The organism is Streptosporangium sp. G11 (assembly GCF_051192615.1).
GTDB lineage: Bacteria > Actinomycetota > Actinomycetes > Streptosporangiales > Streptosporangiaceae > Streptosporangium.
On sequence record NZ_JBPJUQ010000013.1, the window covers coordinates 1 to 115,343 of the forward strand.

At 71.0% G+C, this 115,343-nt stretch carries 87 protein-coding genes, 1 other RNA gene and 1 pseudogene (1 of these 89 running past the window's edge); 55 read left to right on the top strand and 34 right to left on the bottom strand.

Annotation, left to right across the window (positions count from 1 at the left end; all coding sequences use genetic code 11):
* Positions 1 to 106: 106 nt before the first annotated feature.
* The 5 genes from mtrB to ACSDR0_RS15355 all read left to right on the top strand — a co-directional run bounded on the left by mtrB (position 107) and on the right by ACSDR0_RS15355 (position 6,629).
* Positions 107 to 1,828, top strand: coding sequence for an MtrAB system histidine kinase MtrB (mtrB, locus tag ACSDR0_RS15335; protein ID WP_435289466.1), 1,722 nt, complete (start codon positions 107 to 109; stop codon positions 1,826 to 1,828).
* A gap of 112 nt (positions 1,829 to 1,940) precedes the next feature.
* Positions 1,941 to 3,728 carry an LpqB family beta-propeller domain-containing protein gene (locus ACSDR0_RS15340; RefSeq protein WP_435289467.1) on the top strand — a complete coding sequence of 596 codons (1,788 nt, stop codon included), beginning with the start codon at positions 1,941 to 1,943 and terminating at the stop codon, positions 3,726 to 3,728.
* A 213-nt stretch (positions 3,729 to 3,941) separates the two neighbouring features.
* Positions 3,942 to 4,646, top strand: coding sequence for a ComF family protein (locus ACSDR0_RS15345; protein ID WP_435289468.1), 705 nt, complete (start codon positions 3,942 to 3,944; stop codon positions 4,644 to 4,646).
* Positions 4,647 to 5,167: 521 nt separating this feature from the next.
* Positions 5,168 to 5,830 (top strand): ribosome hibernation-promoting factor, HPF/YfiA family, encoded by a 663-nt coding sequence (hpf, locus tag ACSDR0_RS15350; protein WP_435289469.1) that lies wholly within the window; start codon positions 5,168 to 5,170, stop codon positions 5,828 to 5,830.
* A gap of 94 nt (positions 5,831 to 5,924) precedes the next feature.
* Positions 5,925 to 6,629: a response regulator transcription factor gene (locus tag ACSDR0_RS15355; protein WP_329090540.1), complete on the top strand. Its 705-nt coding sequence runs from the start codon at positions 5,925 to 5,927 to the stop codon at positions 6,627 to 6,629.
* Between the two features lie 124 nt (positions 6,630 to 6,753).
* Here ACSDR0_RS15355 and ACSDR0_RS15360 read toward each other — a convergent pair whose 3' ends face one another.
* Complete coding sequence (locus ACSDR0_RS15360) at positions 6,754 to 7,944, bottom strand: winged helix-turn-helix domain-containing protein (protein ID WP_435289470.1); 1,191 nt, start codon at positions 7,942 to 7,944, stop codon at positions 6,754 to 6,756.
* A gap of 309 nt (positions 7,945 to 8,253) precedes the next feature.
* Complete coding sequence (locus ACSDR0_RS15365; protein WP_435289471.1) at positions 8,254 to 8,571, bottom strand: HGxxPAAW family protein; 318 nt, start codon at positions 8,569 to 8,571, stop codon at positions 8,254 to 8,256.
* A 251-nt stretch (positions 8,572 to 8,822) separates the two neighbouring features.
* On the opposite strand from ACSDR0_RS15365, the gene secA reads away from it, so the two are divergent.
* Positions 8,823 to 11,636, top strand: a complete 2,814-nt coding sequence (secA, locus tag ACSDR0_RS15370; protein WP_435289472.1) for a preprotein translocase subunit SecA — start codon at positions 8,823 to 8,825, stop codon at positions 11,634 to 11,636.
* Between the two features lie 114 nt (positions 11,637 to 11,750).
* On the opposite strand, the gene ACSDR0_RS15375 is transcribed toward secA, so the two are convergent.
* The 3 genes from ACSDR0_RS15375 to ACSDR0_RS15385 form a co-directional block, all read right to left on the bottom strand.
* Complete coding sequence (locus ACSDR0_RS15375) at positions 11,751 to 12,260, bottom strand: Rv3235 family protein (protein ID WP_435289473.1); 510 nt, start codon at positions 12,258 to 12,260, stop codon at positions 11,751 to 11,753.
* Positions 12,261 to 12,585: 325 nt separating this feature from the next.
* Entirely contained in the window at positions 12,586 to 13,944 is a 1,359-nt protein-coding gene (locus ACSDR0_RS15380; RefSeq protein WP_435289474.1) for a PTS transporter subunit EIIC, read from the bottom strand.
* A gap of 148 nt (positions 13,945 to 14,092) precedes the next feature.
* On the bottom strand, positions 14,093 to 14,833 hold the full coding sequence (locus ACSDR0_RS15385; RefSeq protein WP_435289475.1) for a GntR family transcriptional regulator: 741 nt from the start codon (positions 14,831 to 14,833) through the stop codon (positions 14,093 to 14,095).
* A gap of 158 nt (positions 14,834 to 14,991) precedes the next feature.
* Between ACSDR0_RS15385 and ACSDR0_RS15390 the strand changes: the two genes are divergently transcribed.
* The 7 genes from ACSDR0_RS15390 to ACSDR0_RS15420 all read left to right on the top strand — a co-directional run bounded on the left by ACSDR0_RS15390 (position 14,992) and on the right by ACSDR0_RS15420 (position 21,100).
* A complete protein-coding gene (locus ACSDR0_RS15390; RefSeq protein ID WP_435289476.1) occupies positions 14,992 to 16,026 on the top strand; it encodes an SIS domain-containing protein in 1,035 nt (344 codons plus the stop codon).
* Positions 16,027 to 16,090: 64 nt separating this feature from the next.
* Entirely contained in the window at positions 16,091 to 16,327 is a 237-nt protein-coding gene (locus tag ACSDR0_RS15395; RefSeq protein WP_329090552.1) for a PTS glucose/sucrose transporter subunit IIB, read from the top strand.
* 121 nt (positions 16,328 to 16,448) lie between these two features.
* A complete protein-coding gene (locus ACSDR0_RS15400) occupies positions 16,449 to 16,904 on the top strand; it encodes a PTS sugar transporter subunit IIA (protein ID WP_435289477.1) in 456 nt (151 codons plus the stop codon).
* 16 nt (positions 16,905 to 16,920) lie between these two features.
* Positions 16,921 to 17,640 (top strand): HAD family hydrolase, encoded by a 720-nt coding sequence (locus ACSDR0_RS15405; RefSeq protein WP_435289478.1) that lies wholly within the window; start codon positions 16,921 to 16,923, stop codon positions 17,638 to 17,640.
* A 28-nt stretch (positions 17,641 to 17,668) separates the two neighbouring features.
* Positions 17,669 to 17,926, top strand: a complete 258-nt coding sequence (locus ACSDR0_RS15410; protein WP_435289479.1) for an HPr family phosphocarrier protein — start codon at positions 17,669 to 17,671, stop codon at positions 17,924 to 17,926.
* Positions 17,923 to 19,605: a phosphoenolpyruvate--protein phosphotransferase gene (ptsP, locus tag ACSDR0_RS15415; RefSeq protein WP_435289480.1), complete on the top strand. Its 1,683-nt coding sequence runs from the start codon at positions 17,923 to 17,925 to the stop codon at positions 19,603 to 19,605. Before ACSDR0_RS15410 ends, ptsP begins: the two co-directional genes overlap by 4 nt.
* A gap of 184 nt (positions 19,606 to 19,789) precedes the next feature.
* The gene (locus ACSDR0_RS15420) at positions 19,790 to 21,100 is read left to right on the top strand and encodes a glycoside hydrolase family 3 protein (protein WP_435289481.1); all 1,311 of its coding nucleotides are present in this window, start codon (positions 19,790 to 19,792) and stop codon (positions 21,098 to 21,100) included.
* Between the two features lie 33 nt (positions 21,101 to 21,133).
* Here the strand turns inward: ACSDR0_RS15420 and ACSDR0_RS15425 are convergent, their stop codons facing one another.
* Both ACSDR0_RS15425 and ACSDR0_RS15430 read right to left on the bottom strand, forming a co-directional pair.
* A complete protein-coding gene (locus ACSDR0_RS15425; protein ID WP_435289482.1) occupies positions 21,134 to 21,259 on the bottom strand; it encodes a hypothetical protein in 126 nt (41 codons plus the stop codon).
* Between the two features lie 66 nt (positions 21,260 to 21,325).
* On the bottom strand, positions 21,326 to 25,936 hold the full coding sequence (locus tag ACSDR0_RS15430) for an HAD-IC family P-type ATPase (RefSeq protein WP_435289483.1): 4,611 nt from the start codon (positions 25,934 to 25,936) through the stop codon (positions 21,326 to 21,328).
* Between the two features lie 133 nt (positions 25,937 to 26,069).
* Here ACSDR0_RS15430 and ACSDR0_RS15435 point away from each other — a divergent pair, with 133 nt between their 5' ends.
* Positions 26,070 to 27,080 (top strand): hypothetical protein, encoded by a 1,011-nt coding sequence (locus ACSDR0_RS15435; RefSeq protein WP_435289484.1) that lies wholly within the window; start codon positions 26,070 to 26,072, stop codon positions 27,078 to 27,080.
* Between the two features lie 455 nt (positions 27,081 to 27,535).
* On the opposite strand, the gene ACSDR0_RS15440 is transcribed toward ACSDR0_RS15435, so the two are convergent.
* Positions 27,536 to 28,738 (bottom strand): acyl-CoA dehydrogenase family protein, encoded by a 1,203-nt coding sequence (locus ACSDR0_RS15440; protein ID WP_435289485.1) that lies wholly within the window; start codon positions 28,736 to 28,738, stop codon positions 27,536 to 27,538.
* 82 nt (positions 28,739 to 28,820) lie between these two features.
* Here ACSDR0_RS15440 and ACSDR0_RS15445 point away from each other — a divergent pair, with 82 nt between their 5' ends.
* The 6 genes from ACSDR0_RS15445 (at position 28,821) to ACSDR0_RS15470 (ending at position 35,012) form a co-directional block, all read left to right on the top strand.
* Complete coding sequence (locus ACSDR0_RS15445) at positions 28,821 to 29,465, top strand: HAD family hydrolase (protein WP_435289486.1); 645 nt, start codon at positions 28,821 to 28,823, stop codon at positions 29,463 to 29,465.
* Positions 29,466 to 29,765: 300 nt separating this feature from the next.
* Positions 29,766 to 30,272 (top strand): DUF6912 family protein, encoded by a 507-nt coding sequence (locus ACSDR0_RS15450; protein WP_435289487.1) that lies wholly within the window; start codon positions 29,766 to 29,768, stop codon positions 30,270 to 30,272.
* A gap of 137 nt (positions 30,273 to 30,409) precedes the next feature.
* Complete coding sequence (locus tag ACSDR0_RS15455) at positions 30,410 to 31,042, top strand: HAD family hydrolase (protein WP_435289488.1); 633 nt, start codon at positions 30,410 to 30,412, stop codon at positions 31,040 to 31,042.
* A gap of 116 nt (positions 31,043 to 31,158) precedes the next feature.
* Positions 31,159 to 31,893 carry an HAD family hydrolase gene (locus tag ACSDR0_RS15460; RefSeq protein WP_435289599.1) on the top strand — a complete coding sequence of 245 codons (735 nt, stop codon included), beginning with the start codon at positions 31,159 to 31,161 and terminating at the stop codon, positions 31,891 to 31,893.
* 228 nt (positions 31,894 to 32,121) lie between these two features.
* Complete coding sequence (locus ACSDR0_RS15465) at positions 32,122 to 34,194, top strand: acetoacetate--CoA ligase (RefSeq protein ID WP_435289489.1); 2,073 nt, start codon at positions 32,122 to 32,124, stop codon at positions 34,192 to 34,194.
* A 149-nt stretch (positions 34,195 to 34,343) separates the two neighbouring features.
* The gene (locus ACSDR0_RS15470; protein ID WP_435289490.1) at positions 34,344 to 35,012 is read left to right on the top strand and encodes a hypothetical protein; all 669 of its coding nucleotides are present in this window, start codon (positions 34,344 to 34,346) and stop codon (positions 35,010 to 35,012) included.
* On the opposite strand, the gene ACSDR0_RS15475 is transcribed toward ACSDR0_RS15470, so the two are convergent.
* The 8 genes from ACSDR0_RS15475 to ACSDR0_RS15510 all read right to left on the bottom strand — a co-directional run bounded on the left by ACSDR0_RS15475 (position 34,984) and on the right by ACSDR0_RS15510 (position 44,350).
* On the bottom strand, positions 34,984 to 35,625 hold the full coding sequence (locus tag ACSDR0_RS15475) for a response regulator (protein WP_435289491.1): 642 nt from the start codon (positions 35,623 to 35,625) through the stop codon (positions 34,984 to 34,986). The genes ACSDR0_RS15470 and ACSDR0_RS15475 overlap by 29 nt on opposite strands.
* On the bottom strand, positions 35,603 to 37,759 hold the full coding sequence (locus ACSDR0_RS15480) for a sensor histidine kinase (RefSeq protein ID WP_435289492.1): 2,157 nt from the start codon (positions 37,757 to 37,759) through the stop codon (positions 35,603 to 35,605). The genes ACSDR0_RS15475 and ACSDR0_RS15480 overlap by 23 nt, the downstream gene beginning before the upstream one ends.
* Positions 37,760 to 37,966: 207 nt before the next feature.
* A complete protein-coding gene (locus ACSDR0_RS15485; protein ID WP_435289493.1) occupies positions 37,967 to 39,490 on the bottom strand; it encodes an FAD-binding oxidoreductase in 1,524 nt (507 codons plus the stop codon).
* A 155-nt stretch (positions 39,491 to 39,645) separates the two neighbouring features.
* A complete protein-coding gene (locus ACSDR0_RS15490) occupies positions 39,646 to 41,103 on the bottom strand; it encodes an NADH-ubiquinone oxidoreductase-F iron-sulfur binding region domain-containing protein (protein ID WP_435289494.1) in 1,458 nt (485 codons plus the stop codon).
* Entirely contained in the window at positions 41,100 to 41,939 is an 840-nt protein-coding gene (locus ACSDR0_RS15495; protein WP_435289495.1) for a hypothetical protein, read from the bottom strand. Before ACSDR0_RS15495 ends, ACSDR0_RS15490 begins: the two co-directional genes overlap by 4 nt.
* A gap of 144 nt (positions 41,940 to 42,083) precedes the next feature.
* The gene (locus tag ACSDR0_RS15500; protein ID WP_435289600.1) at positions 42,084 to 43,529 is read right to left on the bottom strand and encodes a DUF1996 domain-containing protein; all 1,446 of its coding nucleotides are present in this window, start codon (positions 43,527 to 43,529) and stop codon (positions 42,084 to 42,086) included.
* 5 nt (positions 43,530 to 43,534) lie between these two features.
* On the bottom strand, positions 43,535 to 44,203 hold the full coding sequence (locus ACSDR0_RS15505; RefSeq protein ID WP_435289496.1) for a DUF4142 domain-containing protein: 669 nt from the start codon (positions 44,201 to 44,203) through the stop codon (positions 43,535 to 43,537).
* 15 nt (positions 44,204 to 44,218) lie between these two features.
* Positions 44,219 to 44,350: a hypothetical protein gene (locus tag ACSDR0_RS15510; RefSeq protein WP_435289497.1), complete on the bottom strand. Its 132-nt coding sequence runs from the start codon at positions 44,348 to 44,350 to the stop codon at positions 44,219 to 44,221.
* Between the two features lie 159 nt (positions 44,351 to 44,509).
* Here ACSDR0_RS15510 and ACSDR0_RS15515 point away from each other — a divergent pair, with 159 nt between their 5' ends.
* The 3 genes from ACSDR0_RS15515 to ACSDR0_RS15525 all read left to right on the top strand — a co-directional run bounded on the left by ACSDR0_RS15515 (position 44,510) and on the right by ACSDR0_RS15525 (position 50,692).
* Positions 44,510 to 45,049, top strand: coding sequence for a sigma-70 family RNA polymerase sigma factor (locus ACSDR0_RS15515; protein WP_329090583.1), 540 nt, complete (start codon positions 44,510 to 44,512; stop codon positions 45,047 to 45,049).
* Between the two features lie 23 nt (positions 45,050 to 45,072).
* On the top strand, positions 45,073 to 45,252 hold the full coding sequence (locus ACSDR0_RS15520; protein ID WP_435289498.1) for a zf-HC2 domain-containing protein: 180 nt from the start codon (positions 45,073 to 45,075) through the stop codon (positions 45,250 to 45,252).
* A 559-nt stretch (positions 45,253 to 45,811) separates the two neighbouring features.
* The gene (locus tag ACSDR0_RS15525) at positions 45,812 to 50,692 is read left to right on the top strand and encodes an NAD-glutamate dehydrogenase (RefSeq protein WP_435289499.1); all 4,881 of its coding nucleotides are present in this window, start codon (positions 45,812 to 45,814) and stop codon (positions 50,690 to 50,692) included.
* A gap of 47 nt (positions 50,693 to 50,739) precedes the next feature.
* Here ACSDR0_RS15525 and ACSDR0_RS15530 read toward each other — a convergent pair whose 3' ends face one another.
* A complete protein-coding gene (locus ACSDR0_RS15530; protein WP_435289500.1) occupies positions 50,740 to 51,822 on the bottom strand; it encodes a hypothetical protein in 1,083 nt (360 codons plus the stop codon).
* 65 nt (positions 51,823 to 51,887) lie between these two features.
* Between ACSDR0_RS15530 and prfB the strand changes: the two genes are divergently transcribed.
* Positions 51,888 to 53,006 (top strand): peptide chain release factor 2, encoded by a 1,119-nt coding sequence (gene prfB / locus ACSDR0_RS15535; protein ID WP_435289501.1) that lies wholly within the window; start codon positions 51,888 to 51,890, stop codon positions 53,004 to 53,006.
* Between the two features lie 126 nt (positions 53,007 to 53,132).
* Here prfB and ACSDR0_RS15540 read toward each other — a convergent pair whose 3' ends face one another.
* On the bottom strand, positions 53,133 to 53,324 hold the full coding sequence (locus ACSDR0_RS15540) for a hypothetical protein (RefSeq protein WP_329090592.1): 192 nt from the start codon (positions 53,322 to 53,324) through the stop codon (positions 53,133 to 53,135).
* A gap of 236 nt (positions 53,325 to 53,560) precedes the next feature.
* Here ACSDR0_RS15540 and ftsE point away from each other — a divergent pair, with 236 nt between their 5' ends.
* The 5 genes from ftsE (at position 53,561) to ssrA (ending at position 58,397) form a co-directional block, all read left to right on the top strand.
* Entirely contained in the window at positions 53,561 to 54,250 is a 690-nt protein-coding gene (gene ftsE, locus ACSDR0_RS15545; protein WP_012888192.1) for a cell division ATP-binding protein FtsE, read from the top strand.
* A 31-nt stretch (positions 54,251 to 54,281) separates the two neighbouring features.
* Positions 54,282 to 55,190, top strand: a complete 909-nt coding sequence (gene ftsX / locus ACSDR0_RS15550; RefSeq protein WP_435289502.1) for a permease-like cell division protein FtsX — start codon at positions 54,282 to 54,284, stop codon at positions 55,188 to 55,190.
* A gap of 121 nt (positions 55,191 to 55,311) precedes the next feature.
* Positions 55,312 to 55,779 carry an SsrA-binding protein SmpB gene (gene smpB / locus ACSDR0_RS15555; RefSeq protein WP_344745240.1) on the top strand — a complete coding sequence of 156 codons (468 nt, stop codon included), beginning with the start codon at positions 55,312 to 55,314 and terminating at the stop codon, positions 55,777 to 55,779.
* 2 nt (positions 55,780 to 55,781) lie between these two features.
* Entirely contained in the window at positions 55,782 to 57,668 is a 1,887-nt protein-coding gene (locus tag ACSDR0_RS15560) for a penicillin-binding transpeptidase domain-containing protein (RefSeq protein WP_435289503.1), read from the top strand.
* Positions 57,669 to 58,012: 344 nt separating this feature from the next.
* Positions 58,013 to 58,397, top strand: a transfer-messenger RNA (tmRNA) gene (gene ssrA / locus ACSDR0_RS15565).
* 135 nt (positions 58,398 to 58,532) lie between these two features.
* Here ssrA and ACSDR0_RS15570 read toward each other — a convergent pair.
* A complete protein-coding gene (locus ACSDR0_RS15570) occupies positions 58,533 to 58,712 on the bottom strand; it encodes a hypothetical protein (protein ID WP_435289504.1) in 180 nt (59 codons plus the stop codon).
* Between the two features lie 51 nt (positions 58,713 to 58,763).
* Positions 58,764 to 59,132: a hypothetical protein gene (locus tag ACSDR0_RS15575; protein WP_435289601.1), complete on the bottom strand. Its 369-nt coding sequence runs from the start codon at positions 59,130 to 59,132 to the stop codon at positions 58,764 to 58,766.
* Positions 59,133 to 59,603: 471 nt separating this feature from the next.
* Between ACSDR0_RS15575 and ACSDR0_RS15580 the strand changes: the two genes are divergently transcribed.
* Together ACSDR0_RS15580 and ACSDR0_RS15585 are read left to right on the top strand one after the other, a co-directional pair.
* Positions 59,604 to 60,542: a hypothetical protein gene (locus tag ACSDR0_RS15580; RefSeq protein WP_435289505.1), complete on the top strand. Its 939-nt coding sequence runs from the start codon at positions 59,604 to 59,606 to the stop codon at positions 60,540 to 60,542.
* 196 nt (positions 60,543 to 60,738) lie between these two features.
* A complete protein-coding gene (locus tag ACSDR0_RS15585; RefSeq protein WP_435289506.1) occupies positions 60,739 to 61,107 on the top strand; it encodes a roadblock/LC7 domain-containing protein in 369 nt (122 codons plus the stop codon).
* Positions 61,108 to 61,228: 121 nt separating this feature from the next.
* On the opposite strand, the gene glpK is transcribed toward ACSDR0_RS15585, so the two are convergent.
* Positions 61,229 to 62,746, bottom strand: a complete 1,518-nt coding sequence (gene glpK, locus ACSDR0_RS15590) for a glycerol kinase GlpK (protein WP_435289507.1) — start codon at positions 62,744 to 62,746, stop codon at positions 61,229 to 61,231.
* Between the two features lie 87 nt (positions 62,747 to 62,833).
* A complete protein-coding gene (locus ACSDR0_RS15595) occupies positions 62,834 to 63,664 on the bottom strand; it encodes an MIP/aquaporin family protein (protein ID WP_435289508.1) in 831 nt (276 codons plus the stop codon).
* Positions 63,665 to 63,995: 331 nt separating this feature from the next.
* Between ACSDR0_RS15595 and ACSDR0_RS15600 the strand changes: the two genes are divergently transcribed.
* Positions 63,996 to 65,066, top strand: coding sequence for a polysaccharide deacetylase family protein (locus ACSDR0_RS15600; RefSeq protein ID WP_435289509.1), 1,071 nt, complete (start codon positions 63,996 to 63,998; stop codon positions 65,064 to 65,066).
* Between the two features lie 61 nt (positions 65,067 to 65,127).
* Here ACSDR0_RS15600 and ACSDR0_RS15605 read toward each other — a convergent pair whose 3' ends face one another.
* Both ACSDR0_RS15605 and ACSDR0_RS15610 read right to left on the bottom strand, forming a co-directional pair.
* Positions 65,128 to 66,246, bottom strand: a complete 1,119-nt coding sequence (locus ACSDR0_RS15605) for a S1C family serine protease (protein WP_435289510.1) — start codon at positions 66,244 to 66,246, stop codon at positions 65,128 to 65,130.
* Between the two features lie 19 nt (positions 66,247 to 66,265).
* Positions 66,266 to 67,744, bottom strand: coding sequence for an AMP-binding protein (locus ACSDR0_RS15610; RefSeq protein WP_435289511.1), 1,479 nt, complete (start codon positions 67,742 to 67,744; stop codon positions 66,266 to 66,268).
* Between the two features lie 134 nt (positions 67,745 to 67,878).
* Here ACSDR0_RS15610 and ACSDR0_RS15615 point away from each other — a divergent pair, with 134 nt between their 5' ends.
* From ACSDR0_RS15615 to ACSDR0_RS15650, 8 genes are all read left to right on the top strand, one after another.
* Positions 67,879 to 69,117 (top strand): hypothetical protein, encoded by a 1,239-nt coding sequence (locus ACSDR0_RS15615; protein WP_435289512.1) that lies wholly within the window; start codon positions 67,879 to 67,881, stop codon positions 69,115 to 69,117.
* Positions 69,118 to 69,270: 153 nt separating this feature from the next.
* Positions 69,271 to 71,499, top strand: coding sequence for an acyl-CoA dehydrogenase (locus ACSDR0_RS15620; RefSeq protein ID WP_435289513.1), 2,229 nt, complete (start codon positions 69,271 to 69,273; stop codon positions 71,497 to 71,499).
* A 113-nt stretch (positions 71,500 to 71,612) separates the two neighbouring features.
* Entirely contained in the window at positions 71,613 to 72,377 is a 765-nt protein-coding gene (locus tag ACSDR0_RS15625) for an FkbM family methyltransferase (protein ID WP_435289514.1), read from the top strand.
* A 142-nt stretch (positions 72,378 to 72,519) separates the two neighbouring features.
* Positions 72,520 to 74,031, top strand: a complete 1,512-nt coding sequence (locus tag ACSDR0_RS15630) for a hypothetical protein (RefSeq protein WP_435289515.1) — start codon at positions 72,520 to 72,522, stop codon at positions 74,029 to 74,031.
* Between the two features lie 140 nt (positions 74,032 to 74,171).
* Positions 74,172 to 74,303, top strand: a complete 132-nt coding sequence (locus ACSDR0_RS15635) for a hypothetical protein (protein WP_435289516.1) — start codon at positions 74,172 to 74,174, stop codon at positions 74,301 to 74,303.
* A gap of 208 nt (positions 74,304 to 74,511) precedes the next feature.
* Complete coding sequence (locus ACSDR0_RS15640; protein ID WP_435289517.1) at positions 74,512 to 75,783, top strand: glycosyltransferase family 4 protein; 1,272 nt, start codon at positions 74,512 to 74,514, stop codon at positions 75,781 to 75,783.
* Positions 75,784 to 80,091 (top strand): alpha-(1->3)-arabinofuranosyltransferase domain-containing protein, encoded by a 4,308-nt coding sequence (locus tag ACSDR0_RS15645; RefSeq protein ID WP_435289518.1) that lies wholly within the window; start codon positions 75,784 to 75,786, stop codon positions 80,089 to 80,091.
* Positions 80,088 to 81,122 carry a DUF3068 domain-containing protein gene (locus ACSDR0_RS15650; RefSeq protein WP_435289519.1) on the top strand — a complete coding sequence of 345 codons (1,035 nt, stop codon included), beginning with the start codon at positions 80,088 to 80,090 and terminating at the stop codon, positions 81,120 to 81,122. The genes ACSDR0_RS15645 and ACSDR0_RS15650 overlap by 4 nt, the downstream gene beginning before the upstream one ends.
* Here ACSDR0_RS15650 and ACSDR0_RS15655 read toward each other — a convergent pair.
* Entirely contained in the window at positions 81,070 to 82,278 is a 1,209-nt protein-coding gene (locus tag ACSDR0_RS15655; RefSeq protein ID WP_435289520.1) for an acyltransferase family protein, read from the bottom strand. The two genes, ACSDR0_RS15650 and ACSDR0_RS15655, sit on opposite strands and share 53 nt — an antisense overlap.
* A gap of 129 nt (positions 82,279 to 82,407) precedes the next feature.
* Between ACSDR0_RS15655 and ACSDR0_RS15660 the strand changes: the two genes are divergently transcribed.
* The 3 genes from ACSDR0_RS15660 to ACSDR0_RS15670 all read left to right on the top strand — a co-directional run bounded on the left by ACSDR0_RS15660 (position 82,408) and on the right by ACSDR0_RS15670 (position 86,541).
* Positions 82,408 to 83,322 carry a DUF3068 domain-containing protein gene (locus tag ACSDR0_RS15660; protein ID WP_435289521.1) on the top strand — a complete coding sequence of 305 codons (915 nt, stop codon included), beginning with the start codon at positions 82,408 to 82,410 and terminating at the stop codon, positions 83,320 to 83,322.
* A gap of 231 nt (positions 83,323 to 83,553) precedes the next feature.
* Positions 83,554 to 84,669 carry an NAD(P)H-dependent flavin oxidoreductase gene (locus ACSDR0_RS15665; RefSeq protein ID WP_435289522.1) on the top strand — a complete coding sequence of 372 codons (1,116 nt, stop codon included), beginning with the start codon at positions 83,554 to 83,556 and terminating at the stop codon, positions 84,667 to 84,669.
* A 57-nt stretch (positions 84,670 to 84,726) separates the two neighbouring features.
* Positions 84,727 to 86,541 carry a hypothetical protein gene (locus ACSDR0_RS15670; protein WP_435289523.1) on the top strand — a complete coding sequence of 605 codons (1,815 nt, stop codon included), beginning with the start codon at positions 84,727 to 84,729 and terminating at the stop codon, positions 86,539 to 86,541.
* Between the two features lie 117 nt (positions 86,542 to 86,658).
* Here ACSDR0_RS15670 and ACSDR0_RS15675 read toward each other — a convergent pair whose 3' ends face one another.
* The 4 genes from ACSDR0_RS15675 to ACSDR0_RS15690 all read right to left on the bottom strand — a co-directional run bounded on the left by ACSDR0_RS15675 (position 86,659) and on the right by ACSDR0_RS15690 (position 92,170).
* Positions 86,659 to 87,873, bottom strand: a complete 1,215-nt coding sequence (locus ACSDR0_RS15675; protein ID WP_435289524.1) for a cysteine desulfurase-like protein — start codon at positions 87,871 to 87,873, stop codon at positions 86,659 to 86,661.
* A gap of 136 nt (positions 87,874 to 88,009) precedes the next feature.
* Positions 88,010 to 89,215: an ROK family protein gene (locus ACSDR0_RS15680; protein ID WP_435289602.1), complete on the bottom strand. Its 1,206-nt coding sequence runs from the start codon at positions 89,213 to 89,215 to the stop codon at positions 88,010 to 88,012.
* A gap of 23 nt (positions 89,216 to 89,238) precedes the next feature.
* Entirely contained in the window at positions 89,239 to 90,732 is a 1,494-nt protein-coding gene (locus ACSDR0_RS15685) for a glycoside hydrolase family 36 protein (protein ID WP_435289525.1), read from the bottom strand.
* Positions 90,733 to 90,811: 79 nt separating this feature from the next.
* Entirely contained in the window at positions 90,812 to 92,170 is a 1,359-nt protein-coding gene (locus ACSDR0_RS15690; protein ID WP_435289526.1) for an ABC transporter substrate-binding protein, read from the bottom strand.
* Positions 92,171 to 92,316: 146 nt separating this feature from the next.
* On the opposite strand from ACSDR0_RS15690, the gene ACSDR0_RS15695 reads away from it, so the two are divergent.
* Both ACSDR0_RS15695 and ACSDR0_RS15700 read left to right on the top strand, forming a co-directional pair.
* Positions 92,317 to 93,708: a hypothetical protein gene (locus ACSDR0_RS15695; protein ID WP_435289527.1), complete on the top strand. Its 1,392-nt coding sequence runs from the start codon at positions 92,317 to 92,319 to the stop codon at positions 93,706 to 93,708.
* A gap of 62 nt (positions 93,709 to 93,770) precedes the next feature.
* Positions 93,771 to 96,401, top strand: coding sequence for a carbohydrate-binding protein (locus ACSDR0_RS15700; protein WP_435289528.1), 2,631 nt, complete (start codon positions 93,771 to 93,773; stop codon positions 96,399 to 96,401).
* A 313-nt stretch (positions 96,402 to 96,714) separates the two neighbouring features.
* Here the strand turns inward: ACSDR0_RS15700 and ACSDR0_RS15705 are convergent, their stop codons facing one another.
* The 3 genes from ACSDR0_RS15705 to ACSDR0_RS15715 all read right to left on the bottom strand — a co-directional run bounded on the left by ACSDR0_RS15705 (position 96,715) and on the right by ACSDR0_RS15715 (position 100,096).
* A complete protein-coding gene (locus ACSDR0_RS15705) occupies positions 96,715 to 97,596 on the bottom strand; it encodes a carbohydrate ABC transporter permease (RefSeq protein WP_435289529.1) in 882 nt (293 codons plus the stop codon).
* A gap of 11 nt (positions 97,597 to 97,607) precedes the next feature.
* On the bottom strand, positions 97,608 to 98,558 hold the full coding sequence (locus ACSDR0_RS15710; protein ID WP_435289530.1) for a carbohydrate ABC transporter permease: 951 nt from the start codon (positions 98,556 to 98,558) through the stop codon (positions 97,608 to 97,610).
* A gap of 722 nt (positions 98,559 to 99,280) precedes the next feature.
* A complete protein-coding gene (locus ACSDR0_RS15715) occupies positions 99,281 to 100,096 on the bottom strand; it encodes a crotonase/enoyl-CoA hydratase family protein (protein WP_435289531.1) in 816 nt (271 codons plus the stop codon).
* Between the two features lie 321 nt (positions 100,097 to 100,417).
* Between ACSDR0_RS15715 and ACSDR0_RS15720 the strand changes: the two genes are divergently transcribed.
* Genes ACSDR0_RS15720 through ACSDR0_RS15740 form a run of 5 tightly spaced genes read left to right on the top strand, consistent with a single transcriptional unit; the run spans position 100,418 to position 106,652 of the window.
* Positions 100,418 to 101,968: an acyl-CoA synthetase gene (locus tag ACSDR0_RS15720; protein ID WP_435289532.1), complete on the top strand. Its 1,551-nt coding sequence runs from the start codon at positions 100,418 to 100,420 to the stop codon at positions 101,966 to 101,968.
* The gene (locus tag ACSDR0_RS15725; protein WP_435289533.1) at positions 101,958 to 102,869 is read left to right on the top strand and encodes a Zn-ribbon domain-containing OB-fold protein; all 912 of its coding nucleotides are present in this window, start codon (positions 101,958 to 101,960) and stop codon (positions 102,867 to 102,869) included. Before ACSDR0_RS15720 ends, ACSDR0_RS15725 begins: the two co-directional genes overlap by 11 nt.
* A complete protein-coding gene (locus ACSDR0_RS15730; protein ID WP_435289534.1) occupies positions 102,870 to 103,889 on the top strand; it encodes a thiolase domain-containing protein in 1,020 nt (339 codons plus the stop codon).
* Positions 103,890 to 103,894: 5 nt separating this feature from the next.
* A complete protein-coding gene (locus ACSDR0_RS15735; RefSeq protein WP_435289535.1) occupies positions 103,895 to 105,046 on the top strand; it encodes a thiolase domain-containing protein in 1,152 nt (383 codons plus the stop codon).
* A gap of 19 nt (positions 105,047 to 105,065) precedes the next feature.
* Positions 105,066 to 106,652 (top strand): acyl-CoA synthetase, encoded by a 1,587-nt coding sequence (locus ACSDR0_RS15740; protein WP_435289536.1) that lies wholly within the window; start codon positions 105,066 to 105,068, stop codon positions 106,650 to 106,652.
* 145 nt (positions 106,653 to 106,797) lie between these two features.
* Here ACSDR0_RS15740 and ACSDR0_RS15745 read toward each other — a convergent pair whose 3' ends face one another.
* Together ACSDR0_RS15745 and ACSDR0_RS15750 are read right to left on the bottom strand one after the other, a co-directional pair.
* Positions 106,798 to 107,112, bottom strand: coding sequence for a cupin domain-containing protein (locus ACSDR0_RS15745; RefSeq protein ID WP_435289537.1), 315 nt, complete (start codon positions 107,110 to 107,112; stop codon positions 106,798 to 106,800).
* Between the two features lie 69 nt (positions 107,113 to 107,181).
* Positions 107,182 to 107,349: pseudogene (locus ACSDR0_RS15750) on the bottom strand (DUF2249 domain-containing protein); the annotation flags it as partial.
* A 186-nt stretch (positions 107,350 to 107,535) separates the two neighbouring features.
* On the opposite strand from ACSDR0_RS15750, the gene ACSDR0_RS15755 reads away from it, so the two are divergent.
* The 5 genes from ACSDR0_RS15755 to ACSDR0_RS15775 all read left to right on the top strand — a co-directional run.
* Positions 107,536 to 107,985, top strand: a complete 450-nt coding sequence (locus ACSDR0_RS15755) for a hypothetical protein (RefSeq protein ID WP_435289538.1) — start codon at positions 107,536 to 107,538, stop codon at positions 107,983 to 107,985.
* A gap of 211 nt (positions 107,986 to 108,196) precedes the next feature.
* On the top strand, positions 108,197 to 108,925 hold the full coding sequence (locus tag ACSDR0_RS15760) for a hypothetical protein (protein WP_435289539.1): 729 nt from the start codon (positions 108,197 to 108,199) through the stop codon (positions 108,923 to 108,925).
* A gap of 679 nt (positions 108,926 to 109,604) precedes the next feature.
* Entirely contained in the window at positions 109,605 to 110,087 is a 483-nt protein-coding gene (locus ACSDR0_RS15765; RefSeq protein ID WP_435289540.1) for a hypothetical protein, read from the top strand.
* A gap of 661 nt (positions 110,088 to 110,748) precedes the next feature.
* The gene (locus ACSDR0_RS15770; protein WP_435289541.1) at positions 110,749 to 112,215 is read left to right on the top strand and encodes an aldehyde dehydrogenase (NADP(+)); all 1,467 of its coding nucleotides are present in this window, start codon (positions 110,749 to 110,751) and stop codon (positions 112,213 to 112,215) included.
* Between the two features lie 356 nt (positions 112,216 to 112,571).
* Positions 112,572 to 115,343, top strand: the 5' portion of a protein-coding gene (locus tag ACSDR0_RS15775; protein ID WP_435289542.1) for a family 78 glycoside hydrolase catalytic domain. 960 nt of this gene lie beyond the right edge of the window; the window shows 2,772 of its 3,732 coding nt (coding positions 1-2,772); the start codon lies at positions 112,572 to 112,574; the stop codon falls past the right edge of the window.

A 115,343-nucleotide genomic window follows, 5' to 3' on the forward strand; every position in this document is an offset into this window, starting at 1 on the left:
ACGCCTCAAGATCTACAACCGTCACGAGACATAAATGATCGGCAAACCGATCTATCCGCGCAAGCGCCGTTGCAGTACTAGCCGCCGAGTTCCCCCGGACCCCCAGATGCCTCCCGCACCGAAGAAACGCCGTCGCACCCCGCGCCAGCTGCTGCGGGGTGTGCGGCGCCGTACCCGGCGCGTCGCAGGACGGGCGCGACGCGTCTTCTGGCGCTCGCTCCAGCTGCGCGTGGTCACCAGCACGATGGTCATCTCCATCGTGGTCGTCGCCGTGCTCGGCGTCTTCCTGATGCAGCAGATCATCAGGACCACCCTGGAGACCAGGGAGAGCGCGGCCAAGAGCGAGGCGCAGGCCGACAGGAACGCGGTGCTCGGCTATCTCAACCAGCCGGCCGCCGAGGCCGCCAAGCAGCCCGTCGAGCCGGGCCAGGCGCCGCAGGCGGCGGGAAGCAGCCCGCTCAGCCAGGCCACGGAGGCGCTCGCGCGGCGCGCGGGCTCGGCCAGCCGCTACTCGGTGATCATCCGTAACGAGGGGCTGCCCGGGGCGTTCTACGGGACCACGAACATCGATCCCATCAGCATCCCGCCCAGGCAGCACGAGGAGCTGTTCAAGAAGGAGGCGGGCGAGGACAGCACCTGGTACACCCCGCTGTACTACAAGGGGCAGCCCGAGCAGCCTGTGCCCGGAATGATCATCGGCACCCGCCTCGACTCGTCGTACGAGATCTACCACCTGGTCCCGCTGGACAAGGAGGAGCGGACCCTCGCCTCCGTGCAGCAGATGATCATCCTTGTCGGCGCCGGTCTGGTGCTGCTGCTGGCCGCGATCTCCTCCCTGGTCACCCGCCAGGTCGTCACACCGGTGCGGCTGGCCAGACAGGCCGCCGAACGGCTGGCCGCCGGGCGCCTGGACGAGCGGCTGAAGGTGCGCGGCGAGGACGACCTGGCCCGCCTGGCCACCTCCTTCAACGAGATGGCCGCCAACCTGGCGCTGAAGATCCACCAGCTGGAGGAGCTCTCCCAGGTCCAGCGCCAGTTCGTCTCGGACGTCTCGCACGAGCTGCGCACCCCGCTGACCACCGTGCGGATGGCCGCCGACCTGCTCTTCGACGCCCGCGAGGACTTCGACCCGATGGCCGCCAGGTCGGCCGAGCTGATGCAGAACCAGCTCAACCGGTTCGAGGCGATGCTCGCCGACCTCCTGGAGATCAGCCGCTACGACGCGGGCGCGGCCGACCTCGACGTCGACCCGGTGGACGTCAGGGACGTGGTGCTGCGCGCCGTCGCCGACTCCGAGGCGTTGGCCGAGCGCCACTCCACCCGCTTCGACCTGCGCCTTCCCGGCGAGCCCTGCATGGCGGAGATGGACAGCCGCAGGGTCGAGCGCATCCTGCGCAACCTGCTGTTCAACGCGATCGAGCACGGCGAGGGCCGCGACATCGTCGTCTCGGTCGCCGCCGACAGGGACGCGGTGGCGGTGGCGGTACGGGACCACGGGGTGGGGCTGAAACCCGGTGAGGAGAACCTGGTCTTCGACCGGTTCTGGCGGGCCGACCCGTCCCGGGCGCGCACGATCGGCGGTACGGGCCTGGGGCTGGCCATCTCCCGCGAGGACGCCATTCTGCACGGCGGCTGGCTGCAGGCGTGGGGCTCGCACGGGGAGGGGTCGCAGTTCCGGCTCTCGCTGCCCAGGGTGGCCGGGGCGGTGCTCAGGGGCTCGCCCCTGCCGCTCGTACCCCCGGAGGTGGAGATGCGACGCACGTGGCGAGGGCACGTGACGCCGGTGCTGTCGCCGGCGGCGGCCGACGGGGGACGCGATGCGGACTAGGACCGAACGGGCGCGACGCGGGCCGGAGCCCGCGCGGGCCGGAGCCCGCGAGGCGCGGTACGCGCCGGCGGGGGGCGGCGCGACGCGGCCCGGGACCCGCGGGAGGCGATACGTGCCGGCGCCGGGGGGAGGCGCGCGGCACGCGGGGACGGTGTTCCTGGCGATCGCCCTGGTCTACGGGCTGAGCGCCTGCTCGGTCATCCCCACCGGCGGCAAGTCCGTCGTCGCCGTCGACAACGAGCGCAAGGGCAGCCCGCTGGGCGACCCGTACGCGCGGGTCATCGCCATGGCGCCGAAGGCCGACTGGTCGCCGGAGGAGGTCGTCACCGGCTTCCGCGCGGCCATGGCGAGCCTCGACGACTCCGATTTCCAGGTCGCCCGCAAGTACCTCACCGGCGACTTCGCCGCCAAGTGGAACCCGCACAGCGGCGTGACGGTCTACCGGCAGGGCGAGTACGAGAAGTTCGCGCCACTACGAGACGAGGACAAGCAGGCTCAGGTCACGCTTAAAGGCACCAAAACCGCCATCATCGACCAGGACGGTCGATACCGTCCGAGTGGCGGGCCCCTGAACCAGCCCTTCACGCTCGCCAAGGGGGCGGGCGGCGAGTGGCGCATCAGCGCGGCCCCCGACGGCCTCCTGCTGTCCGAGGGCGACGTCGCCCGCGGCTACCTGCCCGTGGACCTGTACTTCCTCGACTCCCAGTGGAAGGGCCTGGTGGTCGACCAGGTGCGGGTGCCGATCGACCCGGGCGCCAACTTCGCCAAGACGACGGTCGAGCGGCTCCTCAGAGGGCCGAGCAGCTCCCTCAAGGACGCGGTGCGCACCGCCTTCGCCGACACCGAGCTCATCGACGTCACCACCGAGAACAACAGGGTCGTCGTCGACCTCACCAGGCGGGTGGACTCCGACCTCATCGACCCGATGGCCGCCCAGCTCGCCGCGACGCTCGCCGCGCTCACCAAGGGCGGCTGGGGCTTCGAGGTCACGGTGAACGGCGAGTCGTACTATCCCGACACGCCCCTCCAGATCGACGCCCAGGAGCAGTCGAACTTCGACCCCTGGACGACCCCCGACGCCGTCTACCCGTTCTATCTCGCCGACGGCGCGCTGCGGCTGCTGGACAAGGAGAACGTCGGGCGGCCCGTGCCGGGCAGGGCGGGCCAGAAGGGGACCGGGCTCACCCGTCCCGCGATCAGCGGCCAGCCCGTGCAGCAGGTGGCGGTGCTCTCGGAAGACGGCAGGAGCGTCTCCGTCGCGCCGCTCGCCGCGGGCGGCGAGTGGCGGGCCTGGGCCACGGGGGTCTCCCTCGCCCCGCCGACCTGGGACCGCTATCACACGCTCTGGACGGTGGACCGGCCCAACGACCACACCTCGGTCATCACCCGGCACGACGGCGACAACAAGCACCAGTACCGGGTGTCCGCCCCCGACCTGGAGACGTTCCACATCAAGTCGCTCAAGGTCGCGCGAGACGGGGTGCACGTCGCGGTGGTCGTCAAGGACGGGCTGGGCGAGCAGGTCCAGGTCGGCACCGTCGTCGGAGAGCGGGAGGGCACCCGCATCACCAACCTCCAGACCGTGGTCGACACCGACGGCAACCAGACGATCAAGGACATCGCCTGGAAGGACGGCAAGACCCTGTACGCGCTCACCGGCAAGTCGGAGCTGCTCGAGGCCTCGGTCACCGCCGCGACCAAGTCCCTGGCCTTCGACTCGCGGATCGAGAGCATCACCGCCCTGGACGGCACCCTGCTCGCCGGGGCCAAAGACGAGCAGGGCGACCGGCAGGTCCTGTTCTGGAACTCCGCCAAGTGGGAGTCGCTGATCAAGAACGAGACCGGGACGACGGACTTCACCGAGAACGGCCCCGCGTTCCCGGCCTTCCCCCTGGGCTGACGGACTTCACCGAGAACGGCCCCTGGTTCCCGGCCTTCCCCCTGGGCTGACGGACTTCACCGGGAACGGCCCCGCGTTCCCGGCCTTCCCCCTGGGCCGGCGGGGCGGGCCGTCCCGGCCCGGGGGCGGCCGCTGCCTCCCGGCGGGGGCCTGAACCCCCCTCCGGTACCCTGGTCTGGGCTTTTTGTCGGTGCCATCTGAAAGCTTGGATCCGTGACGACCGCCATGCTCGACCTGATCCTGCCGCCCCGTTGCGCCGGATGCGACGCGCCGGGCGCCCTCGTCTGTCCCCGATGCGCGGCCGAGCTGCACGGGGCGCCGGCCCTCCGGATGCCCGATCCCGTGCCGCCGGGCCTGCCCGAGTGCTGGTCGGCGGCCGAATACACCCCCGCCGTGCGGCGGGCGATCATCGCCTACAAGGAGCGCGGCCGCACGGCCCTCGCCCCGCCCCTGGCCGGGGCTCTGGCACTGGCGGTCGCCACGGCGGCCGGCGAGCGCCCGGTGCTGCTGGTGCCGGTGCCCAGCGCCCGGTCGGCCCGCAGGCGCCGCGGGCACGACCCGATGGTCCGGCTCGCGGGGCTGGCGGCCGGTTACCTCCGCGAGGCGGGCTGGCCCGCGAGCGTGGCGCGGGTGCTCGCCCAGCGCCGCCGCGTCGCCGACCAGGCGGGGCTGAGTTCCCTCCAGCGGGCCGCCAACCTCTCCGCCGCCTTCACGGTCACGGTCGGCCGCAACGCGCCTGTGCCGCGCTCCTGGGGCGGTACGGAGGCGATTGTGCTGGTCGACGACATCGTCACCACCGGTGCGACGCTCGCGGAGGCGGCCAGGGCGATGCGCGAGGCGGGGGTGACGCCGTCCTTCGCCGCCACGATCGCCGCGACACGCCGGAGATCCAGATCTGGTGATCGTGACGGAGGGTGAAAGTGAGGCCCGTGCCGGGTCTCACTCCGGCGCCACACCTCACTGTCCGGGGGCCGCTTTCCAGGCTGCTCAACGGACGCGAGAAGGCTTCGCCTATCATGCCGCCGACCCGCGAGGGCAGGGGGCCCCGACGGCCGGCCGGCCGGTTCCGAATTACGCAAAGTGATCCTTTGGCCGATCGCCAGGCTGACATTCGGCCGCGATGCGGATAGCGTCTGAGCCATGGCACCCGCTCGGGTCCGTGGTTGCACCGGACCGACCTCCGTCAGGAGGCCGGCCCGGCTAGCCGATGCCAGCCGCAGGCCAAACGGTCCACGTAAGACGACTTTTCGTCGGTCGATCACGGTGCGGCTTAGAGGTAAGTCCTGCCTTCCCAGGGAGCCAGATGTTCCTTGCCAGAAGAGAAGGGCATGTAGTGGCAAAGAGCTGCGAAACCCTCAGCAGGCGGATGTGGGGACGAAGACCAGGTCGGCCGAGCGGGTGTCGCAATACCACCGTCGAGATTCGAAGGGGGGCTGTGCATGGAGATCATCGTCAAGGGTCGGCACACCGGAGTGAGTGACCGATTCCGTGACCTCGTGAACACCAAGCTGGCCAGGATCGAGCGTTTGGACCACAAGCTCATTCGCGTTGACGTGGAGGTGTCCAAGGAACGCAATGCCCGTATCGTCGACCAGCGAGAGCGCGTCGAGCTCACCATTCACTCACGTGGTCCCGCGGTTCGGGCGGAGGCCTCGGCCGACGACCGTTTCGCCGCCCTTGACATCGCACTCGGCAAACTCGAAGGACGGCTGCGGCGCCTCGCCGACCGCAGGAAGATCCATCACGGCAACCACTGCCCCCCGTCGGTCGCGGAGCTGACGGCCACCGCCCTCGCCGAATCGTTCGAGAGCGCACCGGCCGACCTGCTCACCGAGCACTCCTCGGCCGAACCCCAGGCTGACGAGGCCGACCTTCCAGAGGACGAGACCATCATCCCGATCCAGATGGACGGGGACGGGCCGCTGATGGTCAGGGAGAAGTTCCACGAGGCCGATCCGATCACGATCGATCAGGCACTTCTTGAGATGGAACTGGTGGGACACGATTTCTATCTCTTCCGTGACAAGGAGAGCGGGCAGCCAAGCGTCGTATACCTCCGTCAGGGGTACAACTACGGCGTGTTGCGGCTCGTTGAGCCCTGACGAACGCGTTCGAAGATCCTCTCCGACCAACCGAGGACCATGAAACCCGTGTAATCATGGCGGTCCACCGGCTCTGGCCCCCCGAGGAGGAGGCGTGACGGAACCCGACGACGCAACCGGCCCGACCGGACGCGGCGAACCGATCCGCGTGTTGATCGTTGACGATCACGCGCTGATCCGCCGCAGCCTGGAGATGGCGCTGGCCGCGGAGACGGACATCGAGGTTGTCGGCGAGGCGAGCGACGGACAGGAAGCGGTCGAACTCGCCGACCGCCTCACTCCGGATGTCATGCTCATGGACGTCCGGATGCCACGGAGGAGTGGCATCGAGGCCACTCGAGAGATCAAGGCCTCGGTGCCGAGCACACGGATCATCATGTTGACGGTGAGTGACGAGGAGGAGGATCTCTTCGAGGCGATCAAGGCGGGCGCCACCGGCTATCTGCTGAAGAACGTCCAGCTCGACGAGGTTCCGGAGGCCGTCCGCGGCGTCCACGAAGGACAGTCGCTGATCAACCCGGCGATGGCCGCCAAACTCATCAGCGAATTCGCCAACATGAGCCGTAAGGAGGCCGAGCGGCCTCCGCAGCTCCCCGTTCCACGCCTGACCGAACGGGAGATGGAGGTGCTCCGCCTCGTCGCGAAGGGTATGAACAACCGCGAGATCGCCAAGCAGCTGTTCATCTCCGAGAACACCGTGAAGAACCACGTCAGAAACATCCTGGACAAGCTCCAGCTCCACTCCAGGATGGAGGCGGTGGTCTACGCGGTCCGCGAGCGGATGCTCGAGATCACCTGACACGTGCCCGGTGCGGTGACCGCCTGGCGGTCACCGCACCCGGGGGACGTCCCGCCTCGGCGGGACGGTTCCGCGTGCGAGGCCGTCCCCGTTCGGGAGGCGGCCCGGTTTCGGAGTGGCCCGCTCAGGGAGCCTCCCGCCTCAGGGCGTCCTGGAGGGGCCCGGCCAGCAGAGGATCGACGCGCTCGACCCGGACGGCCTCGCAGCCGACCCAGCTCGCGGCCTCCCAGAGCGCGCCGGCCAGCGAGGCGGCACCTTTGCCCGGCGTGACACCGGCTTCGAGACTCACCTGGCGGGCCACCAGCGTGGACCCCTCGCGGGCCGGGTCGATCCGCCCGACCAGCCTGCCCCCGGCCAGGACCGGCATCGTGAAGTAACCGTGGACGCGCTTCTCCTTGGGCACGTACGCCTCAAGGCGGTGGTTGAAACCGAACACGCGGGCGGTGCGGGCGCGATCCCAGACGAGGGAGTCGAACGGGGAGAGCGGGGTCGTGCGGTGGCGGCCCCTGGGCTCCGTCTCCAGCGCCGCCGGGTCGGCCCAGGCGTCGGCGGCCCGCTCGGGCCACCCGGCGACGCGGACGGGCACCAGCCCGGCGGACCCGTCGCGCAGGCACTTGTCGAGCAGCAGCGCCTCGGGCGCCTTCAGGCGCAGGAAGTCGACGAGGTCGGCGCGGGTGGCCACGCCGAGCGCGACCCCGGCGATCCCGGCGAGGCGGGTGACGCATTCGGCGTCGGACAGCTCCTCGGCCAGCAGGTCCGCGGGGACCGCGCGTTCGGCCAGGTCGTAGACGCGGCGCCAGCCCACCCTGCGCGTGCAGACGACCTCGCCGGTGTCGAGCAGCCACTCGATGGCGATCTTGGAGTCGGACCAGTCCCACCACGGGCCGCCCTTCTTGGCCCCGCCGATGTCGGCGGTGGTGACCGGGCCGCTCTCGCGGACCAGGTTGAGCACCTTGTCGACGCTGTCGGGCACCTCGTGCCAGCGGAACTTCCTGGCGCGGAAATATCTCCGCCTGAAGGCGTACAGCGCCCAGTCGCCGATCGGGAGGACGCAGGCCGCGTGACACCAGTATTCGAAGGCCCGCGCGGGATCGTCCCAGTAGGCCCGCTCGACCTCCTGCCTGCCGATGGCGCCGAGGCGGGCGTACGCGACCAGCTCGTGGGAGCGGGCCAGCACGGAGATCGTGTCGAGCTGGACGGCCCCGAGGCGGCGCAGGGTCGCGGGGGCGCCGCCTCGCCGGGCCTGCGCGCCCAGGAATCCCTGGGCGCGGAGGATGACGCGGCGGGCCTCGTCGGAGGAAAGGGAGAGCTGCATGACCGCCCCAGGGGGAGACAACACGTCGAGTAGCCGAGGCTAGCGCCTGACACCGACGAAAAGGCTACGCCGGTGTCAGGGTATCCGTGGCCGGGGTGAACCATCGCGAATCGTGTCGAGTGGGATGACCCTCACGACCCTCACCGGGCGAGGGTGAACCTCGGCGAGAGTGACCCGGACGGGGTGAGCTCAGGCGAGGGTGACCTGGACGAGGGTGAACCCAAGTGAGGGTGAACCCGGACGAGGGGGAGCCCGGTGGAGCGGGGTGATCCCCATCGGGCGGGGAGGCGTTGATCTACATCCTCACTGTCAGCCGAGGACGCCCCGGCTGGTTCCGCCGCTCATCCTGCGGGGGGCCTCGACGACGATGTCCTGGAAGACGCGGAAGACCAGGGTGAGGATGGCGCCCATGGCGCAGACCGCCGTGCCCATCCAGAGGACGAACCAGTTCGGGCCCAGGCAGAGGGCGACCCCCGCGATGGTGAAACCCAGCAGGATCACGGTCACCGCCAGCCAGGACGACGCCCTGCCCCCGTGGCCCCCCTGGCCCTTGTGGACCGCGGGCCCCCCGTCACCTCCCTGGCCCTCGTGGGTCCCGCCACTCGCCAGACGCGTGTCCTCCGCCATCACGGCTTCTCCTCCCAGGCACAGCGACGCGCCCGCATGATCTATCGCGGACGTGACAAAGGGCGACATACCCTTTGAAGCTGGTCGTACTCTCTCAAAGAAGCGGGCAAGGAACTCCATGGGCCACAAGAGCGTCTTTCAGGGTGGCTGTGTCTGGTGGCGGAACCGCCTACGATGGCAGCGGAGAACCATGTCTCGTCCTCAGCCGGGCCGGTCCGGCCGTGGAAGACCTGCGAGGAGCTTTACCTAAAGTGCCAGCCTTTCTCGATAGAATTCTTCGCGCCGGCGAAGGCAAGCTTCTGCGCAAGCTCAAGCGGATCGCCGACCAGGTCAACTCCATTGAAGACGACTTCACGAGCTTGACCGACGCCGAGCTTCGCGCGCTCACCGACGACTACAAGCAGCGTTACGCGGAGGGTGAGTCCCTCGACGACCTGCTTCCCGAGGCTTTCGCCACCGTCCGTGAGGCGTCCCGGCGGGTCCTGGGCAAGCGTCACTTCGACGTGCAGATCATGGGCGGGGCCAACCTGCACATGGGCAACATCTCGGAGATGCGCACCGGTGAGGGCAAGACCCTGACCTGTACGCTCCCCACCTACCTCAACGCCATCTCGGGCAAGGGCGTCCACGTCATCACGGTCAACGACTACCTGGCCAAGCGTGACGGCGACGAGATGGGCCGGATCCACCGCTTCCTCGGTCTCGAGGTCGGCGTGATCCTGGCCAACATGCCCTCCGACGAGCGTCGCAAGCAGTACAACGCCGACATCACGTACGGCACGAACAACGAGTTCGGCTTCGACTACCTGCGCGACAACATGGCGTGGTCGCTGGAGGAGTGCGTCCAGCGTGGCCACCACTTCGCCGTCGTCGACGAGGTCGACTCGATCCTCATCGACGAGGCCAGGACGCCGCTGATCATCTCCGGTCCCGGCGAGCAGTCCGGCAAGTGGTACGCCGAGTTCGCCAAGATCGTCCCCCGGCTCCGCAGGGGCACCGAGGGCAAGGACGGCGAGGAGAACACCGGCGACTACGCCGTCGACGAGAAGAAGCGCACGGTCGGCATCTTCGAGTCCGGCGTGGAGAAGGTCGAAGACTGGCTGGGCATCGAGAACCTCTACAAGCCCGAGCACACCCACCTGGTCGGCTTCCTCAACAACGCGTTGAAGGCCAAGGAGCTCTACAAGAAGGACAAGGACTACATCGTCGTCGACGGTGAGGTCCTGATCGTGGACGAGTTCACCGGTCGCGTCCTGCACGGCCGCCGCTACAACGAGGGCATGCACCAGGCCATCGAGGCCAAGGAAGCCGTCAAGATCAAGGATGAGAACCAGACCCTCGCCACGATCACGCTGCAGAACTACTTCCGCCTCTACGAGACGCTCTCCGGCATGACCGGCACCGCGGCGACCGAGGCCAACGAGTTCCACCAGACCTACAAGCTCGGCGTCGTCCCGATCCCGACGAACCGGCCGATGATCCGCAAGGACCAGGCCGACGTGGTCTACAAGACCGAGGACGCCAAGTTCATGGCGAGCGTCGAGGACATCAAGGAGCGCTACGAGCGGGGCCAGCCCGTCCTGGTCGGCACCACGAGCGTCGCCAAGTCCGAGCGCCTCGCCAAGGAGCTCAAGCGCAAGGGCGTCAAGCACGAGGTCCTCAACGCCAAGAACCACGCGCGTGAGGCGGCGATCATCGCCGAGGCGGGCCGCAAGCACGCCGTCACCGTGGCCACCAACATGGCCGGTCGAGGCACCGACATCATGCTCGGCGGCAACCCCGACTTCCGCGCCGACCTGGAGCTGCGCAGCCGCGGCCTCGACCCGGTCGAGACGCCGGAGGAGTACGACAAGGCCTGGGGCGAGGCGCTGGAGAAGGCCAGGGCGGCCGTGCAGGCCGAGCACGACGAGGTCACCGAGCTCGGCGGCCTCTACGTCCTGGGCACCGAGCGGCACGAGTCGCGGCGCATCGACAACCAGCTCCGCGGCCGTTCCGGCCGTCAGGGCGACCCGGGCGAGTCGCGCTTCTACCTCTCGCTCGAAGACGACCTCATGCGCCTGTTCAACTCGGCCAGGGTCGAGATGATCATGACGCGCCTCAACATCCCTGACGACGTCCCGATCGAGTCGGGCATCGTCTCCAAGGCCATCGCCTCCGCCCAGCACCAGGTCGAGCAGCAGAACTTCGAGATCCGTAAGAACGTTCTGAAGTACGACGAGGTCATGAACCGGCAGCGCAAGGTGATCTACGCCGAGCGCCACCGGGTGCTGGAGGGCGCGGACCTGCACGAGCAGATCCGCGGCTTCGTCAACGACGTGATCGACGAGTACATCGCGGGCGCCACCGCCGAGGGCTTCGCCGAGGAGTGGGACCTCGACAAGCTGTGGAAGGCCCTCGGCCAGCTGTACCCCATCAGCATCACCGCCGAGCAGCTCGTCGAGGAGGCCGGAGGCCGCGAGGAGCTGACCGCCCAGTTCCTCGACGAGCGGATCAAGGCCGACGCGATGGCCGCCTACGACCGTCGCGAAGAGGAGATCAACGCCCAGGCCATGGACCCGGAGGGCATGCGGGTGCTGGAGCGCCGCGTCATCCTGTCGGTCCTCGACCGCAAGTGGCGCGAGCACCTCTACGAGATGGACTATCTCCAGGAGGGCATCGGCCTGCGCGCGATGGCCCAGCGCGACCCGCTGATCGAGTACCAGCGCGAGGGCTTCGAGATGTTCTCCCAGATGCTCGAGGGCATCAAGGAGGAGTCGGTCGGTTACCTGTTCAACCTTGAGGTCGAGGTGCAGAGCAACCCGATCGTCGAGGAGCACGACCACTCCGAGGACGCCGCGATCGCGGAGACCCGCTCGATCATCGCCCGCGGCCTGCGCGGCCCGCAGCGTCCCGCCGAGCTGGAGTACACGGCTCCGGGCGAGAGCGGCGAGGTGGAGCACACCCGGATCAGCAGCAAGGCCGAGCGTGACGCGTACGGCAACGTCGAGCGCAACGCGCCGTGCCCCTGCGGTTCCGGCAAGAAGTACAAGCGCTGCCACGGCGACCCCAAGCACGTCGAGGTCTGACCGTCACCGAAGGGCCCGCACCACGCGTGGTGCGGGCCCTTCGGCGTGTCCGGCCCGCCTTCGGCGGAGGAGAGGCCGGGGTGTCGCGGAGTCCTCGCAGGTACGGGACGTGGGTCAGGGGGTCGTCTCGAACTCGGTGCACAGCCAGCGCACGCCCCTGCGTTCCAGCCTCAGCGCCAGGACGCGCGATCGGTCGCCGCAGTCGACCACGGCGCACATCTCCACCACCCCGTCCTCGGGCTGGGAGACGTGGGCCCTGCCCGCCCGGGGTGGGCGCGCGCTGTTGATGATCTTCCCGCTCCTGACCAGCTCGGCCTGGGCCCTGCCGGTCATGTGGCAGGAGACGCTCGCCGCGGGGCGCCTGCCGGACAGGATCTCGGCGACGGCCTGGGCGAGGGCCCGCAGCCGCCGCTCGTCGGGGACCGCGCCTGGTGGGCCCCAGACCAGCGGTTTCCCCGCCGAGGGGCCCGGTTTCGCGGGATCGAGGGCGAGGGCGAGGGTGCCCTGCACGTACGGCGGCATGGCCGGGGTGTCCCCGGCGGGGCGGTCGTCGTCGTAGGGCGGCTCGGCGGCGGGGGAGGGCGCGATCCTGGGGGGCGATGCCGGGCGTCGTGGGGGCGACATGGGAACTCCGATTGTGCTCGGCCGGGGCGGAGAAACTGACGCATCAGGGAGTTTCCGGCCCTCTGCCCAGATACGCCGCCCGCCAACTTCCCGGAAATCCCGGTCGCTTCGTCCTGTTGGGCGAAGAAGGTGACCTCGGGTTGGAGTGGCCGGTCCCGCGGGGAAACGGGTTGTGGCCGAAGCCGTGATCTCCGGCGGACGGCCGAAACCGCGCGGCGCGCCTCTTGGGGGCGAGGCGGGCCGGTGTCCGTTCGGCCGAGGCCAAGTGGCTCGTCTCTCAGGGGCGGGCCGGTGTCCGTTCGGCGGAAACCGCGCGGCGCGTCCCTCAGGTGCGGGGTGGACCGGTGTCCGTTCCGCCCCGCGCCGGGGTGGAGGGCTCGCCGGAGTCGACGTCGGGCTCGGGCTCGCGGCCGGGGGTCATGATGTTCAGCTTCCTGATCAGGAAGCTGAACACGGTGTAGTAGATCACCGCGTAGACGAGTCCCATCACGATGATGATCGGTATCCCCCGGGCGTTGGGCGCGGTCCCGTACAGGCCCAGGTCGATCAGCCCGGAGGAGAAGCTGAAGGCGAGTTTGACGCCCAGGGCGGAGGCGAGGGCCATGGAGATGCCGGTCAGCACGATGTGGATCACGAACAGGACCGGTGCCACGAAGATGAAGGCGAACTCGATCGGCTCGGTGATCCCGGTGAGGAACGCGGTGAGCGCCGCGGAGATCATGATCGAGCCGACCGCGGTGCGGCGGTGCGGCGGCGCGGCCCGCCAGATGGCGATCGCGGCGGCGGGCAGGCCGAACATGAGGACCGGGTAGAAGCCGGCCTCGAAGCCGCCGTAGCCGACGGCGCCGTTGTTGAAGCAGATCAGGTCCCCGGCGAGCTTCTTGCCGTCGACCACGCACTCGGGGACCTGGGTCCAGATCACGTTGTTGACGATGTGGTGCATGCCGAGCGGGAGCAGGGCGCGGTTGATCATGCCGTAGATCCCGGCGCCGAGCTCGCTGTTGGAGGCGAGCCAGGTCCCCGAGGCGCGGACCCAGCCGCCCAGCACCGGCCAGACGGCGCCGAGGAGCACGCCGATCACGAGCCCGGCGAAGGCGGTGAGGATCGGCACCAGGCGGCGCCCGCCGAAGAAGGCCAGCCAGGTCGGCAGCTTGGTGCGGTAGTAGCGCTGCCAGAGCAACGCCGAGACCAGGCCCATGACGATGCCGCCGAGCACGCGGGTCGGGTTCTGCGCGCCGAGGTTCAGGACCTCGTCGGGGACGCCGGGGTTGGCCCTGTCGAACACCTGCGTGGTGATGGACTCCCTCAGGTCGGCGTCGAAGAGGATGAAGAACATGTTCATGCTGACGGCGTGGAAGACCAGGTAGCCGACGAGCGCCGCCAGGGCGGTGGAGCCGTCGGCCTTGCGGGCGAACCCGATGGCGACGCCGATCGCGAACAGGATGGGCAGGTTGTCGAACAGGGCGCCGCCCGCGGTGCCGACGACACGGGCCACGTCGTCGAGCAGGACGCTGTCGGTCCGGCCGAGGAGGTCGGCCTGCCCGAGCCTGAACAGCAGGCCCGCGGCCGGCAGGACCGCGATCGGCAGCATCAGGGAACGTCCCAGGCGCTGGAGCACGCTCATCGCGGCGGACCCGGACGGGTGGGCGGCGGGCGGGCCCGCGTCCGCCGAGGGAGGGCTCATCGGGCTTTCCTCCAGGGGCTGGGAGGGAGGAGGGCGGCGAAGGGGGCGGTCGCGCGGGGCTGGACGGGATGTGACGGCGGCGGTGCGGGGCCGGGATGCGGCCGAAACGGGCGCGGTGGGCGGGACGACGTGGTCGGGGCGGGCGGGGTCAGGCGCGGCGGGCCGGTATCTCCAGGATCGTACGGAGCTGGTAGCGGTCGGCGCGATAGGTGGACACCCCGAGTTCGGCGCAGACGCCTCCCGCGAAGGAGCGCCGCTGGAGCAGCAGCACGGCCCCGCCGCGCGGCAGCTTCAGCAGGTCGGCGTCCCCGGGGTCGGCGATGCCGCCGTCGATGGTGAGCTCCCCGGCGTCGAGCACCAGGCCGTAGCGGGTCTCCAGGAGGGCGTAGAGGGATCGGCCCGTCAGGTCGTGGGTGTCGAGGTCGGGCGCGAGGGAGACGGGGATGTGGGCCCGCTCGATGCACATGGGCTCGTCGGCCGCGGTCCGCAGTCGCTCGATGAAGTGAACCTCGTCGCCGGGCTGGATGCCGAGTTCCCTGGCCAGGTGGGCGCTGGCCCTGACCACGCGCCGATCCAGGTCGCGGGAGCCGGGCTCCATGCCCCTGGTGCGCATCTCGTCGCTGAAGGAGGTCAGCCGCAGGGACATCTCGATCTTGGGGCGGGCCACGAAGGTGCCCTTGCCCGCCACCCGCTGGAGCCTGCCCTCGGAGACCAGGTGGTCCACGGCCTGCCGCACGGTCATGCGGGACAGCCCGAAGCGCTGGCAGAGCTCGCGCTCGGACGGGATCGCCGTGCCGATCGCCAGCTCGTTGTTCTCGATGAGGTCGAGCAGGATTTCCCGCAGCTGGAAGTACTTGGGCACGGGACTGTCCGGATCGATCTGGGCCACAGGACCTCCCCCCTCGATCTGGAATGACTGATGAGTTATGGTTCGTACTGGTCTAGTCCGGACTAGACCACAGGCCGGAAAAGGGTGTCAACGTACGGACCGGAGACGGATCGATAACGGCCCGGTCTCGTCCGTCCGAACCGAAGGATGAGCGCGAGATGACGACCAAGATGCGCAGCGAGATCGCCGAGCAGCCCGCCGCGTTGCGAGCCACGCTCGACGCCCTCCTCCCCAGGGTCGGAGAGGTGGAGCGGCTCGCGGGGCAGACCCGCCAGCTGCTGTTCGTCGCCCGCGGCACCTCCGACAACGCCGCAGTCTACGGCCGTTACCTGGCCGAGGCGCACACGGGCAGACTCTCCACTCTCGCCGCTCCCTCGATCGCCACGACCTACCGGCGCAAGCTGGACCTCAACGGCGTGCTGGCCGTCGCCCTCTCCCAGTCGGGCCGGACCGAGGAGATCGTCGAGACCCTCATCTGGGCGAAGGACTGCGGCGCCAGGACCGTGGCCATCACCAACGGCGGCGAGCAGAGCCCCCTGGCCCAGGCCGCGGACCTCGCCCTGTGCACGGTCGCGGGCGAGGAGAAGGCCGTCCCGGCCACCAAGACCTACACCACCCAGCTCGCCGCGCTCGCCGTGCTGGCCCTCGGTCTCGGCGCCGACGTCGACGCTGCGGACCTGCAGCGGGTGCCGGACGCGGTCGAGAAGCTGGTCGGCGACCCGGGCGACCTGGAGGCGATCGTCGAGGGCCTGGCCGACAAGCCGGGCGTCGTGGTCTCCGGGCGGGGACTGGCCTTCTCCACCGCGCTGGAGCTCGCGCTCAAGCTCAAGGAGGCGTGCTACCTGCACGCCATGGGCCTGTCGTACGCCGACCTGCTGCACGGCCCGATCGCCGTGGTCGACGAGGACACCCCGGCCATCCTGGTCGCGGCGGGCGAGGGCCCGACCCTGGCCGGCACCGTGGCGCTCGCCGAGCGGGTGACCGGCGCGGGCGCCTCGGCCTACACGGTCGGCGGCGGCACCGCGCTCTCCTCGGTCTCCACCGCCGCGCTGAACGGCCCCGACCTTCCCGAGTGGGTCGCCCCGCTGGGCCTCATCGTCCCCGGCCAGCTGCTCACCGAGGCGCTCGCGCGCAGGCTGGGCATCGACCCCGACGCTCCGCGCGGTCTCAACAAGGTGACCCAGACCGACTGATCGCGACATGTCCTTTAGCCTGGTCATTGCCCTGGGAACAGGGTGATCACATCTGGAGGGCGACATGGCGGCCGACGCCGACGCGATCATCGCTGGACTCGGTGGTGCGGACAACATCATCGAGATCGAACCGTGCATCACCCGGCTCCGCACCGAGGTGCGCGACGCCTCCAAGGTCGACCAGGCGGCCCTGCGGGCGGCCGGCGCGCACGGCGTGATGGCGGCGGGCAACGTCGTCCAGGTGGTGGTGGGCCCCGAGGCCGACACGATCGCCAGCGACATCGAGGACATCATGGGCTGAACACGTGCCGATCAGGGCCGGCAGGGGCCGACAGGGACGGGGGCGTGCCCGGACGACACGGGCGGGCGGCCTGGGCGCGAAGGGCCGTCCTCGCGGGCGGCGGCATGCCGAGGGGGGTACGGTGACCACAGTTCTGGCACCGGTCGCGGGGCTGGCCGTGCGGCTCGGCTCGGTGCCCGACCCGGTCTTCTCCGAGGGGCTGGTCGGGCCCGGCATGGCGATCGAGCCGGACAGGGCGCCCGGCCCGGTGCTCTCCCCCATCGCGGGCACCATCGTCAAGCTGCACCCGCACGCGTTCGTGGTCGTCGGCGACGACGGCCGGGGGGTCCTCGTCCACCTGGGCATCGACACGGTCGAGCTCAGGGGCGAGGGCTTCGAGCCGCTGGCCGCCGAGGGCGACCGGGTGAGCGCCGGGCAGCCGGTGGTGGCGTGGGATCCGGCCGGGATCGAGGCGGGCGGGCGCTACCCGATCTGCCCGGTCGTCGCGCTGGACGCCGCCGCGAACGCCGTCACCGGCCTCGCCACGGGGAGTGTCGACGCCGGTGACGAGCTTTTCGAGTGGAGCGATCCGGCCTGAGGGCTCGCGAGGACCGATGACCATGAAGCACCGGCCGCAGAGCCGAGAGTGGGGGACACAGGTGGGCAAGACGGTGAAACCGCCCGTGAAGGCGGCGCTCTTCGATCTCGACGGGACGCTGATCAACACCGAGCGGCGGAGCATGGCCATGTGGTCGATGCTGCTCGACAGCCACGGGGTGGTCCACGACGAGGTCGTGCTGCGCGGGTTCATGGGACGGCGCGGGCGCGACGTCCTGACGGAGAGCGCACATCTCTTCCCGGGCAAGCGGATCGACGACCTGATCGAGGAGGTCTTCTCCTTCCAGGACCATCCCGGCCTGCCCGACATCGTGCCGGTTCCCGGCGCCGCCGAGCTGGTCCGCAGGGTCTCGGAGTACGGCTCGCCGGTCGCGGTCGTCACCTCCGCGGGCCGTGACTGGGCGGAGGAGCGGCTGGCGCAGGTCGGCATTCGCGACCTGCTGGAGACGATCGTGTCCGCCCACGACGTCGTCGTGGGCAAGCCAGACCCCGAGGGGTTCCTCCTCGCCGCCGCACGCCTGTCGGTCGATCCGGCACACTGTGTGGCGTTCGAGGATTCGATCGCCGGGATCACGGCGGCCAAGGCGGCGGGTATGGCGTGCGTGGGTATAGCGACCACGCACGCGGGCACTGAGCTGGCCGGGGCCGATCTCGTGGTCGCCGATCTGACAGGGGTCGCCTGGCCCCTGTCGACCACCAACGACCCCGCGGTCTAGACCGCGGGACGACTCCCGGGAGGAACACGTGGCCGAGCGCCAAGTCATCGTCAAGTCGGAGGTCGGCCTGCACGCCCGGCCCGCTGCGACGTTCGTCCAGACGGCGGCCAAGGCGTCCCTGGACGTCACCGTCGCCAAGGGGAGGGGCGAGCCGGTGAACGCCAAGAGCATCCTGTCGGTCCTCTCGCTCGATGTCAGGGAGGGCGACACGGTGGTGATCAGAGCGGAGGGAGAAGGAGCCGACGAGCTTCTCGACCAGCTGGCCGGCATCGCGTCGGCGCCGTGAGCCCGCTCACCGGGGTGGGGGTGAGCCCCGGCGTCGGTGTCGGTCCCGCCCACGTGCTCGCGTACGAGGCGATCGTCCCGGCTCCGGACTCCCGGCACGGCGGGGACGCCGCCGCGGAGCTGGCCGTGGCCGGGCGGGCGCTGGAGCGGGTCGCCGCCGACCTGGAGGAGCGGGGGATCCTCGCCGGTGGCGCGGGCAGGGAGATCCTGGAGGCGCAGGCCATGATGGCCCGCGATCCCGGCCTGGCGGACGGGGTGGCCAAGCTGGTCCAGGCCGGCACCGCCGCGGCCCGCGCGGTCTACGAGGCGTTCGGCCACTACCGCGACATGCTCGCCGCCGCCGGGGGATACCTCGCGGAGCGCGTCGCCGACCTGGACGACGTCAGGGACCGGGCCATCGCGGTGATCGAGGGCCGGCCCGCGCCCGGCGTGCCCGCGGGCACCGGGCAGCCGTACGTCCTCGTCGCCCGTGACCTGGCGCCCGCCGACACGGCGCTGCTGTCCGCGGATGTGGTGGCGGCCTTCGTCACCGAGCAGGGCGGCCCGACCAGCCACACCGCGATCCTGGCCCGCGCGATGGGGGTGCCGGCCGTGGTGGCCTGCCCGGGGGCGACCTCGATCACGCCGGGGACGCGGGTGCTGGTCGACGGGGCCTCCGGTCTCGTACGGCCCGCGCCCTCCGACGACGAGGTGCTCGAGGCGCGCGACGCCGCCGCGGCGAGGGAGGCCGCGCCGACCTCCGCCACGGGGCCGGGCACGACCGCCGACGGGCACGCCGTGCCGCTGCTCGCCAATATCGGCGGGCCGCGCGACGTGGCCGCCGCGCTGGAGCACGGGGCCGAGGGGGTCGGCCTCTACCGGACCGAGTTCCTCTTCCTCGACAGGGACGAGGCGCCCTCCGCGGAGGAGCAGGAGGCCGCCTACCTGGAGGTGCTGGACGCCTTTCCCGGTGGCAGGGTGATCGTGCGGACCCTCGACGCGGGAGCGGACAAGCCCCTCGCCTTCCTGCCGCCGGGAGCGTACGAGCCCAACCCCGCGCTGGGAGAGCGCGGGGCGAGGCTGTTCAGGACCCACCCGGAGATCATGGACACCCAGCTCGCCGCCCTGGCCGCGGCGGCCTCCCGCTCGTCGGCGAGGCTTCAGGTGATGGCGCCGATGGTGGCCACCGCCGAGGAGGCCGCCTGGTTCGCCGACGCCTGCGACGCGGCGGGGCTGCCGTCGGCGGGAGTGATGATCGAGATCCCGTCGGCGGCCCTGCGCGCCTCCGACCTGGCCGTCCGGGCGGCCTTCTTCTCCATCGGCACCAACGACCTGGCCCAGTACGCCCTGGCCGCCGACCGGCAGCTGGGCGCGCTGACCGGGCTCCAGGACGCCTGGCAGCCCGCCCTGCTCGACCTGGTCGCCCTGGCGGCGGCGGGCGCCGCCGCGCGCGGGAGGCCGTGCGGGGCCTGTGGCGAGGCCGCGGCCGATCCGGCCCTCGCCTGCGTGCTCGTCGGGCTCGGGGTCACCTCGCTGTCGATGTCCGCCCCGGCGCTGCCCGCCGTACGGGCCGCGCTGTCGCGCCACACGCGGCGGCAGTGTCACCTCGCCGCCGCCGCCGCGCGGGCCGCCGCCTCCCCGGAGGACGCGCGCGCCGAGGCGCGCTCCCACCTGCCCGGCCTGTCCGGTCTGGCCCTCTGACGTGGGCGATCCTCCTTCGAGGGAAGTGGCGTACGGGCCGGGACGCGCCGCAGGGGCCTCGCCGGTGGGGCGCGTGTGGTCGAAGGTGACCGGCCGCGTACGCGGGCAGCGGGGTGCGGGCCCGGATAGCGTAAGCGGCATGGCTCGGTGGACAGGTGTTACGGGTATCGCATTGATCGCGACGATGGCGGCCGGATGTGCCGAGGCGGGCAGGACCGCTCCGCCCGCGTCCGGTGCCACGAGGGCGGGGGAGACCTCGGCGAGCGCCGACGCGGCGGCACCGGCGGGGACCCCGGAGACCCCCGCGGAGTCCGCTCCCCCCGCGGCCTCCGCGACGGCGGAGGCACCGGGGGTGGAGGACGTGCTCGCCTCGATGAGCGTGGAGGAGAAGGTCGGCCAGCTTTTCATGCCCGTGCTGTACGGCCTGTCGGCCGACACGTCGTCGGGGGAGAACCAGGCGCGGTTCGGGGTGGACACCCCGGCGAAGATGATCGCCCGTTACCGCCCCGGCGGGGTGATCATCTTCCCCTGGGCGGGCAACGTCAAGAGCGTCCGGCAGGTCGTGGCGCTGACCAACGGGCTGCAGAAGGCGTCGCCCGAGATCCCGCTGCTGATCGGCACGGACCAGGAGAACGGCAAGGTCTCCCGCCTCGCCCCGCTGGTCACCCCTCTTCCCGGGGCGTCGGTCATCGGCGCGACCCGCGACATCTCGCTGGCCCGCCGGGCCGCCGAGGTGACGGGCACCGAGCTGCGCGCCCTGGGCGTCAACCTCGACTTCGCGCCCGTCGCCGACGTCAACCTCAACCCGCGCAACCCGGTGATCGGCCCGCGCGCGTACGGCTCGGATCCGAAGAAGGTGGCGCCGATGGTCGCCGCCGCCGTCGAGGGCTTCCACGACGCGGGGATCGGGGCCACGGCCAAGCACTTTCCCGGCCACGGCGACACCGGTGTCGACAGCCACACCGGCCTGCCGGTGATCAAGCATTCCCGGTCCCAGTGGGACAGGCTGGACGCTCCGCCGTTCGCCGCCGCCATCGGCAAGGACGTCGACGCGATCATGAGCGCGCACGTCGTCATGCCGAGGCTTGATCCCTCGGGGGACCCCGCCACCCTCTCCAAGCCGATCCTGACGGGGCTGCTCCGCGAGAAGCTCGGCTTCGACGGGGTCGTCTCGACCGACGCGCTGGACATGGCGGGAGTGCGCAAGAAGTACGGGGACGGGGAGGTCGCGGTACGGGCGATCCTGGCCGGGGTGGACCTGCTGCTCATGCCGCCGGACTATCGCGAGGCCCAGCGGGCGCTGCTGGCGGCCGTGGCGTCCGGGAAGATCTCCAAGGCGCGGCTCGACCAGTCCGTCCGGCGACTGCTGACGATGAAGGCCGCTCGTGGCCTGCTGAACAGGGCGCCGGTCGCCGACCCGGCGAAGGCCGAGCGGGTGCTCCGCTCGGCCGAGCACCTCAAGGTCGCCCGGCTCATCACCTCGCGGGCCCGCTGAAGGGGGCCCGGGGATCCGTACCGCGGGGTCCGATCAGGCGACCTGGAGGTTGCCGGTCCTGGCCAGCGAGACGACGAGCGACTGGATGATGCGCGTGAGCAGGGCCTCGATGAGCATGACGGCCGCCTTGGCGAGCACGGTGGAGATGAAACCGGACATAGAAACCTCACAGGCAGAAGGAGTGCTTAAGGTGATGATTCATACTAAACGAGTACAAGTCATCCGTTATGAGGTTACTGTTTGGTGAACGTTCGGTGACACCTTCCGGGTCGAGGCCTGGATCGCCACCCCGGCGGCCGTCGTGGTGGCCGCGCTTCCCAGGGCGATGGTCCATCCCACGGGCCCGAGAGGGTGGCAGCCGAAGAACCGGCAGAGCCCCGGAACCGAGACCGACATGCCCAGGATGAGGAGGGACAGGAGCGAGGCCAGCACGACCAGGCGGTCCCGGCTGCCCAGGGCCAGGGTCTGCAGCAGCTGCGACGCCACGAGCGCGACCAGCCCCATCGTGTCCGCCCGCCCGCGCGTACCGGTCATCCGGCCGATCGCCCAGGCCGCGCCCGCCGCGCTCGCCGTGGTGGCGGCGCGCAGGTAGATGTCGCGGGTCAGGGAGGCTCCCAGCGAGGCCTCCGGGCCCTCCTCCAGCAGCTTCTCCGGGCTGGTCGCCGTCGGGGGCCGGGAGGCGACCGCCATCGCGGGCAGCATGTCGGTGAGCAGGTTGACCAGCAGCAGCTGCCGGGCGTTCAGCACGTTCCCGCCGCTGATCAGGCTGGACCCGACCGCGAAGACGATCTCGCCGATGTTGCCGCCGAGCAGGATGCTGAGGGCGTCGCGGACCGAGCTCCACATGGCCCTGCCCTCGATGATCGCGTCGACGATCGTCTCGATGCGGTCGTCGGTCACGACGATGTCGGCCGCCGTCCGCGCCGCCGGGGTGGCGCGGGACCCCAGGGCGATCCCCACGTCCGCGACCCGGATCGCGGGGGCGTCGTTGGCGCCGTCGCCGGTGACCGCGACGACCTTGCCGGTCCGGCGCAGGCAGCTGACGATTCGCGCCTTGTGCGCCGGGGTGGTCCTGGCGAAGACCGTCACCTCCGGCAGGGCCTCCACCAGGGTGTCGTCGTCCATTTCGTCCAGCTCGGGCCCCGTCATGATCTGCCCGCCGTTGAGCACGTTCAGCTCGACGCCGATCGCCTCCGCCGTGCTCGGATGGTCGCCCGTGATCATGACAACGTGTACGCCCGCCCGCGTGAGGCGGCCGACACTCTCCGCGGCCGTGGGCCGCACCGGGTCGGCCAGGCCGAGGAATCCGAGGAAGCACAGGTCCTGGATGCGGGACTCGTCGAGATCGCGGCGGTCGGAGGCGGGGCGCTCCGCGACCGCGAGCACCCGGTAGCCCTGCCGGGCGAGCTGGTCGAGCTCCTTTTCGATCTCCGCCACGAGGTGGCCCGCGAGAGGGACCACCTGGCCGTCGCGGAGGATGGACGTGCAACGGGTGACCACGACCTCGGGGGCGCCCTTGACGCTCAGCAGCGGGCCCGAGTCGCCCTTGCCGAGCACGGCGTGATAGCCGCGTCCCGGCTCGAAGGGAAGCTCGTCCACCCGTTCCCAGCTTCCGGTCCCCTTCTCGGTCACGCCCAGCCGCTCGGCCCCTTTCAGCACGGCGCGGTCGGTGGGATGCGGGATGGGCCGCCCCTCGTCGTGCCGCGGGCACGCGCGCATCCCCGCGGCCACGATGTGCCTCAGCTCGGGCGTCAGGTCCTCCACGGTGCGCTCGTCCTGCACGTCCGAGACGCACCGCAGGCTGATGCGCCCCTCGGTGAGGGTTCCCGTCTTGTCGAAGCAGAGGACGTTCACCCGGCCGAGGGCCTCGATCGTGGAGGGGTTGGGCACCAGGGTGTTGCGGGTCGACAGCCGCCGCGCGGAGGCGAGCTCCGCGACCGAGGCGACGAACGGCAGCCCCTCGGGCACGGCGGCGACGGCGAGGCTCACCGCCGGCGCGAGCGCCTGCGGCGCGGAACTGCCGCGCAGCAGGTCGGCGGCCAGCAGGACGACGCCCGATCCGACCGCGACCGGGAGGACCCGCCGGCTCAGCTCCCGCAACCGCAGCCGCACGCCCGAGACCGGAGGCTCCTCCGCGGCGAGCCTGGCGGTCCTGGCCGTCTCGGTCGCCTCGCCCGCCGCGACCACCACGGCCAGCCCGCTGCCGGCCGCCACCGTCGTCCCCTCGTAGACCATCGAGGTCCGGTCGGCGATGGCGGGCGCGTTGACGGGCTCGGGTGACTTGGTGACGAGCTGCGACTCGCCGGTCAGGGCGGCCTCGTCGATCTCCAGCCCCACCGCCTTGAGCACGCGGCAGTCGGCCGGCACGGTGTCGCCCGCGCGCAGCTCGATCACATCGCCGGGTACGAGGTCCTCGACGGTCGCGCTCGCCTGCTCGTGAGGGCGGGCGGCGCCCGCCTTCTCGTGCCCGCCGCGCTTGGGAGAGCGAGGGGCACTCGCCTTCTCGTGGGGGCGGCGCAGCCGCACGGGGACCGCCACCGCCTCGGTCAGGCGGTGCAGCGCCCGGTCGGCGGTGTAGCGCTGGCCCCCTCCGATGAGCGCGTTGGCGGCCACGACCGTGCCTATCATCACCGAATCGGAGATCGAGCCGACCATGGCCGACAGGCCCGCCCCCGCGGCCAGGACGGGGGTCAGCGGGTTGGCCAGCTCCTTCGCGGACACGCGGAGCAGCGATTCCGGGCCCTGCGGCTCCCCCGATCCCGTTGAGGACCTGCGCCGCGCGGCCTCGGCCTCGCTGATCCCGCTGGACGACGAGCCCAGCAGGGCCAGCACCTCCTTGGTCGGCATCGCGTGCCAGGGGGTCCGGTCGATCCGGATCGGCGGGGTTTCCCGCCCTGCGTGCCGGCCCGCCCACTCGCCCGTGACGAGGGTGGCCATCGACGTGCAGCTACTCGCGAGATGGGCCTTGTGCTGCGACTCCTCCGATGGCCCGAGGGCCGCCAGCGCGCCTCCGGTGGCGTTCCCCGCGGCGGTGAGCCACACGCACCGCTCGCTCGTCCTCCTCGCCGGTGCCAGGCAGCTCAGGAGCAGGTGGACCTCCTCAAGCTCGGCGAGCACGTCCGCGTCCCAGGGCACCCGGCCCGAGCCTCGCAGCACGCCGATGCCCAGGTCGGCCTGGGCCAGCGCGGCCATGCGGCGCTCCGACACCACGGCGACCCCGTGGCCCTCCGCCTGGAGCGCGCGGATCGACCGGGCCAGCCGGGAACCGCCCGGCACGATCTCATCGATGCCGAGCCGCAGGCCGAGTGCCGTGTCGCCTCCCGCGAGCGCCACGGCGCACGCGCCCTTGGCCGCGGCGACGATCGCGTCGGCCAGCGGGTCGACCCCCGGCGCCATGCCGACCAGGGCGGCGGGAACGCCCTTCCTTGTCACGCGGACGGCCCGGACCCCCCGGGCCTCCCAGTCCGCGGCGTCCTCTGTGACGAGCCCGGCCGGACCTGCCAGGGGCTCGGCCTTCCACGTGTCGTGTTCCCGCCGCGCGTCCGGGTCGTCGACGTCGATCAGGGTGCGGAGCCGTGCGCGCAAGCCGTCGAGGCCCTCGCCGTTCACGGAGTCCAGGCCCCCGAGGGGAATGACGCGGTCGATCTCCCACGACCCCGTGCCGAGTACGCCGGCGTCGAGGATGACGGTGTCGATGCCGTCCATGCGGCGCAGGGCGCGGTTGTTGAGAACGACCGCCCCGCGCCTCGCCATGGCACGCCCGATCGCGCAGGCGAAGGACTCACGGCCCAGCTTCGCGGCCTTGGGCGTCGTCGCGGTGAGCACGGCGACGGCACGCTCCCGGTTCTCGAGAAGGTACGCCAGCCCGGAGGCGCCCGCCGCCACCGGGGCCCCGACGCGCTCGAACCGCTCCACGGGGCTGTAGGCCATCGGCGCGGGACGGGGCCTCCTGGGCGTGCGGATATGCCGGTAGGAGCCCTTTCCCGACGCCAGTTCGTGCTGGCGCGCCTCCCAGGATCGCCGCGTCTCGCGCGCCTCGATGTAGCGGCTGGCGGCGGTGACCGACTGGACGAGCATCCCCACCCGGCGCAGCGCCAGCGTGTGGGTGACGATGTTCGCCGTCGTGAACAGGGTGACGGTGGCGGGACCGCCGATGCGGCGTTCCAGCTCGTCGCGGACTCTCGGGGTGGACTCGGCCAGGCCCAGCAGCGCGGGAACGATCGGGGGGATCGGCGGCACATGTATCGCTCGCCCGGCGAACGCCACGCCCGCCCCGATCAGGCTCGCGCCGAGCCGCATGCCGGCACGGGCGTGCTGTTCCACCAGCCTGGCGGTGTGGTGCTCCGCCAGCTTGGAGGCGAGGAATCCCGCCTCCGGAGATGAGGCCTCGCCGGCCTCGATGTCCTCTTCCGCGTCCTCGTCCTCGGTGACCTCGTCTTCGACGGCCTCCTCCAGACCCTCGGCGATGTCGTCGGTCAGGTCGTCGTCATCGTCGTCCCCACCGTCGCCGTCGAGCGCCTCGACGATCGTCAGCAGCTTCTCCAGGTTGATCAGTGCCGGCTCGCACCCCACGAAGACGGAGCCGAGGACACCGTTGACCTCCGCCCGCTCGACCCCCTCCAGCTTCAGCAGCGCGTTCTCCAGCCGCCGGGCCTTCGGCTCGCTGCCCGGAGCGCCGATCACGCGCAGATCGACATGGAGCCCTCCGGGACAGATCCGTTTTCCCCGCGAACGCGGCAGGGCGTTCCTGACCGCGTCGGGTACGACCTTGATCGCGCCGGGCACGACGCTCCAGAGGGTTTCCGCGGGAACAGACAGCAGGCGGGGCACGAACATTCAGATCTCCGGCAGACAAGATGACGGGGCCGATCAGGCCGTTGGTCACGCGTGGCCTGATCGGCCCCATCGCTGCGATTACTTGGACGATGTCCCGCGGGCCGAACCCCTCGAACGGGAGGCGGAGCCCGCGGTGCGAGAAGTGGACGCCGAAGCCCGTGACGTGGGCCTCGTGGTCCTCGGTGCGGATTTCGTGGATCGGGACGCGGTCGCGGCCCGCGAGGTGGACGTCGTCGCCCGGGATCCGGTGCCCGTCGCCCGGCTCGTGGCACCCGTGGTGCGTGACGTGGTGCCGCGGGTGCGCGAGGTCGTTCCGGTCGCGCGGGTCGTGGTGCCCCTGGTGCGTGACGCGGTTCCGGTGCCCGTGGTGCGTGAGGCCGGGCTCTTCGCCCGTGAGGTCGCGCCGGTCGCCCGGGATGTCGCGCTCCGGGTCCGTGACGCGGCTCCGGCCGCCCGCGAAGCGGTGGTACCCGCCGCGCGGGACACGGCACCCGCGGCGCGGGACGTGGCTCCGGCCGCCCGGGAGGCGGTGGTGCCCGCTGCGCGGGTCGCGGCACCCGCGGTGCGGGATGTCGCGCTCTTGGTGCGTGAGGCCGGGGTCTTCGCCCGTGAGGTCGCGCCGGTCGCGCGGGTCGCGGCACCCGTGGTGCGGGCCGCGGCCCCGGTCGCCCGGGATCCGGTGCCCGTCGCGCGGGTCTTGGCGCCCGTGGTGCGGGATGTCGCGGTCTTGGTGCGTGAGGCCGCGCCGGTCGCCCGGGATGTCGTGCTCCGGGTCCGTGACGTGGCTCCGGCCGCCCGGGAGGCGGCGGTGCCCGCCGCGCGGGACACGGTGTCCGCGGCGCGTGCCGCGGCCCCGGCCGTCCGAGAGGCCGCCCCCGCGGTGCGTGCCGCGGCGGTGCCCGCCGCGCGGGTCGCGGCACCCGCGGCCCGGGAGGCGGTGCGTGACGCGGACGCACCCGTACGGGATGCGGGCGTCGTCCGAGACGTGGGGCCTCCGGATGCGGACATCGAGGGCCTGGAAGCCGGGCTCGGCGCTCGGCCGCCCCCACGCGCGCGCTGCGCGATCAGCGTTCCGACCCCGATGGCCGCCGCTACCGGCCATTCGAGCAACCCCGCCACCGCGAGCGCGCCGAGTCCTCCGTAATAGGCGAGGCGCTCGGCAGGCGGAAGGAACGACTTGGCCGCGTCGACGGCCTGTCCCGCCTCCTGCCTGCTGACGTGCGGCATGTGAACATGCGGAGGCCGCAGCTGCACGGTCAACATCGGAAGGTTGAGCGTGAGCGAGTTGCCGTCCTGTTTCCTGCCTGCCTGGGCATGGGTTGTGGACGTTGCGGGTGTGGTCGGTCTCTGCGCCGTACGGGCGCGTGACCGGCTCGTCTGAGCTACTGCCATGATCCCTCCTCAATGGGAACCGAGGGAAGGTTGCAAATGGAGCCCGCAGGAGGTCGATCATGCCTTCTACGTGCGGTTATATGGCCCGAGTGCCATTCTCGTAATCTTCCTCGTATTAGGGCCGCGAAACGCGTAACGGCCGTTGAATCGGATGTTGGGGGAGGAATCTCCGCGCTGTCGGACCGCTCGCCTTCGTTCCCGGACGTTCTAGGAGAGGTACGGCTTGAGCTCGCGGCGGGCCACGGTGCGGATGTGAACCTCGTCGGGGCCGTCGAATATGCGCATCGCGCGGGCCTGCGCGTACATCGCCGCGAGCGGGACGTCGTCGGACAGGCCCATGCCGCCGTGGACCTGGATGGCGCGGTCGATGACCTCGCACGCCATCCTCGGGGCGACGACCTTGATGGCGGAGATCTCCGAGGCGGCCGCCTTCACGCCGACCGTGTCAATCATCCAGGCGGCCTTCAGGGTGAGCAGCCTGGCCTGCTCGATGGCCAGCCGCGACTCGGCGATCTGCTGCTGCACCACACCCTGCTGCGCCAGCGTCTGGCCGAAGGCCACCCGGTTGGCGGCACGGGTGCACATCAGCTCCAGGGCGCGCTCGGCCATGCCGATGGCGCGCATGCAGTGATGGATGCGCCCGGGACCGAGACGTGCCTGGGCGATACGGAAGCCGTCCCCCTCTTCCGCGATGAGGTTCGAGGCGGGCACCCGGACGTCGGTGAAGACGATCTCGGAGTGTCCGTGCTGCTCCTGGTAGCCGAAGAGCGGCAGATGACGTACGACCTCGACGCCCGGTGTGTCCATCGGGACCAGGATCATCGACTGCTGGCGGTGCGGGGGGCCGTCGGGGTCGGTCTTGCCCATCACGATCAGAATCTCGCAGCGCGGGTCGGCCACACCGGTGATGAACCACTTGCGGCCGTTGACGACGTACTCGGAGCCGTCGAGCCTGATGGAGGTGGCGATGTTGGTGGCGTCGCTGGAGGCCACTGCGGGTTCGGTCATCGCGAACGCCGAACGGATCTCGCCGGAGAGCAGGGGCTTGAGCCACCGGTCCCGCTGCTCGGGCGAGCCGAACATGTGCAGGACCTCCATGTTCCCGGTGTCGGGGGCGGCGCAGTTCAGCGCCTCGGGAGCGAGGTCGATGGAGCGGCCGGTCACCTCGGCCAGGCTGGCGTAGTCGAGCACCGACATGCCCGACTCGGCGGGCAGGAACAGGTTCCAGAGACCGCGCGAGCGCGCCTCGGCCTTGAGTTCCTCCACCACCGGTGGCAGCTCGTGACTGTCGTGTCCCCGGGTCTGGCGCCACGCGTGGTAGACCGGCTCCGCCGGGTACACGTGGGCAGCCATGAAATCGGTCAGATTGGCGAGGTATTCCTGCGCCGTGTCGCTGAGCGCGAAGTCCATGGCGGCCAGTTTGGCACCACCCCTTCTTCGGCCGTCCACCGGTCCACGCCTACCCTGGAACCCGTTCCATCAAGGAGGAGAGATGCTGAAGGGCGTGTTGATCGACTGGGGTGGCGTGCTCACCGTCGGTCTTGCCGAGGCGATCGCCGAGTGGATCGTCGCCGAGAGGCTCGACGAGGCCCACTACCGGCAGGTGATGCGCGAGCTCGTCATCCGCGCGTACGAGAACTCGGAGAACGGCGAGAACACCATCCACGCCCTGGAGCGCGGGGAGATCTCCGGCCTGGACTTCGAACGTGACCTGGCGGCCAGGCTGATCACGACGGACGGCGTGCCGCCGATCGCCGAGGGGCTGCTGACCAGGATGTTCTCCCGCTTCCACCGGGTCGAGCCGATGTACGAGATGCTCCGTGAGGCCCGCGCCGCGGGGGTGCGCACCTGCCTGCTCTCCAACTCCTGGGCGAACGAGTATCCCCGTGAGGGCTGGGAGGACGTCTTCGACGAGGTCGTCATCTCGGGGGAGATCGGCATGCGCAAGCCCGAGCCGAGGATCTTCGAGCACGCGCTCGGCAGGATCGGCCTGACCGGACAGGAGTGCGTGTTCGTCGACGACATCGAGGCCAACATCGAGGCCGCCCGGCAGCTCGGCATCGTCGGCGTGCACCACCGCGACCCCGAGCTGACCATCACCGAACTGGAGACCCTGTTCCGGATCCCGCTCCGCTGACCTGTCCCGCCCGTCTCCTCGTTCGTTCTCGATCCCGCTTCGCCGACCTGTCCGTCTTCGCCCGTTCGTGATCTCGCTTTCCTGGCCCATCCATCTTTGTCCGTTCGTGATCTCGTTGTCCTGTCCCGTCGGTCTTCGCCCGTTCGCATCCTCCGTGCCGAGGCCCTGCCGCCGGGCGCCGCCTCCGGATCGTGTCGCTTCGCGCGGGCGGTAGCACCGGAGGGCGCGGGTACTGGCACACTCGATGCGTGAATCGGCGCCGAACCGGCGCCGATGTCGGAGAGATAGATCGAGGCATGGATGCGCGTGTACCTGCCGTGTACGCTCCCGGCGCTGGCCCGCGTGGTCACCGTGGGGGAGCTCGGCCCGGCCCCGCTGAACGGTTACGCGGTGACCCCCGCGTTGATCGAGTGGTACGCCTCGGGTGACACCGAGGAACTGGAGTACGTCGCCCTGACTGAGGCGGCCAGGGATTCCCTGCGGATGCTGGCCGCCGACCGCGTCGACGGGGTGGAGGTCGCCGCGCGGCGGGTGGTCGTCGCCGTCGACGTACCGGAGGGCGACGTGAGCGCGAGCGTCGACCTGGAGGAGCGCGCCCGGGTGCGGCTCGCCGCGGCGGTCCCGCTGGGATTGATCGCCGCGGTCCACGTGGACGACCTGTCGGCGGTGGAGGACGTCGAGGCCGCCCTCGCCGCGCTGCCCGCGGCCGACCGCGGCGACGACGACGCCCGCTTCACGGTGGACGGCGCCGAGGCCAACGAGCTCCTGTGGTACGCCACCCAGGAGATCTCCGACCTGGTCGGCTGACCTTTCCCCTCGCGTCCGGAGCCCGGCGCCCGTACCCCCGAAACCTGGAGCCCGGGGGAGTCCCCGTGCCGCGAGCGGGCCGATTCCCCCGTCGCGGCGCCGGTCCGGCGGGGGTTTTCGCTATTCTGGAGGGCAATATGAGACACATTGTTTGGGATTGGAACGGCACGCTGTTTCACGACATCGACGCCGTCGTCGGTGCGACGAACGCGGTGTTCGAGCCGTACGGGCTGGGTTCCTACGATGCCGACCGCTTCCGTGCGGTCTACACGCGCCCGATCTGGGCCGCCTACGAGCGCATGCTCGGCCGTGCCCTGGAGGACGGCGAGTGGGAGAGGCTCGACCTCGGTTTCCACGAGAGCTACCACCGGCTGATGCTGGAGTGCGGGCTGGCCGCCGACGCCCTCTCCACCCTGCAGAGCTGGGAGCGCGCGGGCGGCAAGCAGTCGCTGCTGTCCATGTGGGCGCACGAACGGCTGGTTCCCAAGATCGCGGAATTCGGGATCGACCACCACTTCGCCCGGATCGACGGCCTGCGCAGCGCTCCCGGCGGGCACAAGGCCGAATCGATGGTGGCCCACCTCGCCGCGCTCGGCATCGACCCGGCCGACGTCGTCGTGATCGGCGACAGCCTGGACGACGCACACGCCGCCCAGCACGTCGGGGCACGCGCGGTCCTCTACACCGGCGGCATGACCAGCCGGGCCGATCTGATGGCCTGCGGCGTCCCGGTCGTCGACACCCTGGAGAACGCACTCGACCACGCCTGACGGCCCGCCACGCGATCTCCCGAGAACCGGCGAACGGATCCTTTCGGTATCGAAGACGGTCATCGTGCGCTTGGAGCCTTACCCTGGGCATCCACCCCCATTCCGGGAGGTCCCCGATCAACCGCCTCGTCCTCTGGAACATCGACCTCACGCTGGTCGACGTGTCGATCGTCACCCGCGACGCGTACGCGGAGGCCTTCCGCAGTGTCACCGGAAGACCCCTGGTCAAACTGACCCAGGCCAACGGGCGCCCCGACTCGGAGATCGTCTTCGAGATGCTCGCCATCAACGGGATCGTCGCCGGGGACGACCACCTCCCCAGGTTCCTCGACGCGCTGGCGGTGTCCTTCGGAGCCCGGCGCAAGCGCCTGGCCAAGGACGGCCGGATGATGTCCGGCGCCCGCGACGCGCTGAAGGCCGTCGCGAGGCTCGACGGCGTGGTCCAGTCGGTGCTCACCGGCACGATCAAGAGCAACGCGGTGCACAAGCTGACCGCGTTCAGCCTCGACAAGCACGTCGACTTCGAGATCGGCGGCTACGGCGAGGAGGTCTACCCCAAGGCCACCCTCCTGCAGGTCGCGCAGGGCCGCGCCAAGCAGAAGTACGGGGCGACCTTCGACGGGCGCAACACCGTGCTGATCGGCGACTCGGCCAGGGACGTCCAGGCCGCCAGGATCGCCGGGGCCGCGATGATCGGGGTCGCCTCGGGGCGTTCCCTCCCGGCCGAACTGCACGAGGCGGGAGCCGACGTGGTCCTGCCCGACCTCTCCAACCCCTCCGAGGTCGTCGCCGCCGTCGCGGGCCTCACCTCGCCGGCCCGGCGCGCGGGCCACTCCCCGGCGGGCCGCTGACTCCTCGCCCTCGCGGGCGACCGTCCGGCGGCTGTACGGGGCGAACCATGCGGAGCCGGACCCGTCACCGCTGATCGGCCCCACATGTCCGGCGAGGATTCATGTCCGTGGCCGGGCGTCGCCCGTTCCCGCCCGGGAGTTCGTACGTGGCCGTCCCACACGGGGTGGGTGGAGGGTGTGTGGCCACGGGGGATGACATTCGGGTGGGGCGCCGAGAGGATGGGGGTCATGGTTGAGGAAGGTGCGCCGCTCTGGGAGCCGTCCCCGGAGATCGTGAGGAACGCCAAGGTCACCCGCTACGCGCAGTGGCTGGGCCGGGCCGGTGACTACGAGTCCCTGTGGCAGTGGTCGGTCGACGCCCCGGAGGAGTTCTGGACGTCGATCTGGGATTACTTCGGGGTCGTGGGAGAGCGCGGTGACGGGCCTGTCATGTCGGGGGAGATGCCCGGCACCGAGTGGTTCGCCGGGTCGACGCTGAACTACGCGGCCAACGCGCTGCGCGCGGCCGCGTCCGCCCCCGGACGGCTCGCGGTGATCTCCCGCGACGAGGCGGGCGGGCGCCGGGCGCTCACCCTGGGAGAACTGGCCGAGGAGGTGGCGCGGGTCCGCACGGGACTGGCCGCGCTGGGCGTCGGCCGGGGAGACCGGGTCGCGGCCTACGTGCCGAACGTCCCCGAGGCGCTGATCGCCTTCCTGGCGACCGCCTCCCTGGGCGCCGTCTGGTCCTCCTGCTCGCCCGACTTCGGCGCGCCCAGTGTGATCGACCGTTTCACCCAGATCGAGCCGAAGGTGCTCGTCGCGGTCGACGGTTACGACTACAACGGCAGGCGCTTCGACCGGAGCGGGGTCGTCCAGGACATCGCCGCCAAGCTGCCGACCCTGGTGGCGCGGGTGAGCATCCCGGCCCAGGACATCCCCGGCACGGCGGAGAGCCAGGGCGCGACCGGCGACGGGGTCCGTACGGTGAGCTGGGCGGAGCTGCGCGCCGTCGCGGGGCCGCTCGACTTCGAGCCGGTGCCGTTCGGGCACCCGCTCTGGATCGTCTACTCCTCGGGCACCACCGGGCTGCCCAAGCCGATCGTGCACGGTCACGGCGGCGTGGTGCTGGAGCACCTCAAGGCGCTCTCCTTCCACCAGGACCTGGGCGAGGACGACGTCTTCTTCTGGTACACCACCACCGGCTGGATGATGTGGAACTACCTCGTCGGCGGCCTGCTGGTCGGCTCGGCGGTGGTGCTCTACGACGGGGCCGCGACCTACCCGGAGACCGGCGCGCTCTGGCGGCTGGCCGCCGAGGAGGGCGTCACCTACTTCGGTACGGGGGCCCCGTACGTGATCGCGTCCATGAAGGCCGGTCTTCTGCCGTCCGGTCTCGACCGGCTGCGGGGGCTCGGCTCCACCGGCTCGCCGCTGCCGCCCGAGGGGTTCGCCTGGGTGCACGAGGCGCTGCCGGAGGTCCAGCTCGGCTCGTTCTCCGGCGGCACCGACGTCTGCACCGGTTTCGTGGGCGCCGTACCGCTGCTGCCGGTCCGGGCGGGGGTGATCCCGTGCCGCTGCCTGGGGGCGAGGGTCGAGTCCTTCGACCCGTCGGGCACGCCGGTGATCGGCCAGGTGGGGGAGCTGGTGCTGACCCTGCCGATGCCGTCGATGCCGGTGATGTTCTGGAACGACCCCGACGGGTCCCGCTACCGCGACAGTTACTTCTCCGAGTATCCCGGCGTCTGGCGGCACGGCGACTGGATCAAGATCCTTCCCGACGGCGGCTGCGTGATCTACGGCCGCTCCGACTCGACCCTGAACCGGGGCGGTGTCCGGATGGGCACCAGCGAGTTCTACCGCGTGGTGGAGCGCTTCGAGGAGATCACCGACAGCCTGGTGATCGACACCGGCCAGCTCGGGCAGGAGGGCCGCCTGCTGCTGTACGTCACCATGGCCGAGGCGACGCCCCTGGACGACGACCTGGTCGCGCGCCTGCGCCGGGAGCTGCGGGAAGGCCTCTCACCGCGCCACGTGCCGAACGAGATCATCGAGGTCCCCGGCATCCCCCGCACCCTCAGCGGCAAGAAGCTGGAGGTCCCCATCCGCAAGATCCTCCTCGGTGTCGCCCCGGAGAAGGCCGCCAACCTCGACGCCATGGCCAACCCCGAGGTCCTCTCCCACTTCGTGCCGGGGGCCCACCTCTCCCGGAAGGCCGGGCCGACCCCGCAGGATGAGCCGACCTCGCAGACCGGGCCGACCTCGCAGACCGAGCCGACCCCGAAGACCGAGCTCCCCCCGGAGGCCGACGCCACCCGGCACTGACCGCCGCGTCGCGGGTCACGCCGGAAGGCCCGCCGCCACGGCCGGTCACCGCGGCGGGGCGGTCCCGGTTTCCGGAGGACATTCCTCCCGGGAACCGGGGTCACCGGCTCAGGCGGCCCGGGACGGGATCCCGGTTCGCTACGCAGGTGATGAAAAATACTGACTCGTTTCGCCGGGTCGTCGCCGGCATCGCCCTGCTCGCCTGGCCGGTGCTGGAGTTCCTCGCCTTCCTCACCTCACCCCCCGGAGCCGAGCACGACCCCGACATCTTCCGCGAGCACGCGACGACCGTGCAGGTCAGCGCGCTGCTCTACGTCTGGGCGACGCTCAGCCTCATCCCGGTGGTCCTCGCCCTGGCCCACCTGCTGCGCGAACGCGCCCCGAGGGCGAGCGGCATCGGGGCCGCGATCGGGCTGATCGGCTCCGGGCACGCGCTGACGCTCTTCACCACCGACTTCTACGACCTCGCCCTGGCCCAGACGCTGCCCGCCGCGCAGGCGGAGGCGGTCACGGCCCGGGCGGGCGAGCTGTGGGGCTTCCTGTACGGCATGCTGCTGCCCGCGTTCCTGTGCCACGTCGGCCTGTTCACCCTGCTGATCGCGCTGGCCGCGGTCAGGGTCGCCCCCTGGTGGGTGCCGGTCGTCGCGATCGTGGGGACGGTCGTCCCGTTCGTGGCCATAGGGCAGTCGCCGGCCGTGCAGTCGGTGGGCGCCCTGCTCCACCTGGCCGCCTACGGCTGGATCGCGCTGCGCGTGCTGCGCATGCCGGACGCCGAGTGGACCGGGGGTGTCAGAGCCCCGCTTCCCTCGCACGCGTGATCGCCTGCGCCCGGTCGGCCACCTGGAGCTTGGTGAAGACGGCCGACACGTGGTTGCGCACGGTTTTCTGGCTCAGCCCGAGCCTGGCCGCGATCTGCGGGTTCGTCAGGTGCTCGGCGACCAGGCCGAGGATCTCCCGCTCCCGCCTGGTCAGCTCGGGCAGGGCCGGTCCGCCGCGCCCGGCTCCGGGTCCGCGCTCGGCGAAGTAGCCCACCAGCCGGGCGGCGACGGCGGGCCCGAAGATGGCCTCGCCCTCGGCCACCGCCTGCACCGACCGGACGATCTCCGCCTTCCTGGCGCCTTTGAGGACGTAGCCCCGGGCACCGGCCCGCATGGCGGCGAACACCGAGTCGTCGTCGTCCGACATGCTGAGCACGACCACCCGGATGTGCGGGTGGTCGCGGGTGAGCCGCTCGGTCGCCGCGACCCCGCCCATGCCGGGCATCGCCAGGTCCATCAGGACCACGTCGGGCTGCGCCCGCCCGACCAGGGCCAGCGCCTGCTCGCCGCTCGCGGCCTCGTCGACCACCTCGACGCCCTCGGCCGTCGACAGCAGGGTCCGCAGTCCAGCGCGAAACCCCGGGTGGTCGTCAACCAGCAGGATCCGGATCACCGCTGTCCCCTTCCTCCTCGCCCGCGGGCAGCACGACCCTGACGAGGGTCCCGCCCCCCGGAGGCTCCTCGAACGTGCACGATCCGCCCAGCTCCGCGGCCCGTTCCCGCATCGACGCCAGCCCCACCCCCGCCGCGTCCGGCCTCCCGGCCTCCGCCACGTCCGGCTTCCCCGCCCTCGCCGAGTCCGGCCCTCCGGCACCGTTCCCCTCACTGGCACCGTTCCCCGTACAGGTGTCCTCCCCGGCCCCGGGCTCCGGCCGCATCCCGCGGCCGTCGTCGGACACCTCCAGCCTCAGCGTGCCGCCCACCACCTCCACCCGCAGCTCAGCGCGGGTCGCCCCGGCGTGCCTGTGCACGTTGGTCAGCGCCTCGGACGCGATCCGGTAGGCGGCGACCTCGGTGGCGGCGGGCAGCGGCGGCAGGTCGTCCGGGGCGTGCAGGGCCACGCGCAGGCCGGACGGCTGCCGGGTCGCGTGGGCACGGAGGGCGCCGAGCAGCCCCAGGGAGTCCAGCGCGGGCGGGCGCAGCCCGTCCACCAGGGTCCGCACGTCGGCCACCGCGGCCTCGGCGTCGGAGACGATCCCGGCCAGCAGTCGCCGCGCGCGCTCGTCGCCGACCAGGTCGTGCACGGCCTCCGCCCGCATGGTCAGCGCGGCCAGCGTGGGCCCGAGCCCGTCGTGCAGGTCGCGCCTCAGCCGGCGTCGTTCCTCCTCGCGGGCCATCACCAGCCGTTCCCGCGAGCGCCGCAGGTCGGCGGAGAGCCGTACGGCGTGCACGGCCACCGCGACCTGCCTGGCCAGGTCGCCGAGTACGCGCAGGTCGCGGGGGCCGAACCCGCTCTCTCCCGGCCTGGGCGACAGGATGAGGTCGCCGACGCGCTCGCCGTTGTGCGTCAGCGGCAGCCGTACGAGGTCCGCGCCGGGCGTGCCCGAGGCGTGCCGCGAGCCCGCGGCCGTCTCGACCGCCGCGTACGGAAGGCGCAGCGCCTCGGCGACCGACCGCGCGACCCCCGGCAGCACGGTTCCGGGCTCGGCGGTGCTCTCCAGGCGACGGCCCAGGCGGGTGAGCGCCGCGTACGGGTCGTCGCGCTCGCCGTACGTCAGCAGGTTGATCCAGCCCTGCAGCCGTTCCCGCAGCGGCGCGAAGGCGAGGGCGACGAGCCCGGCGGCCAGGATCGAGATCGGCAGGTCGTCGGAGGGGAAGAGCGCGCCGAGGTAGCCGACCACGGCCACGTACCCGCCGGTCACGCATGCCGAGAGCAGCGCGTAGACCAGCGTCCGGTTGATCACCAGGTCGATGTCGAAGAGCCGGTGGCGCAGGATCGCGACGCAGATGGCGACCGGCAGGAAGGTCGAGCCCGTCGCGCCGACCAGCTCCCAGGGGGTGCTCGTCGAGGGCCAGACGGCGCCGGGGACGTCGTCGGTCAGCCCGGCCGCCAGCCTGGCCGAGATGACCACCATCTCGACGGCGACCGCGTAGACCAGCCAGGCGATCTGGCGGCGCTCCCCGCCGCGGCTCCGCAGGGCCCGCACGCCCAGGTCCAGCGCGCCCGCGGCGAACACCACCGCGAACAGGACCGTCATGGCCGCCTCCACCACCGGTGCCGCGCCCGCCAGCTCCGGCACCCCGAGCGGGTTGACCACCCCGCTGTTCTCGCCGACCTGCTCGTTCTCGCCCGGACGCAGCGCGCCGGCCACCATGGCCACGGCTCCCGCGGCGGCGGCGCCGATCACCAGCCCGCGCGCTCCGCGCGAGTACGGTCGCCCCCCGGGGAAGAACAGCGGGATCAGGCAGGCCGAGAGGTTCGCCGGTACCCACAGCCAGGTCTGCGGCCAGGCCAGGACCCCGGCCAGCGGCAGCCCCGGATGTGTGACGAGGCCGAGGATCGCGTACTGCCCGCAGGCCTCCATGAGCGCGAAGCAGAAGGCGCTCAGCGCCAGCAGCCGGCCCACCCCGTGCCCGGGGCGGCCCGAGCCTATGAGCCCGCCCGCGAGCGCGCAGGCCGTCACGAACAACAGGTGTGACAGGGAGCGCAGGCCCGTGCCGTTGAGAGCCGCGAGGGTCAGGGCGAGCACGACCAGGAGCAGGGTCAGGGCACACCACGACCACGCGATACGCGCCGCTGCCGCCACTGTTCCTCCGAGCCTGTACCCCCGAGCCGGTCGCCACACCGTACCCGGCCGCGCGCCCGGTCCACCGGGACGATGTCCCGGGACGGCGCCGGGTGCGCCGGGCACGCGGGGCACACCGGCGAGAACCGGCGGCCCGGGATCTCCCCGCGCCGGATCCTCGAGGTCGGGGCGCCGGGAGCCCGGTCTCCGGGGCCGGACGCCCCGAGGTCAGATCCCCTGCGGGAGGCGGAACAGGCGGCCGGGGTCGCGGGCGGCCTTGATCTGGGCGAGCCTGGCGGCGTTGCCCCCGTAGTAGGCCGCGCGCCAGCCGCCGAGCTCCGGGTCGATGTAGTTGACGTACGCGTGATCGCCGAAGTGGGGCCGCATCGCCGCGTGCGCGCTCCTGGCCCAACCGGCCGCCCCTGGGCGGTGGGCGTAGTACTGCACGCTGTAGAGGGCGGCCCGGTGCGGGAAGGCCGTGGCGTCGGGGCGGACCCTGGCGACGGCGCCGCCGAGGGCGTCCAGCAGCACGGTGTGCTCGCCGGGGCGGGCGACCTGGGCGACCAGGGCCTTGGCCCCGGCCTCGGAGAGCGGGCGGTAGGCCATGTGCGACTTGGCCGTGAAGGTGTCCCTGGACAGCCGCCCGCCCCGGGTCTGCCCGGGAAGGGAGCCGCCCAGGTGACACTGGGAGACCGAGAGCGAGCCGCAGCCCGCCATGGTCAGCATGGCCTGGCGGTAGGAGGTCTGCCTGACGTAACTCGACGACGGCGACCCGGCCGCGTCGGCCAGCCTGTCGAGCAGCCGCTCGCAACCGGCCCTGCCGCCGAGGTAGAGGCCGACGACCTCCACGTCCGTCGCGCCGTTGCGGCTCAAATGCATCCCCGACCACATGGCGTCGGGGGCCGAGGGGGCCCACGCCTGCCAGGCGCGCAGGGCCCTGACCGCCTTCGACCACGGCCAGTGCAGGAAGAACACCGTGACCTCGCGGGTGGGGTGGGTCCGGAACCCGAAGGAGACCGCCACGCCGAGGTTGCCCCCGCCGCCGCCCCGCGAGGCCCAGTAGAGGTCGGCGTTGTGGTTCGCGTCGCAGGTCAGCAGCCGGCCGTCGGCCGTGACGATCTGGACCGACTCCATCACGTCGCAGGTCAGGCCGTACTTCCTGGAGACCACGCCGATCCCGCCGCCCAGCGCCAGCCCGCTCACCCCGACCGTGGCGCAGGTCCCGGCGGGGATGCTGACCCCGCTCGCGGCCAGCTTGTCGTAGACGTCGATCAGCTTGGCGCCCGCCCCGACGGTCGCCCGGCCCGAGGAGTGGGCGACCTTGCTCATCCGGGACACGTCGAGGACCAGCCCGGTCCCGGTGGACCAGCCCGCGTAGGAGTGCCCGCCGGACCGCACGGCCAGCGGCAGTTTCAGCCGTCGCGCGAAGGCGACGCACTCGGCGACGTCGGAGGGGTTGGCGCAGTAGGCCACCCCCGAGGGCCGCACCGCGTCGAAGGTGGGGTTGAACAGCTTCCGGGCGCCGTCGTACGCGGCGTCGCCCGGCCGGATGAGCCTGCCCTCCAGCCCGCCGGCCAGGGCCCGCCAGTCGGCGGGCCGTGGCGCGCTCGCGGCGCTCCGGCCGGTCGTGCCGGCGGTGTCACCGCCGTTCATGCCGACGGCGCCCAGGGTGGGTATCCCCTGAGCGCCCAGTGTGAGGGCGGCCAAGCCGCCGGTTCGAAGGAATGCCCGCCTGTCCGGAGGGGTTCGCATGTCGTTACTCCCCGAGGTTCAGTGTCACCTGCCCGATAGGACGACCGCACTGCCCTTCTGGTTGGTCACATTCACATCACCCCTGACGTGAGAGAGGCCCGATGGAGGCTCGCGGAGAACGGGGAAGCGGGGAAACGGGAGAACGGGAAAGCGGCTCACGTCCCCTGCGCCACGCGCAGCGCGAGGGCGGGGCACATCTCGACGGCCCTGCGGGCCATCCGCCGGAACTGGGTGGGCACGGTGTCGCGGCTGAACGCCGGGTAGCCGTGCTCGTCGAGGTGGACGAGGTCGGGGGCGAGCTGGGCGCACAGGCCGTGGCCCTGGCAGCGGGTCCAGTCCACGGTGAGCTTCACCTCTGGCTCGTTCTCCTGCGGGGGCAGGGGGAGCACGCCGAGTACCGGGCGCCCGCAGCCGCCGCGCAGGAGGTGTTCCTCGATGTCCTCGGGGAAGGCGTCCAGCGCCGACAGCACGAACCTGGACGTTCCGTCGGGGTGGAAGCACGCGCCCCTGCCCTTGACGCTCGCGGCCCTGCCCCGCAACTCGTCCAGGGCGGAGGCCGACCCGTTCACGAGCTCGGCCATCGACTGCGCGACGTCCGGGAGGCCGAGACGGCAGGGGCCGCACTGCCCCGACGACTGGGCGGCCAGGTATTTCGCGACCCTGGCCGTCTCCCCCAGCGGGCACGTCTCCCCGCCGAGCGGCACGATGATCCCGGCGCCGAGCTGGCCGCCCGCCTCGGAGATGCCCTGGCGGGAGATGGTCGCCACGGCCGCGGCGTCCGCGTGGAGCCACGCGCCGTGGTAGCCGCCCACCAGCACCCCGTCGCCGGTGGAGGCCTGGCAGGCGTCCAGGACGGCGTACAGGGGGGTGCCGGTCGCGACCTCGACCACGGCCGGGGCCTTGGCGGAGCCTCCCACGGTGAGCAGGACCGTCCCGGGCTCGCGCGCCGTGCCGACGTCGGCGTACCGCTCCGCGCCCAGGGTCGCGAGGACCGCGAGCTGGGCGTACGTCTCGGCGTTGGACAGCAGGGTGGGCAGCCCGTTCACGCCGCTCTCCACGGCCCTGACCTTGCGGCCCGGCGGCTCCCCGACCTGGCCGTTCACCGAACGGACCAGCGCGCCGCCCTCGCCGGAGATGAACCTCTCGACGATGCCGACCACCCGGACCTGGTCGCTGATGCCCCGCTCTTCGACCGCGGCGGCCACGGACGCCTGGCCCATGCCGCCCTCGACGGTTGCGATCACGACCTGCTTGGCGCCGATCGCGCCCGCCGCGAGCAGCGCCCCCTCGATCACCAGATGGGGGGTCCTGGTGAGCAGCATGGTGTCCTTGCTGCTCGCGGGCTCGCCCTCGGCCGCGTTGACCAGGACGATCTTCTCCGTCTTCTTGTCCATCACCGCGCGGACCTTGCGGGCGAAGGGGAACGCGGCTCCGCCCCGCCCGCGCATGTCCACCTCGTCGGCCAGCGCCGCCAGCTCCTCGCCGGACATGCTCGGTGCCGTGCCGTGCATGTCGCGGTGTTCCGCGAGGTCCATCCTGCGGCAGTCCTCAAGCCCGGCGGTCAGCCGGGCGGGTCCCAGCTGCCGGACGGGGGGAACGCGATAGGGAATCATCCGACATCTCCGATACGACGAAGCTCGGGCGGGTCCTCACGCACCAGGCGCGGGATGCGGCCGACGATGCTCGTGGGCGGCGTGATGCTCGTGGGCGGGGTCAGCTCCGCGGCGACGGGCACCGCCACCGGTATCTCCTCGCGCACGATGATCGGCTTGGGCTGCAGCTCGGAGATCACCCTGATCAGCAGGGCGGCTCCCACCGCGACCAGGCAGACCACGTAGCTCCAGGTGACCCATTCGGCGGGTGCGCGGCCCGCGGTCAGCCCGTGCAGGACCGCCATCGGCCACGCCAGGTAGGCGGAGCCGTGCAGCATACGCCAGAGCCACGGCCTGCGGTTCTCCGCGAACCTGGCCCGGGCGACCCCGGTGAGGAAGACAAGGATCATCAGGTCGGAGGCGATGGCCCCGAAACCGACGTACAGGCTCTGGCCGCTCACGCCCAGCGGGACCACGACGGACGCGAGGGAGGTCTTGCTTTCGATGATCTTCATGATGACGTGGATGGCCAGGAAGCCCATGCCGAGCATGGCGGCGGCCCGGTGGACCAGCTGGGAACGGATCCTGCCCAGGACGGGCAGCACGATCCGGTCGGCGGAGAGCAGGCCGAGCGCCACGGTCGCGGTGAGCGACACGAGGGCGATCACGCCCGAGAAGAACGAGAAGATGCCACGGACGGTAGCGGCCACCTCCATGCCGGGCGCGGTGCGCCCGAGCATCAGAAGGCCGACCACGGAGACCGTGATCGTGACACCGAGGCCGATCCTGGCGGGCCTCTGGTCGAGACTGATCCCGGCCTCCGACCGGGTGTGTCTCGGAGTCCGTCTGTTACCCACCTATGGCTCCTGTCTGCGAAGCGGCTCGAACGACATCTGCGTGCGAGGGTGATGGACTCTGATATCGCGAGATGCCGCCCGCCGTCTCCGCGGGGGTGTGGAAGAGGCGCGGAGACGGGGGGCGGCGGTCCCGGAAGGATGCCGTCAGCAGCGACGGTTCCTGTTGATGCAGTCGACCGCGAACCTCATGAGCCGGTCGGGCATCAGGTTGGCGAAGTCGGCGTGGTCGGTGACGGGGTTGTGCCGCTGCTCGGGGAAGGCGTCCAGCGCGAAGGACGCCGTGCGCGGCGTGGCGTAGACCAGGCTCATCCGCAGCTGGGGGATGGCCCTGGTGCCGGACGGGCAGGCGCCGTTCGCGTCGGGGAACAGCACGTGCGTGCGGTGGTTGGCGCTGTCGTTGTTCTGGCCGTCCCAGCAACTGGGGAAGTCCAGGATCCGGACGAGCTGGCTGCCGCGCGGGCAGAGCGGGTACTTGGTGGTGATCCGGTTGGTGAACCCGGTGCAGGTCCACTTGGCGAGGGCGTTCGCGCCGCCGTTGGTGGCGGCCTTGGCGTCACCGGTGATCATCCTGATGAAACGCGGCATCGGGCTCACCCTGGAGACCGGGTTCCCGCGGAACTGCAGGCTCACCTGGCGGGCCTGCATGATGGTGCCGACGTTGCCGTCCGGGTCGTTGGCGTTGGCGTCGCTCGTGCGGTCGCGAAGGACCGGCCAGAAGTAGGTCGAGCGGTCGTTGAGCGCGCACGTGGTGCCCGCGGCGGCCAGGGACTGGTCCGTGGAGAACCCGTCGGTCGACAGGTTGCCGACGTAGTCGTGGACATGGTGGGCGCCGTTGCTCACGCCGGGGGCCACGATGAAGTTGTCGGAGTTGCGGTGGTTGTTCCTGTTCGTGCCACACCGGGAGGTGAAGACGCCGGCGGAGCCGCCGCGCCGCGGCCGGATCTCCTGGACGTTCCGCTGGACCTGCCGGATGTCGATGAAGTCCTCGGGGAACGGCCCGAGGTCGGCGCACTCGGCCTCCTCGTCGTCCTGCGGGGGAGCGGGGCTCTCGCTGGGAGCCGGAGTCTCGGCCGGCGGGGCGTCGGTGGGGGTCTGCGAGGGCGCCTGGGTGGGCCTGCGGCGGGCGTTGTCGCCGGCGTTGTCCTCGGCCGGGGCCTGCTGCTGGTCGGCGGACTCGTCGGGGGCGGCCGGCTCCGTGGGAGACGCGGGGATGAGGCTTCCGCCCGCGGGAGGCGCGTCCGCGGACTGGTCCTGGGCGGGAGCGTCCTGTGCGGGCTGGTCCTGTGCGGGCTGGTCCTGTGCGGGCTGATCCTGTGCGGGAGCGTCCTGCGCGGGGGGTGCCTGCTCCTGGTTTTGGTTCTGATTCTGGTTCTGCTGGTCCTGGTTCTGCTGCTGGTCCTGGTTCTGGTTCTGCTGGTTCTGGTCCTGTGCGGGCTGGTCCTGCTGGCTTCGCTGGTTCTGGGCCTGCTGCTCGGCGGGGTCGCAGTGGTCACCGTAGGCGGGAGTCGTGACCGCCACCGTGAACGTGACGGTGGTGAGCGTGCTGGCGGCGAGGGCCAGTGCGGACAGGGAGACGAGCGAGCGTTTCATGATTTTCAAGCGTTTTCTCTCCTCACAGGTGTGTCGAGAGCGGAGACGGGCGGCGGCGGGGAGGGCATCGGAGGCTCGGGAAGGTCCGAGTAGTCGACCAGCCCCGTGCTCTCCAGCAGGGTCATGTGCTTCATGACCACCTCGACCGCCCGCTGGGCGAATGTCCTGACCAGGTCGTTTCGGGTGCCGGATCGTACGCCGGCGACCACCCCGAAGACCTTTCCGTGGGCCGCCCGCAACAGCTGGGCGAACAGGAGGTCGTACTCGGCGCCCGGTTTCACCGCCGCCAGCTGCGCCATCCAGCCCTGCTGGTCGGCGTTGGGCTGGTCGGGCAGCGGCACGTTCAGCTTGGCCGCGAGGGCGCGAACCTCCTCGTCGAGCTTGAGGTGGTCGGTCATCAGGTGCATGCCGACCTCCTTCACCCGCTTGCTCGCGGCTTTCTGCTGGGCCTGCTGACCGCTGGGAATCTCCCAGAGACCGGCCAGGCGGACCTTGACCAGCAGATCGCGGTCGGCCGCGCCCAGAGGCCCCTGCGGGGTCTGGACCCAGCCCTGCGCGGCCGCCCCGCCGCCGGGCGGGGTGATCAGGACGACCGCCACGGCGGCGATCGCGATGAAGACCCCGAACAGCAGGGGCTCGCCGTTCTTGAAGCGGCGGAACAGTGATCTGAACATGGCCCGGTTCCGCTCTCAGAGAATGGCCGCTACCAGGGCCTTCTCGGCGCCCGGCGTGGTGGCGAACGTGCCGCCCGGCCCGTACGGGGCCGGGTGCGTGAGGAGGAGGACAGCTCCGACCGGCCACGGGATGTGCCGCACTGCCATGTCGTTTCCTTTCCCCGAGGCCCGCCGGTGCGGGCGCACTTGGTGGGAGGTACGCGGCGCCGCCCGGGGTGGTTCAGAAGAAGTGATGAGATAGTTAGAAATAACTGGAGTTGCCAGAGTTGCAGACGGGACTGATAACGAAGGTGTAAAGATGTGCCCGTGCGTCAACTCGACAGTCGGTTCGAGAGCGCGGACACCGATGTCCTCCTAGTAGAAGACCTGTACCGGGAGTTCGGTGTACCTCTGCTCCGCCATGTGCGTAAGGCCACCGGTAACGATCTGCAATGGGCGGAGGACGTCGTCCAGGAGACGCTCGTCCGAGCCTGGCGTAATGCAGGGAGGTTGCAACGAGAGCCCGGCCTGTTGTGGGCCTGGCTCCTGACCGTCGCCCGACGTATCGTCATCGACGGTCGTCGCAGGCGAGGGACTAGACCACAGGAGGTCGAACCCGCCGACGCGAACGCTGTGCCCGTTCCCGACGGGGCCGATCGCGCGCTGGAGGCGATGATCGTCGCCGAGGCGTTGCGAGAACTGTCCCCAGAACACCGCGAAGTCATCGAGCAGACTTACCTACGGGACCGTACGATTAACGAAGCGGCGGAAATCCTCGGGATACCGCCGGGTACGGTCAAGTCCCGGCTCTACTACGGGATCCGGGCTCTCCGAAAGGTCCTGAAGGAGAGAGGTGTCGCGAGCTGATGTTGCCCTCCCCGCATCATGACGTGGCTGCGTACGCGCTCGGGGTGCTCGACGAAGAGGACCACGAGGCGTTCCAGAGCCATCTCATGACATGCGAGGAGTGCCAGATCGAGCTCCGGGAACTCAGTGAGGTTCCCGGATTCCTCGATGTGGTGAAGCGGGACCGCTCCAATGCCCTGGACGATGACCGGACGCCACATTGACGTTTAGCCGGTTTTGGGGTGATATCAGAAACGGTGGTATGTCCCGGTCAACGAGGATCGGGACAGACGGCCACTGGAGGTGTCGTGCCGCGGGCCATGCCCGATGGGCGGAGTGCGGGCTGGACGGCCCCGCCCGCAGGGCGAGGCGCCGGGAGCGAGGCCAGACTCGCCCGGCGGTGCCGTAGCCGTTCCGAGGCGACCCTATGGAATGATTGCCCTACCGCCACCTCGCAGGGAGAACCCGCCGTCTCCGACCAGGAGCCCTTCCGTTCCCCGCCGGCAGCGGCGAGAGACCGCGGTTCCCATGACGAGCCGCGGCGCCTGGCCGTGATCTCGATCACCCATGACAGGCCGGCCCCCCGCGGCGGGCGTTTCGCGCCCCGGTCCCCGGGGAGCGGAGTGCGTCCTGGAGCGGACGGCCGGGCGAGGGCGCCGCATCCCGGAGGGCGTGCGTGACATCACTTCCTCTCCACCGGGCACCTTTTCCGCAGGAATCATGAGCTTCACCATGGATTCCCATCTAACTGTGCAAAACCCCTCACAAAGGAGTGAGAGCGACATGCCGCTCGACGAGGCCAAGGACGAGCTGCTGAGGAGTGCCGCGGAGACGTGCGCGCACACACCGGGCAGCGATCACGTGGGCGTGGAGGAGGCGCTCGCCTTCCTGCGGCTCTACTACCGGCATGTCGCCCCGGAGGACCTGCTCGGCCGCGACCCGGTCGACGTGTACGGTCCGGCGATGACCCAGCGGCAGCTCGCCGAGAGGCGCCCCCAGGGTCGTGCCCTGGTGCGGGCCTACACCCCCACCCTGGAGGAGCACGGCTGGGACCCCGGGTTCTCCGTCGTGGAGATCGTCACCGACGACATGCCCTTCCTCGTCGACTCGGTGACCATGGAGTTCGACCGGCACGACATCGGCACCCACCTGGTCGTCCACCCGCAGATGCGCGTGCGCAGGGACATGACGGGCAAGCTGCTCGGGCGTGACGAGCAGGACGTCACCGGGCAGGTGCTCGCCGAGTCCTGGATGCACTTCGAGATCGACAGGCAGAACGACCAGGCCGTGCTCAAGGCGATCGAGACCGACCTGCAGCGCGTCCTGGAGGACGTGCGCGGCGCCGTCGAGGACTTCGTCAAGATGCGGGCCCTCGCCCTGCGGACCGCCGAGGACGTCTCGGCCAACCCGCCGCCCCTCGACCCCGCCGGGGTGGAGGACAGCCTGGAGCTGATGCGCTGGCTGGCCGACGGGCACTTCACCTTCCTCGGCTACCGCGAATACCGCCTGGAGGTGGGCGAGGAGGGCGACAGGCTGCACCCGATACCCGGGACCGGGCTGGGCATCCTCCGCAACGACAGCGCCGACTCCGGCAGCTTCGCCGCGCTCCCCCCGGAGCTGCGCGCCAAGGCCCGCGAGAAGCAGCAGATGCTGATCATCACCAAGGCCAACACCCGCGCCACCGTCCACCGCTCCGCCTACCTCGACTACGTGGGCGTCAAGCTCTTCGACGCCTCGGGTGAGGTCGTCGGCGAGCGGCGCTTCCTCGGCCTCTTCACCCACGTGGCCTACAGCGAGTCGATCTCGCGCGTCCCGGTGCTCCGGCGCAAGCTGGCCGAGGTGCTCGTGCTCGCCGGGCTGACCGCCGACAGCCACGACGGCAAGGACCTCATCGAGATCCTGGAGACCTTCCCCAGGGACGAGCTCTTCCAGACCTCCGTGGAGCAGCTGCTGCCGATCGCCCTCGGGGTGCTCAGGCTCCGCGAGCGCAAGCAGGTCAAGGTCTTCCTGCGCCCGGACGACTACGGCCGCTACGTCTCGTGCCTGGTCTATCTCCCGCGCGACCGCTACACCACCAAGATCCGCATCAAGATGCAGGACATCCTGCTCAAGGCGCTCGGCGCCGGCACCTTCGACTACAGCGCAATGATCGGCGAGTCGGCCCTCGCCAGGCTGCACGTGGTCGTGCGCGGCGAGCGCGGCAGGCCGCTGCGCGCCGACACGGTGAACGTCGAGGAGCTGGAGGCGAGGCTGGCCGCCGCCACCAGGTCCTGGGAGGACGACCTGGTCTCCGCGATCATCGAGCTGAGCCCCGAGGAGGAGGCGCCCACGCTCGTCCGCCGCTACGCCTCGGCGTTCCCCGAGGGGTACAAGGCCGACTTCCCCGCCCGGATGGCGGTCGCCGACCTGCGCCGCCTGGAGACGCTGGCCGCCTCCTCCGACGAGATCGGGATGAACCTCTACGAGCCGTACGACGCCTCGGAGGGCGAGCGCCGCTTCAAGCTCTACCGCCTCGGCGCGCCCGTCTCCCTGTCGCGCGTGCTGCCGCTGCTCCAGCGGATGGGCGTGGAGGTGGTCGACGAGCGGCCGTACGAGATCGACCGCGACGGGGACCCGGTAACCAAGGACGCCTGGATCTACGACTTCGGCCTGCGCTACACGCCCTCGCCCGAGGTCGACAGGGATGAGTTCAAGCGGCTCTTCCAGGACGCGTTCGGCGCCCTGTGGGCCGGGCGGGTGGAGAGCGACGGGTTCAACGGGCTCGTCCTGGCCGCCGGGCTGACCTGGGAGCAGGCCGAGATCCTGCGCGTGTACGCCAAGTATCTGCGCCAGGCGGGCACCACGTTCAGCCAGGAGTACATCGAGCGGGTGCTGATGGGCAACGTGCGGCTCGCCCGGCTGCTGGTGCGCCTGTTCGAGGCCAGGCTCAACCCCCGGCGCCCGGCCGAGGTCCGCTCCGACCTGTCCGACGCGCTGCACGAGGAGATCCTCGCCGCGCTGGACGAGGTGGCCTCGCTGGACGAGGACCGGATCCTGCGGGCCTACCTGGAGATGATCGGCGCCACCCTGCGGACCAACTACTTCCAGCGGGTCGACGGAGAGCGCAAGCCATACGTCAGCCTGAAGCTCGACTCGCCGTCGATCGGCGTGCTGCCGCTGCCCCGGCCCAAGTTCGAGGTGTTCGTCTACTCGCCCAGGGTCGAGGGCGTGCACCTGCGCTTCGGCAAGGTCGCGCGGGGCGGGCTGCGCTGGTCGGACCGGATGGAGGACTTCCGCACGGAGGTGCTCGGGCTGGTGAAGGCGCAGATGGTGAAAAACACCGTCATCGTCCCCACCGGGTCCAAGGGCGGCTTCGTCGTAAAAAATCCGCCAAAGTCGGGTTCGCGAGAGGAAACCCTGGTCGAGGGCATCGCCTGCTACCGGATGTTCATCTCCGGCCTGCTCGACCTCACCGACAACCTCGTCGACGGCGAGGTGGTCCCGCCCGCCGACGTCGTCAGGCACGACGGTGACGACACCTACCTGGTGGTCGCCGCCGACAAGGGCACCGCGACGTTCTCCGACATCGCCAACGCCGTGGCCAAGGAGTACGGCTTCTGGCTGGGCGACGCCTTCGCCTCCGGCGGCTCGATCGGCTACGACCACAAGGCCATGGGCATCACCGCCCGGGGCGCCTGGGAGTCGGTCAAATACCACTTCCGCACGACCGGCGTCGACATCCAGAGCACCGACTTCACCGTGGCCGGGATCGGCGACATGTCCGGTGACGTGTTCGGCAACGGCATGCTGCTCTCCCAGCACATCCGGCTGGTCGCGGCGTTCGACCACCGGCACATCTTCGTCGACCCCCAGCCGGACGTCGCCCGGAGTTACGCCGAGCGCGCCCGGCTGTTCGCGCTGCCCCGCAGCTCCTGGGACGACTACGACGCCTCGCTCATCTCCAAGGGAGGCGGCGTCTGGCCCCGCACGGCCAAGTCGATCCCCGTCTCCGCGCAGACGCGCGCCGCGCTCGGCATCGAGGCCGACGTGACGTCGCTGGCCCCCGCCGACCTGATCAGCGCCATCCTGCGGGCCCCGGTCGACCTGCTGTGGAACGGCGGCATCGGCACCTACGTCAGGGCGTCGAGCGAGTCCAACGCCGACGTCGGCGACAAGGCCAACGACGGCCTGCGGGTCACCGCCGCCGAGCTGCGCTGCAAGGTGATCGGCGAGGGCGGCAACCTGGGCTTCACCCAGCTCGCCCGGATAGAGTTCGCGCTCAACGGCGGCCTGGTCAACACCGACTTCATCGACAACTCCGCCGGGGTGGACACCTCCGACCACGAGGTCAACATCAAGATCCTGCTCGACCGGGCCGTCCGCGACGGGGAGCTCACCGACAAGCAGCGCAACCAGCTCTTCCTCGACATGACCGACGAGGTGGCCGACCTGGTCCTGCGCGACAACTACGACCAGAACGTGGTGCTGGCCGCCGCCCGCGCGCAGGCCCCCGACATGCTGCACGTCCACGCGCGCCAGCTGCGCAGGCTGGAGCGGGCCGGGCTGCTCAACCGGGAGCTGGAGTTCCTGCCGTCGGACAAGATGCTGGCCGAGCGGCGCCAGGCCCGGCTCGGGCTGACCGAGCCGGAGTTCTCGGTGCTGCTCGCCTACACCAAGCTGGTGACCGACGCGGAGATCCTCGCCTCGGACCTGCCCGACGACCCCTACCTGGCGTCATGGCTGGTGTCCTACTTCCCGTCGGCGCTGCGCGAGCCCGGCATCCGCCCCTACATGGACACCCACCCGCTCCGCAGGGAGATCATCACCACCGGCGTGGTGAACGACCTGGTCAACTCCAGCGGGACCACCTTCATGTTCCGCCTCGGCGAGGAGAGCGGCGCGTCCACCCCGGACATCGCCCGCGCCTACCTGGTCACGCGGGAGGTCTTCGACATGCCCAGCCTCTGGCGCCAGATCGAGGAGCTGGACAACAAGGTCGACACCTCCACCCAGATCGCGATGGAGCTGGAGGCCCGCAAGCTCGTCGAGCGGGGCACCCGGTGGCTGCTGGGCAACCGGCGCCCGCCCCTGGACCTGGCCTCCACCGTCGGCTTCTTCGCCAAGGACATGAACGGCCTGCTGCCGCACCTGCCCAAGCTGCTGGCCGGGTCCGACCTGTCCGCCTTCGAGGAGCGGCGCGACGCCTTCGTCTCCCGGGGCGTCCCGGCCGAGCTGGCCGAGCGCGTCGCCGCGATGGTGCCCGCCTACTCCACGTTCGACCTGGTCGAGGTGGCCTCGCGCACCGGCCGCCCCGTGCACGACGTCGCCGAGGTCTACTTCGACCTCGCCGACCGGCTCCAGCTCTCCAGGCTGCGCGAGCGCGTCGTCGCGCTGCCCAGGGACAGCCGCTGGAACTCCATGGCGCGGGCCGCGCTCCGCGACGACCTCTACGCCGCGCACGCCGCGCTCACCCACGACGTCCTGACGCACAGCACCCCCGGGCTGTCGCCCGAGGAACGCCTGGCGCGCTGGACCGAGGCCAACTCGGCGGCGGTCTCGCGGGCGCGGCAAACCCTGTCGGAGATCTGGGAGAGCGACAACTTCGACCTCGCGACCCTGTCGGTGGCCCTGCGCGCGATCCGCACGCTGGTGGCCACCATCAACCTCCCGCACGCCGACGCCTGACCCGCTCACCCGCGCCCGGGCCCCTCACGGGGGTCCGGGCGCGCGGGCTAGCTCATGATGACCTTGGTGAGGCCGCCGAGATAGCCGATGACCCTGGCCGCCCGGCCGCTGTTCCTGGCCGGGACCGTGCTGACGTACAGCTGCGTCTCCACGGTGCGCAGCTCCTTGAGGATGAACGGCTCCTTCGCCAGCTTCCTGGCCTCGGGCGGGATCTGGGTGTCCGACCCGCACGGTGTGACCTTGATCGTCCGTGTCGTCGTCCTGATCAGGGAGTAGAGGACCAGCGCGCCGCCGTCGGTGGTGCGCAGCGCGTGCACCGGATAGTCGCTCGCGGCGAAGATCGAGTCGTATCCCAGGCAGTTGTTCTTCTCGTCCGCGCGCCTTTTCGTGATCTCGTCGGCGAAGCCGGTGGTGTGCGGGCCCTCCTCGATCAGCCGCGCCGCGAACCCCCGCTCGCCCTCCTCGGCCGAGGTCGCGTGCAGCGGGGCCATCAGCCGCGGGCTGATCGCCACCGTCGCGTCCTCCTCGCCCAGCGCCGTCGCGTACCCCTCCGCGTCCGTGGCGACCGCCGGAGGCCGGGCGCCCTCGTCGAGCAGCGAGGTCGAGCTGACCTGCCAGTCCTCCCCGTCCTGCCGCATCAGGGTCAGCACGGCGGTGCGGACCCGGCCCGAGGGCTCCTCGCGGTCCACGACCGCGGCGAACCACAGCGGGCCCCGCTGGTTGCGCGGGACCAGCAGCCGGGGGGTGCCCCACGTGTAGTGGGGGAGGGCCTCGGCGGAGCCGTTGAAGGCCGCAGCGGTGAGAGCCTTCTGCCCGTCGCGGGTCTGCTCCAGCATGAGCCTGCGGTCGACGTCCAGGTGCGGCACCGCCGCTCCCAGCACCCCGTCGGCGCCCACGACGCCCGCCAGCGCCTTCTTCGCCTCGGCGAGCGTGACCGGGGGCGGGGAGGGGAGGGCCGTGGGGCGGGTGGCCGGCGTGGGGCCGCCGGCCGAGGGACTCCGCTCGGGTCTGGCGTCACCGGAACCGGAGCAGGCCGCGGTCGCGGTGATCAACGCCAGCGCGAGTGCGAGCACACCCCGTCGCCCGTGTTCGCGCACGTTCACCTCCCGATGCTCCCCGATGCGGGCCATGCTAGCCATGGTGGGGGAGCACGCCGTACCCGATGAGGCTCGGAGGTCGCGTACCCTTTACAGACGTGGCACTCATCGATCCGGCAGAACAGATCAACGAGCTTACCGGGACGCTGAACAGCATCCAGGACGTGCTCGACCTTGGCGCGATGCGCAAGCAGATCGAGGAGCTGGAGGATCAGGTCGCCGCGCCCGACCTGTGGAACGACCAGGATCGCGCGCAGAAGGTCACCAGCAGGCTCTCCACCCTCCAGGGCGAGGTCAACAGGATCGAGTCGCTGTCGCGGCGGCTGGACGACCTCTCCGTCCTGTACGAGCTGGCCGCCTCCGAGGAGGACGACGACACGCGGGAGGAGGCCGACCGCGAGCTGGAGTCCCTGAAGAGCGACATCGGCGCCCTGGAGGTCCGCACCCTCCTGTCCGGCGAGTACGACGCCCGCGAGGCGGTCGTCACGATCCAGTCACAGGCGGGTGGCGTGGACGCCGCCGACTGGGCCCAGATGCTTCAGCGGATGTACCTGCGGTGGGCCGAGCGCAAGGGCTACCCGACCGACGTCTACGAGACCTCCTACGCGGAGGAGGCGGGCATCAAGTCGACGACCTTCACGGTCAAGGCCCCCTACGCGTACGGCACGCTCCGCGGCGAGCACGGCACCCACCGCCTGGTCCGCATCAGCCCGTTCGACAACCAGGGCCGCAGGCAGACCTCCTTCGCGGGCGTCGACGTGGTCCCGGTCGTCGAGACGACCGACCACATCGACATCAACGAGGACGACCTGCGCGTCGACGTCTACCGCTCCTCGGGCCCCGGCGGCCAGGGCGTCAACACGACCGACTCCGCGGTCCGCCTGACCCACCTGCCCACGGGCATCGTGGTCTCCTGCCAGAACGAGCGCTCGCAGCTGCAGAACAAGGCGACCGCGATGGCGGTCCTGCAGGCCAAGCTGCTGGAGCGCAAGCGTCAGGAGGAGAAGGCGGCGCTGAACGAGATCCGGGGCGAGTCGACCACGTCGTGGGGCACCCAGATCCGTAACTACGTGCTCCACCCGTACCAGATCGTCAAGGACCTGCGCACGGGCGCCGAGGAGGGCAACCCGAGCGGGGTGCTCGACGGCGACCTGGACGGCTTCATCGAGGCCGAGATCCGCTGGACCCGCCGCCAGGAGTCGGGCGTCGACGAGTAGGCGGCCTTCTCCCGCGTTCCTCACCGCGGCCTCCCGCGCGCTACCGCGGGCCTCGCTCACGGGCGCCTGCGGCGCCCGTGAGGCGGTTCCGGCCGCTCCCCCGGCAAAGAGCCCCGGGGGAGCCGGTCAGGCGCCGCTGAGGTGCTTCAGGGCGAGGGTGAGGAAGAAGAGCGCGATCAGTGCCAGCGAGACGAGTGCGGGGGTCATGTTCCCGAAGGCGTTCTGGTGCATCCGCTCGCGGTACGCGCGGCAGCGGGGGCAGCGGCCTTCGGCCACGGGGTGAGCGCACCCCGCGCAGACCAGGTCTTCACAGCTCATGACGTCCTCCCTCTTCGAGGTCAGAACCACTTTATGCGGTCGTTACCGGGCGCCGAATCGTTTTGTTTCCGTTATGGGCTTTCCATGCCAGTCTTCCCCCTAGACTGGGCTCCGGCCAACCGGAACGTCGATCAAGAGTAAAAGACCGGCGCCCCCCGGCCGGCGAGAGGCGGAAGTGGCCCTCTGTCACTCCTGCGACCGTCCTAACCCCTAGACTGGCATGCCGTGATGCGCCCGTGATCCATTTTGATAATGTCACCAAGGTCTACGCGAACCAGAACCGGCCCGCGCTGGACCACGTCAGCGTCGATGTCGACAAGGGCGAGTTCGTGTTCCTCGTCGGCCCCTCGGGGTCCGGGAAGTCGACCTTTCTCCGGCTGGTCCTGAAGGAGGAGCGCCCCAACTCGGGCGCGATCCACGTGGCCGGCAAGGACCTCGCCCGACTGTCCAACTTCAAGATCCCGCACCTGCGCCGCCGGATCGGATGTGTCTTCCAGGACTTCCGGCTGCTCCCGAACAAGAACGTGTACGAAAATGTCGCGTTCGCTCTGGAGGTCATCGGCAAGCCCCGGCGTTTCATCCGTAAGGTGGTCCCAGAGGTCGTCGAGCTGGTCGGCCTTGAGGGCAAGGCGCACCGGATGCCCGACGAGTTGTCCGGTGGCGAGCAGCAGCGGGTCGCGATGGCCCGGGCGTTCGTCAACCGGCCGATGATCCTGCTGGCCGACGAGCCGACCGGAAACATCGACCCCGCGACAAGCATCGGCATCATGAAGGTGCTCGACCGGATCAACCGGACCGGCACCACGGTCGTCATGGCCACGCACGACGCGGCCATCGTCGACTCCATGCGCAAGCGGGTAGTGGAACTGGAGGACGGCAAGATCGTCCGTGACCAGTCGCGAGGCGTGTACGGCCAGGCGTACTGACACCAGGACCGGATAGAGCGACAGGAAGAGCATGCGGGCAAACTTCATCTTCTCCGAGGTCTGGATCGGCCTCCGCCGCAACCTCACGATGACCATCGCGGTCATCGTGACCGTGGCGATCGGCATGGCGCTGCTGGGCGTGGGTCTCATGATCAACTCTCAGATCTCCAGCATGAAGGACTTCTGGGCGGACAAGGTCGAGGTCTCGGTCTTCCTGTGCAAGAAGAACGATCCCTTCCCGCAGTGCAAGGGCAGCGGCGGCGTCAACGCCCAGGAGCAGGCCGAGCTGAAGTCGACCATCGAGGCCATGCCCCAGGTGGAGGCGGTCGCCGTGGAGAACGCGGCCGAGGCCTACAAGAACTTCCGGGCCCAGAACGCCAACAACACCGTGCTGCTCTCGGCCATCCAGGTCGAGGACATGCCGGAGTCGCTGCGGGTCAAGCTCAAGGACCCCGAGGCCTACGGGCCGGTGATCGAGGCGGTCAAGGGCGCCCCCGGGGTCTCCAACGTGGTCAACCAGAAGGAGCTCCTGGAGACGTTCTTCGGGCTGCTGGAGAAGCTCCGCTGGGCGGCCCTGGTGGTGGCGATCATCCTGGTCTTCGCGGCCACGCTCCTGATCGGCAACACCGTCAGGCTCTCGGCGTACAACCGCAGGCGTGAGACCGGCATCATGCGGCTGGTGGGTGCCTCCAACCTCTACATCCAGCTCCCGTTCGTGATGGAGGGCGTCATCGCCGGCCTGATCGGCGGTGTGGTGGCCGCGATGCTGCTGATCGTCAGCAAGGTCTTCCTCTTCGACGGGGTGCAGATCTACCTCTCTCCCAACAGCCAGCTGTCCTGGGAGACGGTCGCCTCGGTGATCAGTGTCACCATGATCTTCGGCGTGCTCATCTGTGTGCTGGCGTCCTTCGTGACGCTCCGCCGCTACCTGCGTGTGTGACGATCCCGTGACCCCGTCCGCTGTGAGCGTCCCCCGAGCGCGGTACGCCCGCGCGCCGATCCAGGCCCCGCCCGCGCTCGCGGGCGCGGTCCGTGCCCCCGGTCACCGGTAGGCTCCAGGCATGCCACGTGAGACCGGGCGGAAGGTAATCGCTCAGAACAAGCGTGCCTGGCACGACTACCACATCGAGGACACCTACGAGGCTGGTCTCGTGCTCCAGGGCACGGAGGTCAAGTCGCTGCGGCTCGGCCGTGCCTCCCTCCTCGACGGGTACGCCGTCATCAAGGACGGCGAGGCCTGGCTGATCAACGTCCACATCCCCGAATACACCATGGGGACCTGGACCAACCACGCCGCGCGCCGAACCCGCAAGCTCCTGCTTCACCGCAAGGAGATCGAGAAACTGGTCTCCAAGACCAAGGAGGGCGGCCTGACCCTGGTGCCGCTCGCAATTTACTTCAAGGACGGCAGGGCCAAGATAGAAATCGGCCTCGCCAAGGGAAAGAAAGACTGGGACAAGCGGCAGACGCTGGCCGAGAACCAGGCCAAGCGGGAGATGGCGCGCGCGCTCAGGCACAGGAACAGGTGATCGTGAGGGGCAAGGCCCGGCGAACCGCCGCCGCGGCGCTCGCGCTGGCGGCGACGGCTCCCATGCTGTCCGCGTGCTTCGAGGAGCCCTCGGCCCACGAGGCGGTGCGCGACTTCCTGATCGGCTGGCAGACGGGCGACTACGCCGCCGCGGCCAGGCGCACGGACGGCGACCAGAAGGTGGTCAGCCGGGCGCTGGAGGACGCCAAGCTCCAGCTCGACGCGGCCTCGTTCCGCTTCAACGTCAAGAGCATGCGGCGCGCGGCGGACGAGGTCGAGGCCGACTTCGACGCCGAGGTCGACCTGGGGGAGAACAACCCCCTGTGGGAGTACGAGGGCAAGCTGCCGCTCCACCTGGTCGACGGCCAGTGGAAGGTGCGCTGGTCGCCCAGCGTCCTGCACCCCCAGCTGCGCGAGGGCGAGCGGTTCGCCGTGAAGGTCATCCCCGAGGGCCGCCAGCCGATCCTCGACCGCAACCGCGACCCGCTGCAGGAGAAGGCCGTCCTGCACGTGGCGAGCGTGGTCCCGGCCAACCTGAAGAGCGGCCAGGCGGACGAGCTCTGCGAGAAACTCTCCAAGATCACCGGTTTCCCGCAGGACCGCCTGCTGAGCCGGATCCGCTCCGCGCCGCCCAACCTCCAGGTGCCGCTGGTCACCTTCGGCCGTACGAAGTTCGGGCAGCTGCGCTCCCAGCTGGAGGCGATCCCCGGCATCACCCTCTCCGCGCAGGAGCAGGCGGTCGCCCCCGCCTCGCCCACCCAGATCGTCGGCACCGTCACCGCCGTCACCCCTGAGAGCGAGCAGCAGCTCGGCGGCCCGCAGCGGGCCGGGGACACGGTCGGCAGGGCCGGCCTGCAGAAGGCGTACCAGGAGCATCTGACCGGCTCGACCGACACGCGCGTGATCACCGTCGACCTCAAGACGCTCAAGGTGACCGAGCTCAAGAAGTGGCGGCCCGACCGCTCGACCTCGCCGGTCCAGACCACGCTCGACCGCTCCCACCAGAAGGCGGCCGACAGCGCGCTGCTGGGCGGGACCCCCGGCATGCTGGTCGCGGTCCAGGCCTCGACCGGTGACGTCCTGGCGGTGTCCAGCACCGAGCAGTACAACCAGGAGCGGCACGCTCTCGCCGGGAGGTTCCCCGCGGGGACCGCCTTCTCGATCATGACCGTCGAGGGCATGCTCAGGGCGAAGATCGACCCCAAGCAGAAGGTGGCCTGCCCGGCCGACAGGTCCGTCGGGGGTGCCGTGTTCCACCAGGAGGGCGTGCCCGCCGGGGGCTCGCCGACCATCCAGGCCAACTTCGCCACCGGCTGCGTGACCGCGCTCGCCGCGCTGGCCCGCAGGATCAACGGCTCGGAGCTGGCGGCCGACGCCGCGAAGTTCGGCATCGGGGCGCCCTGGACCCTCCCGCTGAGGTCGTTCAGCGGCTCCATGAAGCCGCTGAAGAACGACGCGGCCACGGCCAAGGCCATCACCGGGCAGAACGTCCTGGTCAGCCCGCTGTCCATGGCGCTGGTCGCGGGGGCCGTCGCCTCGGGCACCTGGCGCCCGCCGGTCCTGGTCACCGAACCCCGGACGGCCGACCCCACGACCGACGCCAAGCCGTCCAAGGTGCCCGACCCGGTCAAGCTGGACGACAAGACGGTCGAGACCCTCCGTACCTTCATGCGCAGCGGAGTGACCGCGGGCTCGGCGCGTGCCGCCGCGGCCCTCGGTGACCCCGTCCACGGCATCACCGCCGTCGCCTCGCAGAACCGCAAGCCGCTCGCCTGGTTCGTCGGATGGCAGGGGGACGTGGCCGTCGCCGTGCTGGCGCAGAGCGCGGACGCCACGGCGGGGGCGGCCGTCGCGGGCCGGTTCTTCCAGGGGCTCCACGCCGGTCTGTGACTCCGCGCAATATTCTTTTCACCCTGAGCAACCATGGAGTGTCTTGTTTGCGTCCTTCTAAGTGACCGGGCTCCGCTTGGGGGGTTGCGGACTCGGTCGCTGTGATGAGATCAGGGCTTCATCTCGGGGGAAGCCCTGCCGTCAGGACCGGCTCGACCCTGCCGGTCAGCCCCGGGGACACCCGCGATTCGCGAGTGTCCCCGGGGTTTCGGCGTTCAGGCGTCCGGTGCGACCTGGTGGGGCCCGCTACGGCGCGCCGGAAGGGAATTCGATTCGCGTCAGCCGTGTTGTAAGGGGTATCTTCGGATAGCTCGGCCCCTCGGGGTCGCGTTGAAAACTCAACAGGGGGTGACTGGTTTCGACTTTGGCTTTGCAAGTCAGGTGAAGCGGGTCGAGGACTGCGGACATAACCTCGTTAACACTGTGACCGCGACCAACAAGTGCCAATAAGACGCACTCCGAAGTCAGCCAGGGCAACCTGGCACTCGCCGCCTAAGCAGCGAGTGACTTCTGCCGGCCCGGGAGCGCCTCCGGCCCGGATCCGGCATCGCTAGGAGGCTCAACCGATCGACCCGGCCACGGGGAAGATCGGGAAATTTTACTGTGGCTGAGCCCGTCGGCAACTTGCCTGCGTGATTGCCGGGGCTGAGAAAAGCACAGCAGGCTCCACCCGGAGAAGCCCTGTCTTGAAGTTGAAGGACGCGGGTTCGATTCCCGCCACCTCCACCCCCGTTCCGCATCGAAACCATGCGGAGCAGATCGCCGAAGGGCGGTCGGGTCGGCGCCACCGCCGCCCCGGCCGCCCTTGGTCTTTTCGTGGCCCTGTTCCCGGCGGGCAGGGGCCGCGTCCGAATCCGCCCCGCCCTACGGTTCCAGCTCGCGGAGCCGCTTGGCGATCTCGGTCACGTCGTCCAGCTCTCCCGTGGTGACGGCGATCACGGGGGCTTCGGCGGCGTCCGCGTCGGCGCCGCTCAGCGTCTCGCCGTTCAGCTCCAGGAAGACGACGGCGGAGGTCCGACAGAGCCGCTCGTCCCTGTCGGCCACGGCCGCCCCCGCGGCACCTGGTCGTGATGTCGCCCCGTGGTTCCCGTACGTCTAGACGGTGAGCGCGGCCTCGATGCGCCTGAGGTGGTGCCGGGCCAGGGCCAGGTTGGCGCGGTCGCGGTCGAGCACCAGGTAGAGGAAGGTGTGGCCGGCGCTGTCGGACAGGAGCCTGATGATGTGATACTGCCTGGCCAGCGTGATGAGGATGTCCTCGACGGAGTCGTTGATGTTCAGCGCGGCCAGGGTCCGGACCTTGGCCCGGACGACATCGGTGTTGCCCGCGGCCGCCACCTCCAGGTCGAGTTCGCGGCCTCCGCCGATCGTGCCGAGGCACATGCCGCTTTCGTAGTCGACCAGCGCCGCGCCGACCGCGCCGTCGATCGTCATGGTTTCCTTGAGGGCGGTTTCGATGTTCATGATCTTCTTTCCCGGGTGAGCGGATGCGCCCCGGCGCCTCGCCGGAGGAGGGAACTATCGGGCGTGCAGATGAGGCAGTTTGTGGCTGTCGATACGTAAAGTACACTTATCTACTACCGTTAGTGAAGTGCCATATGGTGTAGTAGCGGATGATCGGCTCATTCGGGGAGATATCCCAAGCTCGTGGTCTGGGGCATGACCTGTCCCGCTTCACGGAGCCATGGGTGTCGTGCCGCGTCCGGCCTCTCCTGGCCCGTCCGGGGTTGTGCGGCGGTCGCGTCCTCTCCCATCTGGGCACCCGCGGAAGAGCTGGGGAGACACCTGGTGGTGAAGGCCGACCCACCTTCCGCACGTGAACGACTCACCCTCCGCGAGCAGAACCAGAGGTGACCTTGTGCTGTCGTCGGCCGTGACCCAGCCGATGCCGCCCCGTGGAGCGGTGGACCGCTCCCTTTCCCGGAACGGGATGACGGTGTGACCGCGGGGAAGCCGGAGGTCCTGGGCGAGATCGGAAAACTCCTGCCCCGGCTCTCGTCCGAGGGATTCTCCGGTGTGCTTCGTGTCGAGGGCGGTCCCGGAGGGACGCTGTGGGTCAGGGACGGTCTCGTGGTGGCCGCCACGACGCCGGTCGCCCCCGGCCCGGAGTCGCTGTTGCTGCGGTCGGGCAGGGTGTCCGAGAAGGACTGGACGGACGCGTACACGACCGGCGCCCCCTCCGACCGGCTGGCCGCCGAACTCGCCGGGCGCGGCGTCATCGGCGAGGCGGCCCTGGAGGCGGTGTGCCTGGCCGCGCTCTTCGACGCGGTGTTCGCCATGGTTCTCTACGGCGTCGAGTCGTGCGTCGCCGAACCGCTGGGTCCCGGTGACCGCCTGCCGCTGCTGCCCGTCCAGCCCGGCGTCGGGCACGAGCGGCTGGCGCGGGAGACCGCGCGCCGCATGGAGCACGTGGAGACCTGGCGGCGGCTGGGGCTGTCCCTGCGCGTCAGGCCCGTGCCCCCGGCCGTCCCCGTTCCCACACTGCTCGGCTCCGACCGCATCCGCCGTGCCGTCCTGGAGCGGGCGACCGGGCGCCGGACGCCGCGCGACATCGCCTTCGTCCTGGGCAAGGGCCTGTTCTCGGTGATGAGCGAGATCGCCAGGATGGTCGAGGAGGGGGTGCTCGACCTCGACGGTCCCCCGGCGGGGGAGGGGGCCTCCGCTCTTGAGCCCGCGGCGGAGGACCCGGACGAGGGCCCGGGTTCCCGGTTGCCGCGCCGCCGTCCGGGCACCAGCAAGATCAATGAGATGCCGGCCGCCACCGGGGGAGGGCCGGTCCCGTCCCGGCCCCTTCTGGCCCTGCGGTCCCCGCGCTCACCCCTGCCTCCACCTCCGCCTCCGCAGGAGCCCGAGGAGGTCGGCCCCGCCGGTGGATGACGGTTTCGACACCCTCGCCCCGGCCCGTACGGGCACCTCCCGGCGTCCGCCCCGCGGGTCGCGCCGGGGTGCGCGGGACGGCGCCCCGCCCGCCGGGCCCGCTCAGACTTCTGAGAAAGCCCCTTCGCGCGGCACCGTGCCGCCTTCCCCCCCCCGGGCCCCGAGCCCGGGGGCGTCTCCACTCTGGAGGTATGTGATGAGCAAGCAAGCGGTGCTCGCCGAGCTGAAGATCCTGCGCGATCAGGTGGTCGGCGTGATGGAGACGGCCGTCGCGTCCGTGGACGGGCTGCTCGTCGCGGCCGACAGCGAGGGGGCGAGGCCCGAGGTGCTGGCGGCCCTGGCCGCCGCCACGCTCGGCCTGGGCAAGCGGACGGGCTACGAGGTGGGCATGGGGGAGCTTCGCGAGGTGGTGACCCGCTGCCGCAGCGGGTACATCGTCGTCTACGCCGTCCGCCAGGAGGCGCTGCTCGTCGTGCTCGCCGACGAGGGGCTGGACGTCTCCCGGTTGCACGTGGAGTCCCGGCCCACGGTCGAGCGGCTGGGCGTGATACTCGCCGGAGCCTGACCGGGACTCCACCCGCGACCGGATCCCGGTCGCGACCGGGATCCCATCCGCGATCGGAATCCCGCCCGCGACCGGATCCCATCCGTGGATGGGACCCCGCCCGCGACCGGGACCCGGTCGTTCAGGACACGTCGACCCAGTCGAGGGTGCGCTCGACCGCCTTCTTCCAGCCCGCGTAGCCGGTGGCCCGCTGCTCCTCCGACCACCGGGGCTCCCAGCGGCGGCCCTCCTGCCAGTTCTGCTTGAGCTCCTCGGTGGACTTCCAGAAGCCGACGGCCAGCCCCGCCGCGTACGCGGCCCCCAGGGCGGTCGTCTCGGCCACGACGGGCCGGGAGACGGGCACGCCGAGCAGGTCGGCCTGGATCTGCATGCACAGGTCGTTGGCGGTGACGCCGCCGTCGACGCGCAGGACGTCGAGGGTGACGCCGGAGTCCTGCCGCATCGCCTCGACCACGTCGCGGGTCTGGTAGCAGATCGACTCCAGGGTGGCCCGCGCGAGGTGGGCGTTGTTGTTGAAGCGCGACAGGCCGACGATGGCGCCCCGGGCGTCGGAGCGCCAGTACGGGGCGAAGAGGCCGGAGAAGGCGGGGACGAAGTAGATGCCGCCGTTGTCCTCGACCTGCCGGGCGAGCGCCTCGCTCTGTGCCGCCCCCGAGATGATGCCGAGCTGGTCGCGCAGCCACTGCACGGCGGAGCCGGTCACCGCGATGGAGCCCTCCAGCGCGTACACCGGCGGCTCCTCGCCGAAGCGGTAGCAGACGGTGGTGAGCAGGCCGTTCTGGGACCGCACCAGCTCGGTGCCGGTGTTGAGCAGCAGGAAGTTGCCGGTGCCGTAGGTGTTCTTGGCCTCGCCGACGCCGAAGCAGACCTGCCCGACGGTGGCGGCCTGCTGGTCGCCGAGGTCGCCGGAGAGCGGGACCGCCCCCTTCAGCGGGCCGTCCGCCCGGGTGGTGCCGTACAGGCCGGGGTGGGAGGAGGGGGCGATGGAGGGCAGCATCCGGCGGGGGACGCCGAAGAACGACAGCAGCTCGTCGTCCCAGTCGAGGGTCTCCAGGTTCATCAGCATCGTGCGGCTGGCGTTGGTCGGGTCGGTGACGTGCACGCCGCCGTCGGTGCCGCCGGTCAGGTTCCACAGCAGCCACGAGTCGGTGTTGCCGAAGACGGCCTCCCCCGCCTCGGCCGCCTCGCGCACCCCCTCGACGTTCTCCAGGATCCACTGGATCTTGCCGCCGGAGAAGTATGTCGCCGGGGGGAGACCCGCCTTGCGGCGGATGATGTCGCCCCTGCCGTCGCGGTCCAGGGCGGAGGCGATCCGGTCGGTGCGGGTGTCCTGCCAGACGATCGCGTTGTGGTACGGACGCCCGGTGGTCCGGTTCCAGACCACGGTGGTCTCGCGCTGGTTGGTGACGCCGAGCGCGGCCAGGTCGGAGGCGGCGAGACCCGCTTTGTTCATCGCCGTCTCGATCACCGCCCTCGTGCGCTCCCAGATCTCCGTGGGGTTGTGCTCGACCCATCCGGCCTGCGGCAGGATCTGCTCGTGTTCGAGCTGGTGGCGGGCGATCTCGTTGCCGCCATGGTCGAAGATCATGAAACGGGTGCTCGTCGTTCCCTGGTCGATCGCTCCGACGAAGTCAGGCATGGATGGTGCCTCCTCTGTGAGACTCTCCGGGAGATCTGCCGCTCTCCCCGTGACGGTTCCCGGCCGCGGTGGTCGTCCCGCTCCCGTTCAGGCGGTGCCGGCCCCCTCGTCGGACGGCACCCGCCCGACCTCGGGCGGGGCGTCCTCGGGGGGAAGGAACCTGGCCACCAGGACCTGATACAGGAACGCCCCGATCAGAGCCCCGATGACGGGCGCCACGATCGGCACCCAGAAGTAGAGCTGGCCGTACTGATCCTGCCAGGCGGTCTCGTACCCGGTCAGGTACGAGGCGAGCCGGGGCCCGAAGTCGCGGGCGGGGTTGATGGCGTACCCGGCGTTGGTGCCCCAGGCCATGCCGATGGCCACGACGACCAGGCCGACCACGAAGGGGGCCAGGTTGGCCATGGGGGCCGAGTTGCGCACGTCGGAGACGGCGAGGATGAGCAGGAGCAGGATCGCGGTGCCGATCACCTGGTCGCGGAAGGCGCCCCAGGTGCCGATGGGCAGGGTCCCGTTGCCGGGCAGCGTCGAGAAGACGCCCTGGGTCTTGATCGTGAGCCCGGGGTCGGCCTTCTGCAGCACCTCGCTGTAGTTGAAGCGGACGATCAGCGCCGCCACGAACGCGCCCGCGGTCTGTGCCAGGGAGTACGGCAGGACCTTGCGCCAGGAGAAGCCCTTGAAGGCGGCCAGCGCGATGGTGACGGCGGGGTTGAGGTGGGCCCCGCTGGTGCGCGCCGCCACGTAGACGCCCAGGGTCACTCCGAGTCCCCACGCCCACGCGATGCTGTCGTGATCGCCGATCCCGGCCGCCGCGACCTGGGCCACCACCGCCACCCCGAACAAGATCAGAATCATGGTGCCCGCGAATTCGGCAGCCATCTCGCCGACAAGCCCTCGGCTTTTCAGGCGTTCCGCCATCTTTCCCCCTCACGACGCCGCTCGGATGTCCGGACGGTAGGCGCGAATTCAAGGGCAGTCAACGGTAATGTGACGAAATTATTGAATTTTGGTCAACATTATAAGTCGTCAGTAACTTTCCGGAAATATGATCTGACGTCCTCACGTACGACGTGTCCACCGGGTAAAAGCCCGGTCACTGTCTGGAATATCCGCGTCCGGGGGCTTTTTCTGCATGACCACGCGCTGCCGCGGAGAGCCGCTCCGGCGGGAACCTTTGCCGGGCGTGGAGGTCAACCTGCAGGTCAGAGGGGGATGAGAAGCGTATCGTCAGTGCGCTTGGAGGAATTCGATGGGCCGTCTCAGAATGGGCAGGACCGGCGTGGCCGTCGTCGCGACGGGGGCCGTGCTGGCCGGATGCGGATCGACGGGGTCGGACGAGGGCGACGAACAGAAGGCCAGGGTGGCGGCCTCGGCGAAGGCGTCTGCCGCCGCCGCCTCGCAGGCCAACCTCCTCAAGGCCAAGCTGCAGGCCGCGGCCAAGGTCAAGGCCAACGAACTCGGGCAGGTGCCCGTCCTCATGTACCACCGGGTGGTCGACAAGCCCTCCACCCAGGACGACCGCACCCCCAAGCAGTTCCGCGCCGAGCTTGAGCGGCTGGCCAAGGAGGACTACGTCGCGGTCACCGCGGCCGAGTTCGTCACCGGGCGCATGGACATCCCGGCGGGCAAGCACCCCGTCGTGCTCACCTTCGACGACTCCTCGCCCTCGCAGTTCGAGCTCGACGGGATGGGGCTGCCCATGCCGAACACCGCCGTCGCGATCCTGCAGGATGTGGCCAAGACCTACCCGGGCTTCCGGGGCGTTGGAACGTTCTACGTCACGCGCGACATGTTCGGCAAGGCGACGCCGGAGGAGGGGGCGCAGATGCTCCTCTGGCTCACCGGAAAGGGCTTCGACATCGGCAACCACACCCGCGACCACCTCAACCTGGGCGGCAAGCCGAAGAAGGCGGTCAACGCGGAGGTGGCGGCGGGACACCGGCTCATCACCGGCCTGATCAAGGTGCCGCCGGTCACGCTGGCCCTGCCGTACGGCAACCAGCCCGACACCAAGGAGTGGGGCCGCAGGGGCTCCTCGGGGGACGTCTCCTACGACTACGGCGGCGTGTTCCTCGCTGGTTACACCCCGGCCCTGTCGCCGTTCAACAAGAAGTTCGACCCGCTCGGCATCCCGCGCATCCGCTCGATGGACAAGAAGGGCGACTGCGTCAAGTTCTGCTCCGTGGCCTGGCTCGACTGGCTGAAGGCGAACGCCGACGAGCGCTACACCTCCGACGGCGACGTGAAGACGGTCGCCTTCCCCAAGTTCAAGGCACCCTTCGTGGCCAAGCCCTTCACCGATCGCGTCCTGGCCTACTAGACCCCGCGGCCTCGGCCCGACGGCCACCGTGACCCCGCGGTTCCCCGCGGGGTCACCGGCGTCAGCCGCCGGAGAGCTCTTCGAGGGGAACGACCACGGTGGTCGTCGTGTGGTCCGGACGCACGATCTCGACCTTCGCGTCCTGGCCGGGCTTGAGCTGCGCGAGGAGCGCCGACAGCTCCTGGGTCGACGGCGTGGGCGTGCCGTTGACCGAGACGATCAGGTCTCCGGCCGTGAGTCCCGCCCTCTCCGCGCCGCTGTTCCTCTGCACCCGTACGACGCTGACGCCCGCGGGCCGCCCGTTCATGTCGATCACGGTCCGCACGACGACGCCGAGCGCGGCCCTGCGGGTGTTGGTGACCCTGCCGTCCCTGATGATCTGGGTGGCGACGTCCTTGGCGGTGTTGGCCGGGATCGCGAAGCCGATGCCCGGGGCCTGGGCGTTGCCGAGTTCGGGGTTGACGGCGGTCAGGGTCGGCACGCCGACGACCTCGCCCCTGAGGTTGACCAGGGCGCCCCCGCTGTTGCCCGGGTTGATGGGCGCGGAGGTCTGGATGGCTCCGCTGATCGTCGCGCCCGGCGAGCCCTCGCCCTCGGGCTCGGTGACCGTGCGGCCCAGAGCCGAGATGATCCCCTCGGTGACGCTGCCCGACAGGCCCAGCGGGTTTCCCATGGCCATCACGATCTCGCCGACCCGCAACGTGGAGGAGTCGCCGAAGACGGCGGGTTTCAGCCCGGTCGGGTCGTCCACCTTGATCACCGCCAGGTCGCCCAGCTCGAACGCGTCGATCAGCCTCGCCGTCCGCGGGGTGCCGCCGTTGGCGAGCGTGACCTCGAAACGCCTGGAGCTCCCGACCACGTGGGCGTTGGTGATGATGTGCCCGGCGGTGTCGTACACGATCCCCGAGCCGAGGCCGCTGTCGGTGGTGATCTGCACGATGGACGGCAGCACCCTGGTGATGGTCTGCTCGTAGGCGGCCTCCAGGGCGTCAGGGACGTACGTGGGCGCGGGGGAGCCCCTCGGGGAGGCTCCGGCGGAGGTGGTCACCGACGCGCCGGGTGTGGGGGCGCCGGGTGAGCCGATCGTCCCGGATGTTTGCAGTTCCAGGCCCTGACCGCAGCCCGCGAGCGTTATGACGGCGGCCGCCAGTAGCGCGGCGCCTGTCTTTGATCCCCCCATACGGAGGTATTTGCCCAGCTCAGGAAGGAAGATACGTCTTGCGAAGGTCGCTACGGCTGAGCTTACCCGTGGGGGTGCGCGGCAGCGGGTCGCGGTACTCGATCACCCGGGGGTGCTTGAGGCGTGCCAGCCGGGAGGCGCAGTGGGCCAGCAGCTCGCCGGTGAGGGCCGCGCCAGGGGTGGCGCCCGCTGCGGGCTGGACCAGCGCGACGACGCGCTGGCCCCACTCCGGGTCGGGTACGCCGATCACGGCCACGTCCGCCACCGAGGGGTGTTCCTGGAGCACGGCCTCGATCTCGGCCGGGTAGATGTTGACCCCGCCGGAGATGATCAGGTCGGTGCGCCGGTCGCAGAGGAACAGGTAGCCGTCCTCGTCCAGGTAGCCGATGTCGCCGGGCGTGTAGAGGGGGCCGCGCATCGTGGAGGCGGTCTTGGAGGGGGCGCGGTGGTACTCGAAGTGGTTGATGCCGCCGATGTAGACCATCCCGGGCTCGCCGGGCGGGAGCTCCGCGCCGTCGTCGCCGAGGATCGTGAACCTCAGGCCCTCGATCGCCCGGCCGACCGTGCCCGGCCGCTCCAGCCACTCCGCCGAGGAGACCATCGTGGCCACGGCGGCCTCGGTCGAGCCGTAGTACTCCCACAGCACGGGGCCGAGCCATTCGATCATCGCCTGCTTGGTGGCGGGAGGGCAGGGCGCGGCGCCGTGATAGAGATGCGTCAATGACGATAAATCGTGCTTTGTCCTGATTGAGGCCGGCAGGGCCAGCAGCCGGTGGAACATGGTCGGCACCATGAACGCGTTGGTCACCCCGTGCCGCTCGACCAGCTCCAGCGTCTCCTGGGCGTCGAACCGCTCGGTCACCACGACGGCGTGCCCGAACTGCAGGGCCATCATCGCCTGCCCGTACGGCGCCGAGTGGTAGAGCTGTGACAGCAGCAGGTGCACCCCGTCGGGCGGCAGCCCGAAGTGCCGCCAGCCCTTGCGCATCAGGATCGGGTAGAGGTCCTCGGGGCTCAGCTCGATCAGCCGCCGCCGCACGCCCTTGGGCCTGCCGGTGGTCCCCGAGGTGTAGAGCATCATCGACCCGACCCTGCGCCCCTCGGGCGGTGTGGCCGGCCGTCCCTCGGCGAGCGCGCCGGTCTCCACGAAGCCGCCCGGCACCGCGTGCCCGTACCGCTCGGAGCTCACCACCGCCCGCGCCGCGCAGTCGGTGACGATGTAGCCGATCTCCTCGGCCGTGTAGTGCCAGTTGACCGGGACGTGATAGGCGCCGATCTGGTACGTCGCCAGCATCATCGTGATCGCGTCGACCCCGTTGGGTAGGACCGTCACGACGGTGTCGCCGGGCCGGGTGCCGCGCGCGAGAAGGCCGTGCGAGACCTGGTTGGCCCGCTCGTGCAGCTCACCGTAGGTCACCGTCGCGGCCGCGTCCGCGACGACGGCGGCGCGTCCGGGGTCGGCCGCCGCGATCTCGTAGAAGCCCCTTGTAGCCGTCATGGCGCGACCATACAGAACGACATTCTGTTCATGGAAGGGGAAAGACGGTTACCTGGGCTGATGCACACCTCGTGGCCGAAGCGTAATAAACGACGATGCGTCGAATCTTTCCGGGGTGGCATAACCTGACGCGTATGGCGGACGTCGGCGGCAACTCCTCCGGGCGCTCTCACGAGAGATACATCCCCTCATACGAGGCGCCCACGGCTCCAATACCCGCCATCCCCGCCGAAGACGGTTCGATCATCAGCCCCCGGGTGCCCCGGAGGTTCCCCATCGGCGACGGCGAGGAGACCGCTCTGGTCTCCCGGCCTCCTGGATCGTTCCCTCGCTCCCTGTCCTCGCCGGGCACGACGTCCGGCGACCGGCACGACGGGCCGGAGGCCGACGCCGACCAGGTGCGCGAGTCGGGCGGGCTCGGGACGATCCCGGTCAGGCAGGTGGGCGGTTCCGCGGGCCCCTGGCGTCCCGACCGGACCGGAATGCCCGGCCGGCCGGGTGCGCGGCCTCCGGCGAGCGGCGGGCAGGGCGCGGCGGCCGGGTGGCCCGGCGCGGCGCAGCGGCCCGGCGTGTTCGCGGAGCCCGGCGTCCAGGACCGGCCCGGCGGCGCGCAGGACGGCCCCGGGGCGAAGAAGTCCGGTGGCCTGCTGATGCGCATCGGCGACATCCCCATCCGGGTCGCCTACAGCCTGGGTGCCGCCGCCCTCACCGGCGTCATCGTGGCCCTGATCTTCGTTCTGTTCTCCGGTGACGAGCCCGGTGACCCGGCCGGGGTCGGCCGGGCCGTGGTGCCCACCGCGAAGCCCTCGCCGACCGCCTCGCCGATCACGCTGCCCGCCCTGCCGGGCGCGACCGCGCTGCAGGTCCTGCCGGGCAGGCCGAGCGTGGTGCTGGGCGCGGTGACCGACACGAGGTCCGCGCTGACCTACGTCAGCCTGGGCGCGCCGTGGGAGACCAAGGCCGTGCCGTCGTTCTCCGTCGGCCAGCAGGTCGGCGCGGCCCGGCTGCCGCGCACGGTCATCGCCTCGGGGCCGCTTCCCGGCGCCACCCCGGCCAAGGCGCTCAAGAGCGACGCCGACTACCGCAGGGCGGCGCTGAACGCGGTGAGGTGGACGATCCGCAACCACCACCCCGCGGGCGCCAAGGTCGCCTGGACCGCCTCGCAGCGGCCCGCCGGCGGCGGCAAGGGGTGGACGCTCGCCTACCGGGTCACCTACGAGGTCAAGGGCAAGAAGCACGTCTCGCAGGCGGCGCTCGCCGTGATCGACGTCGGCCGCCGCAAGCCCTCCGTGCTCTTCGTGACCGTGCCCGACGCGCGCAAGCGACTCTGGGCCGACATCGCTCCCCTGATGGCGAGCGTCCGCGCCCTCTGACGTTCGCCCGCTTCCCGCCCGTCCCCGAGAGGCGGGGTCTCCCGGGGGCGCTCGCGGGGCGAGGCGGGGTCCCCGGAGATCAGGGCTCGCGCGTTGTGATGGAAGTACCTTCTAGAATATGGTTCTGGCATTGAATCCTGTCTGGAGGCTGTCATGGCGATCGGGTTGAGCGAGGAGCACGAGGCGCTCCGGGAGTCGGTGACCGGGTGGGCGGAGCGCAACATCCCGTCCGAGGTCGTGCGCGCCGCCATCGCGGCGGAGGGTGAGGAGCGCCCCGGCTTCTGGGCAGGGCTGGCCGACCAGGGCCTGCTCGGCCTGCACATCCCCGAGGAGCACGGCGGCAGCGGCTACGGCCTGCTGGAGACCGCCGTCGCCGTCGAGGCCCTCGGCGAGCGCGTCGCCCCCGGCCCGTACGTCCCCACGGTGCTCGCCAGCGCCGTGATCCTCGCCTCCGACGGCAAGGCCCACGCCGAGCTCCTGCCCCGCCTCGCCGACGGCACGCTGACCGGCGCGGTCGCGCTGGGCGCCTCGATCACCGGCACCCGGGGCGAGGACGGCACCCTGACGATCGGCGGCACCGCCGAGCTGGTCCTGGGTGGCGCGTCGGCCGACCTCCTGGTGCTCCCGGTGAGCACCGACCGCGGCGAGGAGTGGGTCGCGGTGGACGCCTCCACGGCGACCGTGACCCCGGCCCCGGCGCTCGACGTCACCCGGGGAGTGGCCAAGGTCGAGCTGGACGCGGCCACCGTACCGGCGGGGCGCGTCCTCGACGGGCTGCAGGGTCCGGAGGTCCTGAACCTGGCCGCGATCGTGCTCGGCGCGGAGGCCGCGGGCGTCGCGTCGTGGTGCGTGACCGCCGCCGCCGAGTACGCCAAGGTGCGCGTGCAGTTCGGCCGCCCGATCGGGCAGTTCCAGGGCGTCAAGCACAAGGCCTCCCGGATGCTCGTCGCCCTGGAGCAGGCCCGCGCGACCGTCTGGGACGCCGCCCGCGCCACCGTGAAGGCCGGCGAGGCCGCCGAGGTGTCGGCCGACGAGCTCGCCTACGCCGCCGCGATCGCGGGCGTGGTCGCCCCCGACGCGGCCGTGCTCTGCGCCAAGGACGCCATCCAGATCTTCGGTGGCATCGGCTACACCTACGAGCACGACGCCCACCTGTACTACCGCCGTGCGCTGACCCTGCGCGCCCTGCTGGGCTCCTCGGGAGAGTGGGCCGAGTCGGTCGCGGAGCTGGCCCTGAACGGCGTGAGCCGGGAGCTGGAGATCGAGCTGCCCGAGGAGGCCGCCGAGCTGCGCGAGGGCATCCGGGCCGAGATCGCCGGGTTCGCCGCGCTGGAGGGCAAGGAGCAGAAGCGGGCTCTGGCGAGCGCCGGATACGTCATGCCGCACCTGGCCAGGCCCTGGGGCCGCGACGCCAAGCCGCTTGAGCAGGTCCTCATCTTCCAGGAGCTCAAGGCGGCCAAGGTCAGGCTGCCCCAGATGATCATCGGCGCCTGGGTGGTGCCGTCGATCGTCACGTACGGCACCCCCGAACAGCAGGAGCGCTTCCTGCCGCCCACGCTGAGCGGCGAGATGATCTGGTGCCAGCTCTTCTCCGAGCCCGGCGCGGGCTCCGACCTGGCGAACGTGCAGATGAAGGCCGAGAAGGTCGAGGGCGGCTGGCGGCTCAACGGCCAGAAGATCTGGACCTCCGTGGCGCACTTCGCCGAGTGGGGCATCTGCATCGCCCGCAACTCCTCCGAGGGTTCCAAGCACGAGGGCATCACCTACTTCCTGGTCGACATGAAGGGCGCCGGCGTCACGGTCAGGCCGCTCACCGAGATGACCGGGGAGAACCTGTTCAACGAGGTCTTCCTCGACGACGTGTTCGTCCCGGACGACCTGGTCGTCGGAGAGGTGGGCCAGGGCTGGAAGGTCGCCAGGAACACGCTGTCCAACGAGCGGGTCTCGCTCTCGTCGGGCTCGGGCGGCACCGGCTCGTCCGTACCCGACCTGCTCGGTCTGGTCGGGCGCCTCGGCAGGGAGCTGACCGCGGCTGAGCGGCAGGAGCTGGCGCGCGTCGTCTGCGAGGGCCACTCGATCGCCGCGCTCGGGCTGCGGGTGACCCTGAAGCAGCTGACCGGCCTGGAGCCCGGTGCCGACGCCTCGGTCCGCAAGCTCCTGTCCACCTCGCACGCCCAGCACGTCTCGGAGTGCGCGGTCTCGCTGCTCGGCTCCTCGGCCGTCACCGCCGCCGACATGAAGCTCGGCGACGCGGGCTACTGGAACCGCGCCGTGCTCTCCACCCGGGCCATGACGATCTACGGCGGCACCACGGAGGTGCAGCTCAACATCATCGGCGAGCGCATGCTCGGCCTGCCCCGCGACCCCGAGCCGGGCAAGTGACCTGACTCCCGTACGTGATCCCGCCCGCCGCTTTCCCGGCGGGCGGGTGCCGCCCGTCAAGACCCACCATGTCCAGGACGGGTTGGGCTTGACCCTTCGGTTAGGCTTCGCGCATGCCAATGCGGTTCCGGCCAGGTGTGGTCGTCCGGAGTGCCGTCGCCGGTGCGATCCCGCTGCGCTGGTTCGGCGCCGTGATCCGCCGGGTCTACCCCCGGCTGGACGCCGAGCTGGCCCGTGCCGAGGAGTTCGCGCCGCGCGGCGGCACCGCCGTCGACGTGGGCGTCTGGTACGGGCCGTGGACCGCGAAGCTGCGGCGGCTCGGCTGCGACGTCGTCTCGATCGAGGCCAACCCCCGCCTGGCCGCCATGCTCGGGCGGACCTTCCCCGACGTCCGGGTGATCGCGGCGGGTGCCTCGGACAGGTCGGGTACGGCGCGGCTGTGGATACCCGGCGGCGGGCGGGGAGCGGAGGCCACGGCCTCGCTCGTCCACGGCGAGGGTGTGCCGGTGGACATCCCGACCGTCACCATCGACGAGCTGGACCTGAGGGACGTCCGGTTCATCAAGGTCGATGTGGAGGGTCACGAGCTCGCCGCCCTGCGCGGCGCCGAGCGGACCGTCCACCGCGACCGCCCCCTCCTGCTGGTCGAGCTGGAGACCCGGCACCAGGACATCGGCCTGGTCGTCGACCAGCTCGCGGAGTGGGGCTACACCGGCTCCGTCCTCACCGGCGGCGCCTGGGTCCCGCTGGACGGCTTCGACCTGGCCGCCCACCAGGAGGCGGCGGTCGGCGAGGTGGAGCGGAGCTTCATCTCCCGTCTTCTCAAGCCCGGCGGCGAGTACGTGAACATGGTGCTGTTCCGCCCCGCCGCCTCGTAGTGCGCACCCCTCGCACTCCCGCCCCGCGCCCGGCCGCGGAGTCCATCCCCGCTCGCCCCCCGGCGGCGGTGTCCTTTCCCGCTCGCCGCCCGGCGGGAAGGTCCGCGAGCCCTCCCGTCCGCCAGGCCGGGTGGCGGCCGGTGTGAACCGCCTCGACCGCGTCCGGCCATGGGCCGCGCGCCTGGCCCCGGCCCTGGTGGGGCTGGTCCTCGGGGTGCTCGCGCTCTGGCCCGCGCTCGGTCCCGGTTTCGTGCTCCGCTACGACATGGTGTTCGTGCCGGACCCGCCGATCTCGCCGGAGAGCGGCGGCTTTCCCCGCGCCGTGCCGAGTGACCTCGTGGTGGCCCTGCTCTCGTCGGTCCTTCCCGGGCAGCTCGTGCAGAAGGCGATCCTGCTGGGGATCTTCGTGCTCGCCGCGACGGGTGCCGCGGCCCTGGTGCCGGGGGAGCGCCGGGTCGCCCGGCTGGTCGCCGCGGCGTTCTACGCCTGGAACGTCTACCTCGCCCAGCGGCTGCTGCTCGGCCAGTGGGCACTGCTGCTCGGGTACGCGGGCCTGCCGTGGGCGGTGCGCGCGGTCACCCGCGAGGGGATCTGGAGGACGGTCCTCGCGCTGCTCCCCGCGGCGATCGGTGGCTTTCAGGCGATGCTCGTCTCGGTGATGGCGATCGTGCCCGTGGCGGGCCGCCGGGCCCCGCGCGCCCTGCTGGTCGCCGCCGTACTGAGCCTGCCGTGGCTGGTCCCGGCGCTGGGCAGCGCCGCCGTCACCGACCCCGCCGGGGTGCGGGCCTTCGCGCCACGGGCGGACGGGCCGCTGGGCACCCTCGGCAGTCTGCTCACCCTCGGGGGCGTGTGGAACTCCGAGGCCGCCGTGCCGGGACAGGAGACCTGGTGGTCGGCCCTGGTCAGGCTGGCGGTGGCCGCGGTGGCGGTGACCGGCTACGCCCTGCTCGCGGGAAGGCGGCCCGCGTACTGGGGTGGGCTGGCGGTCGCGTCGGCGGCGGGGCTGGCGGTGGGGTGTGCCGGGGCCTTCCTGCCGGGGGTGCTGGAGGCGATGGTCGGGCTGTGGCCCGGCTTCGGGCCGCTTCGCGACGGGCAGCTCTACCTCGCCCCCTTCGCCCTGCTGCAGGCGGTCGGCCTGGCCGCGGTGACCGCGCGCCTGTCCCCGGCGGTCCGCCCCGGCATGCTCGTGCTGCCCCTGCTGGTGCTGCCCACCTTCGCGATGGGGGCGTTCGGCCGGCTGGTCGCGGCCGACTACCCGCCGGACTGGTCCAGGGTGCGGAGCATCGTGGACGCCGATCCCGCGCCGGGGGCGCTGCTGACGCTGCCGTGGGGAGGCTACCGGGCGTTCGGCTGGAACGGGGGCCGGGTGGTGCTCGACCCGGCGGTCAAGCTCTTCCAGCGCAGGGTCGTCTGGAACGACGGCCTGCCGGTCGGGCTGGGAGACGGCCGTACGCTCACCCTCGCCACCGAGGATCCGCTGGCGCGCAGGGTCGGGGCGGTCCTCGCGGGGTCCGGCCCCCTGACCGGGTCGCTGGCCGCGGAGGGGATCAGTCACGTGCTGATCCAGAGGCCGAACGAGAACTTGTTCCGTTCCAGGCTTCCCGGCGCACGACTGATCTTCGCTGGTCAGGACCTGCTTCTCTTCCACCTCTGATCCTCTGAGATGCAACTATGCCGTGATTTACCAGCTGGTAACATTATTTATCACATTTTTACCGATTGACTAGCTGAAGACCTGTATCAGGTTCTACTGTCGGGCAGACCGCACGACCACGCGTTGGAGGGAGAACTCGGGTGTTGCGAGTGATTGCCGCTCTGGCGGTAGGGGCAGTGCTGGCGGTCGGAGCCTCGGTAGCCGTCGTGAACGTCGCGGCGCCGACCCCCGAGCCGCCCAACAGGCCGCTCTACAACTACGGCACCAGGTGACGCGTCGGGGCCGCGAGCCGGCCCCGACGCTCACCTGAGCATCCGGCCCCCGGCGCGGGGAGACCCGCTCCGGATCACGTCGACGAGACAGGGCCCGGCAGCCGCATGCGCGAAAACTCCCCGGTACCGCCGTTCTCGCATGTCGGACAGAGACATTCACGCGGAGATGCGTCGCGCAGGGAGATGTCGTACGGAGATAGGAGTGGTCGTGGCCGGACAGGGCGCCAGAGCGACCCACCGGGCGTCGGGCCCGCCCCCCGCCGGCCTGGTGGCCGCGACGGCGCGGCAGCGGCCGTCCATGCGCGGGGTGCGCGTCGCCGTCCTGAACTTCCGCGAGCCGCTGCAGTCGGTGGCGGGCGGCGCCGAGGAGTACGCCTGGCAGGTCAGCCGCCACCTGGCGGGGCAGGGGGCGTCGGTCACCTTCGTCACCTCCAGGGAGGCCGGGCAGTCCTCGGCCGAGGTGCGCGACGGCATCGCGCTGCGGCGGATGGGTAACCCGTTCCTGGTCTATCTGCTGGTCCCGCTCTGGATGCTGCTGCGGCGCCGGCGTTTCGACGCCGTCATCGACTGCATGAACGGCATCCCCTTCTTCGCCCCCCTGGTCGTGAGACGGCGCACGGTCGTCATCTCCCTGGTGCACCACGTGCACGACCGCCAGTTCTACGCCTTCTTCCCGCGCTGGCTGGCCCGTATTGGCTGCTTCGTCGAGGGACCGGTCGCCCGGCTGGTCTACCGGCGTCGCGCGACCGTCACGGTCTCGGAGTCCTCCAGGAACGAGTTGCGCGAGCGGCTCGGCTGGCTCGCGCCGATCCAGGTCATCCCGAACGGCAGCCCGGCGGCGCGCCTGGTCGCGAGCGGCGGGGACGTGGCGGGGGACCCCGCCGTGGTCTACCTCGGCAGGCTCGTGGGCCACAAGCGCGTCGAGCGGGTGGTGGACCTCGCCGGAGACCTCGAAGAGGCCTGGCCCGGCATCCACGTGCACGTCATCGGGCGCGGCTGCGAGCAGGAGCGGCTCGCGGCCCACGCCGCCCGCCGCGGCCTTCGGGACCGGGTCCACCTGCACGGCTTCCTGCCCGAGGCCGCCAAGAACGCGATCCTGGGGGCGGCGCGGGTCAACATCACCGCCTCGGAGTTCGAGGGCTGGGGGCTGACCGTGATCGAGGCCGCCGCCCTCGGCGTCCCGACCGTCGCCTTCGACGTCGCGGGACTGCGCGACTCGGTGCGCGACGGTGTCACGGGCTGGCTGGTCAGGGAGGGGGAGGCGCTGGCCGACGTGGTGGACCGCGCGTTGAGGGAACTGTCGGACCCGGCCAGGCGCGAGGAGATCCAGCAGGCGTGCAGGCTCTGGGCCGCCGAGTTCACGTGGGGGAGAACGGGCGCTACGATGACCGGATTAATCACCACAGAACTATCTAAAAACGGTCGTTACCTTCATGTATCCGATCTCTGTCTCGCCGCGGGTGAGACCGACCCGCCATAAGTGACTGTGATCTCCGAGGCGTGGATCCGCCGCCTTTCCGCACCTCCCTCCGAGTTCGGAGCCTCCGACACCGGACTCCGCCGCAGGCTCAGGTTGCTCGCCGGATGCCTCTTCCTCGCGGCCGTCGCCTTCAACATGGCGCCGGGCATGCTCATCGCCGAGACGAAGCTGGACATGCCGATCAATCCGATCGGCTTCCTCTCCCAGGCGCTGAACATGTGGGACCAGGACTATCTGGGACACCTGCAGAACCAGGCGTACGGCTACATCTTCCCGATGGGTCCCTTCTACACCCTCCTGATCAACGCGGGCATGCCCCCGTGGGTGGTGCAGCGGCTCTGGGTGACGCTGATCCTGTGCGTGGCCTTCGTCGGCGTCGCCCAGGTGGCCAGGGCGCTGCGGATCGGCGGGCAGCTCGCCGGGGTGCTGGCCGGTCTCGCCTACGCGCTCGCCCCGCACGCGCAGGCGCTCATGGGGTTCAACTCCGTGGAGTTCGCCCCCAGTGCGGTCCTGCCCTGGGTGCTGCTCTTCCTCGTCAGGGGCGCGCGGGGGGAGATGAGCCCGCGCAGGGCCGCGTGCCTGTCGGCGCTGGTGTTCCTGTTCGCGGGCGGCGTCAACGCCGCCGCCGAGCTGGCCGTGCTCGTCGTACCGATGATCTATTTGCTGACCCGGGCGCGCGGCCCGCGCAAGCGGCGGCTGATCGCCTGGTGGCTCGGCGCGATCGCCGCGGTGTCGTTCTGGTGGCTCGCTCCCCTGGTGATGCTCGGCCGGTACGTCTTCTCCTTCATGCCCTTCACCGAGAACGCGTGGACGACCACGGTCGTGGGCTCGTTGACCAACGTGCTGCGCGGTATGAACAGCTGGGTGGCCTTCCTGCCGGTGGACGGCCGCCCCTACCTGCCCGCCGCCTACGAGCACGCCACGGTGCCCTGGCTCGTGCTGGTCACCGCGCTCGTCGCCGGGCTGGGGCTGGCCGGGCTCACCCTCGTGCGCACGCCCGAGCGGCTCTTCCTGCTCCTGACCACGCTCCTGGGCGTCGCCATCCTCGTCGCGGGACACACCGGGCCGCTCGCCGAACCCCTCCGGGCGCTGCTGGACGGCCCGCTCGCCCCGTTCCGCAACCTGCACAAGTTCAACGCGCTCGTACGGCTGCCGCTGGTGCTCGGACTCGCCGCGCTCATCTCCTACGTGGGGGCGCGCAGGGCCGTGGTCCGCATCCCCGTCGCGGTGGCGGGGGCCGGGCTGGTCGGGCTGACCCTCGTCCCCGTCGCCGCCGCGGGCATCGCCCCGAGCGGCGCGTTCGCCGACGTCCCCGAGCACTGGCGGCAGGCGGCCTCCTGGCTGGACGAGCGGGCCGACCAGGGAACCGTGCTGGTCCTGCCGGGGGCCCGGCGGGGCGAGTACACCTGGGGGCGCCCGCTCGACGAGCCGTTCCAGCCGCTGCTGAAGAAGGCCCGCTGGGTGAGCAACACGATCGTGCCGTGGGGCACGGCCGGCTCCAACCGGCTCGTCAAGGCGATCGACGACCGCTTCGCCAACGGCCAGGGGTCGGAGGGGCTCACCCTGACGCTGCGCCGGATGGGCGTGCGCTACCTGCTGATCCGCAACGACCTCGACAGGGTCGCCTTCGGCGACGCGTGGCCCGCCCGCGTGCACGAGGCGCTGGACCGCTCTCCCGGCCTGAGCCGGGTGCGCGGCTTCGGGCCCACGGTCGGTTTCGAGGACTCCCAGACCGGCGCGGGCTGGCTCGACCAGCCGTACACGTCCCTGGAGATCTACGAGGTCGCCGGGGCGCGTCCCGTCGTCGGCACGGTCGCCGCGGAACGGCCGCTGCGGGTCTCCGGCGGCCCCGAGGCGCTGCTCACCATGGCGGAGGAGGGCGTCCTCGGCGACGACCGGCCGGTGATCCTCGGCGACGACCCCGGCGCGGACGCGATCCCCGCGGCCGACACCGTGCTCACCGACACCATGCGGCGGCGCGAGTTGGTGGTGAGTGACCTGCGCAGGCCGTACGGCGAGACGATGACGCCGGATGAGCCCTACGAGGGCTACGGGCCCGTCCACGACCTCACCGATCCCGCCTGGGCGGAGCCCAAGACGGTCGCCGTCCTCAGCGGGATCAAGGGGGTCACCGCCTCCTCCTCGCAGTCCAGGCTCGGCGTGACCCCCGGAACCCGCGACGGCGGGCAGCAGCCGTACGCCGCGGTGGACTTCGACCTGCGCACCGGCTGGCGCTCCACCGGCTGGAAGCCGCCCACCGAGCAGTGGCTGGAGGTCCAGCTCACCGAGCCGATCTCGGTGCCCTCCATCCAGGCCGTCTTCGAACGCTCTGAGGACGCGGTGACGGTCTCCGAGGTCATGGTGGAGACCGACACCGGCAGGGTGCGCACCCGGCTCGGCCTCACCTCGCTGTGGGAGCGGCTGAACGTCCCGCCGGGCAGGACGTCCAGGATTCGGATCCGGGTCACCGGCGTCCTTCGCGACCCCAACCCCCGGGTCGGCATCACCGAGCTGTCCATCTCCGGGGTCCGCCCCGGGCGCACGCTCGTGGTGCCCGGGGCCTCCTCGGCGGACCCCGCGTCGCCGGGACAGACGGTCGTGACCAGCCGGACGGACGCCGCCCCCGGCTGCATGCTCGGCTCCTACGCCTGGACCTGCGCGAACAGGCTGCGCTTCGTGGGCGAGGACGGTTACGCCTTCGACCGCTCGGTTCCCGTCGCCACCGGAAGGCGCGTGCTGGAGGGCAGGGCCGTGCTCGCCGACCAGCGGGTGGCCGAGACCGTGCTGATGCCCGCCGGGAGCTTCCCGCGCGCCACGGCCTCCTCCACCGCGGGCGACATCCCGGCCACCGGCGCCTACGCGGCCTTCGACGACGACCGCAGGACCATCTGGTACGCCGGGGACAAGGACCTGACGCCCTCGCTCTCCGTCGAGCTGGGCAGGAAGGTGACCCTGTCCCGCCTGCGCGTCGACTTCCCCGACACCAGGCTGGGCGCCCCGCCGGTCCGGGTCACCATCACGACCGACGGCGGCGTCCGGTACGCCTGGGCCTCGAAGGACGGGTGGATCCGCTTCGCGCCGATGAGGGCGAGCCAGGTGAAACTCACCTTCGGCGCCCTCGGCTCCTGGCGGATGGAGGTGCTCGGGGTGGCCGTTCCGGGGGTCGCGCCGCTGCCCACCCCGGACACGCAGCCGGTGAGGATGCCCTGCGGGTTCGGCCCGACGCTCACCGTCAACGGGGTCGAGACGCCCACGGAGATCCACAGCGGGACCCTGGGCGACCTGCTCAACGGCCGTCCGGTCGGCTACCGGGCCTGCGAGGCGGTGTGGACGCGGGGTGGCACGCTGCGGGTGCGCGCCGCCGCGCTGCAGGGCTTCCGGGTGGACTCGATGGTCCTGCGCGCCACCGGAGGCGCCGGGCGCGGAAGCGATGTGAGCGAGAGCGCCGGAAGCGGGAACGGCGAAGGCCGGGGCGTCGAGGGCGGCGCCAAGAGCACCGTCAAGAGCGGCGCCAAGGGTGGTGCCGGGAGCACCGGGAACGGCGGGAGCGTCACCGGCGGCGCCGGAGGCACCGAGCGCGCGGCGGCGCCGGTGACCCTGCGGCCCGCGACCGTCGAGAGCTGGGACGCGGGGGAGCGCCGGGTCAGGGTCTCCACGACGGAGCCCTCCTATCTGGCGCTCGGCGAGAACTTCAACAGGGGCTGGCAGGCGTCGTTCGGCGGGCGCGTGCTGGAACCGGCCCGGCTGGACGGCTGGCGGCAGGCGTGGCTCCTGCCCCCCGGGAGCGGGACCGTCGTGATGACGTACACCCCCGACGGCCTCTACCGGACGTCGCTGATCGCGGGCTGGGCGCTGGTCGCGCTGGTCGTCGTGCTCGCGCTGGCCCGGCCCCGCCCGGCCCGGAGGCTTCCGGCGTCGCCGCCCGCGGTGGTGCGGGCGGCCTGGCTGTGGCCGCTGGCCCCCGCGCTGGGCCTCCTGGCCGAGGGCTGGGCCGGTGCCGCGCTGGCCGGTCTGGTCGCGGCGCTCGCCCTGTGGCTGCGGGGCGTCGCCGGGGCCGAGCACAGCGCCGGTGGCCGGCCGTACCGGATCGGCCGGGTGCTGCTCACGCCGTTCCCCGTGGTGGCGGCGCTCGGCGCGGCCGGTCTCGCGCTCGGCTACGGCGGAGACGCCGGGGCGGTGGCGGCGCAGTATCTCTGCCTGGTCGCGCTGGGCCTGCTGCTCGCCGCGGCGCGCGTGCCCCCGCCGTCCCGCCCGTGGCTGCGGGTACGGACGCAGGACGGTCCCCTCCGACCCGCGGAGCGACGATGATCGACCAGAGGCTGCGCGGCGTGCTCGTCCTGGTCGCCGGTGCCTTCCTGATCACGCTGGCCGCGCTGGTGCGCCTCTACGTGTATCCCAGCGGCCTGGTCCTGCCCGCCGCGCAGGACCGGATCACCAAGCTGACCACCGAGTCGGGCTCCTACTTCGACGCCGCCACCCTGAGCACGCACCGGGGCGTCCCGCTGGAGACGGCCGTGGCCAGGTACGGGGACATGGTCAGGTCCACGCCCGACGTCGCGGTGTGGACCGAGTTCGTCTCCCTCGCCACCCGCGACGGGCGGCGCGTCGACTATCACGAGCGGCGCGCGGCCTTCGACCGCCGTACGGGGCAGGCGGTCAACTGCTGCGAGAACTACGTCGACGAGAACGCCGACCCCGCCCCGCGCGGGCTGGTGTTCCGCTGGCCCTTCGACGCCAGGCCGGTCGCCTACCAGGTCTACGACCCGCTCGTCCGGCGCCCGGTGGCCGCCCGCTTCGAGGGGATCGAGACCCTGTACGGCGTCCGGGTCAACCGCTACGCGCAGCGCCTGGTCAACGAGCGGCTCGTCCAGCAGGCCATGGAGCTGCCCGGGTCGGTCCTCGGCCTGGGCGGCGAGAAACCGTTCCCCGTCAACGCCTACCTCGACGGGACCCGCACCTTCTGGGTGGAGCCGGAGAGCGGCATGGTGATCGGATTCAGGGAGAACCTGGTCAAGACCCTGCGCACCCTCGACGGCCGGGGGCGGCTGGTCGCGCTCGCCGCCGACATGCGCACCAGCACCGGGGACGAGCGGTGGAACGCCGGGGAGGCGGAGCAGTTCCGCCGCTGGTCGACGCTCGTCAACCGGGTGATCCCGCTGTCGTGCGCCGTACTCGGCGCGCTGCTGCTGGTGGCGGGCCTGCGCGTGCGGGTCCGCGCCCCCGCTCCCGATGGTCCCGCTCCCGCGGACGGTCTCGGCGGGGACGGTGGGGACGGCGGAGACGGGGTCAGCGCCGGCGGCGGAGCCGCAGCGCCGGAGCCTCGACCAGCCGGTGGCTGAGGTCGGCGAGTAACACGGTGAACGCGGTGCACACCACCAGGGTCGTCAGCAGGCCGCCGGTGAAGGTCTGCTGCCCGGTCAGCTCGTACCATCCCACGATCACCACGAACTGCCACAGGAAGACGCCGTAGGAGATGCGGCCGAGATAGCGCATCACCCGGTTGCCGAGCAGTGAGCGCAGCGGCGAGGGCTCGGAGGTCTGCAGGGCCACGGGAGAGAGCAGGGCCAGGACGAAGACCGTGTAGAGGGTCATCTCGAAGATGTCCGTCCACAGGTCCTGGATCTCGAAGAGGCGGCCCCCCGCGACGGGGCTGGCCGCGACGGCGTAGACGAGGGCGGCGATGATCCAGCAGGTCACCCACGACTCGCGCAACCCTCTGGTCAGCCGCCGCACCGGGGCGTCCGGGTCGGTCTCGGCGTGCGCCCAGAGCGAGACGACGGCCAGCGCCATGCCCGTTGCGAAGTAGAGCATCGACCGGGGGAGCCAGAGCCCGAGTTCGGGCCGGTGCACCGGGACGTGGCTGTAGATCGCCCAGAGGGGGGAGACCAGGGCGAGCGCGCAGATGCCGGTGAGCAGCAGCCGGGCCCTGGCCACCGGGTCCGCGCCGCGCCGGGCCAGGGCGCGCAGCGCGACGGCGATCAGCGGGAGGGCGAGATAGAAGGTCATCTCGACCGACAGGCTCCACATCTGCCCGAGCCCCGGCGGGCTCGCGCCGGCCCACCACGGGTCGGGGACGTAGTTCTGCACCAGCAGCAGGAAGGGCAGCCAGCTGACCGGGTCGGCCGCCTGCGGCCACGACCACAGCGACAGCGCGACGGCGACCACGAGCCAGTACGCGGGTAGGATGCGCAGCGCGCGCTTCCACAGGTAGTCGCCGGTGCCGGGGTGCGCCTTGCCCTCCATGGCCTCCCGGGCCCAGGGCCGGTAGAGGAGGAAGCCGGAGAGCAGGAAGAATATCGGCACCCCGATGTCGCCCCGGGAGAGCAGGGCGGGAAGGAATCCCTCCTGGAGGGAGGCGCCCGTCGTGCTCGCCACGTGATAGAGCAGGACGCCGAAGGAGGCGACCGCGCGGACGCCGTCCATGGCGTCGAGATGCCCGCCGACCGCGGGAAGATCCCGTACGTCCCTGCCGGTCAACTCCCGCCGAACCGGCATAGAACCTGTTTCGGTCACTTTTTGGCATCCCTGGTGACGTAGATGATTCCCAGCACTAACATATCGCGAAATGGAACTTGTTATAGGGCGATCGGGATACATGTATAGCGGACGGCCCTTGGAGGAGCGATGCGTCGCGTCATCGGTTTGGTATTGATCGGAATCGGGGCATTCCTCATTGTTCTCGCGCCACTCGTACGGTTCCAGGTGGCGTCCAGTCTCATCGCCGCCCCCGCCGACCAGTACGGCGTCAGCAAGCTGGAGGCCATCGGGGCGCAGTACTTCAGCATCGGCGATCTCAAGGTGATGACGGGCGACCTCGACATTACCGTCACCACCAGGGGAGACGTCACCGGGGCCGAGGGTGACCGGGTCGTCTGGGACGAGTTCACCGCGATCAACGACGTCACCAACGGCAACCCCAACATCTCGATCTCCGAGCGCCGCAGCGCGTTCAACAAGTACACGGGCGAGGGCGTCAACTGCTGCGCCGTCAACATCGACAAGAAGCCCGTGCAGCTCCAGGGCCAGATCTACAAGTGGCCCTTCGACGTCGAGAAGAAGACGTACAGCGTGTTCAACTCGACCACCGGCAAGGCGTTCGACGCCAAGTTCGTCGCCGAGGAGCAGGTCGGGGGGCTGTCCGTCTACAGGTTCGAGCAGGCCATCCCGCCGACCAAGACCGACACCATCACCGCCCCTGCCTCGGTCCTCGGCATGACCGAGACCGGTGACGTGCAGGTGGACCGCGTCTACGACGGCGTCAACACCTTCTGGATCGAGCCGGCCACCGGCTCTCCGGTGCGGCAGGAGCAGCAGCGCCACGAGGTGCTCAAGACCCAGGACGGGATCGAACGCTCGCTGGCCCTCGTCGCCACCGCGAAGATGACCCAGGAGACCGAGGACGGCCTGGTCAAGAACGCGCTCGACAGCAGGAACAGCATCACGATGCTCAAGACCACGATCCCGCTGGTGCTTTTGCTGGTCGGCCTGGTCCTGGTCGTCACCGGCCTTCTGCTCATAAGGCGCCGCAGGGACGTCTGAGAGCCCGGGGGCGTCCGAGCCCCTGACGGACGACGACGGAGAACGACCGAGGGAGGCCGCGGGCACACGCCCGCGGCCTCCCTCTTTCCTGTTCCCGGCGAACGTCACTGCAACACGTTCCACCTTTTTTCGCCTCTTCATTACTCACGAGTAGCTTAGGTTCTCGACCAGAAGAAAGGTTCTACACTAGAACGCGTTGCAGTTAGTTTGGAGCGGTCGTACAGTCGCAGCATGCGGACACGTGTTACCGAGATGCTCGGGATTGAGTTGCCGATCTTCGCGTTCAGTCACTGCCGTGACGTCGTCGCCGAGGTCAGCCGCGCGGGGGGTATGGGCGTGCTCGGCGCCCTCTACTTCACCCCCGAGGAGCTCGAAATTGAGCTCAAGTGGATCGACGACCACGTCGACGGCAGGCCGTACGGCGTCGACGTGGTCATGCCCGCCTCGTACGCCGGTTCCGACCTCGGCGTCGACTCACCGGAGGACCTCGTGGGACGGCTCCAGGGGATGATCCCCCAGGGGCACAGGGAGTTCGTCGACGGCCTGCTCGCCGCCCACGGCGTGCCGCCGCTGTCGGCCGACGCGGACGCGGGGAGGGTGCTGCTCGGCTGGACCGACGCCACCGCCCGTCCGCAGGTCGAGGTGGCGCTCCGGCACCCGATCGCGCTGCTCGCCAACGCGCTGGGCCCGCCGCCCGCCGACGTGGTCGACCAGGCTCACGCCAAGGGGGTGAAGGTCGCCGCGCTGGCCTCCACTCCCCGGCACGCGATCAAGCAGGTCGAGGTCGGGGTGGACATCGTCGTCGCCCAGGGCACCGAGGCGGGCGGGCACACCGGGGAGATCTCCACGATGGTCCTCATCCCGCAGGTGGTGGACGCCGTCGACGTCCCCGTACTCGCCGCGGGCGGCATCGGCGACGGCCGGCAGATGGCCGCCGGGCTCGCGCTCGGCGCCGAGGGCGTGTGGACGGGCTCGATCTGGCTCGCCGTGGAGGAGGCCGACACCTCCGAGGTGGTCAAGCGCCGCATCCTGGAGGCCACCTCGCGCGACACCGTGCGCTCGCGGTCCTGGACCGGCAAGCCCGCCCGGCTGCTCAAGAACGAGTGGACCGACGCCTGGGAGTCCCAGGAGTCGCCCGGCACGCTCCCGATGCCGCTGCAGTTCATGCTGATCTCCGAGGCGCTCCGCCGGATCGGCCGTTCCGACGCGACCGAGCTGGCGACCTTCCCCGCCGGGCAGATCATCGGCGCGATGAACCAGGTCAGGTCCACCCGGGACGTCGTCTTCGGCATGATCGAGCAGTACGTCGAGGCAATGGAACGATTGGGCCGCATTACCAACGAGTAGGTAGCTCATACCTGGACGAATGGGCTAAGAACTCATCAGAGCCGATGAGTTTGGAGAATGATGGCGTCCCCCCAGGTCACCGACCGTGTCACCGATCCCCTGAGCGGACCCTCGCGGGTCTTTCCGGGGGATCGGCGGGTACTCGGCGCCGCGCTCGTCCTCGTCGTGGCCCAGCTGGTCTGGCGGGCCGCGATCCTGCAGCGGGGCGGTTTCTTCGGCGACGACCTCAACATGGTGGGCCGGGCCGCGGCCGAGCCGTTCGGGCTCGACTACCTCTTCGGCGTCTACTCCGCGCACGTGATGCCGGTCGGGATGATCGCCAACACGGTCGTCACCTCGCTCGGCGCGTACAACTGGACGGTGACCGCGGCGGCGCTGCTGCTCTTCCAGCTCGCCGCCTCGCTCGCCGTGTACCGCATGCTGCGCGTGTTGTTCGGGGCCCGCTGGGCGATCCTGGTGCCCCTGTCCCTCTACCTGTTCACGCCGCTGGCCCTGCCCGCCTTCTACTGGTGGGCGGCGGCGGTCCAGGCCCTGCCGCTGCAGGCCGCCATCGCCATGGCGGTCGCCTCCCACGTGACGTTCCTGCGGTCGGGGCGGGGCGTGGACGCACTCGTGACGGGGCTGTGGTTCCTGTTCGGGCTCGGCTCCTTCCACCTCAAGGCCGTCTTCGCCATCCCCCTGCTGCTCGTCATGATCACTGTCCTGTACTTTCCGGTCCGCGAGCGCCTGCGCTCCCTGGCGACGGCGTTCGGCGCGTACGCGGTCATGGCGGGCGCCTACTCGATCCTGTTCTTCCTGCAGCTCGACCGCCTGCACGGCCAGGCCATCGGGGCGCCCGCGTCGGAGGTGGCGGGCAGGGCCATGGCGCGCATGCTGGGCGTCACCCTCCCCGTGCTCGCGGCCGGAGGCCCCGGGCCCTGGTGGTACAAGTTCTACGCGGTCCCGCCGCCGCTGCTGATCGGCGCGTCCTGGCTGCTCATCGCGGTGGTCGTCGCCGTCACCCTGGTCTTCAGGCGGGGGGCGTGGAAGGCGTGGCTGATCCTCTGCGTCTATCCGCCCCTCCTGATGGTGCCGATCCTGGCCGGACGCTCCCTGGACCGCGCCCTGGGCGAGGAGGCCCGCTACCTCGCGGACGTGACCCCGGTGCTCGCCCTCTGCCTGGCGCTGGCGACGCTCCCGCTGCTGGGCGAGGCGCGCCCGTACCGCAGCCGGATCCCGGCCCGCGCCGCCGTCAGGGCCGGCTGCGTGCTGCTGGCGGCCGGAGTCGCCGCCTTCTCCGTCTACTCCGCGCAGAGATACGTGACGGGGACGGAGCCGGGCCGGGCCGAGATCCGCTCCTACCTCGCCTCGGTGCGGACCACGCTGGCCTCCGCCCCGCCGGGCAGTGACGTCTACCCCCAGCAGACCCCCTACGACCAGTTCGGCTTCGGGTACGGGGACGAGGGGCTCAGCCACCTCACCCTCAGCCCGCTGGCCCCGCCCGAGCTGGCCGCCCTCATGCGCAACCCCCGGCCCGCCACCGCCCCGCTCGTGCTCGACGCCACCGGGCGCCGTCTCGTCCCGGCCCGCCTCACCGGCCCCTACGTCGCCGCCCCCGGCGGCTGCTTCCCCCAGCGGGGCGGCCTGATCTCGATCCCCCTCGCGCACAAGGGCGGCATGGTCGTCCTCGGCCTCGACTACCGCTCCACCGCCCGGACGGCGGCCTACGTGCACGTCGGGGAGCAGGAGGTCGAGATCGTCCTCGAACAGGGAGCCGGCAGGATCCACATCCCCTTCACCGCCCCGGGCGCCTCCGTACGGGTGGAGGTCCTGTCGCCCGACACCCAGGTCTGCGTCATCGGCGGCCTCTTCGGCGGCCCGGTCCCCTTCTAGCCGCGCCGCCCCGCGCCGCGCACGCGGGCCGGCCGCGTGGCGACGGCCTCGCACGGTGGACGGCCGGGCTCGGTCGCGGCGAATCGGGTGAGGACGGCGGAGGCTTCCGGCCCTGATCTACCCGTCGCGTGAGCCGGCCAGCTCGTGGACGCCCTTGAGCAACCTGTCCACGTCGGACTCGTCGGTGTAGGGCGCGATTCCCGCGCGGAGGGCGCCGGTGTCGCCGAGGCCCAGGCGGCGGGAGCACTCCAGCGCGTAGAAGCTGCTCGCGGGCGCGTTGACGCCGCGTTCGGCCAGGAAGCGGTAGGCGTCGGCGGGCCTGACGTGGTCGACGGAGAACAGCGTCGTGGGGGTGCGGCTGCGCGACGTCGCGCCGTACAAGGTCACCCCGGTGATCTCGGCCAGACCGGCGTCGAGCCGGTCGAGCATCACCCTCTCGTGCCCCTCCAGCGCGGTCATCGAGCTGGTCAGGCGTTCGCGCCGGGTCCCCTCGCCCGGTACGAGAGCGGCCAGGAAGTCGACCGCCGCCGTCGTGCCGGCGAGCAGCTCGTACGGCAGCGTGCCCAGCTCGAAGCGTTCGGGCACCGCGTCGCTGGAGGGGAGCAGCTTGTCGGGGTGGACCGTCTCCAGCAGGCCGGGGTCGGCGGCGAGCACGCCCAGGTGCGGCCCGAGGAACTTGTACGGGGAGCAGGCGTAGAAGTCGGCGCCCAGCCGCCCGACGTCGACCAGGCTGTGCGGCGTCAGATGCACGCCGTCGACGTAGAGCAGCGCCCCGGCCGCGTGCACCCGCTCGGCGATCGCCGGGATGTCCGGGCGGCTGCCCAGCAGGTTCGACGCGGCCGTGACGGCCACCAGCCTGGTGCGCCCGGTGAGCAGGCCGGTGATCGCGGCGACGTCCAGCTCGCCGCTCTCCGGGTCGAAGTCGGCCCGGCGCACCGTGACCCCGCGCGCCTCGGCGGCCTGCACCCAGGGCCGGATGTTCGCGTCGTGGTCCAGCGTGGTGACCACGACCTCGTCACCGGGGCTCCACTCCTTGGCGAGCGCGCGGGCCATGTCGTAGGTGAGCTGCGTCATGCTCCGGCCGAACACGATGCCGCCCGGCGTGGCGCCGAGCAGGTCGGCCATCGCCCGGCGCGCCTCGGTCACGATCCCGTCGGCGCGCCGCTCGGCGGCGGTCTCGACACCCCGGTTGGAGACGGCGGCACGCAGCGCACCGGCCACGGCCTCCGCGACCGGCTCGGGCACCTGCGAGCCCCCCGGCCCGTCGAAGTGCGCCGCGCCCTCGTCCAACGCGGGGAAGTGCGCCCGTACGGCCGCCACGTCATACGTCATGGATTCTCCAAGATCACGGTGACCACCCGTTCTGTTCCTTGGGTGGATCTCCAGGGTACGAGGAGGGGGTCACGGCCGGATCCGCCGGCGATGGGCGGACGCCGTGGCCGCTCCCTTCCCGATCAGGACCGGGCACTCACGGGCGGGGGATGAGGGGCGCGGGCATTCCGTCGGTGAACAGTCGCGCGTCGATCTGGTCGAGGGCGACGCGCAGAGCGCCGAGGGCGACGCTGTCCGCGCCGAGGTTGGACGCCCTGATCTCGGGGACGCGCAGGCACAGGCGGCGTAGCTCGTGCGCGAGCGGGTCGATGATGAGGTCCGCGGAGCGGGAGTAGCCACCGCCGAGGACGACGACCTGCGGGTCGAGGGTCAGCACGAGGGCCGCGGCGCCGACGGCGAGGTCTTTGACGTAGCGGCGGAGCGCGGTTCTGGCGTCGCGGTCGCCTTCGCGGGCGCGTTCGAAGACCCAGGCGGCCTTGTCGTTGGGATGGATGTCGCCGGGAACCCCGGGGCAGTTCTCGATGTGGGAGGGGGCGGAGAGCCAGCGGACCGCTTTGAGCGCGCCGATCTCGCCGGCCGCTCCGCCATAGCCGCGCCGCAGGGTGCCGTCGAGGATGAGACCGGCGCCGGTTCGCATGCCCGCCAGCAGGTAGACGATGTCGTCGGCGTCCTGCGCGGCGCCCTGCCAGCGTTCGGCGACGGCGGCGAGCTTGCAGTCGTTCTCGACCAGGATCGGGCAGGCGAACCGGGTCGCGAGGTGCTCGGCGGGAGAGACGCTCGCCCAGCCCGGCAGCGGGGTGAACAGCGTGGTCCGGCCGGTCGCGTCGACGGGGCCGGTCACCCCGACCGTCACCGCCCAGATCTGGTCCGGCCGCATCCCGGCGGCGGTCAGACATTGGGTGATGGCGGTGTCGACGGCCTTGAGGCGCGCGGCCGGGTCGGCGTCGGGCTCGACCGCCAGCCGGTGGCTGCGCAGGACCTTTCCTTCGAGGTCGGCCAGCAGAACGAGTATTTTGTGGCCGCCGACGTCGACGCCGAGCACGTACCCGGCGTCGGCGTTGAAGTGGTAGCGGCGGGCCGGGCGGCCGACGCTGCTGCCGTCGGGTTCGACGACCTTCACCCATCCGTCGGTGACCAGCCCGCGGACCACGACGTCGGTTCCTGGCCGGGACAGACCGGTGCGGGCGGCGAGTTCGGTGACGGTGGCGGGTGGCTGACCCCGCATCGCCCGGACGATGCTGAGCGAGTTGAGCTCGCGGAGCTTGCTGACATCGACTCCGGCCGCCTCGGTCACCGCTACCCCCAATTCAGCGTCACTGAAGTGCCCCCAATTATGCTTCACCAAAGCGAAATTCTAGCGGCACGTCACGAGATCGGATACTGCTGCCCCAGGTTCAGCGCGGCGGTGAAGTCGACGGGGCGGCCGTCGACGGTGAAACGGTACCTGCCTTCCTGGACGATCTCGGGCTGCCGGCCGAGGTAGGCGACCATGTGTTCGAGCTCGTCGGGGTTGAGCCAGGACGGCGGGTCGGAGACGGCCTTGAACCCGCAGATCGCGGCGAGATCGTGCAGCCAGCTCATCTGGGTGTCGGTGAGCAGGTTGAGGCGGCTGCGGAAGTACACGATGTCGGGGTCGACCTGGGCGAGCGGGGACTGCCACAACCGGTGCAGCGTGTTCACGACGGCGTTGAAGGCCATCGCGTCCGAGGGGTCGTCACTGGCGTAGTTGGTCCACAGCGGGGCGACGTCGGGGCCGCTGCGCAGCCCGTCGACCAGTCCGAGCGAGGGCAGCAGCAGAGCGCCGCTGCCGAGCAGGTAGACCTCGGGGCCCGCGACCCGGCGGATCAGGGCGAGCGCGTCCCGGTAGGCCTGCTCGCGAGGTGCCCCGGAGTGGCGGACGCCGGGGACGGCGCCGGCGTTGACGAAGTCGAGTTTGAGGTAGTCGAATCCCCATTCGTGAACCACACGGTGGATCAGCTCGGTGAGGTGTGCCTGGACGCCGGGGTGGGTGACGTCGAGGGCCCAGTAGCCGACGCCCCAGTTGTGGCCGGCGACGACCGGCTCCCCGCCGGCGTCGCGCAGCAGGAACTCGGGATGCTCGCGTGCGGTCGCCGAGGTGGGCAGCACGATGAACGGCGCGAGCCACAGGCCCGCGCTCATCCCGGACGAGGTGATCCGCTCGGTCAGGGCCCGCATCCCGGAGGGGAACTTGTCGTTGGGCCGCCAGTCTCCGACGGCCCGCTGCCAGCCGTCGTCGATCTGGACGACGTCGAACGGCAGACCGGCCAGCGCGGCGATGTCCTTGTTCAGCAGCTGTTCGGTGATGCCCTCGTAGTAGGCGTACCACGTGCACCACACGTTGCCGGCGCGCCGGTCGCTGCTGCCCAGCCTCTCGGCCAGCCGCTCGGCGTAGTGAGCGAAGACCTCCTGCTCGGGGCCGTAGGCGATGAACCAGGGCGCGCCATCGTCCTCGCACCAGCCGACGAGGGTGTCGTGGTCGGCGGCCAGGCGGGGGGTGCCGAGTCCCAGCGAGCCCAGCAGCAGCACCCGGCCGTCGGGGCCCTGCAGCGCGGCCACGGCCGAGGAGTGGTGGCGGGCCGGATCGTCCCAGACGGTGTCGTCGGCGGTGAGGCGCCGTTGGGGGTTGGCGATCCGCAGCGGGGCCTCGCTGAGGCGCCGCCATCCGCACGGGCTCCAGGAGTTCTGGCCGTGGCGGTAGAACAGGGCGTCGCCGAGACCGTGCAGGATCGCGATCCGGCCTGGCGGCAGGACCAGACCGCCGCCGACGGGCTCGGGGGGCTCGGAACCGGTGAGTTCGACCGCGAAGTCGCGCCCGGCCAGGTCGACGAGCAGGGGCATGGTTCTCCTTCGAGCAGCGGTGGCCGTCCGGCGGGATGCTCAGCGTGGATCCCGCCGAACGGGGCAGAGGATGGAACGGTCAGCCGAACAGGCCGTTGACCTGCTGATTCGCCTTCGTCAGCGCCTCAGCGGGGTCGGACTGGCCGAGAATGACCGACTGCAGGGCGTCCTGCACGATCTGGCTGATCTCGGTGCCGTGCTCGGTGATCGGCAGAATGAACGTGCCGCCGGGAGTCTTGGTGTAGTCGACGTACACCTGCACGTCACGACCCTTGGCCTTGTGGGCGGCCAGCGCCTTCTCGGTCGAGGTCTTGATCGCGGGGAACACCACGGCGTTGCCGCCGACCACGTCCTGGCAGTCGGACGACCCGAGATACTTCACCCACTTCCACGCGGCGTCCTTGTTCTTGGTGCCCGCCCAGATCGCGTCCGACAGGCCGTTGATGGCGCTCTTGCGGACTCCGGCCGGGCCGACGGGCAGGGGGGCGAGCGCGAACTTCTGCTTGGCGTCGGCGCCCAGGTAGGTGTTGATGGTCCAGGAGCCCGCGATCGTCAGCGCGGCCTTCCCCGAGTTCATCACCGCGTCGATGCCGAGCGTCGACTGCTTGTCGAACCGGGGCGCGTACCCCTTGTCGGTCAGCGCCTTGTACCAGCCGATGGTCTCGATCAGTTTGGGGTCGTCGTACTTGTACTTGGTGCCCCACGGGTTCTTGTCCAGGTAGGTGAAGCCGTTGGCGGCGGCCAGCTCGCCCCACCCGTTCTGGCCCTGGGAGCCGTCGTTCCACTCCGGCTGGTACCCGTAGACCTTGACGTTGTCCTTGTCGAAGGCCGGGTCCAGGCCGTTGCGGCCCTTGTCGTCGACGGTGAGCTTGGCGATGGTCTGCTCGAAGGTCCCGCCGTCGGCAGGGTTCCAGGTGAGGTCGGCCAGGTCGGCGGCCTTGACGCCGGCTTTGTCGAGCATCTCGCTGTTGTAGACGATCGCCTCGGTGTCCCAGTCCTTGGGCAGCCCGTACCGGCTGCCGTCCTTGGTCCAGAGGTCGGCCAGCCCATCCTGGTACTGGCTCAGATCGACCTTGTCGGCGTCGACGTAGGGCTGGATGTCGAGGAGCTGCCGGCTGGAGACGAACTGCGGGTAGTACGAGACCTGGTTGGTCCACACGTCCGGGGCCTCGCCGGCGGCCAGTTGCGTGGTCAGGTTCTGCCAGTACTGCGCCCAGGCCGTCTGAGTGATCTTGACGGTGATGTTCGGGTTCGCGGCGTGGAAGGCGTCGGCGCAGGCCTGGTAGGAGGCCTGCTGGTTGTCGTCCCACAGCCAGTAGTTGAGCGTGACCTGGCCGTTCGCCGGGTCGCCGGTCTCGGAGCCGCCGCACGCGGTGAGTGTGGTGCCCGCCAGCAGCCCGCACAGCAGCGCTGTGCCGACCCGCTTCCTATTGATCATCGAGGTGCCTCTTCCTGGGGGGTGGGGCCGAGGGTCGGGAAAAGTTCCCTCTTGCCTTGTTCACTCTCTCGAATAATGATGTGGCTCATCGAAAATTTGTCAAGGCTGGCTCATAAATGCCTTGGCGGACGTCACTGGAGGCTTCGATGGTCCACTCCCCGATCAACCGGCCCGCCCGGATGGCGCTCGTCGCCGTCCTGGCCGCGGTCGCGGCGGCGCTGCCCGCCCCGAGCTCGACCGCGGCCGCGCGACCAGGCTGGCGGGCCCTGCCGGCGGCGGAGGCTCCGGACGCCAATCCGCTGAAGGGCTTCATCCCCTACGCGGGTGGCTATTCGACGTTCCCGCACTCGATGGAGTGGTTCTACCTGCCGCTGAACGCGGTGATGACCGGTCCCGACCGGTTCGACTGGCGGCCCCTGGAAGAGCAGCTGAACGCGATCGCCGCCCGAGGTCACCAGGCGGCGTTCCGGTTCTATCTGGACTATCCGGGCAAGCCCAGCGGCATTCCGAAATTCCTGCTCGACCAGGGCCTGCTGACCCGCCCGTACGACGACTTCGAAAACAACCGGCAGAGCGTGTCGCCCGACTACGACGACCCGAACCTGGCCGCCGCGCTCGACCGGTTCATCGCCGCGCTCGGCCGTCGCTACGACGGGGACCCCCGGGCGGGATTCATCCAGCTCGGCCTGCTGGGCTTCTGGGGGGAGTGGCACACCTGGCCGCACAACGGCGACCCCGGAACGGAGAACTGGTTCGCCTCCCAGGCCGGGCAGATCAGGGTGCTGCGGGCCTTCGACGAGGCGTTCGACAAGACCAAACTCATGGTCCGCTATCCCAGCGCCGACAACAAGGCGCTCGACATGGGCTACCACGACGACTCCTTCGCCTACTCCACCCTGCCGGGGCCCGGCTGGCACTTCATGGACCTGATGGGGCAGGCCGGGACCACCGACAAGTGGAAGACCGCTCCGGTCGCCGGTGAACTCCGGCCCGAACTACAGGGCTGCATCTTCAACACCCCGATGGACTGCGCCAGCGACGGAGACAAGAACTTCGCCGACGGCGTCACCCAGACCCACGCCTCCTGGCTGCTCAACCACTACGCCTTCAGCCCCGGCTACACGGGCGCCGCCTACGACAAGGCCCTGGCCGGCGCGAAGTCGCTGGGCTACCTGCTGCGGGTCACCGCGGTGAGGACCGGCCACCGGCGCCACGGCCTCGACCTCGCCCTCCGGATCCAGAACGACGGCGTCGCCCCGTTCTCCTACGACTGGCCCCTTCAGGTGGCCGCCGTCGGCCGCGACGGCCGGATCGCCAAAACCTGGACGACGTCGTGGAAGCTGACCGGCGTCATGCCCGGCGTCCCGGCCGAGCTCACCGCCGCCCTGCCCGCCGCGGGCCTGCGGAAGGGCGACTACACGCTGGTCCTGCGGGCCGCCAACCCGTTGCGGAGCGGCATGCCGCTGCGCTTCGCCAACGCCGGCCAGGACACCACCGTTCCCGGCTGGCTCACACTCGGCCGGACCCGGGTCTCCTGACCCCGGGCCGTCCACCCATCGGGGAACTCCATCCACCCCCCTTCAACGGAGGTCACCACCCCATGCATCCCCTCCTGGCGCGGTCCTGCCGTGCCGCCGTCGCCCTCGCCGTCGGGGCGCTGCTGACGCTGTCGTCGGCGGCGCCCGCGGCGGCGGCCCCACAGGGTCCGCCCCCCAGGCCCGCGCCCCCCACGGCCCCCGACCCCTCCTTGGCCGTCCACCCGCTCGCCCCGGTCGACAGCCCGGTGGACAACCCGCTGAAGGGGTTCGCCCGCTTCTACAGCCCGGGCGGCGACCAGAACCAGGGCTACCCCCACTCGCTCACCTGGACCTACTTCGGGCTCTCCGAAGTCATGACCAACGCCTCCAACTGCGGCTCCTACGACTGGTCGCTGGTCGACAGCGCCCTCAACGAGAGCGCCTCCTACGGCAACCAGGTCGCGCTGCGGTTCTACATGGAATACCCCGGCGGCTCCGGCAGCCACCCGGCCAACGCCATCCCGCACTGCTTCGACGGCCACGTCGACTACCGGACCAACACCTACTGGGGCACCACCAGCCCCGACTACGACAACGCCTACCTGGTCACCGCCCTGAAGAACTTCATCGCCGCCTTCGGCGCCCGCTATGACGGCGACCCGCGCGTCGGCTTCATCCACACCGGCCTCGTCGGCCTGTGGGGCGAATGGCACACCTGGCCCTACGACACCGACACCGGCGGCGACAGCTACCCCAACTACATGCCGACCGACGCCAACGGCACGCAGATCTTGCAGGCCTACGACGACGCCTTCGACACGACCAAGCTCGAGGTCCGCTATCCGGGCGCCGGCGGGGCCGGGGCCAAGAACCTGCGCATCGGCTACCACGACGACTCGTTCTGCTACCGCGAGGGAAGCCCGCTCGCCGGGGTGACCCTGCCCCAGTCGCTGGGCGGCGCGAGTTACGCCCAGCTCCAGCGGGCGATCGACCAGGGCGTGGAGAACAAGTGGATCACGGAGTCGATGGGCGGCGAGGTCCGGCCCGAGATCCAGTCCCAGGCCTTCTCCTTCTGGCCCGGGGGGTCGGGCCAGGTGGACGACATGAAGGCCTGCATCGAGCTGGAGCACGCCACCTGGAAGATCAATGAGCAGAGCGCCGGGTACGGCGCGACCGATCCCAAGGTCGCGGCCGCGGTACGGCTCATGGGCTACAACCTCGGCGTCACCAACGCCTACTACCCGAACGCCGCGACCGGCACCGCGAAGGTCGGCGTCCAGATCGGCAACGACGGCGTGGCCCCGTTCTACTACCCGTGGACGGTGACTCTGGGCCTGAAGAACGGCTCGGGAAGCGTCGTCAAAACCTGGGACACCCCCTGGGACCTGCGCACGGTGATGCCCCGCAAGATCAGGGCTTTCCCCGACTGGAACGTGGGCTCCGACCCCACCTACCTCGACTACGGCTACCCCCAGTACTTCGCGACCACCGTCAACCTGTCCGGTGTCGCCACCGGCGGCTACCAGCTCGTCATGCGGGTGAAGAACCCGCTGGAAGCCGTCAGCGCCAACGCCAAGAAACTGCGCTTCGCCAACGCCACCCAGAACGCCGACGGCTGGCTCGGGCTCGGCGCCATGACCGTCGGATCGGGCGGCGACCAGGTCGCGCCCAGCGTGCCGGCCGGGCTGACCTCGCCGTCCTCCACCACCACCTCGGCCGCCCTGGCGTGGAACGCCTCGACCGACAACGTCGCGGTCACCTCCTACCAGGTGCTGCGCAACGGCTCCCCGGTGGGTGCGACCGCCACCACCTCCTACACCGACACCGGCCTGACCCCCGCCACCTCCTACACCTACACGGTCAAGGCCCTCGACGCCGCGGGCAACTCCTCGGCCGCCTCATCACCCCTCACCGTCACCACGAAGTCCACGTCCACTCCGCCGTCCGGCACGGTGGAGGCGGAGAGTTCGGCCAACACCCTGACCGGCGGCGCCGCGACCGGGTCGTGCCCGGCGTGTTCGGGTGGCTCCAAGGTCGGCTACATCGGCAACGGCGCTACCCTCACCTTCAACAACGTCGCCGCGAGCGCCGCCGGAACCCATACGCTGACGATCTCCTACCTGTCGGCGGTGGCTCGTACGGCGACGGTCAGGGTGAACAGCGGGGCGGCGACGACCGTCGACTTCCCGGCCACCGCCGACTGGAACACCGTCGGCACTCGCACCCTGAGCGTCTCCCTCGCGGCGGGGAACAACACCGTCACCGTCGCCAACCCGAGCGGCTGGGCCCCCGACATCGACAAGATCACCGTCACCTCCACGTCCACTCCGCCGTCCGGCACGGTGGAGGCGGAGAGTTCGGCCAACACCCTGACCGGTGGTGCCGCGACCGGGTCGTGCCCGGCGTGTTCGGGTGGCTCCAAGGTCGGCTACATCGGCAACGGCGCTACCCTCACCTTCAACAACGTCGCCGCGAGCGCCGCCGGAACCCATACGCTGACGATCTCCTACCTGTCGGCGGTGGCTCGTACGGCGACGGTCAGGGTGAACAGCGGGGCGGCGACGACCGTCGACTTCCCGGCCACCGCCGACTGGAACACCGTCGGCACTCGCACCCTGAGCGTCTCCCTCGCGGCGGGGAACAACACCGTCACCGTCGCCAACCCGAGCGGCTGGGCCCCCGACATCGACAAGATCACCGTCACTCCAAGCTGAGCCCGGCCGGATCCCCTGTGGAACGACCCCGGACCGGCAGCGGTCCGGGGTCTCCGCTTTCTCTCAGGGAAACCATGAACGACCTTCGCCGGGGCGTCATCGGCGCCGGACGACGCGGCATTCTCGCCGCGGACGCCCACCGGCCCGGCCGGGGATGTGGGATCCCCGGCCGGGCCGGTGGGCGGTCCCGCGTCATCGTCTTGCGCGACAGCGGTGGGCGTCCCGCGTCACCACCTTGTGTGACACCGACCCCACGATGCCGGAACTCAGCGCCCGCCGGTTCGGAGGGAAGGCGCCGGCGACGTGGGCGCCGTCATTTGATGCCGGAGAAGTTCAGGGACTGCACCAGCCGCTTGCCCAGGAAGATCAGAAGGAGGAGCACCGGGACGACGGACAGGACCGATCCGGCCATCAGCCCGGTCCAGTCCGGTGCCGTGTTCGGGGACTGTTGAAGGAACACGCCCAGCCCGACGGTGAGGACCCGGGTGCCCTCCCCCCTGCCCACCAGCAACGGCCACAGATAGTCCTTCCAACTCCAGATGATGGTGGTCAGCCCGATGGTGATCAGCGGGCCGCGGCTCATCGGAAGGACGATCCTCCAGAACATCCCCCACCGGCTGATGCCTTCCAGCGTCGCGGCCTCCTCCACGTCCCTGGGGATCGACAGGAAGAACTGGCGCAGGAAGAACACCGCGAAGGGCGTCATCAGCAGGCTGGGGAGCACCAGTCCCGGAATGGTGTTCAGAATCCCCAGTTCTTTGACCAGGACGAAGTTCGGCAGCAGCGTGAAGATCGGCGGCACCATCAGCGCGGCGACGATGATCCCGAATGCCAGGTCCCGGCCCGGGAACCGCAGTCGCGCGAAGGCGTAGCCCGCCATCGCGCAGCAGAAGGTCTGCACGGTCGCGATCAAGCCGCTGTAGACCAGCGAGTTCATCGTGTACCGCAGGAACTCGAGCTGCGCGCCCGACCCGCCCGCGGCTCGCGCCTGTTCGGAGTCGACCATTCCCAGCACACGCTTGAAGTTGATCAGTGTGGGGTGGTGCGGCCACAGCGCGGTCGAGTCGCGGTAGAGGTCGGCCGCGGGAGTGAGCGCCGTGCGGATCATCCAGTAGAAGGGAAAGACGGTGAGCACGATCGCGGCGATGAGGGCGACCCAGGCCATACCTCTGCCGATCTTCATTCCCGAGAACATCGAATGGCTCCTTAGCCCAGGTCCGAGTGCGACGAGCGCAGCATCCGCATCTGCACGGCCGTCAACAGGCCGAGGACCACCACGAGGACCATCGCCACGGCCGCGGCGTAGCCCATGTGGAAGTAGGTGAACGCCTGCTGGTAGATGTAGTAGTAGATGACGCGGGTCTCCGGGATCGGGGCCTTCCCGCCGTACACGACCGCGACGGTGTCGAAGATCTGGAACGAGCCGATCAGTGACACCACCAACACCAGCGCCAGAATCGGCCGTAGGAGCGGCAAGGTGATCGACCGGAACATCCGTGCCTCGCCCGCGCCGTCGATCGACGCGCTCTCATACAGGTGCTGCGGTATCTGCAGCATTCCGGCGTAGAACAGCAACGCGGTGTACCCGGTGTAGGCCCAGCTGTTGACCAGGGCCACCAGGGGCATCGCCCACGTCGGAGAGTTGAACGACAGGGTCGTGTCCAGACCGGCCGACCCGAGGAGGTGGTTGACGAATCCCAGATCCGGATCCAGCAGCCACGCCCACAACAGTCCGACCGTCACGTTCGGCACCAACCACGGAACCAGCAGTGCCGCACGCAGCACGACCGACCGGGTCAGGCGATGCATCAACGCCGCCAGACCCAGCGCGAGCACCGTCTGCGAGAAGATGTTCACCACCACGTAGTAGGCCGTGACCTTCAGCGCGTTCCAGAACTGCTCGTCGTCGATCAGGTGCCGATAGTTGTCGGCGCCCACGTACGACGGGTCGTTGAGCAAGCTGTAGTCCGTGAGCGAGTACCAGACCCCCTGGACCGTCGGATAGGCATAGAAGACCAGGAAACCTACGATCACCGGCAGCAGGAACAGCCACCCGACCCGCCGGTCGTCCCGCCGCTTCCGCCGGCCGACTCCGTGACCTGCCGGTCCCGAGCGTCGCGCCGCCCCGGCAGCGAGCCGTGTCCCAACCGCGTTCATGCGCCGCTCCTACTCGGTAGCTCATTCGTCGGCGTCCCAGCGGCCCGCCCATCGGATAATAATGATGTAGGCTAGCGAAAATTTGTCAATAGCTAATCATATTTATGGGAGCGCGCCACAGAGCGGGCCGCGCAGGGAAGGGTGTGACTCGAAGGATCCAAGGAGCCGCGTCCGCCCGTACGGTGCGGCCGGTCCCGCGGTCGCGCTCCACGACCGGGGCTCCCTCGACCGGGGCTCCCTCGACCTTGAGGACCTCGCCGCCGGGGGCACCCGCTTTCGCCCGCATCTCGCGCTCGCCGGCCCACACGCCGTACGCCCGCAGGGGGCCGGCCGACGGCCTCGCGCCGCCTCGTCGACGACACCGGCCGGCTCCGCGTCGCCTGAAAGGCCGAGGTCCCGCGCCGCGGTGGGCCGGGCCGCCTCGACGGCGTCCTCGGCCTGGCGCCGGCCGAGGACCTCATCGTCGACCGCGGCCCGTGCGCCGCCTGGACACCGCCGGCCCCGGCCGGTTTCTGCTCCTGAGCCTCCGCTCTTGAGCCTCTGCTCCTGAGCCTTAGCTTTTGAGTCTCCGCTCTTGAGCCTTCGCTTTTGAGTCTCCGCGCCACGGCTCCGTCAGCGGCGTGTCGTTCGAAGACGGTCTCGGTGGTTCGCGGGGCGTCCCTGACACGTGGTCCCGGGGGGTGGCCGGGCCGGGCCGCGCCGCGCGGGAAGCCCGAGAGGGGTCACTCGCCCCGGTAGGCGGCCGGGCGCTTCTCGCGGAAGGCCCGGGAGCCCTCCTTGGCGTCCTCGGAGCCGATGACCGGCCAGCCGATGGCGTCGGAGACCTTCAGGGCCTCGGCCTCGGGCAGGCCCAGGGTCTCGCGGTAGGTGCGGAGGATGGCCTGGACGGCGAGGGGGCCGCACTCGGCGATCTGGGCGGCGATCTCCAGGGCGACCGTCAGCGCCTGGCCGTCGGGGACGACCCGGTTGACCAGGCCCATGTCCAGCGCCTCCCGCGCGGTGACGGCGCGACCGGTCAGCAGGATGTCCATGGCGAAGGCGTACGGGATCTGGCGGGGGAGGCGGATCGCGGAACCGCCCATGGGGAAGAGGGCGCGGCGGGCCTCGAACAGGCCGAGGGTGGCGGACTCGGCGACCACCCGCATGTCGGTGCCGACGAGCAGCTCGGTGCCCCCGGCCACGGCGTACCCCTCGACCGCGCAGACGATCGGCTTCGTCGGCAGCGCGTCGGAGTCGCGCAGCAGGCCCTTCCAGTGGAAGTCGGGGATGGCGGCCGCCCGCTCCCTGACCCGGGCGTCCTGTGACGGGCTGCCCATGGCCTTCAGGTCGGCGCCCGCGCAGAACGTCCCGTGCGCGCCGGTCAGGACGGCGACGCGGACCTCGGGCTCCTCCGAGACGTACGCCCAGGCGTCGGCCAGGCCGACCAGCATGTCGGTGGAGAGCGCGTTCTTCGCCTCGGGCCGGTCCATGGTGACGACCACGATGTGGCCGTCACGTTCGACCCGGCAGTGCGGCGTGCTGATCGGCAGGAGTTCCACGGGACGACCTCCGTTGATTCACCAGGTGTCTGATGGGAAATTCTGGACTCGTATCGTTCCCGCGCGGCATGGTCGCCCGGGGTGGGGGAGGGGTTTCCGGCGGTGCCTGGCGAGACGCCCTCCGGGGTGCCGGACCCTCTCGGAAGGGACGCGTTTTGAGCCGGGTCAAGCGCTTGCTAGGCGTACCTCCCGGGGTTAGTCTGCCCATGCGTACAAGAACAGATTCTTGTTCTATATACCCCGTTCCGCCAGGGCTTGTCGCGATAAAGAGAACGTGATGCACTCCGGTGTGCCGGGGCCTTTCCACCGAGAGGATTTCCGATGGGTACGCTCGGTTTCTGGAGACTGGCACAGGCGGACCCCGAGTGGGTGGCCGCCGTCGACCCGGACGGCACAGAACACCGCGCCGGCGACCTGCTCGCCCGCGCCAACCGCCTCGTCCACGGCCTGAGAGCACTCGGCCTCAAGGCGGGCGACGGCGTCTGCGGGCTCGTGCCCAACGGCTCCGACGGGCTCACCCTCTATCTCGCGGCCCTGCAGGCCGGCTGGTACTACACGCCGATCAACTGGCACCTCACCGGCCCCGAGATCGGCTACATCGTCGCCGACAGCGAGGCGCGGGCCTTCTTCGTCGACGAGCGCTACGCCGAGGAGGGCCTGCGCGGCGCCGCCGAGTCGGGCATCGCCCCCGACCGCGTCTTCGCGTTCGGGCGGGTGGAAGGGGCGCGCCCCGCCTCGGAGGTGACCGAGGGACAGCCGGACACCGCCCCCGCCGACCGTACGGCGGGCGCCACCATGCACTACACCTCCGGCACCACCGGCAAGCCCAAGGGCGTGCGCCGCCCGCTCAGCGGCCTGGACCCGGACGACGGCGCCGAGCTGATGACGTTCCTGCTCACCCTGTTCGGCATCACGCCGGGCAAGGAGAACGTCCACCTGGTCACCTCGCCGAACTACCACACCGCCGTCACCCAGTTCGGGGGGACGGCCCTGCAGATGGGGCACACGCTCGTCTACATGGACAGGTGGGACGCCGAGGAGACGCTCCGGCTCTGCGAGAGGTACCGCGTCACCAACTCGCACATGGTCCCCACCCACTTCAAGCGCCTGCTCGCGCTCCCCGAGGACGTGAGGTCGAGGTACGACCTCTCCTCCCTGCGGTGGATGATCCACGCCGCCGCCCCCTGCCCGGTCCCCGTCAAGTGGGCCATGTTGGAGTGGTGGGGCGACTGCATCTACGAGTACTACGCGGCCACCGAGGGCGGCGGCACCATCGCCACCCCGGAGGGCTGGAGGAAGCACCCCGGCACCGTCGGCACCGCCTGGCCGATCAGCGAGCTGCTCATCGTGGACGAGAACATGGAGCCCGTACCGACGGGGACCCCCGGCACCATCTACATGAAGATGGTGGGCGTCCAGTTCGAGTACAAGGGCGACCCGGCGAAGACCGCGGCCAACCGGCTGCGCGACCACTTCACCGTCGGCGACATCGGCTACCTGGACGGGGAGGGCTTCCTCTTCCTCTGCGACCGCAAGGCCGACATGATCATCTCTGGTGGGACCAACATCTACCCGGCCGAGATCGAGAACGAGCTGATGGTCCACCCCAAGATCGCCGACGTGGCCGTGTTCGGCATCCCCGACGAGGAGTGGGGCGAGCAGATCAAGGCCGTGGTCGAGCCCGCGTCCGGCGTCGTCCCCTCGCCCGAGCTGGCGGCCGAGCTCATCGAGTCGCTGCGGGGCCGCCTGTCGAGGATGAAGTGGCCCAAGTCCGTCGACTTCATCGCGGAGATGCCCCGCGAGCCCAACGGCAAGCTCCTCAAACGCAAGCTGCGCGACCCGTACTGGGAGGGACACGAACGTGCCATCTAGCGAGGACACCCAGGCGCCGTTGCGGGCGCGGCACGTGCTGGAGTTCCCCGGCGGGTACACGCGCACGACGGGACCGGTGATCGGGCGCTTCCTCACCGAACTGCGGGACGGGCGGCTCGTCGGGGTCCGCACGGCGGGAGGGCGCACGCTGGTGCCGCCGCTGGAGTACGACCCCGACACCGGCGACGCCGTGACCGGTGAGTTCGTCGAGGTCGGCCCCGCGGGAACCGTGGAGAGCTGGGCGTGGGTGAGCACCCCCAGGAAGGGCCACCCGCTGGACCGGCCGTTCGCCTGGGCCCTGATCCGGCTGGACGGCGCCGACACCTCGCTGGTGCACACGGTGGACGCCGGGGACGTCAGGGCGATGCGCCCCGGACTGCGGGTACGCCCCCGCTGGCGGGCCGGTCGCACCGGGCACATCACCGACATCGAGAGCTTCGTCCCCGAGGTCACCAGGATCGTCTCCGAGGTCGCCGTCGAGTACACCGTGACACCCGGCCTGGCGCTGACCCGCTTCCTGGAGGGGGTCGCCGAGGGCGTCCTCATCGGCTGCCGGTGCGGCACCTGCCACAAGGTCTACGTGCCCTACCGGCTGTCGTGCCCCGAGTGCGGGGTCTCGATCACCGAGGAGGTGGTCGTCCCGGACACCGGCACGATCACCACCTTCGCCATCAACAACCTGCCCGACCCGAGGGCCCCCGAGGTGCCGTTCGTCTCGGCGTACATCCAGCTCGACGGCACCGACATCCCGATGATCGCCCTGGTCGGCGGGATCGCGGCCCACGAGGTGCGCCAGGGCATGCGGGTGCGGGCCGTGTGGGTGCCCGAGGAGGAGCGGACGATGTCCATGTCGAACATCAAGTGGTTCGCCCCCACCGGCGAGCCGGACGCGGAGCTCTAGATGCGGGAGATAGCGGTCGTCGCGTTCGCGCAGACCCGGCACAGCGCCGTCGACGAGGGACAGAGCGAGGCCGAGCTCATCCTGCCCCCGCTGGAGGAGGTGAGGGCCGCCACCGGACTGCGGAAATTCGGCTTCACCTGCTCGGGGTCGTGCGACTACCTGGCGGGCGCGCCGTTCTCGTTCGTCTCCGCGCTCGACGCGCTCGGCGCCTGGCCGCCGATCTCGGAGAGCCACGTCGAGATGGACGGGGCCTGGGCGCTGTACGAGGCCTGGGTCAGGCTCCAGCACGGCGACGTCGACTCGGCCCTGGTCTACGGCTTCGGCAAGTCCTCCCAGGGGGATGTGCGGGAGATCATGACGCTCCAGCTGGACCCGTACTACCTGGCTCCCCTCGGGCTGGACCAGGTCTCCTTCGCCGCGCTGCAGGCGTCGGCCACCGGGGCGGACCGGGCCGAGCTGGACGAGATCGTGCGGCGTAGCCGCGCCGACGGCAGGGCCAACCCCTACGCCCTCGACCTACCGGACCCCGAGGGGAAGGACGCGGAGGTCGAGCCGCTGCGGCCGTACGACATCGCCCCGGCCACCGACGGCGCCGCCGCGGTGGTGCTGGCGGCGGGGGACCTGGCCAGGGAGCTGTGCGAGCGTCCCGCGTGGATCACGGGGATCGCCCACCGCATAGAACCCCATTACCTGGGCATGAGGGATCTCGCCCGGTCGATCTCCGCCGCCGACGCCGCACGCGCGGCGGGGGTCGGCAAGGGTGACGTCGACGTGGCCGAGCTGCACGTCCAGTTCAGCCACGAGGAGCTCATCCTGCGCGAGGCGCTGGAGCTCCCCCAGGGCACGCGCGTCAACCCGAGCGGCGGCCCCCTCGCAGCCAACCCGGTCATGGCCACCGGTCTCATCAGGATCGGTGAGGCGGCCGGTCGCATCATGGACGGCACCGCGGGCCGCGTCCTCGGGCACGCCACGAGCGGCCCCTGCCTCCAGCACAACCTCGTCACCGTGATGGAGGCTTAGAGACCATGGGCAACCCCTGTGCTGTCATCGGTGTGGGCCAGACTCATTACACGACCAAGCGGCGCGACGTCTCCCTCGCCGGGCTGGTCCGCGAGGCGGCCCTGCGCGCGCTGGAGGACGCCGGCCTGACCTGGAAGGACATCGACGCGGTCGTCATCGGCAAGGCGCCCGACCTGTTCGAGGGCGTGATGATGCCCGAGGCCTACCTCGCCGACGCGCTGGGGGCCGCGGGCAAGCCGATGATGCGCGTCCACACCGCGGGTTCGGTCGGCGGGTCCACCGCGCTCGTCGGCGCCTCGCTGATCCAGGGCGGCGTGCACGACCGGGTGCTGGTGGTGGCCTTCGAGAAGCAGTCGGAGTCCAACGCGACCTGGGCGCTCTCCACCCACCTGCCGTTCAGCGCCTCGCTGGTCGTCGGCGCGGGCGGCTACTTCGCCCCGCACATCCGCGAGTACATCCGCCGCTCCGGCGCCCCCGAGCACATCGGTCACCTCGTGGCCGTCAAGGACCGGCGCAACGCCCTGAAGAACCCGTACGCCCACCTGAGGATCCCCGGCATCGACCAGAAGATGGTCGAGTCGACCCCGATGCTGTGGGAGCCGATCCGCTACCTCGACACCTGCCCGTCCTCCGACGGTGCCTGCGCGATGGTCCTGGCCGCGGAGGACAAGCTCACCGGCAGCACCCCCGCCTGGGTCCTCGGCGCGGCGTCGCGCTCCGAGCCGATCTTCCGCGCGGGCCGCGACACCGTGAACCCGCAGGGCGGCAAGGACTGCGCGGCCGACGTCTACCGGCAGGCCGGGATCACCGACCCGCGCCGGGAGATCGACGTGGCGGAGGTGTACGTGCCCTTCTCCTGGTACGAGCCGATGTGGCTGGAGAACCTCGGCTTCGCCGCCGAGGGAGAGGGCTGGAAGCTCACCGAGTCCGGGGCCACCGCCCTGGACGGCGACATCCCGTGGAACGCCTCGGGCGGCGTGCTGTCGAGCAACCCGATCGGCGCCTCCGGGCTGATCCGGTTCGCCGAGGCGGCGCTCCAGGTGCGGGGGATGGCGGGCGAGCACCAGGTGGACGGCGCCAGGCGGGCCCTCGGGCACGCGTACGGGGGAGGCGCGCAGTTCTTCGCGATGTGGATGGTCGGCAGCGACAAACCCTGATCCCCCAGGAGGGGTGCGAATGGAGTTCAACCACGCGGATCTGTTCGAAGGAGTCGCTGACGCGGTCGGGGACCGCACGGCGGTCATCTGCGGCGACCGCCGCGCGACCTACGCCGAGCTGGACGCGCACGCCAACCGGCTCGCCCACTTCCTCCAGAGCAGGGGCGTGCGCCCCGGGCAGCACGTCGGAATCCACCTGTACAACGGCATCGAGTACGTGGCCGGGCTGCTGGCCACCCTCAAGATCCGGGCGGTGCCGGTCAACGTCAACTATCGCTACGTCGAGGCGGAGCTGCTCTACCTCTACAACGACTCCGACATCGTGGCCCTGCTGTTCGACGTGGAGTTCGACGCGCGGGTGGCGGCCACGGCCCCGGACGCCCCCCTCCTGGAACACCTGATCGCGGTGGGGGGGCCGTCCCAGGTCGAGGGCGCGGTGCCGTACGAGGAGGCGCTGGCCGGGCAGCCGGAGACGCGCGGGTTCCCCGAGCGGTCGGGCGACGACCTCTACATCATCTACACCGGCGGCACGACCGGCATGCCCAAGGGCGTGATGTGGCGTACCGAGGACCTGTTCTTCGCCTTCGGCGGCGGCAACCCCTACGGGGAGCCGCGCGCGACCCCGGGCGAGGTGGTCGAGGCGGCCGTCGCCGCGAGCGAGATGACCATGATGGCCGCGGCCCCGCTGATGCACGGCGCCGCCCAGATGGGCACCTTCATCACCTGGTGCATGGGCGGCACGATCGCGTACGTCCGCAAGTTCGACGCGGCCGAGGTGCTGCGGACGATCGAGCGGGAGAAGGTCCTTACGCTCAACATCACCGGGGACGCGATGGCCCGCCCGCTGGTCGAGGAGATCGCCACCGGCGCCTACGACCTGTCCTCGCTGTTCGTGCTGAGTTCCACCGGCGCGATCCTCAGCGGTTCGGTGCGTGAGCGCCTGGAGGAACTGCTGCCCGGCAAGATGCTCATCGACAGCTTCGGCTCCACCGAGTCCGGCTACACCGCCTCGGCGGTTCCCGGCTCCTCTCCCGAGTCCGGGCTGCGCTACCAGGCGAACCCCCAGGCCACCATGGCCGTGCTCAACGAGGTCCTCGAACCGGTCAAGCCCGGCTCGGACGAGCTGGGCACCGTGGCCAGGAGCGGTCGCATCGCTTCCGGCTACTACAAGGACGAGGAGAAGACGGCTCGTACCTTCGTGACGGACAAGAACGGGGTCCGCTGGCTGCTCACCGGAGACATGGCCAAGGTCGAGGAGGACGGCACCATCGCGATCTTCGGCAGGGGCTCCGCCTGCATCAACACCGGCGGGGAGAAGGTCTTCCCCGAGGAGGTCGAGGCGGTGCTCAAGGGCCACCCGGCGGTCTTCGACGCGGTCGTGACCGGCATCCCCGACGAGCGCTGGGGCAACCGGGTGGCGGCGGTGATCGAGCCGCGTCCCGGTACGGCGCCGACCGCCGAGGAACTGGAGGCCCACTGCCGGGGGAAGATCTCCGGCTACAAGGTGCCCAGGACCTTCGCCTTCGTCGACGAGATGGTCCGCTCCCCGGCGGGCAAGGCCGACTACCGCTGGGCCAGGAAGACCGCCGAGGCCGCCCGTTCCTGACGCTCCTTCCGGTGTCGCCCGGCGAACCGATCCGGTCCGCCGGGCCGGGCGAGCGGGGAGTGGCCCGGCACGTCGCCGTCGGCGCGGCCGTCCGGCCGCGATTCCGGGCCGGTCGCCCGCGACCCGGGCGGGAACGGGATCGCGGTCATCGGCCGGGGCTTCCGAAGGTGGGCTCCAGCACCAGGGCCTGGCGCCTGCGGTGGACGGTGAGGTAGCCCAGCCCGTCAGGCCCGGCGGTGAAGGCGCGCCTGGAGCGCCTGGGCAGCCACACCAGCGAGCCGGGTCGCAGGTCGAGGGTGTCGAGTTCGGTGGTGAGCCGCCCGGTGCCGTGCAGGACGTGCAGGAGGACGTCGAGATCCGGGCCGGTGTGCGCGTCGATGGTGGCCTCGGGGGCCAGCTGGATGACGTTGGCGTCCAGGTCGCGCTCGCGCATCTCCAGCTTCCAGGCCGCGCCGGTCACGCCGGGGGTGGCCGTGCCGGTGTCGTGCAGGACGCGGGGCAGGGGGGTGGCGGCCAGTTTGGTGATCCGGATCCGCCAGGTCCCGGGGCCCTTGTCGAGATAGTCCCAGCCGTAACCGCCGGGGTGCTCGGCCTCGAACTCGTCGCGCAGATGCCGGGGGTCGTGGTTGTTGACCAGTACGAAGGAGTCGCCGACGGCGAGGGCCTCGTAGGTCGCGAAGATCGTCGGATGCTTGTCGGGCTTGCGTAGGAGCGTACGTCGAGTTCCTGGTCAGACATGGGATCTCCTCTTCTCGGTCTATTTATACAAGTGATTATTGTATAAACTCAACTCCATGACCTACGTGATCGGACAGCCGGGCGTGGTGGACCGGGCCTGCGTGGAGGAGCGCCCGGTGGATCTCGGCTGGACCGGGGCCGCCTCGTGACCACGGCACAGGCGTTCGCCGTCGCCGCCGCCGTGACGTTCGTCTGGCTCGGCATGGTGCTGGCGATCTCCTTCCTGGAGGCGCCGCTGAAGTTCCGCGCCCCCGGTATGACCACGAAGATCGGGCTCGGCATCGGACGGCTGGTCTTCCGCGCCCTCAACATGGTCGAGGTCGTCCTCGCCGTCGCGCTCCTGAGCGTGATGGGGGTCGAGTTCGCCGTCGTCTCCGGCCTCCCGCCGGTCGGCGCCGTCGGTCCGGTGGCGGTCGCGATCGTGACCCTGGCCGTGCAGCTGGCGGTGGTACGGCCACGGCTGGCGCGCAGATCCGACCGGATCCTCGCCGGGCGGGACGCGCCGCGCTCGAAGGGCCACCACGCCTACATCGCCCTGGAGGTCGTCAAGGTCGTCGCCCTGCTCGTCGCCGGGATCATGCTCCTGGCGAGCTGAACCCCACCGATGTCCGGCTCGCCGGCCCGGAGAAGGCCGGAGGGTCCGGGACGGGGTCGGGAAAGGATCAGGGGAAGGACGGAGGGGCCTGAGAGAGGGCCCGAAAATCCGAGAGGGCTCCGGAAAGAACCGGAGAGAAGGCGGGAAGGGAAGGCCGCGTGTCCCGGTGGGGCGTGAACCGCCCGGGTGTCCGATCCGTTTCCGGGGTGTGATGCGCTTTCTGCGGACCGTCGTCCTGCTTCCGTTCCTCCTCGTGATCGGCTGCTCCGGGAACACCACCGCCGCCGTCGAGACCACCGCGCCCGCCGGGGAACGGCCGGGTGCCGTCGTCGTCCGGTACGTCAGCTGCGGCGGGATGACGTGCGAGGGCGGCGACAGCATGAGCGTCACCGCCGACGGGCGGGCCGTCTCGCTGCGCGACGGGGAACTGGTCGTCGTCCCGCTACCGGCGGCCGAGCTGCGCGACCTGCGGGCCGGGCTCGTCGAATCCCTGGCCGGGCGGGAGGGCACGCTCGACCGTACGGGAGGGGCCACCGACCAGCCCTTCGCGGTCGTCACCGTGATCGATTCCGGCGGAAAGACCCACGAGACCCGGCTGGAGGGGACGCCGTCGGCGGAGGACGAGCCGATCGTCGCCGCGACCGGGCGCCTCTCGAAGCTGACCGCCAGGATCCGCTCCACCGGCACGCCCGACGTCACCGCGCCGATCACGGTGACGATGTACGAGGACCCGAGCACCCGGCCCATCCGGCAGGCGACCTGGCCCGAGGACATCACCACGCCGATCGAGGCCGCGACCGGCGGCAACTTCGGCACCCTGACCTACCGGGGAGGCGAGGCGACCACGCTGCGTGCCGCCCTGGGGAAGGCGGGGGACAACGTGACGGTGACCGCCGGGGGCAAGACCCTGATCGCCCGCTGGGAGGCGGTGCTTCCATGATTTCGAGGGGAGCCCGCGCACCGGCCCCGTAACGCGACGGGTTGTGTTCAGGGGCGAGCCGGTGCCGAACACCGGGGCAGGCGTCGTCGACCTTCGCGTTCGGCTACCGCGCCTGCCCGGTCAGCACCTGCCGCCACATCTCCCGCGCCTCGCGGAGCGTCCACCGCCCCGCGAAGGCGTGCGCTGGCGGCCTGTTCTGGATCACCCGGTGGATCATGTAGACACCACCGCAAGATCACCCGACAGGAGCATGTGTGCTCCACGACGCGGTAGCGACCCTGCGGCACGAATCCGGGACTGTACAGTTTTCGGCTCTGTCGCAGATTCGGCTCTGGCTCACTTTCGGCGGTAACGGAAGGTGCGCATCAAGCTGACCTCGCGGAGCTGGACGGTTTCCTCACCAGAGGCCTGTGGGACCGCGCGGTCGCCCGTGCCCCTGCTCGCCGGACCGCGCCACGGCACCCTTCCGGCCGGCTGATTCGTCTCCAGCGCCTCCTCATCACCTGTGACCACGCTCGGTCACCACCGAAAGTGAGCCAGAGCCGTTAACTGGACACACCCGACGGACTCATATAGGAGGGAACCCGGCTTGAATCCTTCAGATTTCCAAAAGTCAGTGCGGCGCTATCGAAGCTTGTTGAAAGAGGCGGCATGGATGGGCGAAGGGATGGCATGGACGGTGATCGTGCCGGAGTCCGGAAGCCTTTCTCTCGACGAGGTGGGGCGCCGTGTCACCGGTGGCGCGACTCCGCAGTTCCAGGAGTACGAGCCCGGTTACGCCGACCTGACGGCCTTCCGGCGGTCCGGAACGTCGGTGATGCTCTTCCAAGCCGAGGGTTTCACGCCTGTCGGGGAGCAGCCGATGCTGGGGCGCGTCAGCTCGGGCGCGCAGGTCTGGCATGTGCAGTGGAACATCACCGGAGCCCGCAGGCTGCTCTATGCCGCCGGCGGCGAGGTCGTGGCCGAGGTCCGCGACTTCGATCCGAAAGGGATTCACGGCACGAACGCTGAGGTTCTCCGGAAAGAGGCGGCTCTGCTCGGTGGCACCCGGGACGCGTTCACTGTCCGGGCTAGGGCCATGGCGATCGTGGAGCAACGGACGAACGTCCGGCTGGACAGGGAGTGGCTTGATCATCCTCAGCCCTCGCTGGAGATCGACTGAGCCTCGCGGGCGCCGAAGTCGCCATGCCCGCCCGTGGAGCAGGGAGTCGGCGTCGCGGGCACGCCGGAACCGGTCGAAGTCCCGGTGGTGGGCGGTGATGGCGTCGAGCAGTCCGGTTTGCCCGCTTGCAGCCGACGTCGGCCGAGCTGTCACTGATCAAGCCGTCGGGCACCGAGCCGGGCCGCAGAGGCCCGCAACGCGCGCTGCTCGTCGTCACGCGGCCAGACGATCCGCCGTGGGCTGCTGGCTGCTGTGGCCGGTGACCCAACATCCGGGATATCCGCACCGAGTTCATGGTCAAGCTGGCCCTGCTCAACAGCGCCTCCGGTCTATGGTGCCAGGCCGCCTCTGCTCGACACGGCGTATACGGAACCCTTTCCATCCTCTGGCAGGCGTCTGCCGGTGACAGCGTGATCGCGAGTCCGGCGTTCGTCCGAAGACGTGGAGAAATCCTTGGTCGACAAGAAGACGGCCTGCGGTATCGGTCGTGGCGGCGTTCTGAACAGGACCGGCAGGGCATACACGTAGCGGATCGGCCAGGGTAGAGGTGGAAGACGGCTGCGTCCCGCCTGCTCCGGCCGGTTGGTCTATGGTAAGGAAAGCGCTTACCTTGGGAAGATGATCCGGCGTGGCAGGCTCCGTTGAGGAAAGGCTTCTCGTTTTGATCCACTCAATCGACCCCAGGACCGGCGAGTCCGTCGGCGATCCCTTCCCTCTGACCTCGGACGACGAGGTGGACGCGATCGTCGGGGCGGCTCTCGCCGCCGGGCCCGCCTGGCGTACGGGGGACCGGGCGGCGGCGCTCGACGCGGTCGCGGCGGCGCTGGAGGCGAACGTCGAGGAGCTCTGGCGGGCGGCCGACGCGGAGACCGCGCTCGGGGAGACCCGGCTGCGCGGGGAGGTGGGGCGGGCCGCCGGCCAGTTCCGGCTCTTCGCCCAAGTGCTGCGCGACGGCGGGCACGTGGAGGCGGTGATCGACCACGCGACGGCCCAGCCGCCGGTCCCCGACCTGCGGCGGATGAACCACCCGCTGCCCGGCGTGGCCGGGGTCTTCGCGGCGAGCAACTTCCCGTTCGCCTTCTCGGTCGCGGGCGGTGACACGGCCTCGGCGCTCGCCGCCGGATGCCCGGTGGTGGTCAAGGCCCACGACGGGCATCCGGCCACGTCGGAGCTGTCACAGCAGATCATCCAGCGCGCCCTGCCCGACCCGGCCCTGCTCGGGCTGGTCCGCGGGCTCGACGCGGGGAAGCGGCTGGCCGGGCACCCGTCCGTGGCGGCCGTCGGGTTCACCGGCTCCATCCCCGGGGGCAAGGCCGTCCAGGCGCTCATCGCTGAGCGTCCCGACCCCATCCCGTTCTACGGCGAGCTGGGCAGCGTCAACCCCGTCGTCGTGCTGCCCTCGGCCGCCCGCGAGGGCCTCGCCGAGGGGTTCGCCGCCTCGCTCACCCTCGGCACCGGCCAGTTCTGCACCAACCCCGGGCTGGTGTTCGTCCCCGACGACGCCGAGCTCCTGGTGTCGGTCTCCGAGGCCGTCTCCGGGACCACGGGCGGGCCGATGCTCACCGAGCGGATGCAGGGCGGCTACCTGCGCGGGCTGGCCAGGCTCGGCAAGCTCACCCCGCTGGCCGCGGGGCAGCCGGGCGAGGGGGCGTTCGCGGTGACCCCGCAGGTGTTCGTCACCGACCTGGCGACATTCGCCGCGGACCTGCCCGACCTCGCGGAGGAGTGCTTCGGCCCGGCCGCCCTCGTGGTGGTCTACGCCGACCCGGCGGACCTGCCTCCCGTGCTGGAGAGGCTGGACGGCTCGCTGACCGCCACGATCCACGCGACCGATCCCGCCGAGGCGCGCGGGAGTGCCGAGGTGCTGCTCAGGAAGGCGGGACGGCTGATCTGGAACGGCTGGCCGACCGGGGTGGCGGTCCGCTGGGCCATGCACCACGGCGGTCCCTGGCCCGCCAGCACGGCCGCCGCCCACACCTCGGTCGGCGCCGCCGCGATCCGCAGGTGGCTGGTGCCGACCGCCTACCAGGACTGGCCGGCCGCGCTCCTGCCGCCCGAACTGCGCGACGACAACCCGCTGGGCATCCCCCGCAGGGTCGACGGGGTCCTCGTCGAGGGACGCGGCTGACGTTCCTGCCGCTTGACGTTCCCGCCGTCTGAACGTTTCCGCCGATCTCCGGGCGCCCCGGAGATCGGCGCGGCGCCGTTCCTGTTCGCGCCGCTCCGGCTCCCCGCCCCTTCGGCCTCGCGTCACCCAGGCTCCGCGCCGCTCCGACGTGGGGCCTGTTTCGGCTTGTCCTAACTCCCTATTAAAACGTAACAACAAAAACAATCTTGCCTGGGTGTGGTTCTGTCGGAAATGTCGCGTTAACCAGCTATTGACGGCCAGGAAACGCTGATCTACTGTCCAGTCAGCTTTAAATCGATTTACTCCGTCTTGGTTCGCCCTGCCTTTTCGCCCCCCACGAATCGCAAGGAGACGGCATGCCATTCCCCTCCCTCCACCCCACCCGGTTACGCACGGCCCTGTGGACACTGGCCCTCTGCGCGCTCGTGGCAGGGCTGCTGCCCGCCGTCACCGCCCCGGCGCAGGCCGCCGCCCCGGTCGGCCTCGCCGGGGCCAACTGGATCTGGTCCCCCGGCGGGGACGCGCGGCAGTCCGTGCCCGCCGGCACCCGCTACCTGCGGCGTACCTTCACCGTCCCCGCGGGCGCCGTCACCGAGGCGCAGCTCGTCGCGACCGGGGACGACACCCTCGACGTCTGGCTCAACGGGGTCCCGCTGGCGACCTCGCCCCGGGCCGAGCACTCCTGGCGGCAGGCGCTCTACGTCGACCTCGCCGCGGCCGTCCGCCCCGGCGCCAACACCCTCGCCGTGGCGGCCCGCAACACCGCGGCCGGCGCGGCCGGGGTCATCGGCAGGCTGCGGGTCGTCACCGCGGGCGGCACGGTGGAGCTGGTCACCGACGGCGCCTGGAAGGCCGCCGAGACGGTCACCCCCGGCTGGACCGAGCCCGGGTTCGTCGACTCCTCCTGGCCCGCCGCCGCGGTCTCCGGGGCGTACGGCATCACCCCCTGGAACAGCGACGTCGCCGCCCCCGACCTCGCCGCCGCCTCCCCGCTGACGGTCACCACGCCCGTCACCGAGCGCCGCGTCGCCCCGATCGGGGTCGACACCGCCAGGCCCCGCTTCGGCTGGAGGCTCACCTCCGGCACCCCAGGGCAGATCCAGGCGGCGTACCAGATCATCGTCGCCTCGACGGCGGCCCGCGCGCAGGCCGGTACCGGCGACGTCTGGGACAGCGGGCGCGTCGCGTCCGGGAAGTCGGTGGACGCGGTCTACGGGGGCGGCGCGCTGGCCTCCCAGACCCGCTACCACTGGCGGGTACGGGTCTGGGACACTCAGGGCCGCGCCGCCGGATGGGGCCCGGCGCACTGGTTCGAGACCGGTCTGCTCGCCCCGGCGACGGAGTGGCGGGCGGGTTTCGTCGGCGCGCCCGGCACGGCTCCCTCCCTGTCCGGCGCGAGCTGGATCTGGTACCCGGAGGGCGACCCGGCGGTGAGCGCGCCGCAGGCCACCCGGTTCCTGCGCCGCCAGTTCACGCTGCCCCCGGGTGCGATCACCCGCGCCAGGCTCACCGTCACCGGCGACGACACCGCCGACGTGTGGGTCAACGGCGTCCAGGTCAGCACCTCGCCCCGCGCCACCGACTCCTGGAAGTCCGCCGCGGTCGTCGACGTCACCTCCCGGCTCCAGACCGGGACCAACACGCTGGCCGTCTCCGCCCAGAACACCACCGTCTCCCCGGCCGGGATGATCGCCGCGCTGGAGGTCGTCGTCGCCGGCGCCACCACGCGGATCGTCACCGACGCCGGGTGGAAGGCCTCGCAGAGCGGCCCGTCCGGCTGGGAGCAGCCGGGCTTCGCCGACGTCTCCTGGCCCGCGGCCCGCGTCGTCGCGGCCTACGGTTCCGGGCCGTGGGCCTCGAACGTCTCGGCCGCCGAGCCGGCCCCGTACCTCAGGAAGGGGTTCTCGCTCGGCAAGCCGGTCGCCGAGGCGCGGCTGCTGGTCACCGCGCTGGGCCTGCACGAGACCCGGATCAACGGCACGAAGGTCGGCGAGGAGATCCTCGCCCCCGGTTGGACCGACTACAACAAGCGCCTGGCCTACCGCGCCTACGACGTGACCTCGCTGGTCCGCCAGGGTGACAACGCCGTCGGCGCGCAGATCGGCCGCGGCTGGTACGCGGGATCGCTGGGCTTCGCCGGAAGCCAGAGGTACGGCACCCAGCCCTGGTACTCGGCGCAGCTGCGGGTCCGCTTCACCGACGGCACCGAGACCACCGTGCTGACCGACTCGTCGTGGCGGACCGCGCCGGGGCCGATCACCGCCGACGACCTCTACCACGGCGAGGAGTACGACGCCCGCGCCACCCGCACCGGCTGGGACACCTCCGGGTTCGACGACTCCGGCTGGAGTCCGGTGAGGGTGCGCGGGGAGGCCAAGCCCAATCTCGTGTCGGCCGTCGACCCGGGCGTGGTCGTGCAGCAGGACATCGCCGCGCAGTCGGTGACCCAGCCGAAACCCGGCGTGTGGGTGGTCGACCTGGGGCAGAACTTCACCGGCTGGAACCGGTTGCGGGTGCGCGGCCCGGCGGGCACCACAGTGACCATGCGGCACGCCGAGGTGCTCAACGCCGACGGCACGATCTACACCGCCAACCTGCGCGCCGCCCGGCAGACCGACAGGTTCACCCTGGCCGGGACCGGCGCGGACGAGGTGTACGAGCCGAGGTTCACCGTGCACGGCTACCGGTACGTGGAGCTGACCGGTTTCCCCGGCACGCCCACCACCGCGAGCCTCACCGGCCGGGCCGCCTGGACCGGCGGCGCGCCGACCGGCACCTTCGACTCCTCCAGCGCGCTGGTCGACCGGCTCCAGCACAACATCCTGTGGGGCGCCCGCTCCAACATGCTGTCGGTGCCCACCGACTGCCCGCAGCGCGACGAGCGGCTCGGCTGGACCGGCGACATCGCGATCTTCGCGCAGACCTCGACGTTCAACTTCGACGTCCACGGCCTGCTGGACAAGTTCTCCGACGACCTGACCGACGCGCAGCGCGCGGACGGCGCCTTCACCGACGTGGCCCCCGACGTCTGCTGCGGCGCGGGCAAGGCGGGCTGGGCGGACGCGGGCGTCATCGTGCCCTACACGCTGTGGCAGAGGTACGGTGACCTGCGCGTCGTCGACGAGCAC

Coding starts and splice junctions, on each gene's coding strand:
- hpf (WP_435289469.1), top strand. CDS start 5,168: ATGGAGATCATCGTCAAGGGTCGGCACACCGGAGTGAGTGACCGATTC.
- ACSDR0_RS15465 (WP_435289489.1), top strand. CDS start 32,122: ATGGTTGAGGAAGGTGCGCCGCTCTGGGAGCCGTCCCCGGAGATCGTG.
- ACSDR0_RS15375 (WP_435289473.1), bottom strand. CDS start 12,260: ATGTCGCCCCCACGACGCCCGGCATCGCCCCCCAGGATCGCGCCCTCC.
- smpB (WP_344745240.1), top strand. CDS start 55,312: ATGCCACGTGAGACCGGGCGGAAGGTAATCGCTCAGAACAAGCGTGCC.
- ACSDR0_RS15595 (WP_435289508.1), bottom strand. CDS start 63,664: ATGGCGGAACGCCTGAAAAGCCGAGGGCTTGTCGGCGAGATGGCTGCC.
- ACSDR0_RS15695 (WP_435289527.1), top strand. CDS start 92,317: ATGGTCCACTCCCCGATCAACCGGCCCGCCCGGATGGCGCTCGTCGCC.
- ACSDR0_RS15490 (WP_435289494.1), bottom strand. CDS start 41,103: ATGATTCCCTATCGCGTTCCCCCCGTCCGGCAGCTGGGACCCGCCCGG.
- ACSDR0_RS15660 (WP_435289521.1), top strand. CDS start 82,408: ATGCGTCGCGTCATCGGTTTGGTATTGATCGGAATCGGGGCATTCCTC.
- ACSDR0_RS15455 (WP_435289488.1), top strand. CDS start 30,410: ATGAGACACATTGTTTGGGATTGGAACGGCACGCTGTTTCACGACATC.
- glpK (WP_435289507.1), bottom strand. CDS start 62,746: ATGCCTGACTTCGTCGGAGCGATCGACCAGGGAACGACGAGCACCCGT.
- ACSDR0_RS15675 (WP_435289524.1), bottom strand. CDS start 87,873: ATGACGTATGACGTGGCGGCCGTACGGGCGCACTTCCCCGCGTTGGAC.
- ACSDR0_RS15440 (WP_435289485.1), bottom strand. CDS start 28,738: ATGGACTTCGCGCTCAGCGACACGGCGCAGGAATACCTCGCCAATCTG.
- ACSDR0_RS15380 (WP_435289474.1), bottom strand. CDS start 13,944: ATGAGCCCTCCCTCGGCGGACGCGGGCCCGCCCGCCGCCCACCCGTCC.
- ACSDR0_RS15540 (WP_329090592.1), bottom strand. CDS start 53,324: ATGAGCTGTGAAGACCTGGTCTGCGCGGGGTGCGCTCACCCCGTGGCC.
- ACSDR0_RS15625 (WP_435289514.1), top strand. CDS start 71,613: ATGCCAATGCGGTTCCGGCCAGGTGTGGTCGTCCGGAGTGCCGTCGCC.
- ACSDR0_RS15530 (WP_435289500.1), bottom strand. CDS start 51,822: ATGGCCCGCATCGGGGAGCATCGGGAGGTGAACGTGCGCGAACACGGG.
- ACSDR0_RS15620 (WP_435289513.1), top strand. CDS start 69,271: ATGGCGATCGGGTTGAGCGAGGAGCACGAGGCGCTCCGGGAGTCGGTG.
- ACSDR0_RS15365 (WP_435289471.1), bottom strand. CDS start 8,571: ATGGCGGAGGACACGCGTCTGGCGAGTGGCGGGACCCACGAGGGCCAG.
- ACSDR0_RS15600 (WP_435289509.1), top strand. CDS start 63,996: ATGGGCCGTCTCAGAATGGGCAGGACCGGCGTGGCCGTCGTCGCGACG.
- ACSDR0_RS15710 (WP_435289530.1), bottom strand. CDS start 98,558: ATGAACGCGGTTGGGACACGGCTCGCTGCCGGGGCGGCGCGACGCTCG.
- mtrB (WP_435289466.1), top strand. CDS start 107: ATGCCTCCCGCACCGAAGAAACGCCGTCGCACCCCGCGCCAGCTGCTG.
- ACSDR0_RS15700 (WP_435289528.1), top strand. CDS start 93,771: ATGCATCCCCTCCTGGCGCGGTCCTGCCGTGCCGCCGTCGCCCTCGCC.
- ACSDR0_RS15730 (WP_435289534.1), top strand. CDS start 102,870: ATGCGGGAGATAGCGGTCGTCGCGTTCGCGCAGACCCGGCACAGCGCC.
- ACSDR0_RS15425 (WP_435289482.1), bottom strand. CDS start 21,259: ATGTCCGGTTTCATCTCCACCGTGCTCGCCAAGGCGGCCGTCATGCTC.
- ACSDR0_RS15670 (WP_435289523.1), top strand. CDS start 84,727: ATGATGGCGTCCCCCCAGGTCACCGACCGTGTCACCGATCCCCTGAGC.
- ACSDR0_RS15615 (WP_435289512.1), top strand. CDS start 67,879: ATGGCGGACGTCGGCGGCAACTCCTCCGGGCGCTCTCACGAGAGATAC.
- ACSDR0_RS15720 (WP_435289532.1), top strand. CDS start 100,418: ATGGGTACGCTCGGTTTCTGGAGACTGGCACAGGCGGACCCCGAGTGG.
- ACSDR0_RS15500 (WP_435289600.1), bottom strand. CDS start 43,529: ATGAAACGCTCGCTCGTCTCCCTGTCCGCACTGGCCCTCGCCGCCAGC.
- ACSDR0_RS15740 (WP_435289536.1), top strand. CDS start 105,066: ATGGAGTTCAACCACGCGGATCTGTTCGAAGGAGTCGCTGACGCGGTC.
- ACSDR0_RS15445 (WP_435289486.1), top strand. CDS start 28,821: ATGCTGAAGGGCGTGTTGATCGACTGGGGTGGCGTGCTCACCGTCGGT.
- ACSDR0_RS15420 (WP_435289481.1), top strand. CDS start 19,790: ATGGCGGCCGGATGTGCCGAGGCGGGCAGGACCGCTCCGCCCGCGTCC.
- ACSDR0_RS15685 (WP_435289525.1), bottom strand. CDS start 90,732: ATGCCCCTGCTCGTCGACCTGGCCGGGCGCGACTTCGCGGTCGAACTC.
- ACSDR0_RS15760 (WP_435289539.1), top strand. CDS start 108,197: ATGCGCTTTCTGCGGACCGTCGTCCTGCTTCCGTTCCTCCTCGTGATC.
- ftsX (WP_435289502.1), top strand. CDS start 54,282: ATGCGGGCAAACTTCATCTTCTCCGAGGTCTGGATCGGCCTCCGCCGC.
- ACSDR0_RS15525 (WP_435289499.1), top strand. CDS start 45,812: ATGCCGCTCGACGAGGCCAAGGACGAGCTGCTGAGGAGTGCCGCGGAG.
- ACSDR0_RS15360 (WP_435289470.1), bottom strand. CDS start 7,944: ATGCAGCTCTCCCTTTCCTCCGACGAGGCCCGCCGCGTCATCCTCCGC.
- ACSDR0_RS15655 (WP_435289520.1), bottom strand. CDS start 82,278: ATGCCGGTTCGGCGGGAGTTGACCGGCAGGGACGTACGGGATCTTCCC.
- ACSDR0_RS15485 (WP_435289493.1), bottom strand. CDS start 39,490: ATGCGAACCCCTCCGGACAGGCGGGCATTCCTTCGAACCGGCGGCTTG.
- ACSDR0_RS15405 (WP_435289478.1), top strand. CDS start 16,921: ATGACCATGAAGCACCGGCCGCAGAGCCGAGAGTGGGGGACACAGGTG.
- ACSDR0_RS15585 (WP_435289506.1), top strand. CDS start 60,739: ATGAGCAAGCAAGCGGTGCTCGCCGAGCTGAAGATCCTGCGCGATCAG.
- ACSDR0_RS15735 (WP_435289535.1), top strand. CDS start 103,895: ATGGGCAACCCCTGTGCTGTCATCGGTGTGGGCCAGACTCATTACACG.
- ACSDR0_RS15510 (WP_435289497.1), bottom strand. CDS start 44,350: ATGGCAGTGCGGCACATCCCGTGGCCGGTCGGAGCTGTCCTCCTCCTC.
- ACSDR0_RS15450 (WP_435289487.1), top strand. CDS start 29,766: ATGCGCGTGTACCTGCCGTGTACGCTCCCGGCGCTGGCCCGCGTGGTC.
- ACSDR0_RS15390 (WP_435289476.1), top strand. CDS start 14,992: ATGACGACCAAGATGCGCAGCGAGATCGCCGAGCAGCCCGCCGCGTTG.
- ACSDR0_RS15665 (WP_435289522.1), top strand. CDS start 83,554: ATGCGGACACGTGTTACCGAGATGCTCGGGATTGAGTTGCCGATCTTC.
- ACSDR0_RS15395 (WP_329090552.1), top strand. CDS start 16,091: ATGGCGGCCGACGCCGACGCGATCATCGCTGGACTCGGTGGTGCGGAC.
- ACSDR0_RS15690 (WP_435289526.1), bottom strand. CDS start 92,170: ATGATCAATAGGAAGCGGGTCGGCACAGCGCTGCTGTGCGGGCTGCTG.
- ACSDR0_RS15705 (WP_435289529.1), bottom strand. CDS start 97,596: ATGTTCTCGGGAATGAAGATCGGCAGAGGTATGGCCTGGGTCGCCCTC.
- ACSDR0_RS15505 (WP_435289496.1), bottom strand. CDS start 44,203: ATGTTCAGATCACTGTTCCGCCGCTTCAAGAACGGCGAGCCCCTGCTG.
- ACSDR0_RS15470 (WP_435289490.1), top strand. CDS start 34,344: ATGAAAAATACTGACTCGTTTCGCCGGGTCGTCGCCGGCATCGCCCTG.
- ACSDR0_RS15610 (WP_435289511.1), bottom strand. CDS start 67,744: ATGACGGCTACAAGGGGCTTCTACGAGATCGCGGCGGCCGACCCCGGA.
- ACSDR0_RS15605 (WP_435289510.1), bottom strand. CDS start 66,246: ATGGGGGGATCAAAGACAGGCGCCGCGCTACTGGCGGCCGCCGTCATA.
- ACSDR0_RS15430 (WP_435289483.1), bottom strand. CDS start 25,936: ATGTTCGTGCCCCGCCTGCTGTCTGTTCCCGCGGAAACCCTCTGGAGC.
- ACSDR0_RS15650 (WP_435289519.1), top strand. CDS start 80,088: ATGATCGACCAGAGGCTGCGCGGCGTGCTCGTCCTGGTCGCCGGTGCC.